At 41.7% G+C, this 115,343-nt stretch carries 103 protein-coding genes (2 of these 103 only partly in view); 56 read left to right on the top strand and 47 right to left on the bottom strand.

The features are described 5' to 3' along the window. Positions 1 to 536, bottom strand: the start of a protein-coding gene (gene yidC / locus J2W55_RS21360) for a membrane protein insertase YidC (protein ID WP_310100863.1). It extends 1,294 nt beyond the left edge of the window; the window shows 536 of its 1,830 coding nt (coding positions 1-536); its start codon is at positions 534 to 536; its stop codon lies off the left edge, out of view. Between the two features lie 23 nt (positions 537 to 559). Next, positions 560 to 2,170 (bottom strand): CTP synthase, encoded by a 1,611-nt coding sequence (gene pyrG, locus J2W55_RS21355; RefSeq protein WP_310100860.1) that lies wholly within the window; start codon positions 2,168 to 2,170, stop codon positions 560 to 562. Between the two features lie 545 nt (positions 2,171 to 2,715). Here pyrG and J2W55_RS21350 point away from each other — a divergent pair. After that, entirely contained in the window at positions 2,716 to 5,748 is a 3,033-nt protein-coding gene (locus J2W55_RS21350; protein ID WP_310100856.1) for a glycosyltransferase family 117 protein, read from the top strand. A 60-nt stretch (positions 5,749 to 5,808) separates the two neighbouring features. Here J2W55_RS21350 and kdsB read toward each other — a convergent pair whose 3' ends face one another. From kdsB to trpS, 3 genes are all read right to left on the bottom strand, one after another. Next, a complete protein-coding gene (gene kdsB, locus J2W55_RS21345; protein WP_310100853.1) occupies positions 5,809 to 6,543 on the bottom strand; it encodes a 3-deoxy-manno-octulosonate cytidylyltransferase in 735 nt (244 codons plus the stop codon). A gap of 74 nt (positions 6,544 to 6,617) precedes the next feature. Further along, the gene (locus J2W55_RS21340; protein WP_310100850.1) at positions 6,618 to 7,232 is read right to left on the bottom strand and encodes a deoxynucleoside kinase; all 615 of its coding nucleotides are present in this window, start codon (positions 7,230 to 7,232) and stop codon (positions 6,618 to 6,620) included. 117 nt (positions 7,233 to 7,349) lie between these two features. Further along, entirely contained in the window at positions 7,350 to 8,345 is a 996-nt protein-coding gene (gene trpS, locus J2W55_RS21335; RefSeq protein ID WP_310100848.1) for a tryptophan--tRNA ligase, read from the bottom strand. A gap of 265 nt (positions 8,346 to 8,610) precedes the next feature. Here trpS and J2W55_RS21330 point away from each other — a divergent pair, with 265 nt between their 5' ends. From J2W55_RS21330 to J2W55_RS21315, 4 genes are all read left to right on the top strand, one after another. Further along, on the top strand, positions 8,611 to 9,342 hold the full coding sequence (locus J2W55_RS21330; RefSeq protein WP_310100845.1) for a lysophospholipid acyltransferase family protein: 732 nt from the start codon (positions 8,611 to 8,613) through the stop codon (positions 9,340 to 9,342). After that, positions 9,339 to 9,629 carry an Asp-tRNA(Asn)/Glu-tRNA(Gln) amidotransferase subunit GatC gene (gene gatC / locus J2W55_RS21325; protein WP_310100841.1) on the top strand — a complete coding sequence of 97 codons (291 nt, stop codon included), beginning with the start codon at positions 9,339 to 9,341 and terminating at the stop codon, positions 9,627 to 9,629. The genes J2W55_RS21330 and gatC overlap by 4 nt, the downstream gene beginning before the upstream one ends. 117 nt (positions 9,630 to 9,746) lie before the next feature. Further along, a complete protein-coding gene (locus J2W55_RS21320; RefSeq protein WP_310100837.1) occupies positions 9,747 to 10,484 on the top strand; it encodes an ABC transporter ATP-binding protein in 738 nt (245 codons plus the stop codon). 237 nt (positions 10,485 to 10,721) lie between these two features. Then, positions 10,722 to 12,368 carry a serine hydrolase domain-containing protein gene (locus J2W55_RS21315; RefSeq protein ID WP_310100834.1) on the top strand — a complete coding sequence of 549 codons (1,647 nt, stop codon included), beginning with the start codon at positions 10,722 to 10,724 and terminating at the stop codon, positions 12,366 to 12,368. Between the two features lie 31 nt (positions 12,369 to 12,399). On the opposite strand, the gene J2W55_RS21310 is transcribed toward J2W55_RS21315, so the two are convergent. Beyond that, positions 12,400 to 13,407: a chitinase gene (locus J2W55_RS21310; RefSeq protein ID WP_310100831.1), complete on the bottom strand. Its 1,008-nt coding sequence runs from the start codon at positions 13,405 to 13,407 to the stop codon at positions 12,400 to 12,402. Positions 13,408 to 13,569: 162 nt separating this feature from the next. Here J2W55_RS21310 and J2W55_RS21305 point away from each other — a divergent pair, with 162 nt between their 5' ends. The 3 genes from J2W55_RS21305 (at position 13,570) to J2W55_RS21295 (ending at position 14,681) form a co-directional block, all read left to right on the top strand. Continuing rightward, positions 13,570 to 14,118: a cob(I)yrinic acid a,c-diamide adenosyltransferase gene (locus J2W55_RS21305; protein ID WP_310100828.1), complete on the top strand. Its 549-nt coding sequence runs from the start codon at positions 13,570 to 13,572 to the stop codon at positions 14,116 to 14,118. Between the two features lie 91 nt (positions 14,119 to 14,209). Next, positions 14,210 to 14,431 carry a DUF2795 domain-containing protein gene (locus tag J2W55_RS21300; protein ID WP_002996718.1) on the top strand — a complete coding sequence of 74 codons (222 nt, stop codon included), beginning with the start codon at positions 14,210 to 14,212 and terminating at the stop codon, positions 14,429 to 14,431. 103 nt (positions 14,432 to 14,534) lie between these two features. Further along, a complete protein-coding gene (locus J2W55_RS21295; protein ID WP_310100668.1) occupies positions 14,535 to 14,681 on the top strand; it encodes a lmo0937 family membrane protein in 147 nt (48 codons plus the stop codon). A 38-nt stretch (positions 14,682 to 14,719) separates the two neighbouring features. Here J2W55_RS21295 and J2W55_RS21290 read toward each other — a convergent pair whose 3' ends face one another. Beyond that, a complete protein-coding gene (locus J2W55_RS21290) occupies positions 14,720 to 15,400 on the bottom strand; it encodes a 2-C-methyl-D-erythritol 4-phosphate cytidylyltransferase (RefSeq protein ID WP_310100667.1) in 681 nt (226 codons plus the stop codon). 124 nt (positions 15,401 to 15,524) lie between these two features. Continuing rightward, complete coding sequence (queA, locus tag J2W55_RS21285; RefSeq protein WP_310100665.1) at positions 15,525 to 16,574, bottom strand: tRNA preQ1(34) S-adenosylmethionine ribosyltransferase-isomerase QueA; 1,050 nt, start codon at positions 16,572 to 16,574, stop codon at positions 15,525 to 15,527. 249 nt (positions 16,575 to 16,823) lie between these two features. Between queA and J2W55_RS21280 the strand changes: the two genes are divergently transcribed. The 4 genes from J2W55_RS21280 to J2W55_RS21265 all read left to right on the top strand — a co-directional run bounded on the left by J2W55_RS21280 (position 16,824) and on the right by J2W55_RS21265 (position 22,573). Further along, the gene (locus J2W55_RS21280; protein WP_310100663.1) at positions 16,824 to 18,071 is read left to right on the top strand and encodes an ABC transporter permease; all 1,248 of its coding nucleotides are present in this window, start codon (positions 16,824 to 16,826) and stop codon (positions 18,069 to 18,071) included. A 211-nt stretch (positions 18,072 to 18,282) separates the two neighbouring features. Continuing rightward, positions 18,283 to 19,569, top strand: a complete 1,287-nt coding sequence (locus J2W55_RS21275; protein ID WP_310100660.1) for a citrate synthase — start codon at positions 18,283 to 18,285, stop codon at positions 19,567 to 19,569. A gap of 153 nt (positions 19,570 to 19,722) precedes the next feature. Then, the gene (locus J2W55_RS21270; protein WP_310100657.1) at positions 19,723 to 21,618 is read left to right on the top strand and encodes a RecQ family ATP-dependent DNA helicase; all 1,896 of its coding nucleotides are present in this window, start codon (positions 19,723 to 19,725) and stop codon (positions 21,616 to 21,618) included. Positions 21,619 to 21,973: 355 nt separating this feature from the next. Then, a complete protein-coding gene (locus J2W55_RS21265; RefSeq protein ID WP_310100655.1) occupies positions 21,974 to 22,573 on the top strand; it encodes a GIN domain-containing protein in 600 nt (199 codons plus the stop codon). A gap of 133 nt (positions 22,574 to 22,706) precedes the next feature. Here J2W55_RS21265 and J2W55_RS21260 read toward each other — a convergent pair whose 3' ends face one another. Further along, complete coding sequence (locus J2W55_RS21260) at positions 22,707 to 23,561, bottom strand: helix-turn-helix domain-containing protein (protein ID WP_310100652.1); 855 nt, start codon at positions 23,559 to 23,561, stop codon at positions 22,707 to 22,709. 125 nt (positions 23,562 to 23,686) lie between these two features. Here J2W55_RS21260 and J2W55_RS21255 point away from each other — a divergent pair, with 125 nt between their 5' ends. Further along, positions 23,687 to 24,667: a phytanoyl-CoA dioxygenase family protein gene (locus J2W55_RS21255; protein ID WP_310100649.1), complete on the top strand. Its 981-nt coding sequence runs from the start codon at positions 23,687 to 23,689 to the stop codon at positions 24,665 to 24,667. Positions 24,668 to 24,793: 126 nt separating this feature from the next. Here the strand turns inward: J2W55_RS21255 and J2W55_RS21250 are convergent, their stop codons facing one another. Further along, positions 24,794 to 25,336 (bottom strand): P-loop NTPase family protein, encoded by a 543-nt coding sequence (locus J2W55_RS21250; protein ID WP_310100646.1) that lies wholly within the window; start codon positions 25,334 to 25,336, stop codon positions 24,794 to 24,796. Positions 25,337 to 25,591: 255 nt separating this feature from the next. Between J2W55_RS21250 and J2W55_RS21245 the strand changes: the two genes are divergently transcribed. The 7 genes from J2W55_RS21245 (at position 25,592) to J2W55_RS21215 (ending at position 33,555) form a co-directional block, all read left to right on the top strand. Next, on the top strand, positions 25,592 to 26,200 hold the full coding sequence (locus tag J2W55_RS21245) for a GIN domain-containing protein (RefSeq protein ID WP_310100644.1): 609 nt from the start codon (positions 25,592 to 25,594) through the stop codon (positions 26,198 to 26,200). 116 nt (positions 26,201 to 26,316) lie between these two features. Then, entirely contained in the window at positions 26,317 to 27,039 is a 723-nt protein-coding gene (locus tag J2W55_RS21240) for a head GIN domain-containing protein (RefSeq protein WP_310100641.1), read from the top strand. A 260-nt stretch (positions 27,040 to 27,299) separates the two neighbouring features. Then, a complete protein-coding gene (gene tig / locus J2W55_RS21235) occupies positions 27,300 to 28,655 on the top strand; it encodes a trigger factor (protein WP_310100638.1) in 1,356 nt (451 codons plus the stop codon). Between the two features lie 282 nt (positions 28,656 to 28,937). Beyond that, the gene (locus J2W55_RS21230; protein WP_310100636.1) at positions 28,938 to 29,666 is read left to right on the top strand and encodes an ATP-dependent Clp protease proteolytic subunit; all 729 of its coding nucleotides are present in this window, start codon (positions 28,938 to 28,940) and stop codon (positions 29,664 to 29,666) included. A 147-nt stretch (positions 29,667 to 29,813) separates the two neighbouring features. Continuing rightward, complete coding sequence (clpX, locus tag J2W55_RS21225) at positions 29,814 to 31,052, top strand: ATP-dependent Clp protease ATP-binding subunit ClpX (protein WP_310100633.1); 1,239 nt, start codon at positions 29,814 to 29,816, stop codon at positions 31,050 to 31,052. 183 nt (positions 31,053 to 31,235) lie between these two features. Further along, complete coding sequence (locus J2W55_RS21220; protein ID WP_310100630.1) at positions 31,236 to 32,090, top strand: AMP nucleosidase; 855 nt, start codon at positions 31,236 to 31,238, stop codon at positions 32,088 to 32,090. A gap of 106 nt (positions 32,091 to 32,196) precedes the next feature. Then, positions 32,197 to 33,555: a pyridoxal-phosphate dependent enzyme gene (locus tag J2W55_RS21215; RefSeq protein ID WP_310100626.1), complete on the top strand. Its 1,359-nt coding sequence runs from the start codon at positions 32,197 to 32,199 to the stop codon at positions 33,553 to 33,555. 182 nt (positions 33,556 to 33,737) lie between these two features. On the opposite strand, the gene J2W55_RS21210 is transcribed toward J2W55_RS21215, so the two are convergent. The 3 genes from J2W55_RS21210 to J2W55_RS21200 all read right to left on the bottom strand — a co-directional run bounded on the left by J2W55_RS21210 (position 33,738) and on the right by J2W55_RS21200 (position 37,860). After that, positions 33,738 to 35,303: an ArnT family glycosyltransferase gene (locus J2W55_RS21210; protein ID WP_310100623.1), complete on the bottom strand. Its 1,566-nt coding sequence runs from the start codon at positions 35,301 to 35,303 to the stop codon at positions 33,738 to 33,740. Positions 35,304 to 35,425: 122 nt separating this feature from the next. Further along, the gene (gene murA / locus J2W55_RS21205) at positions 35,426 to 36,733 is read right to left on the bottom strand and encodes a UDP-N-acetylglucosamine 1-carboxyvinyltransferase (RefSeq protein ID WP_310100620.1); all 1,308 of its coding nucleotides are present in this window, start codon (positions 36,731 to 36,733) and stop codon (positions 35,426 to 35,428) included. A 404-nt stretch (positions 36,734 to 37,137) separates the two neighbouring features. Beyond that, entirely contained in the window at positions 37,138 to 37,860 is a 723-nt protein-coding gene (locus J2W55_RS21200) for a DUF4290 domain-containing protein (protein ID WP_310100617.1), read from the bottom strand. A gap of 373 nt (positions 37,861 to 38,233) precedes the next feature. On the opposite strand from J2W55_RS21200, the gene J2W55_RS21195 reads away from it, so the two are divergent. After that, a complete protein-coding gene (locus J2W55_RS21195) occupies positions 38,234 to 39,289 on the top strand; it encodes a mandelate racemase/muconate lactonizing enzyme family protein (RefSeq protein WP_310101839.1) in 1,056 nt (351 codons plus the stop codon). A 47-nt stretch (positions 39,290 to 39,336) separates the two neighbouring features. Here the strand turns inward: J2W55_RS21195 and J2W55_RS21190 are convergent, their stop codons facing one another. The 7 genes from J2W55_RS21190 to J2W55_RS21160 form a co-directional block, all read right to left on the bottom strand. Continuing rightward, complete coding sequence (locus J2W55_RS21190; protein WP_310100613.1) at positions 39,337 to 39,462, bottom strand: hypothetical protein; 126 nt, start codon at positions 39,460 to 39,462, stop codon at positions 39,337 to 39,339. Between the two features lie 521 nt (positions 39,463 to 39,983). Then, positions 39,984 to 41,351: a dipeptidase gene (locus J2W55_RS21185; RefSeq protein ID WP_310100610.1), complete on the bottom strand. Its 1,368-nt coding sequence runs from the start codon at positions 41,349 to 41,351 to the stop codon at positions 39,984 to 39,986. Positions 41,352 to 41,606: 255 nt separating this feature from the next. Beyond that, entirely contained in the window at positions 41,607 to 41,777 is a 171-nt protein-coding gene (locus J2W55_RS21180) for a hypothetical protein (protein WP_310100606.1), read from the bottom strand. A 39-nt stretch (positions 41,778 to 41,816) separates the two neighbouring features. After that, the gene (locus J2W55_RS21175) at positions 41,817 to 43,340 is read right to left on the bottom strand and encodes a hypothetical protein (RefSeq protein ID WP_310100603.1); all 1,524 of its coding nucleotides are present in this window, start codon (positions 43,338 to 43,340) and stop codon (positions 41,817 to 41,819) included. 69 nt (positions 43,341 to 43,409) lie between these two features. After that, complete coding sequence (locus J2W55_RS21170) at positions 43,410 to 43,550, bottom strand: hypothetical protein (RefSeq protein WP_310100600.1); 141 nt, start codon at positions 43,548 to 43,550, stop codon at positions 43,410 to 43,412. A 44-nt stretch (positions 43,551 to 43,594) separates the two neighbouring features. After that, the gene (locus J2W55_RS21165) at positions 43,595 to 43,738 is read right to left on the bottom strand and encodes a hypothetical protein (RefSeq protein ID WP_310100597.1); all 144 of its coding nucleotides are present in this window, start codon (positions 43,736 to 43,738) and stop codon (positions 43,595 to 43,597) included. A 37-nt stretch (positions 43,739 to 43,775) separates the two neighbouring features. After that, on the bottom strand, positions 43,776 to 43,934 hold the full coding sequence (locus J2W55_RS21160; protein WP_310100594.1) for a hypothetical protein: 159 nt from the start codon (positions 43,932 to 43,934) through the stop codon (positions 43,776 to 43,778). A gap of 554 nt (positions 43,935 to 44,488) precedes the next feature. Here J2W55_RS21160 and J2W55_RS21155 point away from each other — a divergent pair. After that, complete coding sequence (locus J2W55_RS21155) at positions 44,489 to 45,928, top strand: tetratricopeptide repeat protein (RefSeq protein ID WP_310100591.1); 1,440 nt, start codon at positions 44,489 to 44,491, stop codon at positions 45,926 to 45,928. A 22-nt stretch (positions 45,929 to 45,950) separates the two neighbouring features. On the opposite strand, the gene J2W55_RS21150 is transcribed toward J2W55_RS21155, so the two are convergent. From J2W55_RS21150 to J2W55_RS21140, 3 genes are all read right to left on the bottom strand, one after another. Then, complete coding sequence (locus J2W55_RS21150; RefSeq protein ID WP_310100588.1) at positions 45,951 to 46,253, bottom strand: hypothetical protein; 303 nt, start codon at positions 46,251 to 46,253, stop codon at positions 45,951 to 45,953. Between the two features lie 240 nt (positions 46,254 to 46,493). Beyond that, complete coding sequence (locus tag J2W55_RS21145; protein ID WP_310100584.1) at positions 46,494 to 46,862, bottom strand: helix-turn-helix domain-containing protein; 369 nt, start codon at positions 46,860 to 46,862, stop codon at positions 46,494 to 46,496. A gap of 147 nt (positions 46,863 to 47,009) precedes the next feature. Continuing rightward, entirely contained in the window at positions 47,010 to 49,304 is a 2,295-nt protein-coding gene (locus J2W55_RS21140; protein WP_310100581.1) for an ATP-dependent helicase, read from the bottom strand. 270 nt (positions 49,305 to 49,574) lie between these two features. Between J2W55_RS21140 and J2W55_RS21135 the strand changes: the two genes are divergently transcribed. The 6 genes from J2W55_RS21135 (at position 49,575) to J2W55_RS21110 (ending at position 54,018) form a co-directional block, all read left to right on the top strand. Next, entirely contained in the window at positions 49,575 to 50,549 is a 975-nt protein-coding gene (locus J2W55_RS21135; protein ID WP_310100579.1) for an ABC transporter substrate-binding protein, read from the top strand. After that, a complete protein-coding gene (locus J2W55_RS21130; RefSeq protein ID WP_310100577.1) occupies positions 50,550 to 51,419 on the top strand; it encodes an ABC transporter permease in 870 nt (289 codons plus the stop codon). It begins immediately after the preceding gene. Then, on the top strand, positions 51,416 to 52,165 hold the full coding sequence (locus tag J2W55_RS21125) for an ABC transporter ATP-binding protein (protein WP_310100575.1): 750 nt from the start codon (positions 51,416 to 51,418) through the stop codon (positions 52,163 to 52,165). Before J2W55_RS21130 ends, J2W55_RS21125 begins: the two co-directional genes overlap by 4 nt. A 134-nt stretch (positions 52,166 to 52,299) precedes the next feature. Next, complete coding sequence (locus J2W55_RS21120) at positions 52,300 to 52,824, top strand: C40 family peptidase (RefSeq protein WP_310100571.1); 525 nt, start codon at positions 52,300 to 52,302, stop codon at positions 52,822 to 52,824. Positions 52,825 to 52,931: 107 nt separating this feature from the next. Beyond that, a complete protein-coding gene (locus J2W55_RS21115) occupies positions 52,932 to 53,180 on the top strand; it encodes a hypothetical protein (RefSeq protein WP_310100569.1) in 249 nt (82 codons plus the stop codon). Positions 53,181 to 53,496: 316 nt separating this feature from the next. Further along, positions 53,497 to 54,018: a tetratricopeptide repeat protein gene (locus J2W55_RS21110; RefSeq protein WP_310100567.1), complete on the top strand. Its 522-nt coding sequence runs from the start codon at positions 53,497 to 53,499 to the stop codon at positions 54,016 to 54,018. A gap of 348 nt (positions 54,019 to 54,366) precedes the next feature. Here the strand turns inward: J2W55_RS21110 and J2W55_RS21105 are convergent, their stop codons facing one another. Then, the gene (locus tag J2W55_RS21105; protein WP_310100564.1) at positions 54,367 to 54,822 is read right to left on the bottom strand and encodes a c-type cytochrome; all 456 of its coding nucleotides are present in this window, start codon (positions 54,820 to 54,822) and stop codon (positions 54,367 to 54,369) included. A 2-nt stretch (positions 54,823 to 54,824) separates the two neighbouring features. Continuing rightward, complete coding sequence (locus J2W55_RS21100; protein ID WP_310100561.1) at positions 54,825 to 56,135, bottom strand: PQQ-dependent sugar dehydrogenase; 1,311 nt, start codon at positions 56,133 to 56,135, stop codon at positions 54,825 to 54,827. A 188-nt stretch (positions 56,136 to 56,323) separates the two neighbouring features. Between J2W55_RS21100 and J2W55_RS21095 the strand changes: the two genes are divergently transcribed. From J2W55_RS21095 to J2W55_RS21075, 5 genes are all read left to right on the top strand, one after another. Continuing rightward, positions 56,324 to 57,049 carry a hypothetical protein gene (locus J2W55_RS21095; RefSeq protein WP_310100558.1) on the top strand — a complete coding sequence of 242 codons (726 nt, stop codon included), beginning with the start codon at positions 56,324 to 56,326 and terminating at the stop codon, positions 57,047 to 57,049. Between the two features lie 232 nt (positions 57,050 to 57,281). After that, on the top strand, positions 57,282 to 58,295 hold the full coding sequence (locus J2W55_RS21090; protein ID WP_310100555.1) for a LacI family DNA-binding transcriptional regulator: 1,014 nt from the start codon (positions 57,282 to 57,284) through the stop codon (positions 58,293 to 58,295). A gap of 149 nt (positions 58,296 to 58,444) precedes the next feature. Next, positions 58,445 to 58,888, top strand: a complete 444-nt coding sequence (locus tag J2W55_RS21085) for an SRPBCC family protein (protein ID WP_310100553.1) — start codon at positions 58,445 to 58,447, stop codon at positions 58,886 to 58,888. A 23-nt stretch (positions 58,889 to 58,911) separates the two neighbouring features. Next, a complete protein-coding gene (locus J2W55_RS21080) occupies positions 58,912 to 59,436 on the top strand; it encodes a DinB family protein (protein WP_310100550.1) in 525 nt (174 codons plus the stop codon). Positions 59,437 to 59,674: 238 nt separating this feature from the next. Beyond that, the gene (locus J2W55_RS21075; RefSeq protein WP_310100547.1) at positions 59,675 to 60,679 is read left to right on the top strand and encodes a hypothetical protein; all 1,005 of its coding nucleotides are present in this window, start codon (positions 59,675 to 59,677) and stop codon (positions 60,677 to 60,679) included. A gap of 12 nt (positions 60,680 to 60,691) precedes the next feature. On the opposite strand, the gene J2W55_RS21070 is transcribed toward J2W55_RS21075, so the two are convergent. The 5 genes from J2W55_RS21070 to J2W55_RS21050 form a co-directional block, all read right to left on the bottom strand. Next, the gene (locus J2W55_RS21070) at positions 60,692 to 61,375 is read right to left on the bottom strand and encodes an arylesterase (protein WP_310100543.1); all 684 of its coding nucleotides are present in this window, start codon (positions 61,373 to 61,375) and stop codon (positions 60,692 to 60,694) included. Positions 61,376 to 61,380: 5 nt separating this feature from the next. Then, positions 61,381 to 63,939 (bottom strand): ABC transporter permease, encoded by a 2,559-nt coding sequence (locus J2W55_RS21065; RefSeq protein ID WP_310100540.1) that lies wholly within the window; start codon positions 63,937 to 63,939, stop codon positions 61,381 to 61,383. A 6-nt stretch (positions 63,940 to 63,945) separates the two neighbouring features. Then, the gene (locus J2W55_RS21060; RefSeq protein ID WP_310100537.1) at positions 63,946 to 64,635 is read right to left on the bottom strand and encodes an ABC transporter ATP-binding protein; all 690 of its coding nucleotides are present in this window, start codon (positions 64,633 to 64,635) and stop codon (positions 63,946 to 63,948) included. 134 nt (positions 64,636 to 64,769) lie between these two features. After that, positions 64,770 to 65,369 (bottom strand): GNAT family N-acetyltransferase, encoded by a 600-nt coding sequence (locus tag J2W55_RS21055; protein WP_310100535.1) that lies wholly within the window; start codon positions 65,367 to 65,369, stop codon positions 64,770 to 64,772. Between the two features lie 66 nt (positions 65,370 to 65,435). Next, the gene (locus J2W55_RS21050; protein WP_310100532.1) at positions 65,436 to 66,068 is read right to left on the bottom strand and encodes a MarR family winged helix-turn-helix transcriptional regulator; all 633 of its coding nucleotides are present in this window, start codon (positions 66,066 to 66,068) and stop codon (positions 65,436 to 65,438) included. 237 nt (positions 66,069 to 66,305) lie between these two features. Between J2W55_RS21050 and J2W55_RS21045 the strand changes: the two genes are divergently transcribed. From J2W55_RS21045 to J2W55_RS21035, 3 genes are all read left to right on the top strand, one after another. After that, positions 66,306 to 68,057 carry an ABC transporter ATP-binding protein gene (locus tag J2W55_RS21045; protein ID WP_310100530.1) on the top strand — a complete coding sequence of 584 codons (1,752 nt, stop codon included), beginning with the start codon at positions 66,306 to 66,308 and terminating at the stop codon, positions 68,055 to 68,057. A gap of 12 nt (positions 68,058 to 68,069) precedes the next feature. Next, entirely contained in the window at positions 68,070 to 69,830 is a 1,761-nt protein-coding gene (locus tag J2W55_RS21040; RefSeq protein WP_310100527.1) for an ABC transporter ATP-binding protein, read from the top strand. 126 nt (positions 69,831 to 69,956) lie between these two features. Next, entirely contained in the window at positions 69,957 to 70,661 is a 705-nt protein-coding gene (locus tag J2W55_RS21035; protein ID WP_310100525.1) for an NUDIX hydrolase, read from the top strand. Positions 70,662 to 70,684: 23 nt separating this feature from the next. On the opposite strand, the gene J2W55_RS21030 is transcribed toward J2W55_RS21035, so the two are convergent. Then, entirely contained in the window at positions 70,685 to 72,820 is a 2,136-nt protein-coding gene (locus tag J2W55_RS21030) for a sensor histidine kinase (protein ID WP_310100523.1), read from the bottom strand. A 117-nt stretch (positions 72,821 to 72,937) separates the two neighbouring features. Here J2W55_RS21030 and J2W55_RS21025 point away from each other — a divergent pair, with 117 nt between their 5' ends. The 3 genes from J2W55_RS21025 (at position 72,938) to J2W55_RS21015 (ending at position 78,025) form a co-directional block, all read left to right on the top strand. After that, positions 72,938 to 73,387 carry a response regulator gene (locus J2W55_RS21025; RefSeq protein ID WP_310100518.1) on the top strand — a complete coding sequence of 150 codons (450 nt, stop codon included), beginning with the start codon at positions 72,938 to 72,940 and terminating at the stop codon, positions 73,385 to 73,387. Between the two features lie 201 nt (positions 73,388 to 73,588). Beyond that, on the top strand, positions 73,589 to 77,011 hold the full coding sequence (locus J2W55_RS21020; protein WP_310100516.1) for a gliding motility-associated C-terminal domain-containing protein: 3,423 nt from the start codon (positions 73,589 to 73,591) through the stop codon (positions 77,009 to 77,011). Positions 77,012 to 77,014: 3 nt separating this feature from the next. Further along, positions 77,015 to 78,025: a PorP/SprF family type IX secretion system membrane protein gene (locus J2W55_RS21015; protein WP_310100514.1), complete on the top strand. Its 1,011-nt coding sequence runs from the start codon at positions 77,015 to 77,017 to the stop codon at positions 78,023 to 78,025. A 201-nt stretch (positions 78,026 to 78,226) separates the two neighbouring features. Here the strand turns inward: J2W55_RS21015 and rpoN are convergent, their stop codons facing one another. Continuing rightward, positions 78,227 to 79,702, bottom strand: coding sequence for an RNA polymerase factor sigma-54 (gene rpoN / locus J2W55_RS21010; RefSeq protein WP_310100511.1), 1,476 nt, complete (start codon positions 79,700 to 79,702; stop codon positions 78,227 to 78,229). 180 nt (positions 79,703 to 79,882) lie between these two features. Here rpoN and mscL point away from each other — a divergent pair, with 180 nt between their 5' ends. After that, positions 79,883 to 80,293, top strand: coding sequence for a large-conductance mechanosensitive channel protein MscL (gene mscL / locus J2W55_RS21005; RefSeq protein ID WP_310100508.1), 411 nt, complete (start codon positions 79,883 to 79,885; stop codon positions 80,291 to 80,293). A 167-nt stretch (positions 80,294 to 80,460) separates the two neighbouring features. Here the strand turns inward: mscL and J2W55_RS21000 are convergent, their stop codons facing one another. Then, entirely contained in the window at positions 80,461 to 81,318 is an 858-nt protein-coding gene (locus tag J2W55_RS21000; protein ID WP_310100505.1) for a ChaN family lipoprotein, read from the bottom strand. Positions 81,319 to 81,452: 134 nt separating this feature from the next. Here J2W55_RS21000 and rpmH point away from each other — a divergent pair, with 134 nt between their 5' ends. From rpmH to tsaB, 4 genes are read left to right on the top strand one after another with little or no spacing between them, the layout of a single operon-like run. Next, a complete protein-coding gene (rpmH, locus tag J2W55_RS20995; RefSeq protein WP_110583460.1) occupies positions 81,453 to 81,611 on the top strand; it encodes a 50S ribosomal protein L34 in 159 nt (52 codons plus the stop codon). 29 nt (positions 81,612 to 81,640) lie between these two features. Continuing rightward, positions 81,641 to 82,090, top strand: a complete 450-nt coding sequence (gene rnpA / locus J2W55_RS20990; protein WP_310100500.1) for a ribonuclease P protein component — start codon at positions 81,641 to 81,643, stop codon at positions 82,088 to 82,090. A 1-nt stretch (position 82,091) separates the two neighbouring features. Further along, entirely contained in the window at positions 82,092 to 82,334 is a 243-nt protein-coding gene (gene yidD, locus J2W55_RS20985) for a membrane protein insertion efficiency factor YidD (RefSeq protein WP_310100499.1), read from the top strand. 4 nt (positions 82,335 to 82,338) lie between these two features. After that, positions 82,339 to 83,031, top strand: coding sequence for a tRNA (adenosine(37)-N6)-threonylcarbamoyltransferase complex dimerization subunit type 1 TsaB (gene tsaB / locus J2W55_RS20980; protein WP_310100496.1), 693 nt, complete (start codon positions 82,339 to 82,341; stop codon positions 83,029 to 83,031). 30 nt (positions 83,032 to 83,061) lie between these two features. On the opposite strand, the gene J2W55_RS20975 is transcribed toward tsaB, so the two are convergent. Then, entirely contained in the window at positions 83,062 to 84,507 is a 1,446-nt protein-coding gene (locus J2W55_RS20975; protein WP_310100493.1) for a DUF5723 family protein, read from the bottom strand. Between the two features lie 126 nt (positions 84,508 to 84,633). Continuing rightward, positions 84,634 to 86,232 carry a type 1 periplasmic-binding domain-containing protein gene (locus J2W55_RS20970; RefSeq protein WP_310100490.1) on the bottom strand — a complete coding sequence of 533 codons (1,599 nt, stop codon included), beginning with the start codon at positions 86,230 to 86,232 and terminating at the stop codon, positions 84,634 to 84,636. Between the two features lie 85 nt (positions 86,233 to 86,317). On the opposite strand from J2W55_RS20970, the gene J2W55_RS20965 reads away from it, so the two are divergent. The 4 genes from J2W55_RS20965 to J2W55_RS20950 all read left to right on the top strand — a co-directional run bounded on the left by J2W55_RS20965 (position 86,318) and on the right by J2W55_RS20950 (position 90,674). Beyond that, positions 86,318 to 86,704, top strand: coding sequence for a DUF423 domain-containing protein (locus J2W55_RS20965; protein ID WP_310100488.1), 387 nt, complete (start codon positions 86,318 to 86,320; stop codon positions 86,702 to 86,704). Between the two features lie 95 nt (positions 86,705 to 86,799). After that, a complete protein-coding gene (gene priA / locus J2W55_RS20960) occupies positions 86,800 to 89,289 on the top strand; it encodes a replication restart helicase PriA (protein ID WP_310100485.1) in 2,490 nt (829 codons plus the stop codon). 112 nt (positions 89,290 to 89,401) lie between these two features. After that, positions 89,402 to 89,836: a GxxExxY protein gene (locus J2W55_RS20955; RefSeq protein WP_310100482.1), complete on the top strand. Its 435-nt coding sequence runs from the start codon at positions 89,402 to 89,404 to the stop codon at positions 89,834 to 89,836. Between the two features lie 178 nt (positions 89,837 to 90,014). Continuing rightward, the gene (locus J2W55_RS20950; RefSeq protein WP_310100479.1) at positions 90,015 to 90,674 is read left to right on the top strand and encodes a protein-L-isoaspartate(D-aspartate) O-methyltransferase; all 660 of its coding nucleotides are present in this window, start codon (positions 90,015 to 90,017) and stop codon (positions 90,672 to 90,674) included. A 5-nt stretch (positions 90,675 to 90,679) separates the two neighbouring features. Here J2W55_RS20950 and smpB read toward each other — a convergent pair whose 3' ends face one another. The 3 genes from smpB to J2W55_RS20935 form a co-directional block, all read right to left on the bottom strand. Further along, entirely contained in the window at positions 90,680 to 91,132 is a 453-nt protein-coding gene (gene smpB, locus J2W55_RS20945; protein WP_310100476.1) for an SsrA-binding protein SmpB, read from the bottom strand. A gap of 321 nt (positions 91,133 to 91,453) precedes the next feature. Then, complete coding sequence (locus tag J2W55_RS20940; protein ID WP_310100473.1) at positions 91,454 to 93,334, bottom strand: Nramp family divalent metal transporter; 1,881 nt, start codon at positions 93,332 to 93,334, stop codon at positions 91,454 to 91,456. Beyond that, a complete protein-coding gene (locus J2W55_RS20935) occupies positions 93,331 to 93,984 on the bottom strand; it encodes a metal-dependent transcriptional regulator (RefSeq protein WP_310100471.1) in 654 nt (217 codons plus the stop codon). The genes J2W55_RS20940 and J2W55_RS20935 overlap by 4 nt, the downstream gene beginning before the upstream one ends. A gap of 140 nt (positions 93,985 to 94,124) precedes the next feature. On the opposite strand from J2W55_RS20935, the gene J2W55_RS20930 reads away from it, so the two are divergent. Next, entirely contained in the window at positions 94,125 to 94,595 is a 471-nt protein-coding gene (locus tag J2W55_RS20930) for an Lrp/AsnC family transcriptional regulator (RefSeq protein WP_090465496.1), read from the top strand. A gap of 17 nt (positions 94,596 to 94,612) precedes the next feature. On the opposite strand, the gene ung is transcribed toward J2W55_RS20930, so the two are convergent. Continuing rightward, positions 94,613 to 95,290 (bottom strand): uracil-DNA glycosylase, encoded by a 678-nt coding sequence (gene ung / locus J2W55_RS20925; protein WP_310100468.1) that lies wholly within the window; start codon positions 95,288 to 95,290, stop codon positions 94,613 to 94,615. A 70-nt stretch (positions 95,291 to 95,360) separates the two neighbouring features. Here ung and J2W55_RS20920 point away from each other — a divergent pair, with 70 nt between their 5' ends. Continuing rightward, positions 95,361 to 95,912, top strand: a complete 552-nt coding sequence (locus J2W55_RS20920) for a DUF2892 domain-containing protein (protein WP_310100464.1) — start codon at positions 95,361 to 95,363, stop codon at positions 95,910 to 95,912. A 52-nt stretch (positions 95,913 to 95,964) separates the two neighbouring features. Here the strand turns inward: J2W55_RS20920 and J2W55_RS20915 are convergent, their stop codons facing one another. Further along, on the bottom strand, positions 95,965 to 96,177 hold the full coding sequence (locus J2W55_RS20915; RefSeq protein WP_310100462.1) for a hypothetical protein: 213 nt from the start codon (positions 96,175 to 96,177) through the stop codon (positions 95,965 to 95,967). Positions 96,178 to 96,418: 241 nt separating this feature from the next. Beyond that, on the bottom strand, positions 96,419 to 98,140 hold the full coding sequence (gene lysS, locus J2W55_RS20910; protein WP_310100460.1) for a lysine--tRNA ligase: 1,722 nt from the start codon (positions 98,138 to 98,140) through the stop codon (positions 96,419 to 96,421). A gap of 361 nt (positions 98,141 to 98,501) precedes the next feature. Here lysS and J2W55_RS20905 point away from each other — a divergent pair, with 361 nt between their 5' ends. Then, the gene (locus tag J2W55_RS20905) at positions 98,502 to 99,395 is read left to right on the top strand and encodes an SMP-30/gluconolactonase/LRE family protein (protein WP_310100458.1); all 894 of its coding nucleotides are present in this window, start codon (positions 98,502 to 98,504) and stop codon (positions 99,393 to 99,395) included. On the opposite strand, the gene J2W55_RS20900 is transcribed toward J2W55_RS20905, so the two are convergent. Beyond that, the gene (locus J2W55_RS20900; RefSeq protein ID WP_310100456.1) at positions 99,392 to 99,715 is read right to left on the bottom strand and encodes a hypothetical protein; all 324 of its coding nucleotides are present in this window, start codon (positions 99,713 to 99,715) and stop codon (positions 99,392 to 99,394) included. The genes J2W55_RS20905 and J2W55_RS20900 overlap by 4 nt on opposite strands. Positions 99,716 to 100,357: 642 nt before the next feature. Beyond that, positions 100,358 to 102,802, bottom strand: coding sequence for a phosphoenolpyruvate synthase (gene ppsA / locus J2W55_RS20895; protein ID WP_310100451.1), 2,445 nt, complete (start codon positions 102,800 to 102,802; stop codon positions 100,358 to 100,360). Positions 102,803 to 102,933: 131 nt separating this feature from the next. On the opposite strand from ppsA, the gene J2W55_RS20890 reads away from it, so the two are divergent. Continuing rightward, on the top strand, positions 102,934 to 103,827 hold the full coding sequence (locus tag J2W55_RS20890) for an AraC family transcriptional regulator (protein WP_310100446.1): 894 nt from the start codon (positions 102,934 to 102,936) through the stop codon (positions 103,825 to 103,827). Between the two features lie 463 nt (positions 103,828 to 104,290). Here the strand turns inward: J2W55_RS20890 and J2W55_RS20885 are convergent, their stop codons facing one another. Beyond that, the gene (locus J2W55_RS20885) at positions 104,291 to 104,677 is read right to left on the bottom strand and encodes a hypothetical protein (RefSeq protein WP_310100443.1); all 387 of its coding nucleotides are present in this window, start codon (positions 104,675 to 104,677) and stop codon (positions 104,291 to 104,293) included. 173 nt (positions 104,678 to 104,850) lie between these two features. Between J2W55_RS20885 and J2W55_RS20880 the strand changes: the two genes are divergently transcribed. From J2W55_RS20880 to J2W55_RS20870, 3 genes are all read left to right on the top strand, one after another. Beyond that, positions 104,851 to 106,824, top strand: a complete 1,974-nt coding sequence (locus tag J2W55_RS20880) for a DUF1800 domain-containing protein (RefSeq protein ID WP_310100440.1) — start codon at positions 104,851 to 104,853, stop codon at positions 106,822 to 106,824. 17 nt (positions 106,825 to 106,841) lie between these two features. Continuing rightward, complete coding sequence (locus J2W55_RS20875) at positions 106,842 to 108,113, top strand: DUF1501 domain-containing protein (RefSeq protein WP_310100437.1); 1,272 nt, start codon at positions 106,842 to 106,844, stop codon at positions 108,111 to 108,113. A 458-nt stretch (positions 108,114 to 108,571) separates the two neighbouring features. Then, a complete protein-coding gene (locus tag J2W55_RS20870) occupies positions 108,572 to 108,754 on the top strand; it encodes a hypothetical protein (RefSeq protein WP_310100434.1) in 183 nt (60 codons plus the stop codon). 64 nt (positions 108,755 to 108,818) lie between these two features. Here the strand turns inward: J2W55_RS20870 and J2W55_RS20865 are convergent, their stop codons facing one another. Beyond that, positions 108,819 to 109,055: a hypothetical protein gene (locus tag J2W55_RS20865; protein ID WP_310100432.1), complete on the bottom strand. Its 237-nt coding sequence runs from the start codon at positions 109,053 to 109,055 to the stop codon at positions 108,819 to 108,821. A gap of 170 nt (positions 109,056 to 109,225) precedes the next feature. On the opposite strand from J2W55_RS20865, the gene ligD reads away from it, so the two are divergent. Then, positions 109,226 to 111,937: a DNA ligase D gene (ligD, locus tag J2W55_RS20860; protein WP_310100430.1), complete on the top strand. Its 2,712-nt coding sequence runs from the start codon at positions 109,226 to 109,228 to the stop codon at positions 111,935 to 111,937. 277 nt (positions 111,938 to 112,214) lie between these two features. Here ligD and J2W55_RS20855 read toward each other — a convergent pair whose 3' ends face one another. Together J2W55_RS20855 and J2W55_RS20850 are read right to left on the bottom strand one after the other, a co-directional pair. After that, complete coding sequence (locus J2W55_RS20855; protein WP_310100426.1) at positions 112,215 to 114,524, bottom strand: DUF5703 domain-containing protein; 2,310 nt, start codon at positions 114,522 to 114,524, stop codon at positions 112,215 to 112,217. 1 nt (position 114,525) lies between these two features. Next, positions 114,526 to 115,343, bottom strand: the 3' portion of a protein-coding gene (locus tag J2W55_RS20850; protein WP_310100422.1) for a sialate O-acetylesterase. It continues 610 nt past the right edge of the window; only the last 818 of its 1,428 coding nucleotides appear in the window; its start codon lies beyond the right edge, outside the window — the gene reads right to left on this strand; the stop codon is at positions 114,526 to 114,528.

The following is a 115,343-nucleotide window of genomic DNA, read 5'->3' as shown; positions in this document are numbered from 1 at the left end:
ATATACTGGGTAGGGCTATAGCTTAAGCGTAAGGTAACAGAAGCCGAGTCTTTTTCAGCAACTTTAAGTTCTGTAGCGCTTGAAGTAAAATAATAGTCGTCGGTATTTATATTGGTGTTACCTGCTGCGAATTTTAAACCAAAATGAGTTTGCGGGCCACTAAAAAGAATAAGCGGTTTTTTATCAAAGGTTTTGAAGTTCTTTAACTCAACAGACGCAACTTTACCGCCGTGTGTGCTTAGTTTTATCAACAGCTCACTATTCTCAAGCGTAATCAGCTTTTCGGTACCTATAGAGGCGGCGCCAAAAGGGCTTTTTAACAAAGCAGAATCAACAACTTTATTTGCCGCTTGGCCGGTATCTGGCTTTGCTGACGCAGTTGTATTGGCTTTGGCCAGACCTGCCTTTTTTAAAGAGTCCTGTTGCTGTACCAGGCGCTCTTTTTTAAGTTCGGCATCAGATGGCTTTAAAAAGTAAATTGAGCCAGCTATAATAGCCATAATCAGGAATAATCCTGTAAATGTATTTCTATCCATTATCTATCGTATCGAACAATTTCTTATTTCTTGCGGGCATAGGCCAGCGAAGCGGCGACAAAGTTAATAAAAAGTGGGTGTGGATTAGCAACTGTTGATTTTAATTCGGGATGAAATTGTGCTCCCACAAAAAATGGATGGTTTTTCAGCTCTACAATCTCTACCAGATTATTTTCAGGGTTGATACCTGATGGTGTCAGGCCGGCATTTTCATATTGTTTAAGGTAGTCGTTATTAAATTCATAACGGTGCCTGTGCCTTTCCGTAATGTGATTTTTGCCATATATGGCAGCCGCTTTGCTTCCTTTTTTAAGGTCGCAGGCATAAGCGCCCAAACGCATGGTGCCGCCTTTATTGGTAACGGTTTTTTGGTCCTCCATCATTCCAATTACAGGGTATGGGGTTTCGGGGTTCATTTCGGTGCTGTTGGCATCGGCAAGGCCTAAAACATTGCGCCCAAATTCAACAACGGCACATTGCATACCCAGGCAGATACCAAAAAACGGGATATTGTTTTCGCGCACATAACGGATAGCCTGTATTTTACCTTCAAAACCACGTTCGCCAAAACCAGGCGCAACCAGTACACCGTGTATACCCTTTAATTTTTCAATAGCGTTTTCAGGGGTTAACTGTTCCGACGGGATATATTCCACCCTTACCTTGCACTCCATTTTGGCGCCGGCATGTATAAACGCTTCAGATATTGATTTATAAGCATCGGGCAGTTCAACATATTTACCTACAAGTGCAATGCGAACATCGGCGGTAGGGTTTTTTAGGCGGCCAAGGAAATCTTTCCAGGTTTCCAGGTCGGGCTCAAGTTTGTGCGGTAATTTAAGCTTGGTAAGTACGGTTTTATCCAGCTGTTCTTTTAGCATGAGTAAAGGCACATCATAAATGGTTGAGGCATCTATCGACTCAACAACCGCATTGATGTTCACATTACAAAACAGGGCTATTTTTTTGCGGAGATCATTGTTCAGGTGGTGCTCTGTACGGCAAACCAGTATATCAGGCTGTATACCATATTCAAGCAGCATTTTTACCGAGTGTTGTGTCGGTTTGGTCTTTAATTCGCCAGCAGCGGCCAAAAAAGGGATTAGGGTAAGATGGATCACCAGCGAATTGCTTGAGCCAACTTCCCACCTGAACTGTCTTACGGCCTCAATATATGGTAATGATTCAATATCACCCACGGTACCGCCCAGTTCGGTTATTACAATATCATATTCACCGCTTTCACCAAGTATGCGGATATTTCTTTTTATTTCGTCGGTAATATGGGGTACCACCTGTACGGTTTTACCTAAAAACGCGCCTTCGCGCTCCTTATTGATCACATTTTGGTAAATGCGGCCTGTAGTAATGTTGTTTGCTTTTGAGGTAGGGGTATTTAAAAAACGCTCGTAATGACCAAGGTCAAGATCTGTTTCGGCACCATCTTCAGTAACATAGCACTCTCCGTGTTCATAAGGGTTTAGCGTTCCCGGATCGATATTGATATAGGGATCAAATTTTTGGATGGTGACGCGATAACCGCGCGACTGAAGAAGTTTGGCTAAAGAAGCTGAGATAATACCTTTTCCTAACGACGAGGTAACGCCGCCCGTAACAAAAATATATTTAGTCATGATTTTTTTAAAAATGGCCCGGATTTATGCCGAAACCAAATGTTTGTGTACGGGATACAAAAGTAAGAAAAATTTTGAAGTTTGACTGATGAAATTGAGAAAAAACGGTTGTGCATTTCGGTGTAACGGCAAAGGCAATGTAAAGGATTTATTATTAAAGAAATGCGGTACCGAGAAATCAGCACCTTTTGTTGTGGCCGGCCGTATATAGATCGTTTTGCGTTAAGGGTGAAGTTGCAAATGCTTGATTATCAAGCGTTCACTAATGTTCACGGTGTTCACGGCGCGTGAACGTGAACATCGTGAACGCCCGGCCTTTATCCACTTCAGCACTGTAAATGAAAAAATCCCATCAAAATTTAATCTTCCGGACGATTATGGCGATAACACGGATCAAAGTTTATTGTGAAATGTTAAATGCTTAAAATCAATAAGTTAAATTCCGTTAAAAAATGTTAAGGGATGTTAATATATATAAAGGGTTGGCAATTTACCCCGAAATTGTAGCCAATTACATATGATAAAACTTTTACACCTTGTTTACTATGCAGTACAAAAAAATCAACAACCTGTTAGGCTGGTTTTGCCTCTTAATTGCCTTCACAACCTATGTTTTAACTTTAGAACCCTCCGTTAGTTTTTGGGATTGCGGGGAGTTTATATCTTGCGCCTACCGGCTGCAGGTATCGCACCAACCGGGTTACCCTTTGTTTGCCATGCTGGGCAAGGTGTTTTCGCTGTTGTCTCTGGGCGATAACACCAAAGTGCCTTACTTTACCAATATGGGTTCGGCGCTGGCAAGCGGGGCTACGGTCATGTTCCTGTTTTGGACAATAACCGCCCTGGCCAAAAAACTGATCATTGCAAAAGATGGAAATGCTACGGCTCCGCAAACAATCCTGATCATGGGAGCGGGGATGGTTGGGGCACTGGCCTTTGCTTATACTGATACTTTTTGGTTCTCGGCGGTGGAAACCATTGTATTTGCCCTGTCTTCATTGTGTACAGCAGTGGTATTTTGGGCCATTTTAAAATGGGAAGCCCATGCCGATGAGCCCGGCGCTGATAAGTGGATCGTACTTATCGCTTACATTATGGGCTTATCCATAGGGATACACCTGCTAAACCTGTTGACTATACCTGCACTTACCATGGTTTACTATCTGCGCAGATATAAAAAGCCGACAGTAAAAAGTAGCATCCTGGTATTTTTGATCAGTATTGGCATATTGGGGTTGGTGCAATATGGTATCAGGGAGTACACCATAAAAATAGCCGCTTATTTCGATCTGTTTTTTGTAAATACCCTGGGCCTTGGTTTTGGTAGTGGCGTTATTTTCTTTGTCGTAGTCCTGGTATCTTTATTATCGGTAGGTATCATGTACAGTATCCGCAATAAAAAACCTGCATTAAATTTGGCGCTGGTATGCCTGGCGTTCATTTATTTTGGTTACGGATCGTTTGTTTATATCCCCATTCGCGCAACAGCCAATACCAATCTGAATAATTCGCACCCCGATAATGCTTTTACCCTGAATGATTATCTTAATCGCATACAGTACGGGGATAATCCTTTGCTTTATGGCCCTCACTTTGACGCTAAGGTTATTGACCAGAGCGAGGGCAGCACTTTATACCGTAAAGGCAGGAACAGGTATGAAGTATCCGGGAAAAAACAAAACTACGTGTTTGATCATAATACCATAATGCCCCGTATGCACAGTACCGAAGGCGATCAGGACTTTGCGCAGAATCTACAATTCTATAAACAATGGCTTCAATTCAAAGACGGGCAATCCCCAACTTTTGCCGACAATATGAAATGGATGCTCAGCTGGCAAATGTACCAGATGTACTGGCGCTACTTTTTGTGGAATTTTGTTGGGCGTTATAATGATGCCGACGGGCAAACAAGCTCCCTTGCCGTTGACGGTAACTGGACCTCGGGTATATTTGACAGCGTCAAACACCTGCCAAAATCAATTACTGCATCAAATACTTATACTCCTTTATACGCCTTGCCGCTAATTATTGGATTACTGGGCATGGGCTTCCATTTCAGGCGAAAAAAAGGGGATGCCGTGGTAATAGCTTTACTTTGGTTTTTTACAGGTTTGGCTATTGTATTATATGTTAATCAGGTTAATTTGCAACCCCGGGAGCGCGATTACTCCTATGTAGGGTCTTTTTATGCTTTCGCTATTTGGATAGGCCTTGGCGTGCTTGCTATTAATGACCTGGTGCAAAGACAAATAAATGCCCGCGGTGCTGCGCTTGCTTCGGTTATAGTTTGTTTGTTGCTGGCGCCTGTATTGCTGGCCAGGCAGGAGTGGGGCGGACATGATCGCTCAACCAAAATGACAGCTCATGATATGGCTTATAACTTTCTTATATCATGTCCTAAGAACGCTATACTGTTTACCTATGGCGACAATGATACCTACTCATTGTGGTATAACCAGGAAGTGGAGGGAGTGAGGCCCGATGTGAGGATAGTATGCAATAGTTTACTGGGTATGGATTGGTATATACGCCAGATGGGGAAGCCGATGAACCAATCGGCGCCGTTGCCGGTTACAATGCCCTTTGACAAATATAAAAAGGGGGTACGTGATGTAATTGCTTACAATGATGCAGGCATAACGGGTTCTGTTGACCTGAAAGATGTGTTTGATTTTATAACATCTGATGACAGCCGCACCAAAGTGCAGTATCAAAATGGAGAAACCATGAACTACCTGCCCACTAAAAACTTTAAAATGACTGTTGACCCCAATCAAGTGGTTAAGAACGGAGTAGTTACACCCGGGCAAAAAAATATGCTCACCACTACTATGGAATGGAAATACCCTGGCAACTATATGTTTAAGGATAATCTGGCTATAATGGACGTACTGGCACATAATAACTGGAAAAGGCCGGTTTGTTTTAGTTTGGGATTTAGCCCCAGTAGCATGGGCGGATTGCAGTCCTATATGTACAAGGAGGGTTTTATTTATCACCTGATACCGTTTAAGGCAGATACCTCGATAGAAAATCAGCTGGGTAAAGTAAATAGCCTGGTAATGTACAATAATGTAATGCACAAGTTTAAATATGGAAACTTTAAACACGCCAGATATCTTGATCCGATTTCAAGAGATGAATTTTATCCATTTATTGAAACTACTTTTCATGACCTGGCCCAGGGTCTGATCAAAGATGGAAGAAATGACCTTGCCCTAAACGCCTTGCACAAGTTTGACAAGGAAATGCCTAATATTAATCCCAATATTGACACAGCCCACCGCAAATTGCTTTTAGCACAGGTAGCCTATAAGCTGAATGATAAAGAATTGGCAAACCGTTATGTAACAGGCATAGGGAACTATCTTAATGATCAGCTCACTTACAACTATTTCTTATTGCAAAATAAACCCGAAGCGTTGGATGTTAATCAGTTACAATACCAGCTATATGTATTGAACGGCCTTGCTGATACTACGAAAAATTATCACGAAACAACATTACACAACCAATTTCAGGCTCAGCTTGATGATTATGGTAACAAGTTTGCAATGCTGTTAAACAGGCAATAGTATAAAAGAGAAGATGTTTAGCTGATATCAGATGAAAGCCTTTTGATTGAATACGGTGTTTTAAAACATCGTATTCAGTTTCTTCAGATCCTCGGGCACGTCAACTGCGTAGGTCTCCAGGTCAGTTTCGGCAACCTTAATGCGGTAACCGTTCTCTATCCAGCGTAGTTGTTCAAGACTTTCGGCTTTTTCAAGTGATGATACCGGTAGTTTGGTGATTTGTTGCAATACATCTGCACGGTAACCATAAATACCGATGTGTTTAAAAAAAGTATGAAACTCAAGCCAGTTTTCAGGTTCTTGTCCGCGGATGTGGGGAAGGGTTGAACGGGAAAAATAAACAGCTTCTGAAAGTTTGTTGATAACTACTTTGGGCGAATTGGCATTAAACAGTTCGTCCTCAGTTTTAATTCTTTTTATCAGGGTAGCTAATTGGGTCTCTCCGTCATTAAAGCAGGCGGTTAGTTTGGTGATTTGTTCGGGATCAATAAACGGTTCATCACCTTGTATGTTAATAATTACATCATATTCGGGATGAAGCCGGGCAACCTCGGCGCAGCGGTCGGTACCGCTTTGGTGTGTATCAGCTGTCATAACCGCTACACCGCCAAAATCTCGCGTGTGTTTAAATATACGGTCGTCATCTGTAGCTACAATAACCTCACTTAAGCTATTACATTTTTTAGCCTGTCCGTATACCCGTTGTATCATGCTCTTGCCTGCAATATCAACCAGGGGCTTGCCGGGGAACCGGGAAGATGCGTAACGGGCCGGGATTATACCGAGGATTTTCATTTTTTTGGTTATACGTTTTGCGTTTTACCTAATAAAACAATTAATGACCTGTTTGTAATATTCAAACTTAGTGGTTAAAACAACCCGTTAATTTCCCGCTCAATTAAGTTTACTATGGTGGCCATATCTTCAGTGTTATTGGCAAAGTCAAGATTGTCCTTATCCAGTATCAGTAGTTTACCAAGCTTGTAATTTTTTATCCATTTGTCATACTTATCGTTCAGTTTTGACAGGTAATCCAGGCGGATGCCAATCTCATATTCGCGCCCGCGGCGTTGAATATTATTAACCAGGGTTGGTACCGATGCTTTGAGGTAAACCAACAGATCGGGCGGTTTGATGAATTCGGTTATATTATCAAATATAGATTGGTAGTTTTCGTAATCGCGGGTGGTCATAAGGCCCATATCATGCAGGTTTTCGGCAAAAATATAGGCGTCCTCATAAATGGTACGGTCCTGCAAAATATTGCGCCCGCTTTTTTGGATGTCAATGATCTGGCGGTAGCGGGTATTCAGGAAATAAATCTGAAGGTTAAAGCTCCAGCGTTTCATGTCGCTGTAAAAATCTTCCAGGTAAGGGTTATTATCAACAGCTTCAAACAATGGGTCCCATCCATAGTTTCGGGCCAGCATTTCGGTGAGGGTAGTTTTGCCGGCACCTATGTTTCCTACAATAGCTATGTGCATGTGTTATTAAATTTGTCTGAATCAGAATTTTCCTAATTTACAGAATTGTCCGAATTTTAAAACTCTATTTCTGTAAATTCGACAATTATATAAATCCCAATTCAGACAAACTATCCACTAAAAGTTTCTGAAACCTATAATTTCTCTTACCTCTTTGATGGTTTTTTGAGCGCTTTCACGGGCCTTAGTAGCGCCGTAACGGGCAACCTGGCGTAAGTAAGGGGCATCGTTTGAAATTTCATTAATACGGTCGCGTATTGGTGCGGTAGCGATGATCATGTCTTCGGCCAGTTGTTTTTTCAGGTCGCCGTAACGTATTTTACAGGTATTGTACAGGTTATCAAAATGTTCTAAAGTATCGGCTGATGAAACTACTTTCATCAGGTCAAACAGGTTTTGGATCTCTGTGGGCTTCGCCTGGTTTTCAATAGTTGGACCGGCGTCAGTTACAGCGCGCATTACTTTCTTGCGGATAGCCTCAGGCGTATCGCTCAGGAAAATGGCATTGCCTTCGCCCTCTGATTTGCCCATTTTCCCCTTACCGTCAAGTCCCGGTATTTTTACCAGGTTCTCGCTAAAGTTAAAAGCATAAGGCTCTGGGAAGTAATCGTGGTTATAAAGCCTGTTGAAACGATTGCCGAAGGTACGGGACATTTCCAAATGTTGTTCCTGGTCTTTGCCTACCGGTACTTTAGTAGCACGGTGTATCAGTATATCAGCAGCCATTAAAACCGGGTAGGTAAGTAAACCCGCGTTTACATTATCAGGATGGGCACGTACTTTATCTTTAAATGAGGTGCTGCGTTCCAGTTCACCCATGTAGGCATTCATGTTAAGATACAAGTACAGTTCTGTTACCTCGGGCACGCTGCTTTGTACGTATATGGTTGCTTTCTCCGGATCGATCCCGGCCGCCAGATATTCTACCAATACCTGTTTTACGTTACCGTGCAGGTCGGCCGGAGTGGGGTGGGTGGTTAACGAATGGAGATCGGCTATAAAAAAGAAGCAATTATATTCATGCTGCATTTTTATAAAGTTTTGTAACGCGCCGTAATAATTTCCTAAATGCAGGTTCCCGGTTGAACGGATACCACTAACAACAGTTTCCATAGGGGGCGAAAATAAGTAATTTTTCTATTTATGATCTTGACGGAAATCACAATAATAAAAGTATTTACCTGCTTGGGGCAATAATAAACCCAAAACGGGTAATATTAAAAGTAAGCTAACAATTATTAAAACGATAAATTATTCATCAGGAACTGTAGTGTCCGGATGAGTTTATAATGTTATGAAACAGCAACTTGTATAGTTGGCTTAACCGGCCATACTTTAGCTTGCGCTTAAGTGAGTATTTTTTCTAATTTTGGTCGCCATGAAGTTGATATTAAAAAGAATACACACTTATTTTTACAGGTATAGTGTCGCGTTCTTTTTTATACTTTGCTGGCCGGTATTATACCTGCTTGGTAAAAAGCCAGAATATTACAAATACATCAATATATTCAGGCGGGCTATCGCTTTTATAAGTTCTGCATGTTCGGGCATATTTTACCGGGCAACATTTGAAGAACCTATTGATTGGAGCCGTACGTATGTAATATGCCCTAATCACACCTCAAACTTGGATGTATCTGCTATAAGCATACATTTACATAATAATCACTGCTTTATGGGTAAGGCAGAACTGCTGGATAATTATATACTGGGCTTCTTTTTTAAAACTATTGATATTACAGTTAACCGCGAAAGCAAAATGTCGTCATTCCGGGCGTTCAAAATCGCGGCCGAAAAGCTAAAGGATAATGTAAGTGTGATAATATTTCCCGAAGCTACTATTCCTGACGTATACCCACCAGCTTTGCATTCATTTAAGAACGGCCCTTTCAGGCTCGCCATTGAAATGAAGGTGCCCATAATTCCGGTTACATCATTGGATACCTGGAAGGTACTTTGGGATACTGGCCTGGAGTATGGCAGCAGACCCGGAATTTGTGATATATTTGTACATAAACCCATTGAAACGGCTCATTTAACTTTAAATGATGCCGACGCCCTGCGCGATGAGGTTCACGCGATTATTAAACAAAAATTGCAACAGAAATGACCATAGATAAAGAAACAGTTGAAAAGGTTGCCCATTTGGCCCGTTTGGAACTTAACGAAACGGAAAAACAGGAAATGATCAAAGATATGAGCAAGATCCTTGATTTTATGGCTAAACTAAATGAACTGGATACTTCGGGCATTGAACCTTTGGTTTACATGACCGATGATGCAAATGTATTACGTGATGATGAGGTAAAACAAAAAATAACCCATGAACAGGCATTGCAAAACGCCCCTAAGCATGACGACGATTATTTTTTGGTGGCCAAGGTGATTGAAAAGTAATTCAAAAAAAGAAATTTAAAAGTTCGAAGCGTTTTTAACACTTCGGATGTTTTGAGTTTTTTATTTTGAATATTTGTAACATTCCGGTGCGCAATATAGTCCAAATAAAAAATATATATGGAGCCATTAAATACTGCTAAACCATTAATAACCATTAAAGATATAGGTCGTAAGTACGTAATTGGCTCCGAAGTGATCCACGCGCTCAAATCGGTTTCGCTAACCATCAATAAGGGTGAATTTGTAGCATTAATGGGGCCTTCAGGTTCGGGCAAGTCAACACTCATGAATATATTGGGCTGCCTTGATACCCCAAGCAAAGGCGAATATATATTAAATGGCATAAACGTAAGCCACATGACCGATAACGAACTGGCCGAAGTGCGTAATTCCGAGATCGGTTTCGTTTTTCAAACATTTAACCTGCTGCCGCGAAACACGGCACTTGATAATGTTGCCCTACCTTTAATTTATGCAGGTATCAATAAAGAAACCCGTTTGCAAAGGGCCACAAACGCCCTCAAAAACGTTGGGTTGGGCAATCGTATTGATCATAAGCCCAATGAGCTATCAGGCGGTCAGCGCCAGCGTGTAGCTGTAGCGCGTGCACTCATCAATGACCCGTCTATAATTTTAGCCGATGAGCCTACCGGTAACCTGGATACCAAAACATCCATTGAAATAATGGGGCTTATAGAAGATATTCATGCAAAAGGCAATACCATTATTTTAGTAACTCACGAAGAAGATATAGCCAAACATGCCCACCGCATAGTACGTATGCGCGATGGCCTGATTGAAAACGATCATATCAACACCGAAATTCAAACCGTAAGCCGCCGGGTTGAGGCTTGAGAGGTATAAGATCAAGGATTCTGCGATCATTCGCCTTAATAATAACCGTCCGTTATTGATATAGCTTTTGGCTACAGCATTGCGGATCAGGGGCCGTTTTTTATGCTGCTTTAACAGTTTGGCAGTACATCCATCAAAATATAGTAAGCTGTGTTCGGTGGCATGCTAGTCCCAATTCTATTTTATCCGGTTATAATGAGGCTGCTTTGTTAAATTATTAAACTGATTGAAAGGAAGATGAAACGCTTTATACTTTTTATATTAACGATTATAGCATCCGCTCCGTTGTTTGCTCAAGTAGCGAATATTACTCAGCCGGAACCTATTGATTGGCCTGTACACAAAGCAAACATAGGCAAAGTTGTGTTTTTAGCCGATACCATCTCGTTGAGCCGACTTAAACAAGCTGATTTTTTAAATCGGTTTGAAGCAAAAGCTCAAAATAATCTTTATATGAAGATACTGATGGGGAACTCTTTAACCAATTTTCAGCATCAGTTGCAGCCGGGCTTAACTGTTGAGGATCTGAACAAAGGGAACTTTCAATTTTCTTTTTATGTGGATGGTAAGCTGGTATACCAGGAAAATTTGAGTAAGGGAGCCAATTACCCGGTTACTAAAAATATAAAAACAACTATCAGCGTCCCGCTGATCAGTAACCGGGGCGAAGATTCGTGGGGACGGTCGCTTTGGGTTCGGTTTATGTATAAGGGTGGTGAGGACGCCTTAACCACTGGCGAGCATTCTCTGAAAATTGAAGTAAGGCCTTATGTAGACATCCCCGTTTTAAAAGTTGGAGTGTTAATAGCACAGGGCGAACTCCAATTTATCGTTCCCCCGGCTAATGCAAAAGATATTGCCATACAGAATATTAAGCCTAACAGCGGCTGGCTGGTTTCCGGCGAATCGTTCGATAAAAAGAAAATCATGGAAATGAATGGTTTGATAGCACAAAACAGGTTCAAAAATATAACCAGTGTTATTGTGATCAGGAACGGTAAATTGCTTATTGAAGAATACTTTAACGGCAGCGGACGCGATTCCTTGCATAACCCGCGTTCGGTAGGGAAAACATTCGCATCGGCTATGATGGGAATAGCCATTCATGACGGGTTCATTAAAAATGAAAGCCAAACGTTGAGCGACTTTTATGACCTCAAAAAATTCAATAATTATTCGCCGCGAAAAGAAAATATAACACTAAAAAGCCTGCTTACTATGAGCTCCATATTTGATGCTGATGATAATGACAGCAATTCGGCAGGCAACGAGGAAAATATGTATCCTACAGATAACTGGGTAAAGTTTGCACTTGATCTGCCTGTAGACAGTTCCAAAACAGCTGGTAAACAGTGGCATTATTTTACATCAGGTGTTGTTGTTTTAGGTGATATCCTCAACAAATCCGTTCCGGGAGGATTGGAGAAATATACAGATGAAAAGCTGTTTAAACCTTTGGGCATTACAATTTATCAATGGCAATACACTCCACAGCATGTTCCAAGCACTGCAGGCGGCCTTCAAATGCGTTCATTGGATTATGCCAAATTTGGTCAGTTATATAAAAACGGCGGAATCTGGAATAACAAACAGATTATCCCTCAAAGCTGGGTAAAACAATCGTTTACCAGGCACCTTGCATTGCCCAAAGACGTAGTAGGTGAGGGATTTTACGGTTACTTGTTCTGGAATAAAACCTACCTGGTAAACAATAAACCTTATGAAACATTTTATTGCTCGGGCAATGGGGGCAATAAGATATTTGTTTTTAAAGATGAGCCGCTGGTGGTTATTATTACTGCTACCGCTTATAATACCCCATACGCCCATCCGCAGGTTGATAAAATGATGCAGAAGTACATTTTACCAGCTGTATTAAAATAAAATACATATCGTCATGGGTAAATATGTGCACTTAGTATCTGTACGGCTCCATCTTACCGCATGAACAGGCGCAATTTGCGTCGGTAATTCCCATTTTCTTTAAAAAGAACTGGTAAAAGCCAATGCGGTCATTCATATTGTACATATTATCACCTTTATTGCATTCTACCTCGCCATTTATAATATTTACGGTCATACCAAAGCCTGGGGTGCGGCCTTTGGCCTTATCAATGGCATTGGGCTGCCATTTACCCGTCATTACATCATGTGCCGATGGTTTATGCGTTTCGGGGGTCATCCAAAAATAAATGGCTGCTTTAAAAGCAACTACCGGGTCGGTTTCAACCAGGTCAGGGTTGTTCAGCAATATCTTAGGATCACCAAAAATACAATTCGAGGCCAGGCCATAATTGCCGTTGTAGCTTAATTGCATAGGGCCCCTGCCATAGTATTTCTTGCCGGCTACCGGTGGGTATTCATCGCTTTCGGCAATGTAAGGCAACGCTGTATTACTTTCGTGTATCAGCATCAGGCCGTCAGTATAGGTAGCATTTACCCCATGCCGGGTTTCATGCGCTATATGTGCGAAAAAGGCTGCCAGCTCCTTTTTGTTAACAGTAACATCAAACTGCGTACAAAAGTTGCCATAGTCAACCGCAAAGGTGCTGTCCGGCTTTTTTTTGGCCCATTCTTCGTTCCAGTCACCATCCTGACGTACAATTGCCGATTTTCCTGTTTTTTTATCAGTTCGTATATATTGATAAACCGACAGGGCACGCCGGGTCACTTTTAACTTTATTTGCCCAAGCTCGTCGGCAGCTTTAACAAAAGCGGCATAAGTGTAAAACTTATCGCGTTGCGGGAAAAGGTCATTAAATTGTTGCTCGCTTAACAAGCTTGATACCGATGCGGCCTTTTGCGGCGTTGTTGTTTTACCGGCAGATTTGGAGCTGTTGCTGTTGCCACAACTAAAAGCTGAAATTATCACTGCCGAAAAAATCACAATCATTAACTTAGTTGATAATATGATCGATTTCATAGTTTTACTGATAACAAATTTTACAAGATTATAAATGCAAGTTTAAGCCTATCATTTAAAAAATTACACTTCATTAGCAAAAAGTGTACTATAAGTGTTAACGGACTAAATTATACACACGTATATACAATATAAAGGATATTTGCAGCAGCTATAAAAAATATGAAGATATATACTAAAACCGGAGATAAAGGGTTTACATCATTAATAGGAGGCACCCGGGTTGCCAAGCATCATTTGCGCATTGAAAGTTATGGTACCGTTGATGAACTTAATTCCTATATCGGCTTGATATGCGATCAGGATATCAATGGGCATGATAAGGAAATATTGAAGCAGATACAGGACAGGTTGTTCACTATTGGCTCCTCATTAGCTGCCGACCCGGAAAAATCAAAAATGGCTATCCCTGATCTACATATGACCGATGTTGAATTACTTGAACGCGAAATGGATGCTATGAACGAACAATTGCCGGAATTGCGTCATTTTATTTTGCCGGGTGGAAATAATGCCATTTCGTTTTGCCATATTGCAAGATGTATTTGCCGCAGGGCCGAACGGATTACTGTTCATTTGGCAACTGAAAGCCATGTTGATGAAAAAGTGAATATTTATCTGAACAGGTTGAGCGATTACCTGTTCACTTTAGCACGTAAAATTGCAAATGAGCATAAAATACCTGAAAATCAATGGTTACCACGTATTTGAAAATGTGAAAAAAAATGTTGATATTCCATTTGAAAATATTATACTTTTGCGAAAAAGTTTAACTTACTGAAATAAATATAAATAGAGAAACATGTATTGGACACTTGAACTTGCATCTCACCTTGAAGATGCGCCCTGGCCCGCAACAAAGGATGAATTAATTGATTATGCTATCCGCTCAGGAGCTCCTGTTGAGGTTATAGAAAACCTGCAGGCGTTAGAGGACGATGGTGAACCTTATGAAAATATTGAAGAAATATGGCCGGATTACCCGACTAAAGATGATTTCTTTTTTAACGAAGATGAATATTAGCGACATTTAAAACCCTTGAAAAAGGGTTTTTTTATTTGGCATTATCTTTTGGAATGATTTTAGTAATAACCTTGAATATTTTATCACTTAAAAACATATCAAAATGAGAGGCTTATTGTACATCATCGCAGTTATCCTGGTAATAGGATGGATCTTTGGCTTTTTCTTTGGCCATGCTGGCGGACTTATCCATATTTTATTGGTTATAGCCATTATTTCTATACTTTTAGGAGTTATCAGAAGAGCATGAGTTTTCTGATGCAGGATCAAAACTTAAAGCCATTAGTATTACGCTAATGGCTTTAAGTTTAACAGCAGTTCTGCAATAGCAATGTCTTCCGGAAAAGTGATCTTAATGTTTTGATGATCGCCTTCGGTAAGGTGTATTTCGATGCCATATTGTTCAACTACGCTGGCATCATCCGTAAATTTTGCATTATAAGGCTGCTCGTACGCTTTTCTTAACAGGCTGGCCTTAAAGGTTTGTGGTGTTTGCACCAGATATACCTGATCTCTTAATAAACTTACCGATGTATGATTAATTAGCTGCCTTACCGAATCACGGCTTTTAACAGCAGTAACGGCATTGCCATGTTTTTCGGCATGGTGGTATGATGTTTCAATAATGTGCTGGCTGGTAAGTGGTCTAACAGCGTCATGAACAGCAATTAACGAGTTGTTATCAGGTATTTGATCAAGCCCGTTTTTTACGGAGTGAAAACGTGTTTCGCCCCCCGCTACCAAAAGATGTGGAATATTAAACCCATGATCTGTGCACAGCTGTTGCCAGTAATTATGATAGCTGGCCGGCAAAACAAGTACAATATCCGGCATTACCGACGATTGTCTGAAAGCCTGAATTGTATACATTAAAACCGGCAGGCCATTAAGTAATAAAAACTGTTTGGGAACAGCCGATTGCATTCTGGCGCCCGAACCTCCTGCTACAATTATTGCATAGTATTTCATTTAGATGTGAGAGCTTCTGAACGGTTCAGCATGGTTTATTACTTAATTATTGTCAAATCTAAAGCAAAAAAAATGAGATACAAGAAAAGTCTCATATCTCATATCTAATATTTTGAACCTGATTTTAGATGATCAGCATGGCATCGCCATAGCTGTAAAAACGATATTTTTCTTTCACGGCAACTTCATATGCATTCATTACATTCTCATAACCCCCAAAAGCGCACACCATCATTAATAAGGTGGATTCAGGTGTGTGGAAATTAGTGATCATGGTATTTGCAATGCTGAAATCATACGGCGGGAAAATGAACTTGCTTGTCCAGTCGTTAGCTGGTTTAAGCGTTTTATTTGCAGACACTGCCGATTCAATGGCGCGCATAGAAGTAGTACCCACAGCACAGATACGTTTTTTACGCTCAATGCCTCTATTTACAATATCGGCTTGCTTTTGCTCGATAATGAACTGTTCAGAATCCATTTTATGCTTGGTAAGGTCTTCAACCTCAACCGGGCGAAATGTGCCTAAACCAACATGTAGTGTAACTTCGGCAAATTCAACGCCTTTAAGTTCAAGGCGTTTCATGAGTTCGCGGCTAAAATGTAAACCCGCGGTAGGGGCAGCAACCGCACCTTCGTGCTTGGCAAAAATAGTTTGGTAGCGTTCTTTATCTTCGGCAGTAGCTTTGCGTTTTATGTATTTGGGCAGCGGAGTTTCGCCTAATATTTCTACGTTTCTGCGGAATTCCTCGTCAGTACCATCGAATAAAAAGCGGATAGTACGGCCGCGTGAGGTGGTGTTATCAACAACCTCGGCAATTAAAAGGTCGTCATCGCCAAAATATAATTTGTTACCTACACGTATTTTACGAGCCGGGTCAACCAATACATCCCATAAGCGCAGTTCTTTATTTAACTCACGCAATAAAAACACTTCAATGGTGGCGCCTGTTTTTTCTTTATTTCCATACAAACGGGCCGGGAATACTTTGGTATTGTTCAGGATCATAACATCCTGATCGTCAAAATAATCCAACACATCTTTAAATATTTTATGTTCAATTTTGCCTGAATCTTTATGTAAAACCATTAGGCGTGCTTCGTCACGCGTAGATGATGGATTATGTGCTACTAATGATTCGGGTAAATTGAATTTGAATTGAGATAATTTCATGCTTGTATATATGAATTTTCAGGGCGCAAATGTATTAATTTTTTTTGTTAATTTCACCGATTTTTTTATGTGTCACTTCATTTTGGCAATACAGCGTTAAATCAAAAAATAATGTAACTTAACAGCTGTAATATCGTCTAAAAAACAAAACATTCAATACCTGACCTGTATAATAAAAAATATCATTGTTGTTTCATGTTTTTAATCAGGGCAATAGAATGATTAACCATTGAGATCAAAATAAGTTGTATGCTATTTTTAAAACTTTTCAGGGAAAGCTTTCTGTTTGCTTATGATGCTTTAAGGCAAAACAAACTGCGAACCATGCTTTCATTGCTTGGGGTAACTATCGGTATATTTACGATCATAGCGGTACGGTCGGCAGTTGATACACTGCGCAACAACCTCCAGAACAGCGTGAATAAGCTGGGCAACAACAGTGTTTATATTGAGAAATGGCCATGGGTTGGCAGCAATGATTTTCCGTGGTGGAAATACTTGCAAAGACCGGTATCTAAACTACGCGACTTTAATGAACTGACACGCCGCAGCCAAACCGCGGCGGCATTATCATATGAAATATCTATTGATAATCGCACTATTAAATATAAAAGCAATACCGTTGACGGTGCCCAGATAGATGCGGCGTCAAAAGACCATGATAAAACCTGGAACTTTGATTTTGCAAGCGGCAGGTATTTTACCGAAATGGAATCAAAAACGGGCGCGCCAATAACAAATATAGGTTATGACATTGCGCAAAACCTGTTTCCGGGCGGTGATGCACTTGGTAAACAGATCAAAGTGATGGGGCGTTATGTTACCGTAGTGGGTGTTTTTTCGAAACAAGGGAAGGATATGCTGGGCATATCAACTGATAAGGAGGTTTTATTACCACTTAATTTTGCCCATAACCTTATTGATATTCAAAATGAAAAATACCGGCCGTCTATTATTGTACGGGGAAAAGCAGGTATCCCAACCGATGATGTGGAGAGCGAGCTGCAGGGACTTATGCGTTCTATCAGGAGCTTGCGGCCAGGTGAGGAAGATAATTTTTCGCTTAACAGAACCACCATGCTTACCAATGCGCTTGACAGTTTGTTTAGCGTGGTAAATATAGCGGGTCTTATTATTGGTGGCTTTTCAGTTTTGGTGGGCGGGTTTGGTATTGCTAACATCATGTTTGTATCGGTAAAGGAACGTACCAACATCATAGGCATACAAAAATCATTAGGTGCTAAAAATTATTTCATTTTGCTGCAGTTCCTCATTGAATCAATGATACTTTGTTTGCTGGGTGGAATAATTGGTTTGCTGTTTGTTTATCTGGGCACATTTGTGGTAAAAGCCGCGGCCGATATACAAGTGGTGCTTGATTTGACAAATATTATAAAAGGAATTAGCACATCTTTGGCAATAGGTGTAATTTCGGGCATCATACCTGCCTATTTTGCTTCAAGGCTTGACCCCGTTGAGGCAATACGCACCAACTAAAATTAAAGCTGCACCAATTTTATAGACCATTTGCAGCAGTTGCTTACCCGGTTGCGTAATTAATGTTTTTTTGGCAATAATTCGTATTAAATACTTAGCAAAACTGCGGTAAATTAATAGATTTGCACGTGAAATTTTACAAACTGTAAAGGATCTTAGCGGTTATATAAACACAGATTTAATTACATTTGTTGCAGATACAATATTTTCTATGTCGGAAACAGCACAACTAAAAATTGGTGATAAAACATTTGACCTCCCGGTAATTGAGGGTACAGAAGGTGAAAAAGCTATTGATATTTCTAAACTCCGGGATCAAACCGGTTATGTAACTCTTGACATCGGCTATAAAAATACCGGGGCTACAAAAAGTGCTATTACTTTTTTAGATGGCGAAAAAGGGATTTTGAAATACCGCGGTTATCCGATTGAGCAGCTTGCCGAAAATTCGAGCTTTATTGAAGTAGCCTACTTGCTGATCTACGGCGAATTGCCGTCAACGGAGCAATTGACCGCTTTTCAGTACGAGTTAAGTCGCCATACGCTGGTTCATGAGGATATGAAGAAGTTTTTTGATGGTTTCCCGTCAAAATCACATCCTATGGGCCAGTTGTCATCACTGGTTTCTGCTTTATCTGCATTTTATCCCGAATCATTAAAACCGGCACAAACTACCGATGAGCTTAACCTGAGCATTATTAAAATGCTGGCAAAAATGGCTACGGTAGTATCATGGATCTACAAAAAATCATTGGGGCACCCGGTTATCTACCCCAAAAACAAATACGATTACGTTACCAATTTCATGTACATGACCTTTGGTCAGCGTACAGAAGATATTGTAATAGACCCGGTTGTAGTAAGCGCAATGAATAAGCTGCTGATATTACATGCCGATCATGAGCAAAATTGCTCAACTTCAACTGTACGTATCGTAGGCTCTTCTGAATCAAATATATATGCTTCCGTGTCGGCTGGTATATCAGCCTTGTGGGGCCCGCTGCATGGCGGTGCAAACCAGGCGGTGATTGAAATGCTGGAGAAGATCAAGAATGATGGCGGCGATACCGATAAATGGATAGCTAAAGCAAAAGATAAAAATGATCCTTTCCGCTTGATGGGATTTGGTCACCGTGTATATAAAAATTTTGATCCCCGCGCCAAGATCATTAAAAAGGCCTGCGATGATATATTGGAAAAGCTTGGCATTAACGATGAAGTGCTGGAAATAGCCAAAAAACTGGAAGAAGTAGCGCTGAAAGATCCTTACTTTGTTGAGCGTAAGTTATACCCTAATGTTGATTTTTACTCAGGTATTATTTACCGGGCACTGGGTTTCCCTACTGATATGTTTACCGTATTGTTCGCTCTGGGCCGTTTACCGGGTTGGATTGCGCAATGGAAAGAAATGAAAGAGAACAAAGAACCTATTGGCCGTCCGCGCCAGATATATACCGGCGCTACCAGTAAAGAATACATTGATATAAATAACAGATAATAGTTCAAAGTCCATAGCCGATGTATTGGCTGTGCTCTTTGCCGGCATAAAAAAATAGCGATGTTTTTCATCGCTATTTTTTTATGCCTTTTTTTCAAAACCTTTTGTCTTTTCGTCATTCTTCTTTTATCCTTTATCTTTGAAAGCTACCACATGACCATAGAAGAAATATTAAAACGATACTGGAACCATGACAGCTTTCGGCCTATGCAAGCCGAGATCATCAAATCTGTTTTATTAGGTCATGATACTTTGGCCCTGTTGCCAACAGGTGGGGGTAAATCGGTTTGTTTTCAAGTGCCTGCTTTAGCCAAAGAGGGTATATGCATAGTGATATCGCCGCTAATTGCCCTGATGAAAGACCAGGTAGAGAATTTAAAGGCTAAAGGTATAAACGCGGTAGCTATTGTATCTGGCATGGGCAAGCGCGAAATTGATCTGGCGCTGGATAACTGCATTTACGGATCGGTCAAGTTTTTATACCTGTCACCCGAGCGGCTGCTGTCTGAGATAGTGCGTGAGCGCATCAAATACATGAAGCTGAATTTGATAGCTGTTGATGAAGCACACTGCATATCGCAATGGGGGTATGATTTCAGGCCGCCATACCTGCACATTGCTGATCTGCGCCAGCTACACCCCGAAGTACCTATATTGGCGCTTACCGCCACAGCTACATCAGAAGTTAAGGAAGATATTCAGCAGAAATTGCTGTTCAGGAATCCTGATATTTATCAGCAAAGTTTTGAACGCCGCAATATCAGTTACGTGGTTCAAAATGCTGAGAATAAGCTGCAAAAAATGCTTGATATTGCCCGAGGGGTTAAAGGCAGCGGCATTGTATATGTACGCAGCCGAAAAGATGCTGCTGAAATTGCCAGGTTTTATAGTGACAATAGTATCAGCGCCGATTATTACCATGCCGGGCTGTCAATAGATCAGCGGGCCGAGAGGCAGGAAAGCTGGAAAAATAACCGCACCCGTATCATTATAGCCACCAATGCCTTTGGTATGGGGATTGATAAACCAGATGTGCGTTTTGTAATACATAAAGAGATGCCCGAAAGCCTGGAAGCTTATTACCAGGAAGGCGGCCGCGCCGGGCGTGACGAACAAAAGGCTTTTGCCATTTTATTGTATACACATGCCGACAGGCTGAAACAAGAAAAGATGTTCCTGCTGAATTTTCCGTCGGTTGATGAAATAAAGCATGTTTACCATTGCCTGGCCAACTATTACCAACTTGCCTATGGAGCAGGCGAGGGGTTAAGCTTTGATCTTGATCTGGGCGACTTTTGCAGCCGCTTTAAGCTCGATGCCATCAAAACGCTTAACGCTTTAAAGTTTTTGGAAAAGGATGAATACCTGTCGTTTAACGAAAGTGTATTTTTGCCCTCACGATTCCGGTTCGAGGTGATAAACGAGGTATTGTATAACTTTCAGATCCAAAATGCTGGCTGGGATCCATTTATTAAAACGCTATTGCGCTCTTATGGCGGTTCATTTGAAAATTATGTACGCCTGAAAGAATATGACCTCGCAAAGCGCACCAATCTAAACGTTCAGCAAGTTATTGATGGCCTGGTACAGCTGCAACAGTACGGACTGATCAGCTATCTGCAGCAAACCGACAAGCCGCAGGTTACCTACCTTAAACCGCGGCAGCAAGCGGAACGCCTTTTTATTAATAAGCGTTATATTGAAGAGCGTAAGGAAATTTATCGCCAAAAAATGGAAGCGGTTTTTGCTTACGCTATTCATAAAAAATGCCGAAGTCAAATGCTGCTGGCTTATTTTGACGAACCGAACGCCCGTAAATGTGGTATCTGTGATGTTTGCCTGGAAGAGAAACGCCAAAAAAATGCAGATGAGATTTTTGATAACATAACGCATGAAATTGTGCAATTACTCAATATATCAACTCCTGATATTGGTACGCTGATAAACGCTATTGATATTGGTACCGAGAAAGAAAAAATGGAAACCGTACGCCTGTTGCTGGATGCAGGTAAAATAAAAACCGACGGCGAAAACTATTACCTGCCATAAGAGCCAAAACCATTAAGTTAAAAAAGGGGTAATATTGCAGGCTGAATTTCATATATCAGATACAGAAATTTTTACTTCAAGGTTCTACATTCAGCACTGGATGTCCAATATTTTAACCTCACAGAAGTTACTATCCGTTAAGGACATCTAAAAATAATTTACAAGCCCGCCCTTTGGCTTTCTTCACTCAATTTTTAACTCCATTTCTACCGGAATAAACCTGCTGTTTACCGACAAAAAGCCTGCGTACAACTATTACAGGCTATTTTGCTGTAACGCTTTTTAATTAGAGGCGTCATATCTGTGTATTTAAAATAACAACAAATAACAAACTGACAATCAAAATATTAATATCATGAAAACTTTAGCAACCGCCATTTTTACTGTAGTAGTTATAGTATTTGGAATAGGAAACAAAACACAAGCCGCAGTTAATAATAACAACAATGCAGGCATCGTATTAACAGACATCACCAGGATCAATAAAATTGAAGTTTATGGTAATGTTAAACTTTATGTATCAAACGGTCCTGCCGATCAGGTAAAGGTTTATAACCGTTATTATGCCGAAAGCGCTTTGGTTCAATCACAAAATGGGGTACTGCGTATATCATCATACAAAGCCGAAAAACTTGAAGTTTGGGTTACTGCAAAAGATTTGAACGCCATAACCGCTTATGATAATGCTGATATCAAATCATTCGGTAACCTTTCAGCAATTGAGCTTGATGTTAAATTATATAACAACGCTTCTGCAAGCCTAAACCTTGACGCTTACAGCGCACGTGTTACCATGAACGATAAAACCTGTGCTAACTTAAGCGGCACTGTAAACGAATACAGCGTAAAACGCAGCCAGGCATCAAGTGTAAACAGAACTTACCTTGTAACTGAACACTCAACCGAAGTATTAAATGGTGCAAAAGCAAAAGTTTCTGAATATGCAGTATTATAAAACAATGTCCACCGTCAATTATATATGTATTCCAAGCCGCCCTTAGCCAGGCGGCTTTTTTGTTGTATATCATACCAAAGCTTGAAGATTGCAGGTTTAATATTTAGATTTTCACCCCAGATTTCTGAATGACTTACAATTCAGCAGTCATCCATTTCTTTTTAAATTCAGAGGGATTCTCGCCTACAATTTTGTTGAACAGTTTATTAAAGTAACTCAGGCTTTCAAAGCCTACGGCATAGCAGGTTTCGGTAATGTTTTTATCCTGCATCAGCATGTTTTTGGCACGTTCAATACGGTATTGGTTTACAAATTCGGTAAAGGTCATATTGGTTTGCCGCTTAAAGTACCTGCAAAAAGCCGACATTGTTAAGTTAACTTTTCCGGCCACCACATTTACATCGGGCTTTTGCGCATAATTGGCATCAATATATTCGTAAATAGCACCCATCCTGATCTTATCTTTTAATATAAAATCCTTACTGCTTTCATCATTGTTCAGAACGGTATATTCATTTGAAGCAGCCAGCAGCTGAAAAATATTCATAAGCTCCAGTAACTGCTCAAACGAGTTAAGGCTATTTAGCCGTTTCAACCTTTCGGCAACCCTTGTTCTGGTTTCACCATAAAAAGCAACTCCGAAAGCGGCACTTTTAAATAACTTTTGAATAAGCGAAAGTTCGGGCGCATGGGCTATGGCTTCGCCCATAAAGTCGGTTCTTAATTGTACCACTATCTGGTGATAATCGCTACGCAAGCGGTAATCAAAATTTAAATGTGGCAGGTTGCTGCCTATAAATACAAGATCATGGTGAGTATAGCCCGAAATATGTGTGCCCACATGTCGTATACCTGCATCTGCCTCCACATAAACCAGTTCATATTCCGGATGATAATGCCAAAGGAAAGTGTTGCGCAAGCGTGGCGAAAACAATTTAAATGATTTGCCTGGCTCAAAGTCTATCCGTTCCAGTTGTATTTTATCCATCTTGTATTGTACTGATATTTGGTATAAATGTAACGTATAAGTCAATAGAGAGCAAATATTGGTCATTGTAAGGAATAAGATAGTTTTTAATACCCTGTAATTTTGAATTATAACCAATACAGATCATGCAAACAACTGAAACAATGGCCGGTATGGCCCAGACAATGAACCCCAATGATGCACATAAAGATATTCCGGGTAACCCGTCGGCTGCAAAGTCAAGCCAGGTAAAATTGAACGACCGCAGCAATGGTGAACCATTACGCGTATTAAGCGAAGATGACTGGACCTTTTGGATAACCAATGGCTATGTGGTTATTAAAAATGCCATACCAAAAGAAATGGCTGAAAAAACGGCTGACTACCTATGGAAATATGAAGACAAGGATCCCAACGATATAGAAAGCTGGTACAAAAAGCCCAATGCCCAAATGCAAATGAAGGAACTGAACAATACGGGCATGGTTGAAATTTACAACCATCAGTATCTGTGGGATAACCGGCAGTACCCTAAAGTGCACCAGGCTTTTGCTGACATTTGGGGAACAGAAAAATTATGGGCCAATATTGACCGTGCAAATCTTAATTTCCCGGTACGCCCCGGCTTTGACTATAAGGGTTTTATACATTGGGATTATGATCCTGAAACAAAACCACAAAATGTTCAGGGCGTACTTGCTCTGGCCGATCAGACGGATGAAAACATGGGTGGTTTTCAATGTATACCGGAGCTATACCGTACTTATGACACCTGGAAACTAACCCAGCCTGCCGATCGTGATCATTATAAGCCGGATACCACAGGATTTGAGATTGTTAAAGTTAAACTGGAAGCGGGCGATCTGCTGATATTTAATAGTTTACAGCCACATGGCATCAGGCCAAATACAAGTGGTAATAAAGTACGCATTGCACAATATGTAGCCATGATGCCTGCGCAGGAGGATAACGAAGCGCTCAGAACATGGCGTATTAACAGCTGGCAAAACAGGGAAGCCATGCAAGGATATGCCTTTCCCGGTGATCCATTGGAAAGAGAAAAGAAAAATCCGGTAGCTGTATTGTCTCCATTAGGCAGGAAGTTGCTGGGACTGGATAAGTGGTGACCTCATTTTGGCTAAATTTCCAATACGTCATTAATGTGGAGGTACTAAGCAATCTCTATACTATACAGCGCTCTTCTGCTTATCGGGATTGCTTCGTACCTTGCAATGAGGCGTTTTTTGTCACGTTCAACCTAACGCCTTCACCTTCTCCAAAACCATGTCCATTCGTTCCTCTACAGTGGTATCTCCTTTTATTTCCAAAACCGGGCAGCTTAATTTATTCAACCAGGTTTGGTGTGCCAGCAAGTTGCGGCCGTTGGTGCTGTTATCATCATAGCCTGATGCCCATTGTATAAAGGCCTGGTACTTGGCGGCCTGTTCAGGGTTGGTAAAAATGCCGTTGCCATAACGTTCTGCCTCCCGGTTTTTAAGGCGCTGCATCCTAACGTTATGCGGGATATATAAAAATACCACCAGGTTAAACATATCCAGCCACAAAGTTCCCCAATCAATCACCGAGCCGCTTAATATCCAATGCTGATGCGGGGCGACATCCTGGGCTATTAGGGCATTTCTTAATTCGGGCTCGCGGCGGATGGTAAACGGAGGGTTTGATGCTTCCCAAAAGTAATTGTCGCTATCAAATAACGGATACCGAAGCTGCCCGGCCAGGGCGTTGCCTAAAGTAGTTGAGCCTGCACAGGAGGCACCCATAATATGGATCTTCATGTAAATGGAGTGAATTGAAAACGGGGTAAAGTTATTGAAGAAAATTTATTCGATCCCTTCTAAAGCAAGTATATCTTCCTTAACGCAAAAATTTCCGACGCATTTCACCGATGCAAATACCCCGTTCGCCGACAAAATCCTGCTGTACATCTAATTTACCCAAAACAGCTGTAACGTTTTAAAAATGGGGGCGTCATATTGGTGTATATAAAAAATTAGGAAATACAATTAATTGACAATCAAAATATTAATATCATGAAAACTACATTATTTACCATCATCACTGCATTAGTTTTAGCAGGCGGAATAGCAGGCACAACTTATGCATCAACAAATAATAACAACAATGCTGCAACCGTTTTAACTGATGTAAGCAAAATAAATAAGATCGAGATCCGCGGTAATGTTGAACTGTATGTTACAGCCGGTAATGCCGACCAGGTTAAAGTTTACAACCGTTACTATGCCGAAAGTGCTTTGGTTCAAAGTCAAAATGGAGTATTACGCATCACATCATATAAAGCCGAAAAATTAGTGGTTTGGGTAACAGCCAATGACCTGCGTGCCATAAGCGCATTTGACAATGCCCAGGTTAAATCATTCGGTAAATTTTCTGCCATTGATCTGGAGGTTAACCTGCACAATAACGCAACCGCTCAATTAAATTTAGATACCTATTATGCAAATGTAAATGTGAGCGACCATGCCAAAATTGACCTGGCTGGTACTGCAAGCGTATACAATTTAAACCACACTGCTGCAACCAGTGTAAATAATAACAACTTTACCGCTGTTACTTATAACGATAATTTTATTAATGGCGCTGCCAAAGGGATGATCGTTAATGAATTAGCTGTTCTTTAATCCAACTTTTGCAAAAGTTCATCATATATTTCCAGAGAGCTATCGCGTATTGTGGTAGCTTTTTTTATTTTTGGTGTAACTTCAAATCTATAATCATCGTCACAAATAAAAATACCATGAAAAGAAATAATTTGGCCATTGCAGTGATCATTGCATGCGCATTACTCAGTATATTACCATCATGCAAATTTGCCTGTATGCATGGATCAGGGAAACCTGCTACAGAGCAACGTAAGGCAAAAGATTTTAAAAAGATAGAAATATCCGGCGCGTTTAAGATCCATTTAAAGCAGGATAGTTCATTGTCAATTGCTATAACAGGCGACGATAACCTGCTCAAATATATTTCTACATCTGTTGAAGGCGATAAACTGATCGTCAAAACAAGAAAAACGATGTGCTTTGATGATAGTTTGGTAGTAAACATCGGAATACACAATCTTGACGAAATTAAATCATCAGGAGCTGTTGACGTTTCATCAACTGGAAAAATAACAGTCGGCGACCTTGATATTCACTTGTCAGGAGCGTCAAAAGTTAACCTTGATGTAAATGCTGCTAACGTAAAAAGTGAGGGCAGTGGCGTAAGTGAGCTAAATTTAACCGGTCAGGCAACATCGCATAATGTTAAGTTTAGCGGCGTTGGCAAGCTCAATGCTTTTAATTTTGTCGTTAGCGAGTATAACATCAGTTCGTCAGGCGCCAGCCACTGCAAGATCAATGTTTTAAAAACGCTAAATGTGCACTCTACCGGTGCCTCAGATATTCAATATAAGGGCTCGCCTTCAACCGTGAATAATGACAAAACAGGAGCGTCGCATATAGAAAAGGTGGATTAATTAAATTTTGCCATGAAATACGAGCAGGGTATAATCCCTGCTTTTTTTTGCTCTTTACAGCCATTCTGGGAGCCGTCGCGAGAGAGCAAAGCAGCTTGTCTTTTAAACTGCATTGAAAACGGTTTGTGAAATACAAAATCAATGTAAACCTAAGCTTAAATTCAAAATAAATTCATACTTTTGCGCCTCGAAATTTGTATAGTCCGGATTGATTTTCAGGCTACGTTTCAAAGGATTAAATTAAATTACCCGGTAAAAAGATGAATATTACACAGGAAAAAGTAGACGCCCTGAATGCAGTTGTTAAAATCAACATAAACCCTGAAGATTACCAGCCACGTGTTGATAAAGCCATAAAAGAGAACGCAAAAAAAGCTAAACTGCCAGGCTTTCGTCCCGGAATGGTACCGGCATCACATATAAAAAAAATGTATGGTAAAAGTATTTTGGTTGATGAGATCAATAACTTGTTATCAGACAGTTTAAATAAATACATTGACGAGCAAAAACTGGAAGTATTGGGTCAGCCGCTGCCAAAGCTTGATGACGACAAGGAATACAACTGGGATTTTAACGATAATTTTGAGTTTAACTACGAACTTGGTCTGGCGCCGGAATTCAATATTGATTTTTCGTCGAAAGATAAAGTTACCCAATATGTGATTAAAGTTGATGACGAAACATTGGCTTCACGTATCAAAAACATTCGCCGTAGCTATGGCAAAATGACAAATCCTGACGTATCGGCAGATGATGACGTTCTTTATGCGGAATTAGTTCAGCTTTCGCCTGATGGTTCTGTTTTTGATGGTGGCATAAGCAATACAGCATCGGTTCGTTTAGACCAGATCAAGGATGAAAAGATAAAAAAATCGTTGATCGGCCTTAAAAAGGATGATGTAGTAACGTTTGATATTCAGAAAGCTTTTGATAACGATGCGCCGAAGGTTGCGGGTTTGTTAAAAATTGAAGAAGATGAGGCGGCTGAGTTAAAATCAAAGTTCCAGTTAACGGTTAAAAACGTTAACCGTTTGGAAGAAAGTGATTTGAACCAGGAGTTCTTTGACAAATTATTTGGTGAAGGTACAGTAACTACCGAAGCGGAATTTACAGCTAAAATTACCGAGGAAATTGAAACCATGATGGTTCAGGATTCGGAGCGTAAATTACAGGACGATATATACAAACTAAGTGTTGCCAAGGTTGATTTTAATTTGCCTGATGAGTTTTTGAAACGCTGGTTAAAAGCCACTAATGAAAAACTTACTGATGTGGAACTGGAAGGCGGTTACAACGATTTTGCTACAAACCTGAAATGGACTCTGATTGAGAACAGGATCATTAAGGACAACAAGATCGAAATTAAATACGAAGAGGTTTTTGAACTGGCTAAGGTGCGTTTGGATCAGCAATTCAGAATGTACAGCCCGCAGCCTATCCCTGAAGAGCAGTTAGGCCAGTACACTGTACAATACCTGCAAAACAAAGAGAATGCTAACAAAATATTTGAAGAAGTAAAAGCATTAAGGGTATTTGATTTTATTAAAGGCGTAATAACCATAGATAAAGAAGATATCCTGTTTACCGATTTCAATAAATTGGTTTCGGAAAAATAAGATACTTTTTAAACATATATTTTACCAAAAGCAACTCACAAGGTTGCTTTTGCTGTATAAACAGTACCCGTTTAAAAGAGAAGTCGTGCGGTATCCAGAGAGTTTACCTGCTGATGAGGTGCTGAAACAAGCCAGGCATGATATTTTAATTTTAGCTGAAGCACCTTCACCATCAAAATAATTTTTACTTTACACAAACTATCTTTTTAAAATTGTATTCAACTAAAAACTATATTTAACGCAAGTAATATCTTGCATCTAAAAAACAACATAACAAAAACCATGAGTAGTAACATCGATAAAAACGAATTCAGAAAATATGCTGTTAAGCACCATCGTATTAACAGTCTTTACGTAGATAAATTTATAGCCGGTGTTGAAAGAAACACTACCACTCCAAGCGGCATTTTTGCGCCAACCGGCATGACTCCCTATATCATTGAGGAACGCCAGTTAAACGTAGCCCAAATGGACGTGTTTTCGCGCCTGATGATGGACCGCATCATTTTCCTTGGCGATGCCATCTATGAAAATATTGCAAACATTATCCAGGCACAATTGCTGTTCCTGCAATCAGCGGATAGCAAACGCGACATCCAGATCTATATCAATTCACCGGGCGGATCTGTTTATGCAGGCTTAGGTATTTATGATACCATGCAATTTATATCAAATGATGTAGCTACTATTTGTACAGGTATGGCCGCTTCAATGGCCGCAGTATTATTATGCGCGGGTACCGAAGGTAAAAGGGCGGCATTACCTCATGCAAGGGTAATGATACACCAACCATCAGGCGGTGCGCAGGGCCAGCAATCGGATATTGAGATCACTTACCATGAGATCACTAAACTGAAAAAAGAATTATACCAGATCATTGCTGATCACAGCGGCGCGTCATTTGAAAAAGTTTGGGATGCATCAGACCGTGACCATTGGATGATAGCTGAAGAAGCTAAAGAATTTGGTATGGTTGACGAGATATTAAGAGGCAGTAAAGGTAAAAAATAAATTGCCGGCGATGGGGGACGGAGTGTTGGATTTTGAGTAGTAGTGATAGTGTAATGGCTGTTCGTTCCAACTCAAAACCCAATACTCAAAACTCATTACTTTTTTTTATCATACTAATTAGTTAATTTTGGGTTACAAACAAATCAGATGAATAAAAGCAGTAAGGAAATCAGGTGTTCATTTTGCGGTGCAGGTAAACAGGATTCCCTGATGTTAATTGCGGGTCTTGACGCGCACATTTGTGATAAATGCGTTAACCAGGCTAACGAAATATTGGCTGAGGAGTTAAAGGTGCGTAAAGTTAAAGCCTCGCCATCGGCACCGGCTTTACTTAAACCGGCTGAAATAAAAGGTCACCTTGATCAATATGTTATAGGTCAGGACGACGCTAAAAAAATTCTGTCGGTAGCGGTATATAACCACTATAAACGCTTAAACCAGCGTGTTGATAAGGACGAAGTAGAGATCGAAAAGTCAAATATCATCATGGTTGGCGAAACCGGTACCGGGAAAACCCTGCTTGCAAAAACCATGGCCAAAATACTAAATGTACCGTTTTGTATTTGTGATGCTACCGTATTGACCGAAGCCGGTTATGTAGGGGAGGATGTAGAAAGCATACTTACCCGTTTGTTGCAATCAGCAGATTATGATGTAACGCTTGCCGAAAAAGGTATTGTTTATATTGACGAGGTTGATAAAATAGCCCGTAAAAGCGATAATGCCTCTATTACACGGGATGTATCGGGCGAAGGGGTGCAACAGGCATTGCTAAAAATACTGGAGGGCACCATGGTGAATGTACCACCGCAAGGGGGCCGTAAGCATCCTGATCAAAAGATGATCACTGTAAATACCAGCAACATATTATTTATATGTGGTGGCGCTTTTGACGGTATTGACCGTAAAATAGCAAACCGCCTGCGCACGCAAACAGTTGGTTATAAACTTAAACGTGATGACGGAGAGGTCGACCTTAAAAACCTCTATAAATACATTACTCCGCAGGATCTGAAATCATTTGGACTGATACCTGAGTTGATAGGCCGTTTGCCCGTACTTACCTATTTAAATCCGCTTGACAGGGCTGCATTGCGTAATATTTTAACCGAACCAAAAAACTCCTTGTTAAAGCAGTATAAAAAGCTGTTTGAATATGAAGGCGTAAAGCTTGACTTTGATGACGAGGTGTTGGAGTTTATTGTTGATAAAGCAATGGAGTTTAAGCTTGGGGCGAGGGGGTTACGTTCCATATGCGAGGCTATAATGATTGATGCCATGTTTGAATTCCCATCTAAAAAGGATGTGAAGCGCTTGCAGGTAACTTTGGATTATGCCCACGAAAAATTTGAAAAATCGGATTTAAAAAAATTAAAAGTAGCTTAACAATTTGATATAGTTAAGTAATTATATTTATTAAAATAATACAGACCCTGGTGAAACGCCGGGGTTTGTTGTATAAACAGGTTTGCAGCAGGCCGTTTTGTAGTTTGCATCAATTACAAGGGTTTAAGGAGGCAATTGCCAACTCAATACGACCGCCCGCTGAAAATCACTAACTGAAAGAATATGAATGAAGAATTGAACATTAAAAAGGATCCTACCGCGGCCCCGGTAGTAAAAGAAGTGCATACCCCTATAAAATCTGGTCTTAAAACAAAAGAAGCCATCGTAGCCAACTGGTTACCACGATACACAGGCCGGCCATTGGAAGCTTTTGGTGAATACATTATACTCACTAACTTTTCAAAATATATACAGTTGTTTTCGCAATGGAACGGAGACGCCCCCATTATGGGTATAGATAAGCCAATGCAAAGTGTTACAGCAAACGGCATTACCATTATCAATTTTGGTATGGGAAGCTCGGTAGCGGCAACGGTAATGGATCTGCTTACCGCTATACACCCAAAAGCGGTTATATTTTTAGGTAAGTGCGGCGGTCTTAAAAAGAAGAATAACGTAGGCGATCTGATATTGCCAATAGCCGCAATACGCGGCGAAGGTACATCGAATGATTATCTGCCGCCCGAAGTACCGGCCCTGCCTTCATTTGCTTTACAAAAGGCCATATCAACTACTATACGTGATTATTCACGCGATTATTGGACAGGTACCTGCTACACCACAAACCGCAGGGTTTGGGAGCATGACAAAGCATTTAAGAAATACCTTAAAGATTTGCGGGCTATGGCTGTAGACATGGAAACCGCCACCATTTTTACAACTGGTTTCGCCAATAAAATACCTACAGGCGCTTTATTGCTGGTATCTGACCAACCCATGATCCCTGAAGGCGTAAAAACGGCCGAGAGCGATTCATCAGTAACTGAGCAGTTTGTAGAAACGCACCTGCATATAGGTATTGAATCATTAAAGCAGTTAATTAATAACGGGTTAACGGTTAAGCACCTTAAATTTTAAGGCTGCTCAATTGCCCAATCTAACTTAATTTAAAATATATCGCTTAAGAAAGTTAATTTTGAGGTATTGCCTGGCTATGTATATCAGGTTAGTAGATATTTAAATTATGTGGTATAACAATATATTGGAAACCATTGGTCATACACCCATGGTTAAATTAAACAAGGTTACCAAAGACATTCCCGCTACTGTTTTGGCTAAGATAGAGACTACTAATCCCGGAAACTCTATCAAGGACCGCATGGCCCTTAAAATGATAGAGGATGCCGAAAAAAATGGTAAGCTTAAACCAGGGGGTACTATAATTGAAGGTACATCGGGTAATACAGGCATGGGCCTGGCCATTGCAGCGGTTATTAAAGGTTATAAATGTATTTTTACCAGTACTGATAAACAGTCAAAGGAAAAATTTGATGCCCTGCGTGCTTTTGGTGCTGAAGTAATTGTGTGCCCTACCAATGTTGAGCCCGAAGACCCACGTTCATACTACTCTGTTTCCTCACGTTTAGAGGCCGAGGTGCCTAATTCATGGAAACCTAACCAGTACGATAACTTATCAAACTCGCAGGCACATTATGAACAAACCGGTCCCGAAATTTGGGAGCAAACCGAGGGTAAGATCACTCACCTGGTAGTGGGCGTAGGCACAGGAGGTACCATATCAGGTACAGCCCGCTATTTAAAAGAGAAAAATCCAGACATACAGGTATTGGGCATTGATACTTACGGTTCTGTATTTAAAAAATATAAGGAAACCGGTATTATGGATAAAAACGAGATCTATCCGTACATTACCGAAGGTATCGGCGAAGATTTTTTACCACAGAACGTTGACTTTAGCCTGATAGACCATTTTGAAAAGGTGACCGATAAGGATGCCGCACTCATGACCCGTGAAATAGCGCGCAAGGAAGGGATCTTTGCTGGTAACTCTACCGGCTCGGCAGTGGCAGGTACCTTGCAAATGAAAGACAGGTTTAAAGAGGGCGACGTAGTAGTGATCATTTTTCCGGATCACGGAACCCGTTACCTGGGCAAAATGTATAACGATGACTGGCTGCGCGACCGCGGGTTTTTAAAGGACGGCAAACTGACCGCTGCGGATATCATCGGCAAAAAAGATTATCAGGAGATCATAACTATCGACTGCGAAAAAAGCGTATTGGAAGCTATTAACACTATCAAATCGCTCAATATATCACAAATACCGGTTACGCAAAAGGGTATGGTAATAGGCAAGATCACGGAAAGTGATATTCTTGATTCACTGATCGAGAATCCATCTATCAAGTCGCAGCCTATCAAAAATATAACCACCGCGCCGTTTCCCTTTGTTGATTTAAACACTTCTATCGACAAGATTTCGGCCATGATCAATAAAGATAATATCGCTGTACTGGTTGAAGATCAGGGCAAAATCGAGATCATCACGCAATACGATATTATTAACGCCATATCAGCTTAATTATCTGCATTAGGGGCAAAGTAATAAGATTTAGGGAGGGACAATGAGTAACAGGAACTGGTTATTGCCATATTATCCCAATAGAAATTCACTTTAAGATACATTCGCAATAAGAGCTGTGTTGATTGGAGTTATAAGATTTTGGTAAGCGAAAAATCTTAACTTTTCGCTTTTTACCTCTTCTACTCTTGTCTTTTTTTAGCCAGTTCCTTCATATACCGTTGCTGTAAAGCCGGTTGGGGATCAGTAATAAAGTAAATGCCGGTACCTTTTTCCCGGGCAAGAGGGTATTCAATTTCGCCCAGTTTTTTGTAAGAGCCTATCATTTTACCGGCAACAAACTGCCTGATATTTTCGCCGCCATTGTCATCTATATAGATCATGTATTTACAATTAAGGCTATCTGGCGCCCAAAGCGTAAAACTGCTGTTGAGCGATACCACGTCGGGATAATTAAACTGTTTACGATAATGGTGTAAAGCGCCTGCCTCGCCGTAATTGTCGGCATAAATAAGGGTTTGTTTTTGCTGCTCAGGCGTTAAGCTATTGTAAGCTTCACCTACTTTTCTGGCCAGTTCATCCCAGCCAAGCATGTCGGCATAATCCTGCGTAGTGGGATGTTGTTTTTGATCCTCCCAGGTGGTCGCAAATTTTAATGCCGGAATGTTTTTATTAGCAAAACGGAAAAAAGCCAGCGTTTGATTAAGCGACAAGAGGGGCAATACCAGCGGAAATAAAAGGAGGTTAGGTAGCACAAATAGCAAAATAGCAGCTGTGCGCAGGGCATATCCCTTTGCTTTTAACAACCGTTCAAAGCCAAAACCACCCGCCGCAAACAGCATAGGGTAAGCGCCAAACAGGTAGTAATTTTTGCCGTCCATTTCCAGTAAAAAAATGAATATCAGCACATAAGCGATGGCCAGAAACTGAAAATTACGCAGCCTGAACGAAAATATCAGGAACAGGAACCCTGTAAACCATACAAATAAAGCCACGCCGTGCACCAGCAGTTGTTGTTTAATAAAATCCGACGGGGTAATATAATTCAGCTGCTCCTCGCGCAGAGCTTTCATATGGCTTATTAAAGGCCAGTGATGCAGTATTTGCCATATTAGGTTTGGTAAGCATATTAAAAAAGCAACTACAGCGGCGCCCAAAATATGCTTGTTAAACAGCAGCTTGCGTTGTTTGCTGATGAGTATGCCAATGATCATTGCAAACGTAAAAAATGCCATGGTATACTTAGTAAGCATTCCAAGACCAACCGCCAGTCCAAGCCAGTATAAATACTTAACATCAGTAGTGTTCAGGTATTTAATTAAAAGCCAAACGGTTAATACCCACCAAAACTGATCAAACACCACCGGCTGAAAAAGGTAACCGCTTGCTGCAAATGCCGGCGAAAATATCAGCGCCAGGCAAGTTAAGGTAATGGCAAATCTGCGCCCGCCAAATTCAACGGTAATGAGCCCGGTGAACCAGATAATGAGTCCGCTAAATATGGTTGGGAAAATACGTGCAGCAAATAACGAATTGCCAAAAAAAGTAATTGATAATTTGGCCATTAAGGCAATAAACGGAGGGACTTCTTTATACCCCCAGTCCAGGTGATCAGCCAGAACAAGATGCAGGAATTCATCCCGGTGAAAACCAAAATGACTTATAGCGAATAAATTAAGAACAACTTTTACAAATACAAAAATCAGTATGAAGTAAACATAGGTAGACCTTCGGTTTTTGTATGACATTCTTTAGAAATAGGTTTTTAATTAAGCAAAAAGCTAAATGCAGAAAGTCTAAAGCTATAAAAAAAAGCCGAAGGCAAAAAGCCAAAGCGAAAACCTTTCTGCTTTTTGCCTTCGGCTTTGGCTTATATTCTGGTAATATCGGCGCCCAGTGCCTTCAGCCGGTCGTCAATGTGCTGGTAGCCACGTTCAATTTGCTCAATATTATAAATGGTCGACTTGCCCTGTGCCGATAAAGCGGCTATCAGCAATGATACACCAGCGCGAATATCAGGTGATGTCATGGATATACCGCGCAGCTGAACTTGTTTATCCAGACCGATAACTGTAGCGCGATGAGGGTCGCAAAGGATGATCTGGGCACCCATATCAAGCAGTTTATCAACAAAGAATAAACGGCTTTCAAACATTTTTTGATGAATAAGCACCGATCCTTTTGCCTGTATAGCCACCACCAGCACAATACTCAGCAAATCAGGAGTAAAGCCCGGCCAGGGAGCATCAGCAATGGTCATGATTGACCCATCTATAAAGGTTTCTATTTCGTAATGCGCCTGGGCGGGGATATAAATATCATCGCCGCGAAGCTCCAACTTGATGCCGAGGCGTTTAAATACATCGGGTATCATACCCAGCTCAGCGTATTTTACATCCTTAATAGTAATCTCTGACCCGGTCATGGCTGCAAGACCAATAAACGAGCCTATCTCTATCATGTCGGGCAGTAAACGGTGTTCCGTGCCGCCAAGTGAGGTTACACCCTCAATAGTTAAAAGATTTGAGCCTATGCCGCTTATTTTAGCACCCATGCGGTTCAGCATTTTGCACAATTGCTGCAGGTAAGGTTCGCAGGCGGCATTATAAATGGTAGTAATGCCTTTGGCCAAAACAGCTGCCATTACAATATTGGCTGTACCGGTTACCGAGGCCTCATCAAGCAGGATGTAGGTGCCTTTAAGGTTTGAGGCATCAACATTAAAAAAGCCATCGGCGGGGTTGTAGTTAAATTGGGCGCCGAGTTTTTCAAACCCCAGAAAATGCGTATCCAGGCGCCTGCGGCCGATTTTGTCGCCGCCCGGTTTTGGTATAGATGCTTTGCCGAAACGTGCCAGCAGTGGCCCTACAATCATGATAGACCCGCGTAAGCCGCCACCTTTTGACTTAAAGGTTTCTGACTGAAAAAAGTCCTGATCAATATCTTTGGCTGTGAAGCTATAGGTATCGGCCGCGGTTTTTTCAACTATTACGCCCATATCGCCCAGGAGCTCTATCAGTTTATTTACATCTTTTATATCAGGTATATTGCTTATCGTAACTTGCTGATCAGTTAATAATACCGCTGATATTACCTGTAAAGCCTCATTTTTTGCTCCCTGCGGAGTAATCTCGCCCTTTAGCGGTTTCCCGCCGTTTATCACAAATGCGTTAGTCATAGGAGTTTATAATTGATGGATCATGATTCATTTTTGTGTTTGCTTAGCCTGCAAATGCTGATGCTAAGTACCGGCAAAGATTATAAAATAAATGGACATTCTTAAGCAGTTCAAAAGTTGGCCGGCGTATTAGCGCGGTGTTAAAAAAATCATTAGCGCGATGATAATTGAATAAACTTTTTAAACCCACCTTTATAACAGGATACAGTTGATTTTATGGTATAAAACATGTGTAAAACAATCAAAAAGTATTTAAAAAGATATGATTTAACAATTTTTTAAAAAAAATGGGTACCCTCAGAAAGTTTTTTGGGTTTCTTATCATAAAAAAGCCCGGCTATCTTAAAAAGATAACCGGGCTGTAATGATACTATTTTGTGCTGGCGGGTTATTAACCCCGCAGGTCAATATTTTTTGGCGCCGCCATTATTACGGTTGCGGTTTTGATTATTGCTACGCTGGTTGTTATTGGTACGGCCGCCACCACCGCCGCGGTTGTTTTGGTTATTGTTGTTACGCCCGCGGTTGTTATTGTTGTTTTGATTATTGTTTGGCCTGAACTCAACGCGGTTAAGGTTAACGTTTTCTTCCAGCTTCAGTGTTCCGCCTGATAGGGCAAACAGGTCGGCAAGTATGCTTTCGTCGGCAACCGAATCTTTGTTCCATTGTACATAAGCCATCTTCATAAAATTGGCTATGGCCTGTACCATGTGGCGTTTACGGTCGGGATCATCAATGCTTTTTGCTTTTTCTATCATCAGCTCAATGGTTTTTCCATAGTGCTTATATTTAATGCGCTGATGCGGGTATCTTAAAGGTTGCGGCTTAAGGTGTATAGCCTCTGATGACGGCTTGGGATAAGGCGAATCAACATCGATCTGAAAGTCGGATATGATGTGCAGGTGATCCCATAGTTTATGTTTAAAATCGGCAACATCGCGCAAATGAGGGTTTAAAAAACCCATCAGGTCAATTACTACTTGCGCGTAGCGGTTGCGTTCTTCTTTGGTGGGCAGCGCGACAATATATTTTACCATATTTTGTACGTTGCGGCCATATTCAGACAGGATAAGTTTATTCCTGGTTGAGTTATAATCAAAATGTGCAGGCGTGTTTTGCTGAGCCATGTTATTGTATTGTTGTTAAGAAAAGTTTTAAGTTAGCCTGGCAAATTCCCTGTGAAAATAGGGCAAAAGAGGCTAAAATTGAATTGTTACTGTATTGTAGTAACGCAAATATAATGTAATAGTATCAATGTGCAAATTATTGCCACAAAAAGTTACAATGCCTGTGCAGTTCGTTCTTAATTAAATAAAACAGCTGCAAAGGACCAGTTGAAACATTTGAAGTAATTTGGATGTTGGTTTGACATTGCCGCAAATTGTTAATAGGTTTATTTTTATAGGCAGTGATCAAATTAATTACTCAAAATACGTTTATACCCTTGTGAAAGACAAACTAACCATAACTCATATCGACCTGTACCGTTTCAGTATCCCTATGGAGCCGTTTACCATTGCTACCGGAACTATGGACCACGCCCAGAATGTTTTTATAAGGGTACATACCGATGCCGGGTTTTACGGCGTGGGGGAGTGTTCGGCCTTCCCGATGATCGTGGGCGAAACGCAGGATACCTGCCTGGTAATGGGCCGTGAATTTGCCAGACTATGGAAAGGGCAGGATGCCCTTGATATTCCTGCCCGGCTACAGCAGCTGCATGATTTTACCGCAGGCAATACCACTATAAAAAGCGCCTTTGATATCGCCCTGTTTGACATCGCGGCTAAAAATGCCGGTTTGCCGTTGTACCGGTTTTTGGGCGGTGAAAGGCGCGAGGTTGAGTCAGACATTACCATAGGCATTGCCGGCCCGGCTACAATGGCCTTAAAGGCGCTTGATTTTAAAGCCTCAGGCGCTACTATATTGAAAGTGAAACTGGGTAAAAATGCGGTGGAAGATGTTGACCGTATTAAACAGATCAGGGAAGCGATTGGCAGCGACATGAAGATCCGTATTGATGCCAACCAGGGCTGGAGCTTTGACGAAGCGGTTTTTGCCCTGCAGGAATTGGGGCAGTATGATATTGAGTTTTGCGAACAACCCATGCGCACCTGGTATGACGACCGCCTGCCGCAGTTGATGCAGCTATCGCCTGTAAAAATTATGGCCGATGAAAGTGTGTACAATCATCATGACGCGCGCAAGCAGATCAATAGTGCTTTGTGCCATTATATAAATATCAAAATGTCAAAATCGGGAGGCATATGGGAGGCTAAAATGATACATGACGAGGCGGCAGCAAAAGGTATAGCCTGTATGATGGGCGGGATGCTGGAAAGCCGGATTGGCCTGAGCGCGAAACTACATTTTGTATACGCATGCCCCAATATTAAATTTTATGATATGGATACTTGTATGCTGGGCCACCTGCAGGATCCATGCATTGGTGGGGTAACTTATGAAGGGTACAAGCTAAACATAGCCGATGAGCCCGGTATAGGCGCCGATGCCGACGAGGTGTTTTTAGCCCAATGCGAACAGTACCGGATATAAAAAAACAGGCCGGTACTTTACCAGCCCATAATCAAGCTCACTTATACTTATAGCAGGGGTTTTCTTCTGTGCCTGTCGGTAATTTTTGCGGTTGCTTTTTTTTCCTGTTTTGCTGATTTCTGGTCGCGGATCTCCTTGGTTTCTGCTTCCTTTGATTTTACTTTTGTTTCCATAAGGGCAAATTTTATATATTAATAATACTGTTGGTTTTGTTAATTTGTTTTAATCAGAATGTTAAAAGATGTCATATTAATATCAGGAACCTAATTTAGCCCCGAAGTTGTGCCATAAAATGTTGCCAAATATTAGTTTGATAATAAGCCTATTTATATTCGTTTAACTTATATGTGTTCGTAACCTTTATGCTTTTACCATTCCCATAAAGCGGTTTTAATTAACAATTTGCCTATGGAATTTTTATGAATCAGCTTAGTGTAAGTTTTACATTATTAATAATATTAAAAAGTAACTATCTTGTTTATAGGTAAATATAAAAAACGGATGTGATATTGTTATAAATTTATTCAAAAATATATATTATTTGTTTTAGCCATTGTTGATCAGATTTTGAGCCGGTGTTTTAAAACTATTTTACAAAAAAAAACGGCCCGCACAGGGGCCGTTTTTTTATTGATCAACTTAAGCTGGTCCGGGATTTAAGCCGTTCCGGTTGATGGCGTAGCAGTCTTTATCCTTAGCTTAGTTCGGCAAAATATTTATGGAACAAAGGGATGGTTTCAATGCCTTTATAGTAGTTAAATATATCGTACTTTTCATTTGGCGAATGCAGCGCATCGCTGTCTAATCCAAAACCCATTAATACCGTTTTAAGGCCAAGTTCGGCTTCAAAAAGCGCTACAATAGGTATGCTGCCGCCGCCGCGGGTAGGTATGGGCTCTTTGCCAAATGATTCGGTAATGGCTTTTTGCGCCGCGCGGTAAGCTACACTGTCGGTTGGTGTTACGGCAGGTTCGCCACCATGGTGCGGGGTTACCTTAACTTTAACCGAGGCTGGTGCTATGCTTAAAAAGTGGTTGGTAAAAAGTTCGGTAATTTTATCAGAAGTTTGGTTGGGTACCAGGCGCATGGATATTTTGGCATGTGCTTTTGATGGCAGTACCGTTTTGGCGCCTTCGCCGGTGTATCCACCCCAAATGCCATTTACCTCAAGGGTAGGGCGGGTGCCTGTACGTTCAAATGTGGTATAGCCTTTTTCGCCCCATAGTTCATCAACTTCAAGGTCCTTTTTATACTCATCCTCATTATAAGGTGCATTATTAAGGGCGGTGCGCTCTGCGGGGGTAAGGTCTGTAACATCATCATAAAAGCCGGGGATGGCAATATGGTTGTTTTCGTCATGCAGGGAGGCTATCATTTTGGCCAGTATGGTGGCCGGGTTGGCTACGGCGCCGCCGTATACGCCCGAGTGCAAATCGCGGTTGGGGCCGGTTACCTCCACTTCAAGGTATGACAATCCGCGCAGGCCGGTCTCTAACGATGGGTGTTCCATGCTGATCATGGAGGTGTCTGATATCAGCACCACATCGGCCTTTAGCCTGGTTTTGTTCTCTTTTACAAAAATTGCCAGGTTTGATGATCCCACCTCTTCCTCGCCCTCAATCATAAATTTGATGTTGCAGGGCAGGGTGTTGGTTTGCACCATTAGTTCAAATGCTTTTACGTGCATGTAAAACTGTCCTTTGTCATCACAGGCGCCGCGGGCATAAATTTTGCCATCACGCACAGTTGGCTCAAAAGGAGGCGTTTTCCATAACTCCAGCGGATCTGGGGGCTGCACATCATAATGCCCATATACCAGTACCGTTGGTTTTGACGCGTCGATTATTTTTTCGCCGTATACTATAGGATATCCGGCGGTTGCACAAACCTCAACATTGTCGGCGCCGGCATCGCGCAGTTTCTGCGCTACATAGTCGGCTGTTTTTAAAACATCCGTTTTGTATTTAGGGTCGGCACTAACCGACGGGAAACGCAAAAGCTCAAATAACTCGTCGAGTAAACGTTGTTTGTTATCGTTTACATACTGTTTTATATGCTGCATATTTATCAATTTGCAGCAAATATATTGATGTTTATTGATTTTAGACAGCAAAGGCGATCATGCCGCTAAAGCACGAACCACGTAACTGTAAACTTATATGCTATATCAGGTATCAGTATCTTGTTACTTTCTCAGGTATCGGTATCTTGTTATTTACACACAGGGTTATCAAATTAAAGTGCTGTTATACCTTATATATATAACATCAAATGATCAACCCGTTAATGATCTTACTTTTTTATAACAAACCGTTAATTAATCGGCCGAACCCAGATCTGATTTTGGCATATCATGCATGGGTTTAGATGAAAAATTAGCGCTTTCTGTTTTCAGTTGAGTATCAACTTTATTTTCTTTTTTGCTCAGTGAAAAGGCGGTGATGCCTGAAGTTAATACAAGAGCAACTGCAATGATCAACTTTTTCATGATGTTGTTATTTAAATTTTTTTTTTCTGTAACTATCAATTATGCGGCAAAGTCAGCAGAACCTAAATCTCTTTTTGGACCAGATACAGCATCAGCAGAACCCAAGTCTCTTTTTGGACCAGACACGGCAGCAAAGTCGGCAGAACCTAAATCTCTTTTTGGACCAGATACGGCAGCAAAGTCAGCAGAACCTAAATCTCTTTTTGGACCAGACACGGCATCAGCAGAACCCAAGTCTCTTTTTGGACCAGACACGGCAGCAAAGTCAGCAGAACCTAAGTCTCTTTTTGGACCAGATACAGCGGCGAAATCAGCAGAACCTAAGTCTCTTTTAGGACCAGATACAGCAGCAAAGTCAGCAGAACCTAAATCTCTTTTTGGACCAGACACGGCATCAGCAGAACCTAAGTCTCTTTTAGGACCAGATACGGCAGCAAAGTCAGCAGAACCTAAATCTCTTTTTGGACCAGATACGGCAGCGAAATCAGCAGAACCTAAATCTCTTTTTGGACCAGATACAGCAGCAAAGTCAGCAGAACCTAAGTCTCTTTTAGGACCAGATACGGCAGCAAAGTCAGCAGAACCTAAATCTCTTTTTGGACCAGATACGGCAGCGAAATCAGCAGAACCTAAATCTCTTTTTGGACCAGATACAGCAGCAAAGTCAGCAGAACCTAAGTCTCTTTTTGGACCAGATACAGCAGCGAAATCAGCAGAACCTAAGTCTCTTTTAGGACCAGATACGGCAGCAAAGTCAGCAGAACCTAAATCTCTTTTTGGACCAGATACAGCGGCGAAATCAGCAGAACCTAAATCTCTTTTTGGACCAGATACAGCAGCAAAGTCAGCAGAACCTAAGTCTCTTTTTGGACCAGATACAGCGGCGAAATCAGCAGAACCTAAGTCTCTTTTAGGACCAGATACGGCAGCAAAGTCAGCAGAACCTAAATCTCTTTTTGGACCAGATACAGCAGCGAAATCAGCAGAACCTAAATCTCTTTTTGGACCAGATACAGCGGCAAAGTCAGCAGAGCCTAAATCTCTTTTTGGACCAGATACGGCAGCAAAGTCAGCAGAACCTAAGTCTCTTTTAGGACCAGATACGGCAGCAAAGTCGGCAGAACCTAAATCTCTTTTTGGACCAGATACAGCGGCGAAATCAGCAGAACCTAAATCTCTTTTTGGACCAGATACAGCAGCGAAATCAGCAGAACCTAAATCTCTTTTTGGACCAGATACAGCAGCGAAATCAGCAGAACCTAAATCTCTTTTTGGACCAGATACAGCAGCAAAGTCAGCAGAACCTAAGTCTCTTTTAGGACCAGACACGGCAGCAAAGTCAGCAGAACCTAAGTCTCTTTTAGGACCAGATACAGCAGCGAAATCAGCAGAACCTAAGTCTCTTTTAGGACCAGACACGGCATCAGCAGAACCCAAATCTCTTTTTGGACCAGACTTAACAGTTGTTTTGCCACCATCTGGAGTTGTTGCGGTTGAAATGTTAGCTACTGAAGTTAAGAAAGTGCTTAATGCTAAAGCTGCTATGATTGTTGATTTTTTCATGATGTTATAAATAAATTTTGTAGGGATAAATATTTTGTTGTTTATGAATGTTTCTAATTGGTTGCGGGTTTAGTCGGCACTGCCTAAATCTCTTTTCGGGCCATAGGTTTCAAAACTTATGGTAGCCACTTCTGGCTTTACATTTTCTTTTTTGCAGGCTACTATACCTGTACCTAAAGCAATAATTGTTAATGCGATAAATTTTTTCATGTTCCCTTTTGATTTAAGCGTTTTGTTAATCATGTTTTATAAGATCAGTCTGCACTGCCCAGATCTCTTTTAAATCCGTTGATGAATGAATGCACATCGGCAAGGTCATTATGTACGTTTGCTTTTTTGCAAGATGAAACTGTGCCGGTGAAAAGGACAGCTAATGCGATGATGATCAATTTTTTCATGATGTTATTTTTTATGCCTGTTAAGATTTTTGAGAGATCAGTCGGCGCTGCCTAAGTCTCTTTTAAACGCTGATGCTATTTTGTTAAAACTTACCTGCTGTAATTCTGCAGTATTCTTTTTTGAAGAAGATGATGACGATGATGAAAGTACTCCTGTGCTTACTACAAGTAATACCAATAAAATGCTTCTTTTCATGATGGTTAATATTTGCGTTATTATTTTACTCGGTTAACTATTATTTAATAATATTGTAATTTATATTCAATAGGAAATTATTCAGTTTTCCTGCTTTTGCTTTTTATGGCTTCTAATTGCAATTTTTACACTTTTTTGTATAAAAAGCGGACAATTGGTATGAAAAGTGTATACTAAATTGTTCGTTTTATTAATAACATTATCAGTGGATATTCTGTACTTTTAGACCCAATATTTGTGTTCGTTAAACAAAAAATCACTTAAATTTTCAATTATCTGACAGTATCATAGTTCACACATAGCTTATTTAATATTTTATACTGCGTTATTTGTAGTATAAAGGGCTATTTCTATGTCTTATAAGTATTATTCATAAAAAATAATACTTAATAAACCATTGTATATCAATCAATTAATTATACAAATATAAGTATTTATTTTATTTTATTAACAAAAAAAATAAAATAATTTTCAACAACCTTTTTGTTCGTATTATTAGCTATATTTCAGCAGAATTCATAACTTTCACGCTAATTGATCGTAAAAGTGCTCTAATGAGAAAAACCTATACATTTTTATTGTTTTTTTTTGTAACACTTACCGTATATGCGAGGGATATTAGTGACGTAGCGGCAAGGGATACAAACGAAGTAATAAATTTAAATAGTCACGCTTATTCAAACAGGCTGACCGATCCTAAACAAACCGTTGAGGATGCGACCAAAGCGCTGACGCTGGCCACCAAACTCAACTATATGGATGGCATTGCGGAGTCATATCGTGTTATAGGCATTGGAAAATATTACCTTGACCAGCCCGAAAAGGCTATTGATAATTACCTTAACTCGCTGGCTTATTTTGGTAAAGCCAACAATTTGAGGGGCGAGGCCAAAGTTTATAACAATATAGGGGTGCTATTTCGTGACCATGACTATGACCGTTCATTGGTTTACCTGAACAAATCATTGGTGATAGCTCAAAAAATAGGCGACGATAAGCTGATAGCTGCTTCATACCTGAATATAGGGAACACCTACAACCGCAAAAACAACTTTTATCAGGCGCTTAATTATTATGATAAAAGTTACCACCTGTTTAGTAAACTAAAGGATTCGGTGAATTTGATACAGTGCCTGTTAAACAGGGGTGTTATATTTTATAAGCTAAAGGATTATGATAAGGCGCTGGGGTTATTGCTTGAGGCCAATAAGGGGGCAAAGTCAAGAGACCTGAATGAATCTGTAGCCAGTATTGACCTTACGCTGGCGTCTTTATACATGGCGCAGCGGAAATTTGACGAGGCCGAAAAAATGGTGCAGGAAGGTACCGCTTACACACAGCTTGTGCGCGACCCAAAACTCGAATATGACTACAAATACACCACTTATGAGCTGGAGGTTAACAGAAAGAACTTTGAAAACGCGCTGATATCATTAAGGGAAATATATAAGATTGACAGCGCCACGTATAAAACAAATGTATCGGTACAGATGAACCTGGTTGAAGCCAAGCGCAAACAGGAAGAGCAACTTAAAGAAAATGAGCGTATTGCGGAGCGGCAGGCTTATGACCGATCAAGGTTTTGGGCGGTATGTACCGTAGCGGGTTTGTTGCTGGTGGTTATTGGCCTGTTGGTTGGTAATGTAAAACGTAAAGCAAAAACCAATGCCCAGCTTACCATGCTTAACGGCGAGGTTTTAAGGCAAAAGGATAACCTTGACCGTATAAACCATCATTTGGAAGAGATAATTGATGAACGTACCAAGGATTTGCAGATAAAAAACAAAAAGCTTTCTGAGCACTCGTCCTACCTGTCGCACCAGATCAGGGGGCCAATCGCTACGCTGCGGGGCTTGATAAATCTTGAAAAGGAAGGCCTTGTTAACCAGCAGGAATGTATTGATATGATGGATAAATGCGTTTCAGAGATCGACGAAAAAATAATTGAAATGAGCGATATGCTGCATAATCCGTCACAAGGCGGCAATGCCTGAGCCGCCGGTCTTCTTTTTTCCCTTAATTCAGATTAAAAGCCCTGGGCCAGGTAGAGTGGATCTGGGCCTCAAAAAGCCCCAGGTAAATACAGTACCACGATATCATCTGTAAAATGAGCAGCTGCCGGTGCTTATCATAACCCTCTGTTTCAAAGGCAATGGTTTCTTCGCCTGCTGTAACAAAGAACCTGACTTCGCCATGTCTTGGTTTAAATCTTGATTGTAAAAGGTCAAAGGCCTTAACCTTAAGTTTGCTCTTAGGGTCATGGATGGTACCATCTTTCAAGTCCTGATTTTTTGTGATAGATATAAGATAATTTGACATACATTCTCCTGGTTGCCCTGTAAAATGTATAATCCGCAATTTTTACTCCAAACTTTTATCAATACCAATAAAGCACGCTTATTTGCGTGCTTTATTTTGTATTTATCCCGAAAATTTACTGTAGTTAAAGATATTTAACCTGTATGTAATAAGAGCCGATGGGATACGCCGGACTTGTGTAGCAATAAATATATTTTACCTGGGTAACTGTAAGGTTTACAGAACACATGTAACAACAAACTATAGCGCTAAGATGCTTTTATTGCGCAATTCTTCGTAAAGCAATATCACTTTGCGTTGAAGGTTTGATATCTCTGATTCGCGGTCAACAAGTTTCTTTTGAGCGATACTTAAGTTTGATGGCGTAAGGTCAATTTCTTCTGAATCGAGGGCCAGCATTTGTGCCACATTTATTTCAAAAATATTTGCAATTTGTTCCAGGCGCGACAGGTTAATATCGGTTACCCCGGTTTCAATTTTTGAAAAAGCAGGAATAGATATACCTAAACGGTTTGCTACGTCCTCCTGGCTCCATCCGTGCTGGTGACGCAGGGCCCTGATATTCTTTCCTACAGATTTGTTTGTTTTCTTTTTAGTATTATCGCTCATGTCAATGTTTCCTCTCAATTAAGTAAGGAAACACGTCCAAATGGTATGCCATCAATAATTCCCCTTAAACGATACCCATTTTGGGGTATTTTTAAGGGGAATTATAAAAAAGCGGGGAAAAAATTACACAAAAATGGGGTTTAACTCTTAGTTTATATTGTTTATTATGTAAAGTTTCGCGAATTTGAGCAGCAGTTGCTTCTGGCCAATCTCTTTAAAAAATATGGTGGCCTTAATATCCGGCTTATTGCCTTCAAGGTTTAATACCTTGCCAAAACCAAACCGTTCATGTTCAACCTCCATGCCTACTTGCAGGTTTGATGTATCAGATGGCTTAAAATTAGCCGAGGGTATATGCGCCTTAGCCAGTATAGATGTAGTTTTTACGGGTGCCGACGTGGCCGGCTTTGGCTTTGAAAACGCGTCGGCCTGTTTGCCGCCGCTCCAGGCTTTACGGTCATCATCAAAAAACGGGTTATTGCTGGTTGATGGTTTGGCGCTGTAATCAAGTTCCAGGTATTTGGCATCTATTTCGTCAAGAAAACGGCTGGGTTCGCAGCTGATGAGCGTACCAAACTTAAACCTCGAAGTAGCATAGCTAATGGTGAGCTTGGTTTCGGCACGGGTTACCGCCACATAAAATAAACGGCGTTCCTCTTCCAGGTCGCTGCGCGAGTTGAGCGACATTTGAGAAGGGAACAGGTTTTCTTCCAGCCCAACCACGTACACCTGCGGAAACTCCAGCCCCTTGGAGGAGTGTATGGTCATTAACGATACCGTATCGGCATCGGGGTTCTTATCATTGTCATCATTGGTAAGCAAGGCAATATCCTGCATAAAAATATCCAGGCCTTTTTCTTCAATATCCTCTCTTTCTGAAAACTCCTTGATCCCGTTCAGCAGCTCCTGTATGTTTTCATGCCGGTTTATTCCTTCAACAGATTTATCTTCATACAGGTCCTTCAGCAGGCCCGAGTGCTGCGCTATATAAACGGCCGATTCATAGGCTGTTTTTGTTTTTGACAGCACCTGGAAACTCTGTATCATGGTGGCAAACGTGCCAACTGCTGCCGATGTGCGCCCGTCCAGGTATTTTGACGGCTCAAGGATTACTTCCCACAGGCTTATCTGGTTTTGGTCGGCACTAACAATAATCCGGTCAACCGTGGTATCGCCAATCCCTCTGCGCGGGTAATTGATAATGCGTTTCAGTGCTTCCTCATCATTAGGGTTAAAGGTGAGCCTGAAATAAGCTATCAGGTCCTTGATCTCCTTACGTTGATAAAAGGACAAGCCGCCATATATTTTATAAGGGATACCCAGTTTACGCAGGGCTTCCTCCATAGAGCGCGACTGTGCGTTGGTACGGTACAGTATGGCAAAGTCATGCCATTTGCGGCCTTTTAAACTACGGTCCTGCATAATGGTTTCGGCTACCATTTTGCCTTCCTCGTTGTCGCTAAAGGCGCGCATTACCTTTATTTTATCGCCAGCTTCTTTTTCAGAGAAAACATTCTTTTTAAGCTGCTCTTTATTATTGCTGATGATGCTGTTGGCAACATGCACAATGTTTTGTGTTGAACGATAGTTTTGCTCCAGTTTAAATACTTTTAAATCGGGGTAATCCTTTTCAAAGTTTAAAATGTTCTGGATGTTTGCCCCGCGAAAAGCGTAAATACTTTGGGCATCGTCGCCTACCACACATAAATTTTCATTTACGGCAGCAAGTTTTTTTACAATAAGGTATTGCGAAAAGTTGGTATCCTGATACTCATCAACCATCAGGTATTTAAACTTATGCTGGTATTTGTTTAGTACCTCGGGATGTAGTTTCAACAGTTCGTTAGTTTTATACAGCAGGTCGTCAAAATCCATAGCGCCGGCCCGGTAGCAGCGTGTGGCGTAATTTTGATATATAAGGCCCATCTGGCCCCGGCCGCTCGAAAAATCGTCGGCTTGTATCTGCTCGTTTTTCTGGTATTCCTGCCATGATATCAGGTTGTTTTTTGAGGCCGATATGCGGTTGAGCACAAAGTTTACGCTATATAGCTTATCGTCAAGGTTCATTTCTTTTAAAATGGCCCTTATTACGCTCTTGCTGTCGTCGGTATCATAAATGGTAAAGTTGCTGGGATAACCAATTTTTTCGGCTTCCACACGCAGCAATTTGGCAAATACCGAGTGAAAGGTGCCCATCCATATATTTTTGGCCTCATTGCCAACTACGTGGGTAATACGCTCGCGCATTTCGCGGGCGGCCTTATTGGTAAAGGTTAGCACCAGTATATTAAAGGAATCTACCCCTTTGCGTATCAGGTGCGCCACCCGGTAAGTAATAACCCTTGTTTTGCCCGATCCGGCACCGGCAATGATCATTACCGGTCCTTCGGTTTGTTCAACCGCTGCCCTTTGTTCGGGGTTTAAACCCTGTAAATAATCCAAAATCTTTTCCTCTTTTCTTGAAACAGCGAAATTAAGGTTTTGGGCCGAAAGCTGAAAGTAAGAAAGAGAACCGAAGGGTCGAAAAATACTAACAATGGGTGAAGAAGGTGGATAAGCCAGAAAGGGAAGATCAAAAAATCAGGTTTAAGTATATAGCTTTTTAGCTTTTTGATGAATACCTGGTGGAATGCCTGTTTGTTTTCTGTAAAACCAATCTCAGCTTTTGCCGTTCTGCTTTTACGTTTCACCTCATTTATATAACTTAGTAAAATGAAGTTTCTGAAATATTTACCAGCCGCGTTTTTGCTTATTGTTATGGTATCATGCAAACCTAAACCAAAAGCTACCGCCATACCTGTGGTGGGCTTTGTGGATGCCTTTGAAGATGCCACTATAGCACAGGCCCGTGCCGGGTTTACCGCGGCTTTAAAAAAAGAGGGCTTTAGCGAAGATAAAAAAACGGTACAGATAGAGTACCGCAATGCCCAGGGCAATATCCCTACACTCACCCAGATCGTCAATTACTTTGTATCTGAAAAGGTAGACCTGCTGGCGACATGTACTACTTTGGCCACGGTAACAGCTCTGCAAAATACCAAAACCATTCCCGTTTTTGCCATGGTGTCGCCCGTGCCTGAGCGCATGAAGGTTGTTGACGCTAATGGTAAGGCCCCGGCCAATCTTTTTGGCGCTCTTGAGGACCTGAATTATATTGATACCTCATTTTCCATAATTCCTAAGCTGCTTAAACCCAAAGGCGCAAAGCTGGTGATAGGCATGATCTATAATCAATCGGAGCCGCAATCGGCCGATGCGCTTAGCCGCATCAAATCATTGGCTGATAAACAAAACGTAACCGTTGTGGCTTTGCCCGTAAACTCTTCGGCCGATGCACAATTGGTTACTCAATCATTGCTCAGCAAGAACATAGATGCTTTTTTTGCCAATCCGGATAACACGGTATTTGCTTCTTTTGAAACTATACTAAAGAGCTGTGAACAAAAGAACGTTCCGATATTTACCAGCGAAGCAGGTTTGGTACAACGCGGGGCCGTAGCCGCTTTTGGCGCCGATATTTATCAATGGGGGTACCAGGCCGGTGAGCAGGCAGCATATTTTCTTAAAAACCATAAAACGGGTGGCTTAACACCCCAAATGGTAAAGATCAGGAAACGGGTATTTAACCCGGCTGCTGCCAAAAAGTATAATATTACAGTGCCGTCAGATTTCGAAGCTGTTAAATAAATGGATTTTTACCTTACCGCTTTATTACAGGGACTTTGCTTTTCGGCACTGGCATTGGGTATTTATATCTCCATGAAGATATTCAATATCCCCGATATTACCACTGATGGCAGCTATACCCTGGGTGGCGTGGTTACCGGTATTATGCTTACCCACCATCAGTCGCCATACCTTATTTTACCTGCGGTAATCATAGCGGGCGGCATTGCTGGGGCTTTAACCGGATTGATCCATACCAAGCTCAAAATAAACGCGCTGCTGGCGGGTATCCTGGTGATGACAGCGCTTTACTCCGTAAATCTTACCATACTGGGCAGGTCAAATGTGCCGCTTATTGGTGTGCCTTCATTGTTCTCGCTGGTGCAAGTAGTTACGGATGCCAACCAGAACACTTTTTGGATATTACTGGTATTTGTTGTTGTGATTACCTTTTTAATAGGGTACCTGCTCAAAACTGATTTCGGCATAGCCATGCGGGCAACCGGCAACAGCGAATCCATGATCAGGGCGTTGGGGGTAAATACCGATCGTATGAAAATTACCGGCCTTGCCCTGGCCAACGCGCTTACCGCCTTAAGCGGTTACCTGATTGTTCAGCTTCAGGGTTTTGCAGATATTAGTATGGGAATAGGTATAGTGATAGTGGGGCTGGGTTCTGTTATTATTGCCGAAACGCTGATCAACTGGTTTCGCATTACCCGGGTTTGGATCAGTTTGGTACTGGTACTTACCGGCGCCGTGATCTTTCAGCTGGTTTTAGCGCTTACTTTAGCCATAGGTGTTGATCCTAACATGCTTAAAATAGTAACCGCGGTTTTTGTATTGCTGATAGTAAGTTTACCCCGTTTATCATCTCTTAAAGCATCATGATAGTTATTAACGATGTTCATAAAATTTTTAACAGGGGTAAGGCCAACCAGGTAAACGCGGTTAACGGCATCAGTATTGACATTGTCGACAGCGAGTTCCTGGTGATCGTCGGTTCTAATGGTTCGGGCAAAACAACCTTGCTTAACCTGTTAGCCGGCAGCGTGTTCCCTGATCAGGGCAGTATCATTATTGATGGTAACGATGTAAGTAAACTACACGATTATCAACGCAGTCAGTGGATTGCGCGGGTTTTTCAGAACCCTATGAGCGGAACGGCATCTGATCTGAGTATATTGGATAATTTCAGACTGGCAGCCATACGCACCCGGGCTAAAGGCCTGTCCATTGGCATCAATGATCACTTTAAGCAGCAGGTAAAGGAAAAAATAGCTACGCTTGGCATGGGGCTTGAAAATAAGATAGAGCAGCCCATGGGTACACTCTCCGGCGGGCAGAGGCAGGCCTTAACTTTGCTGATGAGCGTGATGGACAGCTGCAAAGTATTGCTGCTTGACGAACCTACCGCCGCGCTCGACCCGCGCTCGGCAGATGTGGTAATGCGTACGGCCGATAAGCTGATAACTGATTTCAAACTGACCGCTATACTCATCACCCATAATTTAAAAGATGCTTACAACTATGGCTCGCGCATTATTCAGATGGGGGAGGGCCTGGTAACGAAAGATCTGGACAAAAAACAAAAAGCAGATTTAAAACAAAACGACTTGTTCGACTGGTTTAGCTAAAAGATGAGGAGGGATTTACGGGTTTTTAAAAACTTCGAAAATCGTTAATGACGTGTGGATATTTTGCTTCATTAAAATTAAAGTATAAAATTTCAATTGCCTGTTAAGTAATTTTTATAAATTGCCAGGGCGACATGATTAAATCCTTAACCCTGGTAATTTTTATAGTTCTTGCTGCATCGCTGTTTTGTACAGCGCATGTTCGTAAAGTTGAATTAACCCATAAAATAGTATCCGCAAAAACTTACTTATATCCGGATAGCATTTCGGCCGACAGTATCCTGCATTTTGCCCAATCTTTAATAGGTACGCGTTACCGTTCCAGGTCATCAAGCCCAATATTTGGCTTTGATTGCTCGGGATTTGTAAGTTATGTTTTTAAGAAATTTAATTTTAACGTACCCCGTTCTTCCCGTGATTTTATAGATGTTGGCAAAAAAATAAAACTGGAAGATGCCCGGCCCGGTGATATCATATTATTTACCGGTACTAAAAAGTATACCCATAAAATTGGACATGTAGGTATAGTATATTGTACCGGGAGCGACGAATTTAAATTCATTCATTCTACATCTGGTAAAGAACATGGCGTTACCATAACCAGCATGGATAAAACCTACAAACGCCGCTTTGTGCAGGTTATACGCTTGCTGATATAACTTATACCAACTGTCTGAACAACAAACAAAAGTCAGATTTTAACCAAAGTGATCTTTTTGATTGTTGGGGTTAAAAAATGGCAAAGTAATTGTATGGTATCAGTTCTATGAAAAACAATAATTTTGAAGCCATACTCGACGCTTACCAGTTAGTGAGCGGCGCGAAAATAAAAGGAAAAAAACAAGACGAAATTTTTGAACTGGGCACATATGATGCTTTAAAACGCGGGTACATCCTGTATCCCCTGGAGCACGGTGTTAAGTATGATGATTTCAGCGTGATCATATCTGAAAACGAATTAAAAAATAACTTTTTGATTGAAGGAGCTAAGGCAAATGCCGCCATTGCCGCTTAAGCGCATAACAAAAATGTATTCTAACATTACCAATTCAAATCATTAAAACTGATCTGGATTGGGTTTGTACACAGCATTTTGCAATTTCCTGCAATAAGTGTAAATTTGCAAAAAAATAAATGATGCTGTTCAATAATTCATTCTGCACAAAAAACGTAATGTGGCCCATGGTGGCCCGGCAGAAGGGTTATGCATCAATGATACTCTTCTCAAGTCCGGTTTAGCAAAAATTTTATTACGCGGACAGAATTATTACATCATTATTTATTAAGCATTAAGATTGCGCTAAGCGATCTGCAATACATTTTTGAAATTTATGGACACTTATTACACCATTGAAGAAAAATATTTGAAGGCCGTTGATGAGGTATCTTACGGAGAAACCCATAAAGGGTTGAACTTACTTAACGAGATCATCAGCATTGAACCTGAGTATGCCAGGGCTCACTATCAATTAGGCCTGATTTATTATTACAATATAAAGGATTACCAAACCGCGGGCTATCATTTTAAAACCTGTATGGAATTGGAGCCTGCATTTCCTGATAACTATACAGATTACCTGGATCTGCTTGTTTTTTTAAATATGGATAAGCTGGTAGCATCAGTATCGGTAAAAGCTTTAAATAACCCTGGTGTTGAGGCTGCCGATGTATACAATCTGTTGGGTTTGCACCATGAAAAGAACAGGCTTTGGACAAAAGCCCTTGAAGCTTATCAAAAGGCATTTTTAGCAGTGACCGAAAATGTAGTAAAGGATGATATTGAAAAGAGCCTGAAAAGGGTTCGTTCAAAAATGCAGCAAATCCAGGCATATGCCTATCATATTACGGAGTAAGCGCGTGGTGGGAGGGAGCCTCACCCAACCCTCTCCAAAGGAGAGGGCTTTTCCTTTGTACTCTGCAACATAGAACGGTAACCAGACGGATGTGTGCTTATTGATACTATAAAACAAACGGTGTCATTGCGCGGAGGACGATAATCAGACGTCATGGGTTTATTAGTACTATAAAACAAACACGTCGTTGCTGTAGAGCAATGACGTGTTTTATTATAAAACAAGAAAGCGGGCTTATGCCCGCTTTCTTGTTATCCTTATCCTTATCCTTATCCTTATCCTTATCCTTATCCTTATCCTTATCCTTATCCTTATCCTTATCCTTATCCTTATCCTTATCCTTATCCTTTATTTCTTATTATTCGCCCGCACTGTTTTTACCTGCGCTGGGGTAATGGCCGGGGCTTTGTTGCCAAAGCTATTGCGGACATAGGTCAGCACATCGGCAATTTCCTGGTCCTTTAAAAAATCATGCGAGGCCATGCTGTTGGAGTAGGTTTCGCCGTTGATCTCTACATCCTCGTTAAATCCGTTCAGTACAATTTTTATCAGCTTTGTTTTATCGCCTAAAACATAGGTGGTTTTAGCCAGCGGAGGGTTCATATGCGGCACGCCTAACCCATCAACCTGGTGGCACGATACACAATATTGGGCAAATACCTTTTGTCCGGCAGCTATTGATGCTTTTAAATGAACAGCGGTATGCCTCACCGGTGTTTTGGCCCTATGTTTGGTTTGTGCTTGTAAACTGTTGGTAAATAATATGACTGCTGCTACCAGCAGGGGGGCTTTTTTAAAGTCCATTGTTATTTTTTATAAGATATTTTGTAAATAGTTCCCTGGTTGTCATCAGTCACATAAAGTGACCCATCGGGGCCTTGTGCCAGTCCGCAGGGACGATGTTCGGCCCTGCCCGATGCTGTTTGGGCAGCCGTACCTGCAAAACCATCGGCAAATACTTCCCACTGGCCGGCAGGTTTGCCATCTTTAAACGGTTGAAAAACTACAAAGTAACCGGCCTGAGGTTCGGGGGCGCGGTTCCATGAGCCATGAAAAGCTATAAAAGCACCGTTCTTATACTTTTCAGGAAACTGGCTGCCTGTATAAAACAATAAGCCGTTGGGCGCCAGATGGCCCGGAAAAGCAACCACAGGGTCAATAGCATCCTGGCCGCCTTCTTTTTTGCCGTCACCGCCATACTCTGGCATCAACAGTTTTTTGTGTTGTTCCTGATCGTAGTACATGTAGGGCCATCCGGCGTTATCACCTTTTTTAATGGCGTACATACACTCCGCAGGTAAAATAGCCGATTGTTTAGTGTCAAAATATTGAGGGAACAGATCATGCAACTGGTCGCGGCCATGCTGCATTACAAACAGTTGATTGTTTTGCTGGTTCCAGTCAAAGCCAACAACATTGCGCAAGCCTGTAGCATAACGTACGCCATCGCCATAGTGCTGATTGAGCTTATCGGCTTTAAATTGCCAAATGCCGCCCGCCGAATCTAAAATAGGACAGCCTTTTTGACCCGGAGAACCCTTTTTACGATCCTCAACCTGGCACGCGTTTGAGTAAGCCCCAATATTTACATACAGGTTTCCATCATTATCAAGCGTAATGGCCTTTGCTTCGTGCTCACGACGGCTTAGCAAACCGGTAACAATTTTTTCGGGCTGGGCAGGGTTGATCACCTCATTTTGAGCATTCAGTTTAAAACGAAAAACCTCCTCATCAGACGATGCATACAAGTAGCCGTTTTTGACATATACGCCCGTTCCGCCAAAAGTGCCAAAGCCGGTTTTTACAGTGGCTTTGTCACCTTCCTGGTGCAAAAATAAAATGCCTTTACCATTTTTGGGCCTGCTTAACTTAACGTAAATATCACCCTGCGGCGTTACGGCTATTTCGCGCGTGCCACCCAGTTTATCAGCAATAACAGCAGCATTAAAACCTGCAGGCAACTTTAAACCGGCTCCGCCATCGGTGGTTGGTGTGGTAGTAGCGGTGGTGTCGTTATTATTATTTGAAGGTTCGTTGCTTTTACAGGCACTAAATAATATGAACCCTGTTATTGCTGCCATAGGCAGTAATAGAGAAAGTAATTTTCTGTTTTTCATGACAATCGATTAATGGGTTATCAAATTAAATAAATATACAGTGAATAAGAAAATCTGTTTTGTAGTAATGCTATGACAATTGCCTTATGCTAATAATTACTCCCTGTTTTATAGCTGTTTAAACAAGGATGGCGATAGTAATTAAACCATTGTGTTACCAGGCCGTCATAGTTATATAAATTTTAGAAATGATGAAGAAGTTAGCCATATTATCAACCATAGCAATAAGCGGATTGTTTTATACCAATTCCGTAAAAGCACAAGTATCCATACATCTTGGTATAAACATACCCGCACGTCCTGTTTACGTTCCGGCTCCGCGCCCTGTAGTGGTTGAAGAAGCTCCGGTATACGATGATGACGTTTCGTACGACGACGATTATTATTACCTGCCCGAGGTTGAGGCATATTACAGCGTGCCAAGGCATTGTTACTACTATAACGACGGTAATGCCTGGATAACCGCAGCTTACCTTCCCGGTGCATATCGCAACTATGACTGGCGCACTGCCGTAAGGTATGAAGTGCGTGCTTCCCGCCCTTATTTGCATCATGATGTTTATAGGTCAAGATGGGGTGGTTATGCCGGTGACCGCAGCAACTGGGGCCGTCGTTTTGAAAGCAGAAGCGGATACGCTTACCACAGCCGTGATTACCGTGGATGGAACAGGGAAAACTATGACCGTGGTAATTGGAACAGAAGAGATAACGACCGTGGCAACTGGAACAGAAGAGACAACGATCATGGTAACTGGAACAGAGGAAACAACGATCGCGGTAACTGGAACAGAGGAAATGACGACAGAAGGAATAATGACCGTGGCAACTGGAGCAACAGACGCTCAGATAACCGGGACCATGGCAACCATGGCAGCGAACGTTTTGCTCAAAACGGGTTTGGTATAAGACACTAAAGCAAAGGGTTAACAGCAGATATTAATATTCATTTCCCTACATATATTATGAAAAGATCGCCTGTTATGGGCGATCTTTTTTTGTCAAATTTTAAAGCTACAGCCATATTCTCAATTATTTTTATGAAGGCCTTAAATTTACTTTTTATTAATATGCATAACCATTTATACTGAAGAGGCTCTTTTCTGTTACCATTTATATCATATATTTGGATAAATAACACTAAGTATCTTGAAAAAGAAATTATCTATTATTGATATTGCTAACAGTCTGAACATATCTAAAACAACCGTTTCATTTATTTTAAATGGCCGGGCACGTGAAAAACGAATAAGTGAAGAATTGGTTGACCGCGTTCTAAAATATGTGAAAGAAGTGGGTTACAAACCAAACTCACTGGCCAAAAGCCTGCGAACGGGTAAATCAAATATTATTGGTTTGCTGGTGCAGGATATATCCAATAACTTTTTTGCCAGCATTGCCAGACAAATTGAAGATCGTGCATACAAGAACGGGTATAAGATAATTTACAGCAGCACCGATAACGATACGCAAAAAACACAGGAAATGATAGCCATGTTTCGCGACAGGCATGTTGACGGATATATCATTGTTCCGCCCGAGGGTATTGAAGAGGACATCAGCGCGCTGATTAAAGACGGCCTGCCGGTTGTATTGTTTGACAGGTACTTGCCTAATGTTAAAACCGATTATGTGGTGGTTGATAATTTGTTCAGTACCTACAATGCCACCCGTTACCTTATAGATAAAGGCCGTAAAAACATAGCCTTCATCACTTTTACTAACCAGCAAACACAAATGCTCGACAGGTTAGAGGGTTATAAAAAAGCGGTAGTTGAAAGCAAATTAAAAACCAACATTAAAGAAATTGATTTTTATCCGGAAGAAAAACTGATTGCCGAACCAATTTTAGCCTTTTTAAATGAGCATAAAGAAACCGACGCTATCCTGTTTGGTAATAATTATCTGGGTACCTGCGGCCTTAAAGTGATCAGGAAACTGGGTATAAAAGTGCCGGACCAACTGGCATTAATATCTTTTGATGATACGGTGGTTTTTGAACTATGTAATCCGCCGGTAACAGCTATCTCACAGCCCATTGATGATATTGCTGATCAAGTAATAACCATATTATTGAACAGGCTAAACTCCTCGGCCCAAAATGATCCAAAACAGCATATTACATTGCCAACTACATTAACTATCAGGGAATCAACCAATTAGTTTGAGGCGATTTATAAGCCTGATATTATTTTATCGGCCGGTTGAATGATGTCGCAATCTACCCCCTTATTTGTCTTTTTTATGCCTCACATCCTTTTGCGTTTTACTATAGTTTTGTTGTGGTAATCAACAAAATCGTAAAATAGCTTATGGAAACTTTACAGTTCACAAAAGAAATTAAAGCACCTGCCCAAAAAGTTTGGGACACACTATGGGGTGAAGACACTTATTCGCAATGGACGAGCTACTTTAATCCTAAAGGAAGCTCCTTTATGCAAAGTGATTGGAAAGTAGGCGGAAAAACACTTTTTATTGATAATAAAGGTAGCGGCATGGTAAGCACCATAAAAACCATGAACGAACCACATCAAATAGTGTTTGAGCATTTAGGAATGGTAATTGATGGCAAAGAAGATACTACCAGTGAAGAAGTAAAGAGCTGGGCCGGCTCATTAGAAGAATATCACCTTTCTGAAAGCGACGACATTACCACCCTAAAAGTTGCTGTACAAGCAGCAAAAGAATGGGAAGAGATGATGAACAATGGCTTTACCAAAGGCCTGGAAACAGTAAAGCAACTCTCAGAACAGTAAATTAACTTTTAAAAAGCAGAACCATGGAAAAGCCCGTATCAAAATCACTCGAAATCATTATTCCCGCATACCGTATGCATAGCCAAACGTTCAACAACATGCTGCATGGTGTTGAGGAAGCGGATGCACAAACACGCATTGAAAATAAAACTAACCATTTTACCTGGATGGTGGGAAACCTGGTTAACTGCCGTTATTGGCTGGCCGGTATTTTAGGTATTCCGGATAAAGACCCGAACGAAGCGCTGTTTAAGGAGGCAAAAGCGTTGGATATAAATGCCAAATACCCGACGCTGGATGAGTTAAAGAAAGAATGGCACAATATATCACCGGTGTTATACAAGAAGTTATTATCCATTGATGAGGCAGAGCTTGCCCAGGCATACCCTTTCGGAATGAATATTTCCTACGTAGAAGAGAACAAACTGAACATGGTAGGTATGTGCATAGATCGTGAAAGCTATCTTTTCGGTCAATTAGGTCTAATGCGGAAGGTGTTGGGTTATGATGCCGTAAAATATGATTTGAACGATAATTTAGACTATTAGCCTGCAGCTATACTGTGATTTGATTGAAGATAATCTGTTAATACCGAATTGTCACTCCCGTTGGCGAGGGAGCCAATTCTTTTCCGAAAAAACAAGGTAAAATCCGCATTTAAATAACGTGCAAATACGGTTACTATCACGCTAAATATTATATAATTTTATATATATTAAATAGCTACCGTGTGGGTTAACTATTCCATAAGTTGATACGTAAACCTACTGATATAAAAAGTGCTTTATGGAAGACGGACCTTGTTACCGGAATCAGATCTCGAATACTGAAAAAATAATAGCGGGGTTTATACTTTGCTTTTTTATACTATCAACGCTTACATTGATAATAGCTTTTTGGCCCGATAGGCTACCTTCAAGCGGTAAAATAGCAAGATATGAGTTTAAGCTATTTAACATGACCCTGTTGGATAGTGCCTGCATAAACCAAACAAACGCCGGAAAAGCCATTTACAAGCAACCAGCCGACACAACCAAGCGGGTAACAGCCGATACTTTAAAAAAAGATACTTCAAAAAAAGCCATTCAAAAATCAGATAAAACCAATGCTACGGTTAGTCGCCAGGGGTGTATAAGGCAGGTTAATATACGGGATACCATACAGTTTAATACCATTATGTTTTTATTGGTGGCGGCAGCAGGCTTTTTGGGTAATATGGTACATATTTCCACTTCGTTCACCACCTTTGTGGGAGCCGGGCAATTTAAACGCAGCTGGTTGCTGTGGTATTGTGTTAAACCATTCACCGCGGCCGCGTTAGCGCTCATAGTTTATTTTGCATTTCGCGCCGGGTTTTTAAACTCAAATGATCCAGGCAACACCCTCAATATTTATGGCATCATGACCATATCGGCCCTGGCTGGTTTGTTTACAGATATAGCTACGCAAAAACTCAAAGAAGTTTTTGAAGTGATATTCAGACCTAATGAACCCCGGCCAGATAGTTTGAAAGACGAGAAAATTTGTTTTGTTGATACCAATCCCGAAACGTTAAATATCATACAGTCAAATGATATCGTGATAACCGGCGAAAACCTCGACAAGAAGAAATGGACCATTAAGATCAACGATATCAAGGTCAATGACGAAATAATTGTAGTAACCGCTAAGCTGATACACTTTACCTACACGCTTACCGAAGCCGACAGGGCTAAGGGTAAAGTTATATTAACCGTAGCCAGCGGCATTGACAAACCGGAATACACTTACCAGTGGGACCTTGCCGGTTAGCCAAATTGCAGGTTACAATATACCTTTTAAAACCTTCCACACATTGGCGGCGGCCACTTTAGCGCCTTTTGCTGTAGGGTGGATGCCATCGGCCTGGTTTAAGCCCGGTACTCCGCCTACACCCTGCAACAGGAAGGGTACAAGGGATACATTATTTTTGGCCGCAAGGGCAGGGTATACAGCTTTAAACTTATTTGAATAGTCGGCGCCCATGTTTGGCGGTACCTGCATACCCAGCAGTACAATTTTTACATTTGGATATTTGGCTTTTACCTTATCAATAATACTTTGCAAATTTTTGCTGGTTTCAGTTACCGGGATGCCGCGCAAACCATCGTTACCTCCCAATTCCAGTAAAAAAACGTCTATCTTTTGTTTTAGCAGCCACGCAATACGGGCATTTCCGCCGGCCGTTGTTTCACCGCTTAAACCCGCGTTAACTACTTTATAAGGTAATTTCAATGAATCGATGGTGTTCCTGATCACCCCGGGAAATGCTTCTGAAGGGTCATCCAATCCGTAACCCGCTGTAAGGCTGTTACCAAAAAACACAATAGTTTTTAGCGACGAAGTATCAGCCTTAACAGCCTTTGTACTTTGTGGGGTAGCGTTATCGTCTGCCGGTTTCTTTTTTTCGCCACAGGCCGCAAGGGCCATTACTGCCAGCAAAATAATAGTTAACTTGAATTTATGCATAGCCATTAAGCGTTGGTCCTTAATATTTCGAGCGGAGGCTTATTTAAAACGCCCCTGCTATTTAACAAGCCAATGATAACGGTTAGTATGGATATAATGAAAAATAATATAACTCCCGGCCAGTAATTTACGGCATAGGGTATTTCAAAGCTGTATTTTGCCAGCAACCAGCTGGCGCCAACGGCTATCAATATACCTGTAAGGGCCGATAAGCTTCCTAAAAACAAGTATTCCAATGCGGTAATAGCAAAAATTTGCCTGCGGCTTGCACCCAGTGTCCGTAACAGAACACTCTCCTGTATGCGCTGGTATTTACTTATACGTACCGAGGCTACAAGCACCACAATGCCTGTTATGATGCTAAACGCGCTCATAAAACGGATTACATAACTTATTTTACTTAATAATTCATCCAACACACTTAAAACAAGGCCCAGGTCAATGATGGATACGTTAGGGAAATTGCGTACAATAACCTGCTGAAAAGCAGCCGATATCTTGTTTGACGGTACGTGGGTAAGCAACACCTGAAATTGTGGTGCATCCTCCAGCACGCCTGTAGGGAAAACTATCTGAAAATTAGTTTGCACCTTACCCCAGTTCACTTTGCGCACACTGCTTACATAGGCGGGCAATTGCACACCCTGCACATTAAACACCAATTTATCGCCCGGTTTCAGGTTTGCGCGTTTTGCCAGGTTTTCTTCCACAGATACAGGCACATCTTTGCCGGGTTGGGCTTTGCCTATCCAGGTACCATCGGTTAGTTTTTCAGATTCGGAAAGCGAATCGCGGAATGTAACACGGTACTCATAAGCGAACACACTGTGCTGAATTTTAATGGTGCTATCCTTTTGCAGATCGGCAGCTGTTTTACCGTTTATCTGTTCAATTCGTAAAGTTACAATGGGTACCTGCTGTATCACGGGCAAACCTTGCTTGCGGGTTAAACCGGCAACAGCATCTTTTTGACTGGTCTGGATATCAAACAATATCATGTTTGACTGGTTGCCACTGCTTGAAAGGTTAACCTGATTTATCAATAAGTTCTGGATAAAAAACAGGATGCAGATAAACATGGTACTTAACCCTATGGATACCATAAGCATAAGTGTTTGGTTATTTGGCCTGTACAAATTTGCAAAACCTTGCCGCCACAAATAGCTCCAGGAGCCGTTGATCAGCAGCTTTACCAGCTTCATTAGCAAGGAGGCAACTGCCGCCAGTATTATAAAAGCTATCAGTATACCAAGCGTAAATAACATACTGCCCAGCCAGCTATCTAACTGTAAAAAAGTAAAACCGATGATGAACATTACAATCAGTGCGTAAACCAGCCAGCGTATTGGATCGCGCCGGGGAGCAACATCGTCAAAAGAAAGGCGCAGCGTATTTAAAGGAGATATGTTACGCACCGATATTAAAGGCAACAGTGCAAAAAGTATGGATATGATCATCCCCAGTAAAATGCCCTGCCCAATAGCCATCCATGATATTTGAACCGATATGGTAAAAGGTAAAAAATCCTTAAAGATCAAAGGCAGTAAATGCTGTATTGCAGTACCTAATGCGGCGCCGGTTACAGAGCCAATAAGACCGATGCCTAATATTTGTATGAGGTATATTAAAAATGCCTCAGAAGCCTTTACGCCTAAACACCGCATTATAGCAATGGAAGCAATTTTTTCGCGAACGTAAATATGTATGGCGCTGGCCACGCCAACGCAGCCAAGCAGCAACGCCACAAAGCCAACCAGCGATAAAAAACGGCTCAGATCGCCAAAGTTGCGGCCGGTGCTTTCTTTACGGCCTTCAACGGTTTCAAACCGCATACCTGCTTTATCCAGTATAGGGTCGAGCTTTTTGGTAAGCTTGTCCATATTTACAGGCTTGCTAAACTTATAGTAGAAGCTGTAAGTAACACGGCTGCCAATTTTTAACAATCCGGTTTGCTGCAGGTAATGCATGGGGATATAAACTACGGGAGCAATACCCGCCACAACACCGCTTTGGCCCGGCGCTTTATTTAAAACACCGGTTATCAAAAACAAGCTGTTGCCAATTTTAATAGAATCGCCGGTATGCGCGTTAAATTGCAGCATCAGGGTTTTATCAACCAGGGCCATTTGACCCTTTTTAAATGACGTTCCGGCCTGCACAGGTGTGGTTTCAATTGATCCGTAATAAGGGAAGTTACCCTGCAGCGCGCGTACCTGCACCAGCCTGGTGCCCTTGCTTTTAGGGAAATAAGCCATAGAAGCGAAACTCCGTTCGTTCGATCTGTCATCGCCTAATGAATCAAGCAGCTTTGTTAGGGAAGCGTCAACCGGCCGGTTACCTGATATGGCAAGGTCGGCGCCGATAAGGGTGGCTGCCTGCCCGTTTATGTCGTTCTGCACATTATACTTGAACGCGTAAATGGCAACCAGCGCTGCTATGCCAAACACAATGGCCGATACGAACAGAAAAAGCCTCGACCGGTTTTTACGGCTATCGCGCCAGGCCATATTAAACAGCCAGCGGATATTCATTTTTCGTTTATAATTAACGGAATTTATTTCCATGGCAGCCTACCCGTTAATAGTTTTTTCATCGGCAACCAGTTTGCCGCCCCTGATCCTGATAATGCGCTGTGTTTTTGCAGCAAGCTCCAGGTCATGTGTTACCAGTACCAGGGTGGTGCCGGCCTCTTTATTAAGGTCGAAGATGAGCTTTACCACTTTCTCGCTGGTTTCGGCATCAAGATTGCCTGTGGGCTCGTCGGCAAATAGTATTTTGGGAGCGTTTGAAAAAGCCCGGGCCAGCGAAACACGTTGCTGTTCGCCGCCTGATAACTGGGAAGGGTAGTGGTGGCCGCGATCGGCCAGGCCAACTTTATCCAACAGATCAAGCGCTCTTAACCGGATGTTTTTTTCGTTACGCAGCTCTAAGGGGACCATTACGTTCTCCAGGGCGGTAAGGGTAGGCAGCAGCTGGAAATTTTGAAATATAAAGCCTACATACTGGTTACGTACCTGTGCACGCTGGTCTTCGGTTAAATTGCTCAGGTTGATGCCGTTTAATTCAACAGTGCCTGAGCTGGAACGGTCAAGCCCGGCGCACAGGCCCAGCAGGGTTGTTTTGCCGCTTCCTGACGGCCCCACAATAGCGTTGGTTGAACCGGCCGCAATATCAAAATCAATATTATTTAGTACCGTGAGCGTACGCCCGGCGCTATGATAGGTTTTGCTCAGGTCTGTGATGTTCAATATAGTTTCCAAACGGTATAAGTTTTATGAATATAGATGCCTTAATAACCGCTTTGTTACTAAGCCGGTTTGCATAATACGCCGCAATTATGCCGTTTACAGCTAAACTATAGTTGAATTTTAATTTAATGACTTTAAAAGTACAATCAGAGTTTAGCCTTAAGCCGTTCCTTGAGTTCCTGTTGCCACTCGTGCTGTAATATGCTTAGGACAATAGAGTCGCGGCGGCCGCCGTTGCCATTTGGCGTGTGGCTCCTTAAAATACCTTCAACTGTACAACCAATGCTTTTCATAGCGGCTATGCTGCGTTGGTTTCGCGCATCAGCCCTAAACTCTACCCGTTTCATATCAAGCGTTTCAAAAGCAAGCTGAAGTAATAAAAACTTACAGTGTTTGTTAAGGCCTGTGCCCCTGAATTTTTCGCCGTACCAGGTATAGCCCAATTGCAGGCTTTCATATTGTGGCTGTATATCGTAAAACCGGGTAGAGCCCGCGTACTGGCCCGTTTTTTTATCGTAAACAATAAATGGGTATTCCTTTCCGGTCTCCCTTGCTTTTACGGTCGCGTCAATGTAGGTGCGCATGCCATCGGATCCGCGCGCGCTGGTTAATGAAAAGCCCCACGTATCGGGTTCATTAATGGCGAAGGGCAGTAAATTATCAAAGTCGCTGGCTTGCAGGGGTCTTAACAACACCTGGTCATCTTCTATAGTATAATCGTTTTCGGGATTGAATGTGGAGGCCATTGGTATAATTTTTATAAGCTAAAGTATCAATATTTCATTTGCACAACCAGTTCTTTGTTTAAAATCTTAAGGTTTATCAGCCATTATCTGGTCATACATTTGCTCAAAAGGCTTGTTCTTTAATTCAATGGCCACGGTCGAGTTGCGTTGCTCACAGTATTTGAGCATTTCGTAACAATCTACAATAACATCGTCATTAATGTCCTTAAAAGTCATTTCAACAACCTTGCCCGATATTTTGTAGTACTCATCTAATGCCTTAAGCCCTTTATCTGTTATAGTAATAAGCTTGGCGCGTTTGTCATCCGGCGATGTGCGCTCCGTTATCTTTTTTTCTCGTATAAGCCTGTTAATGACCTCCATGCCGGTTGTAGTTTCGGCAAACATGTAATTGATCAGGTCGCTTTTTCTTACTTCGCCTAATTGCAGCAGGCTGTTTAAATAATAAAAGCTTTCGGCAGGAGGGGCGCCAATATGGTTAACCGCAGATCTGAAATACAATGAGTAAGCGCTTAATATACGGCCCATTACTTTGAGCAAGTGTGCCCCGTTCATTATACGCTCACCCTTTTTACCGGGATGCTTAGGCTTTGGCCTTTGCTTTTGAAGATAATATCTGCAAAATGCCTCAACGTTATGGTTTGTATCAAGCTCTTCAAAGGCCGACCATTCTTCTATCAATTGTACTATGGGCTTCATTTGTTCCTATTGTGTAGTAAAATTATAAAAATATTTCTAAAAAGTTTTATTTATTACAAAATAGGAATATATTTGTCATGATGTTTCCATTTGGTTGTAATTAAAGTTTAAACATCAATATTTTGCTTTAATTCAAAATGTTTTACATTGCTAATCGTCATCATTTATAATGATGTATTTTTACTGTGGCAATAACCTACAACTTTTTAACACATCTGCCATAGAACACCACACAACATGCAAACAGATACTACCAAAACAAATAAAAAACCACCCGGGGTTTTTAGCCTGTTAAAACCCTACATGGGTTTGGTTACCCTGCTTTTATTATTTGCCCTGCTGAGTAACGGGATGAATTTGTGGTTGCCCAAGATCATAGCCGGCGGAATTGATGATTACGCCAAACAACACTTTGTGTTTAGCGATATCATTATGAAGTTTTCGCTGGCGGTGTTGTTTATTTTTATTTTCAGCTATCTGCAAACCATTATCCAAACCTACGCTTCTGAGCGCGTGGCGCGCGATCTGCGGCAAAGGCTCTCTGATAAAATTTCGAGGCAAAGCTATGCCTTTATTGAGCAGGCAAACCCGTCAAAGCTGTTAACTAACCTTACTGCCGATGTTGACTCTATCAAGTTATTTGTGTCGCAGGCGTTGGTATCTATTGTATCGTCGCTGTTTATCATTATAGGTGCAAGTATATTGCTGTTTACTATTAACTGGAAACTGGCCCTGGCAGTAATTGCTATTATTCCCATTATTGGGGGTACGTTTTTTTATGTTTTAAAAAAGGTACGTGCATTATTTATAAAAAGCCGCGGGGTTATTGATCAGCTCAACAAGGTAATTAATGAAAGTATTTTGGGCGCCGCGCTTATCCGTGTTATCAATTCGCAGCAACTGGAGTATGATAAGTTTTTGCGGGCCAATACCGAGGCTAAAGAATATGGGTTGCGGATATTAGGCTTTTTTGCCGGATTGATACCTATAGTAACGTTTACAGCCAACCTGGCCGCGTTAACTATTTTAATGATGGGCGGGCATTTTGTAATTAACGGCAGCATGAGCCTGGGTAGTTTTGCGGCATTTAACAGCTATTTATCATTACTCATATTCCCGATATTTATATTGGGCTTTATGAGCAACCTGATAGCGCAGGCTTCGGCATCATTTCAGCGTATTGGTACCGTTCTTGACGCTCCTGATATTGCACACACGGGAGTTTTAAAACAGACCCTGCGCGGCGATATTGAATTGAACGATGTATCGGTTACCTACGGGCAGAAACCAGCGCTTAAAAATATTTCATTAACAGTACCGGCGGGTTCAAAAATTGCGATAATTGGTCCAACTGCCGCGGGTAAAACTCAGTTACTTTACTTGCTCACCAACCTGATTAACCCAACCTCCGGTACGGTATATTATGACGGCCAAAGTATTGACAGTTATAACAGCGAATCGTTCCATAGCCAGGTAGGGTTTGTTTTTCAGGATAGTATTATTTTCAATATGAGCATCCGTGAAAACATCGCGTTTAGCGATACGGTTACCGATGAATCATTGGAGAAAGCTATTGAAACAGCCGAGTTAAGGGACTTTATCGACAGTTTGCCTGATCATTTAAACACCATCGTATCCGAACGCGGATCAAGTTTATCGGGTGGGCAAAAGCAACGTATCATGCTGGCCCGGGCACTCGCGGTTAATCCCAGGGTTTTATTATTGGATGATTTTACAGCGAGGGTTGACGGTAACACCGAGAAAAAGATCCTGACCAATATTCAAAAGAACTATCCGGGTTTAACACTGATCTCCGTTACACAAAAAATAGCCTCCGTTGAACATTATGACCAGATCATATTGCTGATGCAGGGCGAAATTGTGGCCAGGGGCGTACATGACGACCTGATGCATACCAGTACCGATTATGTACAGATATTTAACTCGCAGCAAAGTACCAGCAATTATGAACAGGGCATTGCTCATTAAAAAAGCCAATCAATGAACTACGATCTTAATAAGCTTAATAAAGAACAGCAAAAAACATCAACCCTTGCCGGGCTTAAAAAGCTATTGCAATTAATAGCGCATGAAAAACGCACGCTTGTTATAGCGCTAATTGCCATACTCGTTAATTCAACGCTTAATTTATTAGGCCCGCTCATTATTGGGCATACTATTGATACCTATGTGCAGCATAAGGATTACAGTGGCGTAATTCATAACGCCATATTATTGTTGTGTATGTACCTGGTGGCTTTATTTACCAGTTATAGTCAAACCACTTTAATGGGGGGCGTAGGGCAGCGTATGCTGTTTACCCTGCGTAATTCAATATTTAACAAGCTGCAGCAGTTGCCGGTAGGTTTTTTTAACCAGAATAAGGCCGGCGACCTGATATCGAGGGTGAATAATGACACGGATAAGCTAAACCAATTCTTTTCGCAATCGCTCATGCAGTTTATCGGTAACATTTCTATCATGGTTGGCGCTGGTATTTTTTTATTGATCATTAAATTTGATTTGGGGGCTGCAACGCTTTCGCCGGCTGTGCTCATTGTATTGCTTACGCTTGTTCTATCACCCTGGATAAGGAGAAAAAACGCGTTGAACCTGAAGAGTGTGGGAGGAATGAGCTCAGAGATACAGGAAAGCCTGCATAATTTTAAAGTGATCATTGCTTTTAACCGCCGCGATTATTTCAGGAAACGCTTTGAAAAAGCCAATCGCGATAATTATAAAACAGCTATAGGCGCGGGATTGGTCAGTAATGTTTTTATACCGGTTTATGGCCTGTTTGCAAGTATTGCGCAACTCATAGTGCTTGCTTTTGGTATTTACCTGATCAGTATAGGGCAGTTTTCCATTGGTATACTAATGACTTATTTATTATACGCTACCAACTTTTATAACCCGTTAAGGCAGTTAGCCGCTTTGTGGACCAACTTTCAGCTAGCTATGGCGGGCTGGGACAGGATATCACAAATCCTGTCGCTGGAAACCGATCTGCCTTTAGTACAAAACGGAATCACCGAACATGGCGCCGGGTTACTCGAGTTCAGGAACGTACATTTCGGCTATACCGAAGACAGGGAGGTGCTGCATAACATTAGTTTTAGGCTTGAGCAGGGTAAAACCTATGCGCTGGTTGGCCCAACAGGCGGCGGCAAAACAACTACTGCATCACTAATAGCGCGGTTATATGATCCGTCAAAAGGTTTGGTTATGTTAGATGGCAAGGATATCAGGACCTATAGTCCCGAAGAGCGTGCCCAAAAGATCGGCTTTATTTTGCAGGAACCATTCCTGTTCACCGGGAGTGTTAAGGAAAATATTTTGTACGGGAATGACCTGTATAAGGATTACACTAACGAACAACTGGAAAAGGTAATTAAAGATGCTAACCTGGGAAGCCTGCTTGCCATTTTTGAAAGCGGGCTTGAAACCCCTGTGGCATCCGGGGGCGACGGTATTAGCCTGGGGCAAAAACAACTGATAGCATTTATGCGGGCAGTACTGCGCAACCCGCAGGTACTTATACTTGACGAGGCTACAGCCAATATTGATACCATAACCGAAAAGTTGCTGAGCGATATTTTAGATAAGCTACCTGAAACAACCACGCGGGTTATTATAGCCCATCGCCTGAACACGATTGAAAATGCCGACGAGATATTTTTTGTAAACTCGGGCGAGGTTACCCGTGCCGGTTCGTTAAATGATGCTATGGATATGTTACTGCAAGGTAAGCGGGTTAGTTAAAGCTTGTAAGACAAAACGTTTCGTTTCGCATCGGTTTTAAAAGTCAAATTTTATAAAATAGTTGTCTGATCAACACTAAATAATTGCATAATTATTTTTACACTTGTAAATAAACTTAACCAGGTTATGCAGAAGTATAGCGGCGAAAAACGCATTTTAGTAGCCACAGATTGTATCATTTTTGGATTTGACGGCTGGAACATAAAACTGTTAGTAGTACAGCGCGGTATTGAGCCCGAAAAAAATAAATGGAGCCTTATGGGCGGGTTTATCCAACCCTCTGAGTCGCCGGATGACGCCGCTAACCGCATATTGGAATTACGTACCGGCCTTAAAAATGTTTATATGGAGCAATTTAAGGTATTTGGCCGCCCGGACCGTGACCCGGTAGAAAGGACCCTGTCCATTGCTTACTTTGCACTTATTGACATTCATAAATATGAAAAACAGCTCAGTGAGGAGTATCATCCCGAATGGTTTTTGCTTGATGAAATGCCCGAGTTGATATTTGACCATGCCGAAATGGTAAGGCTTGCCCTGCGACAGTTACGTTACAAGGCGGCATTGCACCCTATATTGTTTCAGTTGCTGCCAGAAAAGTTCACTATCCCGCAATTGCAGGCGCTTTATGAAGGTGTATATCAAACCAAATTTGACGATCGTAATTTTAGCCGTAAACTGTTATCAACAGGTTTGCTCATAAAACTACCCGAAAAGGATAAGTTATCATCAAAAAAGGGCGCTTTTTATTACCAGCTGGATCAATCACATTATGAAGAGAACTTTGAGTCGTTCCTGAACCTTGTGCCTAATCCGCAAAAGTTTTTTTAAAAGAGGCCACGGGTTTACACCCGTCAGGATAAATTTTTAGGGAGCAAAATGATGAAAGTTGCACCCTTGCCCGGTGAGGATATGACTTCAATACTGCCGCGGTGTTTTTCAATAATGCCAAATACAATAGAGAGGCCCAGGCCCGTGCCTTCGCCAATACCTTTTGTGGTAAAAAACGGCTCAAATATCCGTTGCCGGGTTTCGTCGCTCATACCCGTGCCCGTGTCTGTAACTTCTATGGATATATGATTTGGGTGATCTTTAGTAGTGATCATTATGCTTTCATCACTGTGTTGCTCTTTTGCCTTAATGGCGTATATACTATTATTGATGAGGTTGATAATTAACTGGTTAATTTTACCCGGATAGCAATTTAATGGTTCAAGCTTATCAAAAATGGGTTTAATTTCAATATAATAAGGAATGGTGCTCCTTAAAATAAGCAGGTTGTTCAGTATCGACTTATTGATGTCCTGGGTTTTTAATACCAGCTCATCAGTACTGCTAAAGGTGCGCAGGCTGCTCACAATATCGGCCGTGCGGTTGGCTCCGTCCTCAATTCCGTTAAGTAAAAGGGTTATTTCATCCTTAACAAGGTCAAGGTTTATTTTTTGTTTATAATCATTAAGGTTATTTAACAATAGCGGCTGGCCCGGGTTGTTTAACACGTCCTCGTACATGCCAAGCAAGGTGAGCAGCTCATCAAAATCAAGCCTTAAGGGAGCAATGTTTGAACTTACAAAATTGATAGGGTTATTAATTTCATGAGCCACCCCGGCGGTAAGCTGACCTAAAGAGGCCATTTTTTCATTATCTATCAATTGTTTCTGAGTAGCCATGAGATGGTCGATAGATATAGACAGGTTCTTATTGGTGATGATTAACTCATTGGTGCGCTCTTTTACCTTGTTCTCCAGTAAAATATTTTGCTCCATGATCAAGCGCTCGTTTTCCTTAGCTACAATGAGACCAAAATTTTGCAGCTCATTTTTCTGCTTTCTGTAAAAGTTGATTTTTTCGGCCAGTGCTGCCGAAAATAAAATCAATTCTAAAACTGAGCTGTAAACCACAATGTTAACGGTTAGGCTATTATAAATAATCAACCCCTTGGTACAGGCCATGGAAATGAGTATGCTTATTGAAAATATGCCCCAGCCCAGCATAAAAAGCTTAGCAGGCTTAAAACCGTTAACATACAGGTAAGTGCCTACAATAAGAAGACTGACCGAAATAATGGATGTGCCTATAGTGATCAGGTTGTAAGCTGTAACAACCATGCCGCATACAACAGCTACCAATAACAGCGCGTAAAATATATACAGCAAAAAATAATATTTATACCAGCGGTTTAAGTTTTGTTTAAGCTGCAAAAATTCACTTACAAAAAGCAGGATGGAAAATCCGAGCAATACCCGCACCACCGGAACCACATAATTATTAAGAATGGTGATATCTTTTGTAAATAGATTGCCACCATAACCACGCTCAAGTACTAACGAAAGGCCCAGGAATATAATATAACCCACATAGTACAGGTAACTGCGGTCGCCTACAATAAAATAGAGCATAAAATTATACAGGGCCATTACAATAAATATCCCCGCAATTACTCCCAGAATGATATTTTCAATATAGCGGCTTTGTAAAAACGCGAAGGCACTGTAAATTTTTACAGGCATTACAGTTGAAGCATTACTTTTAATATGCAGATAGATTTTTGCAGATGCTCCGGGTAAAACAGGACAATTTATAAAGGTGATATTGCGTGCAATAAGACCGTTATGTATATAATCGGGGTTTAGGTGGCGGACATTTGCGCCTGTGCTATCGGTATAATAAAGGTCAAAATCATCAATAATGCTTGCACCGGTACTTACGGTGATTGATGGTTCATTGCTGTTGTTCTTTAAAATGAATTTTATCCAGGTGGTTGATTTTGAATATTTTAAAACAGGCAGCTGTTTATCTATGCTGTGAAAGTTATTGTTGTCAAGAACCTCGTTTATAGTTAACTTACCTTTAGGATCTTCCAGCTCCTTAAAATATTTATTTGTAAGTAAATAGGATTGATTATCATTAATAACAAGTGTATCTGGTTTATAAGCCCAGGCCATTGCGCTTAAGAATAGTAAATACGCAGTTAATAATGTTTTTTGCATGGTAAATTTGTCGTCCTTTACAGGCACAATAATTATAATAAAAATGCACAGTAAATTAAACTTTGCATAAATTTACTTTTGAAACCAATTTGCCCGTTTAATATAAAGCGATTTGCCATGCCTGTAGGAGTGTTGTATGTTGATGATGAGATAAATAACCTAAATAGCTTTAAAGCAGCTTTCAGGCGCGATTTTAATATTTATACAGCAAGCTCAGCTGCCGAGGGCCGTAAAATTCTCGACGGTAATGAAATTGGCGTCATTATTAGTGATCAGCGGATGCCTGTTACCACCGGCATAGAGTTTTTAGAATCAATTTTACATGCATATCCTGATACCATCAGGATACTATTAACTGGTTTTTCAGATATTAATGCCGTTATTGATGCCATTAATCGCGGCCAGGTATACAGATACCTGGTAAAGCCCTGGCAAAACGATGAGCTTAAGATCCATATTCAAAATGCCATTGAAATTTACGATCTGCGAAAACAGAATAAGGAACTCACCTATAAATTAAAAATTGCGAATATGGAGCTTGAAACACTGGCCAAAGCTTTCAGGTAATTATTGCATATAAACTGTAAACCTAACATTTACACATAGTATTGTATATTAGTGTCGTAAAGTAAATCCAATTAAAACTTTTTTTAGCTGTACCATACCTTGCGGTCTATAATTATAACCTGTGTCATATTGTGTTGTCATTTTTGTACATACGCACAGGGAGGATTTTCAAACCTCGGTACTGAATTTTGGACTGCTTATATGGACCATATTGATGGTGCTGCCGGTACAGGAGGGCAACTGGGCGGAAGCCTCATGTATTTATATATAACAGCCGATGCCAGCACCCCGGTAAAGGTTGAAGTAGCTGATGGAAGCTTTTCGCAAAATTACAATGTTACCGCCAGGGACATTTTATCGGTTCCTATCCCGGCAAGCGCTTTTTTAGGTGTACAGGGGCAGTTTTTTAAAGGGATACACATTACATCGCAAAAACCGGTGGCCGTTTACGCTCATATTTTTGCCTTGAATGTTTCGGGCGCTACGCTTTTACTGCCTGTAAACACATTGGGCAAAGATTATATATCAATTAATTATACCCAATTATCCAACTCGGTTGGTACCGGCGACCATGGCGAACCTCTTGGAAAGCCATCATACTCCACTTTTGCGGTTATAGGCACCGAAGATAATACCATGGTTGAAATAACCCCACACCAAACCCTGCTTGACGGCAAAGCGGCAAATGTGCCCTTTACTATAACTTTAAAAAAAGGCGAAGTTTATCAAGGCTTATCGGCATTTGACCTTACGGGAACCCGGATACGTACTAAAAGCAGTGCCAATGGATCCTGTAAAAAGGTGGCTGTTTTTTCGGGCAGCTCAAAAATAGCTATTGGATGTAAAACAATAAACTTTTCGTCAGACAATCTTTTTCAGCAGGTTTACCCAACATCATCCTGGGGGAAAAATTATATTACAGTACCCCTCAAAGGCCGCAACTATGATGTTTTCAGGATCATATTAAGTGATCCTAACACCACCGTAAAACTAAATGGGAACAACATCCCCAACGGGCAGTTTAACGGAGGCCTTTATTATGAATTTAACTCACAGGCGCCAAATATTATTACGGCTGATAAGCCCATACAGGTAGCGCAGTATGCCGTAACGCAATTTAAATCAATTATTTGCGGCGATATATCCAATGATGTTGGCGACCCCGAAATGATATATCTTAACCCGCTTGAGCAAACCCTTGATCATGTTACCTTAAATTCAACCAGTAATTTTAACATTGTTGATAACTATATTAATGTGGTTATTAAAACAAGTTCTAAATCCACATTTGCGCTTGATGGCGTTCCGTATACAAGTTTTACCACCGTGCCCAATGTGCCCGACTACTCATACGCCCAAATTAAAGTTGACGCCGGGGTTCATCATATAAACGCGGCAGAAGGATTTAACGCCATTGCTTATGGCTTTGGCACCACAGAATCATATGGCTACGCCGCGGGCACCAACCTGAAAAACCTTAATGAATTTATAGCTCTACAGGATCCGTTGGCAGATGCTCCACAAGCTAACGGCTGTACCGGTACAACTTATAAGCTGCAGCTTACCCTGCCTTTTATAACAAATGACATAAAATGGGATTTTAAAGATGGCACTACTTTTCATGATGCCAATCCGGTGGTAAAATCAACTATAATAAGGGGTGACCAAACATTATACATTTATGAATTTAATAACAGCAGGTCGTATCCGCCGGGTGACTATAGTGTAGTTGCAACGGTTTTTAATCCGGTGGCCGACGAATGCGGTTCATATGACGATGTGCAGTTTGATTTTAATATAGCCGATCCGCCTGTTGCAAAGTTTAAAGCCGAAAAGACATGTTTTGGTGACGCTACCACATTTAGCGATTTATCAGTTACCAACGGAAGTGAAATAAGAACCTGGTTATGGGATTTTGGCGATGGGGAAACGGCTGTTGTGCAAAATCCCACGCACACCTATGCACAACCCGGCGATTACACGGTGAAGCTGCTTGTTGTAAATCAAAATGACTGCAGCAATGAGTCTGACGTGATGAAGGTGCATATAACTAACAAACCAAAAGCTGATTTTGGCTTTTCGGCATTAAACTGTCCGGGGGAGCCGGTTACATTTACCGATCATTCTGTACCGGTTGACGGCGCAATTACACAATGGCTATGGGATTTTGGCGATGGTACGCCCGTAGTTACCAAAACTGACAATTCGCCTTTTACACATTCATACGCCAGTGCAGGCCTTTATACTGTTAATTTAACCGTGATGAACGTTAACGGCTGTGTAAGTGATGCGGGCACCAAAACAATTACCATACATGATTTGCCGCAAGCTGACTTTTTGTTACCCGATGTTTGTCCGGGTGATGATGCCGTGTTTACCAATAACAGTACTATCGCTGATAATACCGAAGCTGATTTTACCTATAAATGGAATTTTGGCGATCCTGTGAGCGGCGGCCTCAACACATCAACAGAAAAAGACCCTAAGCACAAATATGCTGTGGCCGGCAATTACCAGGTAACATTAATGGTAACATCCAGGTATGGGTGTTCGGTTAGTCAGTCACATACTTTAACTGTAAATGGAGGTAACCCAAAAGCTGATGTGAGATTAGTTAACCCCGATAACCTGTGCGGCAGCGATGATGTATTATTTGAGAACCATTCAACAGTTGATTTTGGCCGGGTTACCCGGCTTGAAATTACTTATGATATAACAGATCCCTCAACATTGAGAATTTATGATTATCCGGCCGACGAGCAAATATTTCATTATACTTATCCCCGGTTTACGGATGGTCCGCATGCTATTAATGTTAGGGTGGTAGCTTATTCGGGTAAAGGTTGTACAGACAGTAAACTTGTTCCCACCTTTATTTTAAAAGCAACCCCGGTTATAACATTTGCGCAGGCACCAGCGCTTTGTCCGGAAAGCGATCCAATACAATTAACGCCGTTATCAATACAAGGGCCCGCGGGTACGGGGATATATTCGGGCACCGGGGTGAGTGCGGCGGGAGTGTTTAACCCGGCCCTGGCGGGTACGGGTACTTTTGAAATCAGCTATACCTACACGGCACAAAACAGCTGCCCTGTTGTGGTAAAGCAGCTTATTTCGGTTTATCCTTCGCCAACAGTATCTGCCGGGGATGACCTTACCATGCTTGAAGGAGGGCAGGTTACGCTTAAAGCAACAGCCGGCCCCGGTGTTACTTATAAGTGGATACCATCAGCAGGGTTGGATCATGATGATATTTTGAACCCAATAGCAAACCCCACAGAAAATACAACGTATAAGCTGATAGTAACATCCGGCGCCAATTGCTCGGCAATGGATGATGTAAATATTACTGTATTGAAAAACTTGGTCATACCCAATACATTTACGCCAAATGGAGATGGCTATAATGACCTGTGGCAGATTAAATACTTGGAAAGTTATCCAAATACTACTATTGACGTGTACAATAGATACGGAGAAAAGCTATATTCGTCCATTGGTTATAGTGTACCATGGGATGGCAGGTATAAAGGTGCTAATGTTCCGGCCGGCACCTATTATTATATTATTAACCCTAAAAACGGGCGCAAAGTTATTTCAGGTAGTGTTACCATTATTAGATAATTAATGAAGAAAATCCTTTTTATTGGTCTTATTGTATGTTCACAATTGGTTAATGCACAACAACGACCACAGTATACCCAGTATATTTTTAACAATTACCTTTTAAACCCGGCCCTTAGTGGTATTGAAAATTATACAGATGTAAAACTTGGGTACCGCAGCCAGTGGACAGGCCTTGAAGGCGCCCCGGTAACAGCCTATTTATCTGTAAATGCACCAATTGGTAAAAATTTTATACAAGGCGATGCTACCGCTTTCCCGGCCAGTGGGGGACTAAACCCGGCGAGCAGATCATATACACAGCAATACCAGGCTTCTGAGCCGCATCATGGTATAGGCTTAACAATAGTATCTGATAAAACAGGGCCAATTACTCAAACAAATATTGATGCAACCTATGCTTATCATTTGGGTTTAACCGAAAAGTTAAACTTGTCAGTTGGGGTATCGGCAGGTTTTAGTCATAATGTACTTAACTTATCACAGATCACCACCGCCGATCCTTCAGACCCGATATTTAACAGCCTGGATAATAACCAATGGAAACCCGACCTGGGTGTTGGTATATGGGCCTATTCTTCTGACTATTTTGTTGGGATATCGGCGCAGCAAATATTACCGCAGAACTTATATATTACCAGTAAAGCAGACGCTTATCAAAATAAAACAGTGCCTCATTATTTTTTAACAGGAGGCTTTAAGCTTTTTTTATCTGATGATCTTACGCTTATACCTTCGGTATTGTTTAAATATATAAAGCCGGTGCCTACAACTTATGATATTAATATGAAAATGGCATTTCAGGATAAGCTTTGGTTTGGCGGCTCATACCGGCACAATGATTCTTTTGCCGCTATGGCTGGTTTCAATCTGAGCTCGTTTGTAAATGTGGGTTACTCTTATGACTTTACAACGTCGGCACTTAATACCGTAAGTAACGGCACGCATGAGATAGTTATAGGTATTTTACTAAACAACCGCTATAAAGTAAGCAGCGGACAGCACTCATTTTAGTGAGTGGTGAGTGGTGAGTGGTGAGTGGTGAGTGGTGAGTGGTGAGTGGTGAGTGGTGAGTGGTGAGTGGTTGGAAAAATTGACAAACAATTTAGTAAAAAATCATAAAGTTCTTTTGATCCGGATCAAGATAAATTTAAAAAACTTACTGTTCACAACTCACCATTCAAAATCTCTATTTTCCAACTCACCGCTTAAAAATTAAAGCTCCCTTCTCAGCCTTGCTACCGGAATGTTCATTTGTTCGCGGTATTTGGCAACGGTGCGGCGGGCTATGTTATAACCGGCATCTTTTAATATATCGGTCAATTTTTCATCAGCCAGGGGATGGCGCTTATCTTCTTTTCCAATATGTTCTTCCAGTATTTTTTTAACCTCCTTGTTTGATACTTCTTCGCCGCTTTCGGTTTGTATCGCTTCGGAGAAGAATGATTTAAGCAGAAAGGTGCCAAACTCGGTTTGTACATACTTTGAATTGGCCACCCGCGATACCGTTGAAATATCCATGTTTATTCTGTCGGCTATGTCCTTAAGTATCATTGGTTTAAGGTTCTTATCATCGCCGGTTAAAAAAAACTCATACTGGTACTGCATAATAGCGTTCATGGTTTTCAACAACGTTTGCTGCCGCTGTTTAATGGCATCAATAAACCATTTGGCCGAGTCGAGCTTTTGTTTTACAAACTGTACCGCCTCTTTTAGTTTTTTATCCTTTTGTGCTGCCTTGTCATAATGCTGAAACATTTCCTGATAAGAGCGGCTTACCCTAAGCTCGGGCGCGTTCTTGGAGTTAAGAGTAAGTATGAGTGTGCCGTCATTATTGGTGATGTGAAAATCAGGAATCACCTGCATCTGTTTGGTGTTCAGCTCGTTTGAGTCGCCGGGCTTTGGGTTTAACTTTAAAATTTCGTTGATCACAGCACGCAGTTCATCAGAGCCCATGTTCAATGATTTTTCAAGTTTGTCATAATGCTTGCGGGTAAACTCATCCAGATATTGTTCAACAACAATAATGGCTTTAGCTATAATAGGGTCATTCGGGTCTTTTTTACGAAGCTGTATCAGCAGGCATTCCTGCAAGCTGCGTGCGCCAACGCCCGCCGGGTCAAAGCCTTGTATCACCTTCAGCATATCCTCCACCTCTTCATCTTCGGCCATTACATTTTGCGAAAATGCAAGGTCATCGGTTAATGACATGATAGGGCGGCGCAAATAACCATCATCATCCAGGCTGCCAATTATTTGCTTCCCTATCCTGAAATCCTTATCACTCAATGGTAACAGGTCAAGTTGCATTTGCAGGCTTTCAAAAAACGAGCTTTGCACAGCAATGGGTATTTCTTTACGTTCGTCTTCATCGTCGCCGTTTTGGTCATAGCGCGATCCATAATCATTTATATTGTCTTCCTGCAGGTAATCTTCAATATTAAACTCATCCATCTCGCCCTTTTCTTCATCACCATTATAGGTATCCTCGTCAGGGTCGCGGTCAGGATATTGTTCTTCAGGTTCATTTAAATTAGTCAGACTCAGATCCTCAAGTGCGGGGTTTTCTTCCAGTTCTTCTTTAATACGGGTATCAAGCGAAACTGTAGGCACCTGCAGCAATTTTATAAATTGTATTTGCTGCGGTGAAAGCTTTTGTAAAAGTTTTTGTTGAAGGTTCTGTTTAAGCATAATTACGATGTGTTCAAAAATACATCAATTACCATTAACTTTAAAATATCTTGTAGGTTTGAACAATGGTTATTAAATACCAGAAAAAATAATTTGTTTGGACAGCTTTAAAATTTATCAGTAGTTTAGATAAACTAAAGACTGTTTAATTCGTTATCTAATCATCTAAAAACTATCATTATGGCAATTATTAAGGAATTTAAGGAGTTCGCCATGCGCGGCAACGTTGTTGACCTTGCAGTGGGTGTAATTATTGGTGCAGCTTTTGGTAAAATAGTTACTTCATTGGTTAATGATGTTATTATGCCGCCCATTGGATATGTAACCGGGGGTATTGATTTTAAAAATCTTAAAGTTTTGATAAAGCCTGCCGACCCTGCCAACAAAGTGGCTGAAGTGGCAATCAACTATGGTAATTTTATCAATACTGTAATAGAATTCCTGATTGTTGCCTTTTGTATTTTTATGGTAGTAAAAGCGATTAACTCGCTCAGAAAACCCGAAGAACCAGCCCCGGCAGAAGAACCTGTACCAACTAAAGAAGAAATATTACTTACCGAGATACGTGATCTGTTAGCTAAGAAAGCTTAATTAAAGATTGTGGGATCATTGGACTGTGAGACTATAGGACAATAGGATGTTTTGGACAACATAACGAATTAACATAAAATACCATTTATTAATTCGCTATCTTAAGTTTCAATATACTATGGTCCTACCATCCAATGGTCCCGAAGTCCAACAATCCCCAAGCCCAATCAATGGGTTAACATGATATAATCGGCCAGGCCTGTAAATTTTGTCCAATCGGGGTTATCTGGGTTGTCATCAGTGTAAGCCGCTATGGTTAATATACGCGCATTAGGCGCATATTTTTTAAGCTGGGCAACGGCGCCAAGTTTTTCTTCGCTGTGGAAACCGCCGTTTAGCTGCAATATTTTAAATCCCGGGTGACTTTTAAGAAATTGCGCAATAGACCAGGCCATGGTAGCATCCCACAAGTTTTGCGATTGGTACATTTGCATACCAGCCATAGCTTCATGGCCGCCCATCGTTTTTACAAACTTATCGTAATAAGCTCCGGTGGCGGTGTCAATGGGCAGGGGAGGCAGGTATGTTTTGGCTTGTGCACTTAATTGCTGCAAACTGGCAAGGCCGCCATGGGTTACCATGCTGGTATAACGCGATGGGGCATTTGCAGCTATTACGGGTAAATGATTCTGTTTAGCAAATTCAACCAATGGCCGGTAGTCATTATAGTTGGGCCAGGCGCGGGCTTCGGTTATCAGATTTTTTTCGCGGATAAGATCACCCAGGTATTCATTTAACACCAGCTGGCAGTCCGTTTGAAACATCTCCATAGAGAGTGCAGTTTGGTGCGGATATTTATTGGCTAAATCCTTAAATATAGCATACTCAAGGTTATGGGCCGTTGAGTCATTGTGTTCTTCGCCAAAAAATAGCACATCCGTTTTGGCGGCGTTATCAACAATATCAGTAATTGTTACCGGTTTTTGTGTGCTGGTACGGTATATTTTATAATGAGTGGTCAGTGTATCCTGCCCTAAAGCAACTGATGATAAGCATGTTAAAAGCAGGATAACTAATAATTTCATATTGTAGTTTTAAAACGCGTAATTTACTTAAGAAACATTGATGTCCAAATAACAAAAATAGTATTTGAAATGTATTAAAATATTACTACATTTGCGCTCTTGTTTTTAAAAACGACGAATAGAATAAAATAGCCATGAAAAGAACGTTTCAGCCTTCTCAAAGAAAAAGAAGAAATAAACACGGATTCCGTGAACGCATGTCAACTGCTAACGGTAGAAGAATATTAGCAGCCAGAAGAGCAAAAGGCAGAAAAAGATTAACAGTTTCTGACGAGGGTCGTCATAAAGCATAAACCAGGTTGCTTGGTCCTTTCACAGGGACATGGACCGTTTATATGCTTTAACTCCCGGTTCAAAAATGGCAACTATGTATACTTTTAAAAAAGAAGAACGGTTATGTAATAAAAGGCTTATTGATAAGCTTTTTCATAACGGCTCTTCTTTTTTGTGTTATCCCTTTAAAGCCTCGTGGTTATATAATACCGAACCACAACCATATCCTGCACAAATTTTATTTTCGGTTTCCAAAAAGCGGTACAAACACGCTGTGGACCGTAATCTGATAAAAAGGTGCATGCGTGAATCATACAGGCTGCACAAGCAGCAAAATTTGTATAATTTGTTACATGCTGCCGATAAAACAATTTTACTATCGGTTGGGTATATAGGCAAAGAAATTGCTCCCTATAGCGTTATTGAAAAAAAGATGCTCAAGTTGCTTGAGCAGCTTGCAGAACAACTGGCAGCAAAAAACAACATCCCGGCCAAGTGATATGAATGCAGTGATCAGGATATTTAAGGCCGTTATTGGAGGCATTTTTATATTGCTGATAAAAATATATCAATATTTTATCTCCCCGCTCACAGGCGCTTCATGCCGGTATACGCCAACATGTTCGCAATATGGCGTTGAAGCCATAAAAAAGCATGGAGCCTTTAAAGGCGGATGGTTAACTTTGAAACGTATTGCCCGCTGCCATCCCTGGGGCGGTCATGGTCATGACCCGGTACCTTGAAACTATGAGTGTTATTTTACAAATTGAAACCGCAACCACCTCCTGCTCAGTAGCAATAGCCATTGATGGCAACACTTTGGCTTTTAAACAGGTAAATGAACGCAACATACACGCGGAAGTAATTACTTTATTTATTGAAGAGCTTATAACCAAAGCCAACCTAACTTATAATGACCTTGACGCTATTGCCGTGAGTTGTGGCCCGGGCTCATATACCGGTTTACGTATAGGAGTATCAACCGCTAAGGGTTTATGCTTTGCTCTTAATAAACCACTTATAGCCGTTGAAACACTTGAAGCTATGGCTACGGGTTTTATAAACGCTGCAAACGTTAAAATTGATGAGGGTACCCTTTTATGCCCGATGATTGACGCCCGGCGCATGGAGGTATATTGTGCGGTGTTTAACGCCAATGGCGAAAAGCTAAGAGCAACCGCGGCCGATATTATAGACGAAAACAGCTTTAGTGAATTGCTGAGCGATAACAAGATGTTGTTTTTTGGCGATGGGGCTGATAAATGCAAAGCTGTTTTAGGTTCAAACCCCAACGCGCATTTTTACCCGGCTTTTGAAAACTCCGCATCCCACCTTACTCAAAAGGCGATGGAGAAGTTCAATAGGAACGAATTTGAGGATGTAGCCTATTTTGAGCCTTACTACCTTAAAGATTTTATAGCCGGAAAAAAAGCGCTGTAAATCAGAATCAGGCATAAATACGCAAAAGCATTATTTGTCGGTCTTAAACAGGCGACCAAACAGACGACCAAAAAAACCCTTTTCGCCCATGGGGATGGTGCTTGCATTCATAGGGTGCTCAATTACATGGCCAAATTTTAAGGAGAATCCCAAATACAAATCTCCCCCGGTATAATTTCCAACATGATTTATCTGGCCATCATCCTGCAAAGCAGCCAATGCCATTCTTCCGGTGTTTGTTAACCTGTCTGTACCTATAAAGAATTCTACATTTGGCGATTTGATCATGAACTGCGTACCCAGGTTAAAAAACTTCATATCGTCATAGCTTGCTGTAACGGTGGCAACCAGATTTTTATACTGGAAATGATTAACCAGTCCCCCGGTAAAGCCAGCAAAAAACAATTCTTTTGAAGCTATAAGCGTGGGGGTGTACTTAAACCTCGAATCGTCGCCAAACCAGTAGCTTTTGGTAGCACTTATTTCGGCACGGCCATTTATAGGGGTAGTGAATGATTGTACAGTGCCGTTGTTTTTTAATATTTTAAGCGTTCTGTTATAAATGGTATCCTCCCGGTGTATGGATGACAGGTCATTTATACGTTCGCTGTTATTAAAATCATATATGGTTGAGCGCTTGCTCCAGTGTATAAATCCAAGATCTTTAACATTTGCCTGTACGGTTATATGATCGTCTGTTTTGTATGATGCACCCAAGCTAATGGCTGCACCGGGATTGCGGAACGTCGGCAAATAATCATGAGCCGTGGTTCGGCCCGGTATATAGCTGTCATAATAGCGTCCCCGTAAGGCTAATACAGCTGTGGGCGCAGTCGGGTCCGTTCGGTCAAAGGTAATATTTGACCCTACAATATCAATTTGCTGATATTGTATACCAAGCAAGCCGCTTAATTTAAAGCCGACTGCAAATTTATCATTAATGCGTTCGCGGTACGAAAACCCTATTTGATTATAAGCCTGGTATCTGTAGTTGTTATTAAATATATCACTGTACGTATTCTTAGGGAAATCTGAAGCCCCGTTTAATAAGGCGAGGGACTCATCAGTAAAAAGACCGCGGCTCTCAACCCTGGTTTGTGCCGAAAAACCGATCTCTACATTGCCGTTCAAACTTGTAAATGCCTTAAACATAATGGAGTATGCGTTAAGGTTTGCGTTAAAATGATTGTATTTGTTCTTTCCTATTTTTAGCTGATCGGTATTGTAAAAAGCCTTACTTGAAAATAGCCTGGTTTTAACGCCCTGCTGCATATCGCCTGTTAAATAAGTATTTACATCAAAGTTAGGTATCAAAAAGTTGAATGCATATTGCCTGCTTGAGTCGGGTATAAATGATCTTTGGGATGGGTTTTCAAAGGAATCAAAAAGGGTACCTGTATTATATTGTGAAAATTGCTGTGCAGAAACTGATAAAGAGAAGAAAATTAAGCAAAGGGCGGTTAAAAATTTATTCATACAATATTTGTCAGTACTAAGTTTTGTATTATTTCAACTATTAAACTTTGATTTTTTAATAAAGGTTTCCAACCCCGCGGCTTATTTTAACGAAATTGAGAATGTATGGTTATGTAATAAACCCATTTAATTTGATTTTGTTATGGCCGCGGTGTCAATATTATTAAGACGCATGCAAAAATTGGTATAAAAATTCTTGTCCGAAGCGGTAAACTGATACGCTGCGCCATAAAAGCTTTTCCATCCCTGGGCGGAGTTTTCAAAAGTATCGTAAAAATGATCTCTCAGATCTCTTTTAAGTATTGGCTGCGAGTTTTTAAAGTTGATAAAAAAAGCCACATTGCTTCTTTCGGCCAGCAGATCATCAAATTGATTGTATTGCTCAATTTTGCTTATGAATTTCCGGTTGATATAGGTGTCAGTATAGCTTATAAGCTCTGATGGTGTGGTGGCCAGTATTAGGTAATTATCAAGTATCATAAAATAAGGCTTCCTGAAAATGCTGAACGCATCGCCCAGTAGGTAAAACGGTAGCTTGCTATAATTAAACTGGCCAATATTATCATTGGTCATGGTGCTGATGTTCATCATTACCGGTAATAGCTTTGAACCATCTTTAACAGAAATAATGGCAAATTTTTCTTGGTAGCGGGTGGTTACTACAGCAAATTCATTACCCAACAAATGCTCAAATTCCGGTTTTATAAAAAGGCCGGTCTCTGCCTTTATTTTGCTTAAAAGCTGGTCTTTTTCATTGCTCAGGCCGGCCTTTATATGCCACTGCGCCAGATCGGCCGAAAATTGGTGCGGGTCAGAAACCGCGAAGTTTAAACTATAAGCCGTGGTAGCCGGAAAAATATCCTTTAAGTGGTTGGCAACGGGTTGCTGGCTGGCAAAAAGGTTTAAGTAACTGGCCGGGTGGTTGTGCTGTATAACAGTAAACCCGTTAAACATTAAAGCATCGTTTTTGTAGTTTAAACTTAAAGCTGCCAGGCCGGGCAGTAGTTTAAAACTCTTAAAAATGTCTGTATTCTGGTTTTTAAATATCTGGTCAAACAGGGGCGACAACTGTTCGTAATTAATATATAAGTTGGCCAGCGAATTGGAGTTTTGCTGCTCAGGCAACGGAATAAAAGCATTCCTGTTCTTATTTTCCCGGTACAGTATGCTTTGGTCTATCAGTTCTTTTGAAAAGCTGCCCGCAAAAATATTATCCTCTTTTTCAATAATGTAAAAGTGTTTATTGATGGCCTTGATCAGAACATCATATTCAATGCCAATGGTGTTCCGTATGGTATTTATAGTCAGGCCCTGGTTTAATTGTTTGCTAAACTGTGTAAAAGCGTCATTTTTGAAATCAGCCGTTGCCGTTGTAGTTATCAGCAGGTTAATATCATTACTGTTTGATGGATGTATCGATATGAAAATGTTTTGTCCGTTAAAAAACTGATCCAGCGAGGGCGATGCAAGCAACAGCTTACGAAGGGTGTCAAGGTCGGCAAGTTTTTCGCGGCCTGTAACGTTGCTTAATAATTGACTGCCTTTAAAAATATCGTAAAACCCTTTTTCATTATTAAACTCAAAAACGGCTACAGCATTGTCTGGAATGGTGCCCATAACCTGACTGGTACGCACCCCGGGCGAGCTTAAATTTTTAAAGTAAACAACGGTAATGGTTACCGTAGCAGCAAGTAAAATTAAGGTAATAACTATCAGTCGTTTCATTGCGGTTTGCTTTACAAAGATAGAATTTTACCCTGCGGCATTAAAGTAATACTTTCAATTGGTTAACTTAGCCTTTTATATCTGTATGAACAAACAAATAATCGTTACGGCGTCGGTACTCGGTATGCTGGCTGTTATAACAGGGGCCTTTGGTGCCCACGGTTTAAAAGCGGTTTTGCCCGCAGATCAGCTTGAGGTGTGGCATACGGCGGTACAATATAATTTTTATCATGTGTTTGCATTGCTGTTCCTGTCAACCATGGCACGGTTTAAAAGCAGATTAATAACCGCGTCCTATTATTTCTTTACAGTAGGCATATTGTTTTTTTCGGGCTCGTTGTACCTGTTGTCATGCCGTAGTATATTGGGATGGAACTGGTTGATAGCCCTGGGGCCCATTACGCCGTTGGGTGGCTTATTGTTCATTATGGGCTGGCTTACGCTGGCAATTGCCGCTTTTCGTAACAGATAGATGAGGCGATAGGGGACTCCCGGAATAAAAGACTTTTGAATAACGGGACAAAAAATAAGAAAACCATTTTAGAGGTTTATCGATAAAAATACTGCATGTTAGAGTTTGCTGAAATTGAACATACCGACCGTAAAACACTTTTTGCAGAAGTGATATTACCACTCGCCATTTCAAAAAATTATACTTACCGTGTACCTTATGATCAAAATGAAGCTATTGCTATAGGCAAAAGGGTAGTGGTACAGTTTGGTAAAAGCAAGCTTTATACTGCCATTGTTAAGGAGATAAGTACCCAGGCGCCTGAAAAATATGAGGCTAAATACATTATTGAGATCCTGGACAATCAGCCTGTAGTAACTCCGCATCAGCTGTATTTTTGGCAATGGCTGGCCGATTATTACATGTGTAATATTGGCGAGGTGATGAACGCCGCCCTGCCCGCCGCCCTGAAACTGGCCAGCGAAACCCGTATTGTGCTCAATAAGGATTATGATATTGACCGCTCGGCTTTGCATGATAAGGAATTTTTAATTGTGGAGGCGCTCGATATTCAGCCCGAGCTTACCGTAAGCGACATTGCCAAGCTGCTGGGCCAAAAAACGGTAATGCCCATACTAAAGCTGATGTTCGAGAAAAACATTATTCATATATCTGAAGAAGTTAGCGAACGCTATAAGCCCCGCAAACGTACTTTTGTTACGCTGAACCCGGTTTACAACAATCCCGAAAATTTAAAAGAGCTTTTTCCGATACTTGAAAAACGTGCTCCAAAACAAGCCGATGCCTTGCTGGCTTATATCAAGCTGGCCCGTCATCAAAAAACGATCACCAAAAATGAGCTGATAGAGGAAAGCGGTGCAGGCGAATCAAGTATCAGATCGCTGATAGAAAAAGATATTCTTTTGGCAGAGGAGAAAAACGTAAGCCGCCTTCATTTTGAAGAAGAATATGAATACGGCAATAATTTTGAACTAAGCGAACAGCAAACTGATGTATTGCAAAATATCAGCGACCAGTTCAGGGATAAAGATGTTACACTGCTGCATGGTGTAACTTCATCGGGCAAAACCCAGATATATATAAGGCTTATTGAAGAAATGATGCGCAAAGACAGGCAGGTGCTTTACCTGCTGCCTGAAATTGCCCTTACCACCCATATTATTGAGCGGCTGCGCATGTACTTTGGCGACGACATTGGTGTTTATCATTCCCGCTTTAATGATAACGAGCGGGTAGAGGTTTGGCAAAAGGTACTGAACAACGATTATAAGGTGATACTGGGTGCGCGGTCGTCTGTTTTTTTGCCATTTAATGATCTGGGCCTTATTGTTGTTGACGAAGAGCATGAAACCTCCTACAAACAGTTTGACCCGGCACCACGTTATAACGCGCGTGACGCGGCCATTTTTCTGGCTAATATGCACGGGGGCAAAGTGTTACTGGGTTCGGCTACGCCATCATTTGAGAGTTATTTTAATGCACGCACAAACAAATATGGCTTTGCCGAATTGACCGAGCGTTACGGAGGTGTGCAGCTGCCTGATGTGCAGGTAGTAAGCATCAGTCATGAAACTAAACAAAAAACCATACAATCGCACTTTACCAGTGTGCTGATGGAGGGGATAGCACAGGCCCTGGCCAATAAGGAGCAAGTGATCCTGTTTCAAAACAGGCGTGGTTATGCCCCGGTGCTCATGTGTAAAATTTGTGCTTACACACCCAAATGCATCAATTGCGACGTAAGTTTAACCTATCATAAAAGCAGCGGCAAATTGCATTGCCATTATTGTGGCTATAAAGAAGATTCGCCATCAATTTGCCCGGCCTGCGGATCAACTCATTTGGAGTATAAAGGCTTTGGTACCGAAAAGATAGAGGACGAGTTAAGTCTGCTGCTGCCCGATGCCCGCATTGCCCGCATGGATCTGGATACCACCCGTGCACGCAACTCGCTGCAAACCATATTGAACAACCTGGAAGAAAAAAAGATAGATATATTGGTAGGTACGCAAATGGTAGCCAAGGGGCTTGATTTTGCTGATGTTACACTCATCGGTATCATTAACGCCGACAGTATGCTTAAGTTTCCTGATTATCGTGCTAATGAACGCAGTTTCCAGATGCTGGCACAGGTAAGCGGCAGGGCAGGCCGAAGGGGTAAACAGGGTACGGTGGTTATACAAACCTATGATCCTAATCACCGGGTTATTAAACAGGTGATAGCCAATGATTACAACGATCTTTATCTTACCGAGATGGAGGAGCGTAAAAGCTTTAAATATCCGCCGTTCTATCGTATTATTAACCTCGATATTAAGCATAAAGACCCCGAAATACTGTACAACCAGGCAATATACCTGGCTACCGAATTGCGTAAACACTTTGGCGAAAGGGTAATTGGGCCCGAAGCACCGCTCATAAGCAGGATCCGTAACTACTATATCAAATCCATAATGCTGAAATTTGAGAAAGACGGTATCTCTATTGTGAAAGCCAAAGCTGTATTACGCGATGTGATTGTACAGTTTCAAACTACCAAGCTGAGCAAAGGAAGCATTATCCAGCCGGATGTTGATCCTTATTAGACACGATTTAAAGATTAGCCAGGATTTTAAGGATTTTATAGATATAATCAATATTGGGAACTTTTATGGCTAAATTTATCGTGTTTAATCTACTTAACCTCCTTATCTGATCATGTTACTCAAATCAAAAGATGATATTAATAAAATAACTCACAAAATTATTGGTTGCGCTATGCAAGTACATAAAACTTTTGGGTGTGGATTTCAGGAAGTTATTTATCAAAGGGCATTATCTATTGAAATGAAGATATCGGAGCTATCTTTTGAGAGGGAGAAAGAAATGTCGATATTTTATCGGGATCAATTAGTGGGTAATAGAAGGGTAGATTTCTTTGTGGAAGGATGTGTAATGTTAGAGTTAAAAGCAGTTGAAACAATTGTCGACCTTCACAAAACCCAAACTATAAACTATTTAGAAGCATATAATTTAGCGGATGGTTTATTAATAAATTTTGGAGGACTTAGTTTAGAATTTAAACGCATGTATAACAAAAAATTGGTCAGTCCCCAGAATCACCCCATCGATAAACATAACTTAAATGAATAATCTTGCAAATCCTTCTTAATCCTTTAATCATAGGCTTAACCCAAATCAATAAATCTTGTAAATCCTCACTAATCGTTAAATCGTGTTAATTTTTTTTCCTGCTAACACATAATGAATTACCTTTCTATACGTTGTTTGCCGGCCTAAATCCTGAAAATCGTGCTAACTTTGCCTTATAATGGCTTACCACTATATTGATAATTACCGCGAAAAAGGCGCCCGGAAACGACTGGTTGATATCCTGATAAAAAAAGGCATTGAAGATAAAGAAGTTTTAAGGGCTATAGGGAAAGTGCCGCGCCATTATTTTTTTGACGAAACCTTCTGGAACCAGGCCTACAGGGATATCGCGTTCCCGATAGGCGAGGGGCAAACCATATCGCAACCGTACACGGTTGCCTATCAAACCCAGTTGCTGCACATCCGTAAAGGTGATAAGGTATTGGAGATCGGCACCGGGTCGGGCTATCAAACCTGTATCCTGATGGAGCTGGGTGCTACCGTTTATACCATTGAGCGGCAGGAAAAGCTTTATGAACGTACCCGGTTTATCCTGCCCGAAAAAATGGGTTATAAGCCCCACTTTTTTTGCGGCGACGGTTCTGTTGGTAAAGCCGACTATGCCCCCTACGATAAAATCATTGTAACCGCAGGTGCGCCTACCGTGCCCGATGTTTTGTTAAAACAGTTAAAGATAGGTGGTATACTGGTGATCCCCGTTGGTGATGAAGAAACCCAGAAAATGGTAACCGTGTTAAAAGTTGGCGAACATGATTATGAAAAGATAGTGCTGGATACCTTCAGGTTTGTACCGCTGGTAGGGGATAAAGCCTGGTAAGGGGCTTACCTTTTCAAAGCCCGGTCCATTTCAACTTTGGTGTCGCGCTCTTTCAGGGTTTCACGTTTATCAAAAGTCTTTTTACCCTGCGCAAGGCCTATCTCTAATTTGGCAAAGCCGCGTTCGCTGATAAACAGTGCGAGTGGTACAATAGTGAGGCCTTTTTCTTCACCTCTTGTAAGCAGTTTCTTTAGTTCCTTTTTATTAAGCAAGAGCACGCGGTCGCGCTTGGCCTCATGGTTATAAAATGAACCATAGGAATATTCTGATATATGCAGGTTGCGCACATAAAGCTGGTTATTGATAAAAGTGCAGAATGCATCATTGATGTTGGCCTTCCCCTCACGTATAGACTTGATCTCGGTGCCCAGCAATTTAATACCGGCCACATATTTATCAAGTATGTGATATTCAAAATAAGCCTTTTTGTTTTTTATATATATATTATCCTGAGACATTTCTTCTGTTCCTTTAAACGCAAACTTAGTAAAATTTTAACCTCCTGTTGTCACGATAGTTTTAAAAACAGTGGGCTCTGAAGTAGAGGTGACATGCCTGACGCCTGTGGAGTGTTGTCATCCTGAGCGATAGCGAAGGATCTTCTTCACCCAAACGCGGGCTACCATAAGTGGACGGGCCTGTCACCCTGAGCTTGTCGAAGGGCGTACGTAGAGGCCTTTCCCCGCTATCCTTCGACAGGCTCAGGATGACAGCCCTTTTTTTGTGTCATTCCACTTTAAAGTCCTTGGATTTTAAAACTGAGTATTGCAAACGATTTATTATTGTGGTTTTACTACCAGTACAGGGATATTAACCCTGTGCCTTACAGTATTCACTGTAGTACCGAAGATGAGGTCCTTAAGCGCTTTATGCCCGTGCGATCCCATAACCAAAAAGTCAATATTTTCTTCGTTCACAATTTTAGCTATTGATCTGGCCGGGCTGCCATAGCCAATTTGAGCCTGTGCCTTGTAGCCCAGTTTTTCAAGGGCGGTAACGTATTTGTTCAAATTGTCAACATCGCTCTGTGTTTCGTTATCCATAACCTGCTTACCATAATATCGTGCGCCGGCAGTTTCTACCACGTGTATCAGGGTATAATTGGCGCGTTTGCCACCCTGCATAATGGCGTGGCGAAGGCAGTCGTTATCATTTTTGGAGAAATCAATAGTTACCGCGATATGTTTATAGATAATGGCATCAAGCTCTGTAATAGCGCTTGCAATACCGTGGGGTACATAGGCAGGCCGGTCTTTATGTTTGTACAACATCGGCCTCAAAAATACGTATAAAAGCAATAAGGCGATGCCAATTACCACAGGCACCACAATAGTGTATATCCAAAAAGCCGATGCGGGGTATTCTTTTATCCAGTCAAGTATTTGCTCAAATACCAGTTTTGCATTTAAAGCCACAATGACCATAGCGCTGCCCCAGGCCAGTACTTTAACCGGAAAGCCAATGGAAAAATTACCCATGCGCTTTTTATCAGAAGTAAAATGAATGAGCGGGATAACGGCGAAACCCAGCTGCAGGCTTAACACCACCTGGCTAAGGATGATCAGGCTGCCTAAGGCGTTTTCGCCAAAATAAATAATTGTAAAAACGGCAGGAACAATTGCCAGCACACGGGTAAGCAAACGGCGCAGCCAGGGCTCAATACGCAGGTTAATATGCCCTTCCATAATGATTTGGCCGGCCAGGGTGCCAGTTATGGTTGAGCTTTGGCCCGATGCGATCAGCGCGATGGCAAAAAGAGCGGGCGCTATCCTACCAAAAATATGTTCCAGTAATTTATAAGCGTCTTGTATTTCGGCAACCTGAAAATAACCGTTCTTAAAAAAGGCGGTAGCAGCCAGGATCAGTATAGCGGCATTTACCAAAAAAGCAAGGTTAAGGGCAATAACCGTATCAAATAAATTAAACTTGATGGCCGATCTGATGCCTTCGTCTGTACGGGTGATCTGCCTGGTTTGTACCAATGACGAATGCAGGTAAAGATTATGCGGCATTACCGTAGCCCCGATAATACCAATGGCAATATACAAGGCTTCGCCGGTTAAATTATCCGGGGCAAATCCTTTGGCAATCTCTATTACATTGGGCTGTACAATAAACATCTCAATTAAAAAGGATAACCCTACAATAAATATCATGGCTATAATAAAAGCCTCCAGCTTGCGCATACCCTTGTTCATGAGGTAAAGCATCAGCACGGTATCAGTTATGGTAAGTGAAACGCCCCATATTAACGGCAGGTTAAACAATAGCTTAAGGCCTATAGCCATCCCGATGATCTCGGCCAGATCACAAGCTATGATGGCTATTTGCGCCAATATATACAGCCAGAAGTTTACAAAACGCGGGTACGCGTTTTTTGATGCCTGTGCCAGATCGAGCCCGCGCACAATACCCAGGCGTGCGCTTAATGATTGCAGGAGCAAAGCTATCAGGTTTGAGGCAAACAATACCCATATCAGCTTATATCCAAAAGCGCTGCCGCCTGCAATATCGGTAGCCCAGTTGCCGGGGTCCATATAGCCAACGCTTACCAGGTAGGCGGGCCCCAGGAAGGCCATTATTTTGCGCCAGCCCATTTTGTTTTCGGTAATAACCGAACTATGTACATTGCCTAATGATTGGTTATGGTTGTTGCTCATAGGGGTATCAGTAAGTTATTTGCCACTTCGCGGCTAATGTGTATTTCTTTTTTGTTTTCCATTTGTAAAACCACAGAATGATCAAACGCTATGATTTCCGTTACGGTAAATTTTATGCCGATAGTCAGGCCTTGTTTTTCGAGGTATTGTAAAAACGAGGTTGTATGGTCGCGAACTCCTGATATTACACCACTTTCATTAATGGCAAGTGCCGAAATGGGTTTAAGTTTGGGCGTGTTAAAAAGCCCGTTACAATCAGGTATGGGTTCACCGTGCGGATCGTGCTGCGGATAATCCATGAATTTATCCAACCGGTTAATTAGCTCTGCCGAGGAGATGTGTTCCATTTCTTCGGCCATGTCATGCACCTGGTCCCATTTAAAGTTTAACTTTTCTACCAAAAAATACTCCCATAAACGATGTTTACGGATAATATTGACAGCAATTTTTTCGCCGGATGGGGTAAGGCTTACGCCCTGGTAACGGGTATAATTGATCAACGCCTTATCGGCAAGCTTTTTTAGCATATCAGTCACCGACGAAGCTTTGGTATTTAACGATGCGGCAATTTGATTGGTGCTGACATTTGCTACACCCATCGACAGATGATAGATTGATTTTAAATAGTTTTCCTCGGCTAACGTATTCATTTATACAAATCTAATAAAAAATTTAGACTAATCTAAAAATTACAACCGCGGGAAATATATTTTTGTTGAATTACTTTTCAGAAAAATATAATTTTGTGAAGTGTGGAAAACTGTATATTTGCATACATTATTATAACCTAATGGCTGCCGAATTAGATAAAATAGATCTTCAAATACTTAAGATATTACAGGAAAACGGAAGGATAACTAACCTCCAGCTTTCAAACGAAATAGGACTTTCGCCCGCACCTACGCTGGAGCGCGTAAGAAAACTGGAGAACGCGGAATACATAAAAAGCTATCACGCCCTTGTTGACGAAGAGAAACTGGGTCTGGGTATAAAAACTTTTATACAGATATCGCTTGACTTTCACCAGAAGAACACCATACAAACTTTTTTGGATGAAATAAAACACATTAAGGAAGTTACCGAATGCCATCACGTAACAGGCCAATGCGATTTTTTACTGAAAGTTTATGTACGCGACATCAAATCATATGAGCAGCTAATCATGGAAAAAATAAGCCGCATCACGGTAGTTAAAACTTTCCAAACCATGATGATCATGTCAACCAGTAAAAAGGAGCCTATAGTTCCGCTGGAATATTAGGCTCCTGAAGGGGAAGCCTAATGTATCTGCCAGTCAATAGGCTTTTTGCCTTCCTTTTCAAGTATAGTGTTCGTTTTTGAGAACGGTTTGCTGCCGAAAAAACCACGTTCGGCCGAGAAAGGCGAGGGATGTGGCGATTTCAAAATAAAATGTTTTTTTTCGTCTATCAATACAGCCTTTGATTGCGCGAAGGCTCCCCAAAGTATAAAAACAATGCCTTCCTTTTTATCGGATATGGTTTTGATCACGCTATCGGTAAACTCTTCCCATCCCTTTTTTTGATGAGAGCCAGCATTGCCGGCCCTCACCGTTAAAGTTGCATTGAGCAGCAGAACACCCTGTTTTGCCCATTCTTCAAGATTGCCATGGCTGGGGATCTTAAACCCGGGGATATCTGTTTGTAATTCTTTATAAATATTAATGAGCGAACGCGGGATAGCGATGCCTTTTTGTACCGAAAATGAAAGCCCGTGTGCCTGGTGTGCACCGTGGTAAGGGTCTTGCCCTAATATAACCACTTTAACATCGTCAAACGGCGTAGTGTTAAAGGCGTTAAAAATATCGCTGTTTTTGGGGTAAACTACCTGCCCTGCTGTCTTTTCTTCCTGTAAAAACTTCTTTAGTTTGGTCATGTACTCCTTGTCAAATTCGTCTTTTAAAACTTTAAGCCATGATGGATCTAATTCTATCGCCATAAATATTGTTATAATGTTGATTAAGCGTACAAATTAACAGATATTTGTGCTTAATATAGTATCACAAATTATGTCAAACATTGTACGGCTAATTATAGCCTGTGTATTTTTCGGTGCGGCCGTTGCTCTTTGTGCTTTTGGATTTTGGGGCTGGGGTATTTTGGTTTTGCTTTTGGGCGGTATAACATTGCTTAGCTTCTTTTTTAACGAGAACATGATCATATCGCAGTTTTACCTGCGTAAAGAAAAAACAGATAAAGCTGAAGAGTGGCTGATGAAGATCACCGACTACGAAAAGCAGCTGCATAAAAACCAGCATGGCTATTATAACTTACTTATCGGGCTTATCGAGTCGCGTAAGGCGCCGATGAAGTCAGAGAAATATTTTAAAAAGGCGCTTTCCCTGGGCATGAAAATGTCGCATAACGTTGCGTTGGCCAAATTGAGCCTGGCCGGTATATCTATGGCAAAACGTAACAAACGCGAAGCGCAGATGTATTTGTCAGAAGCGGCAAAGGACGATAAGAATAAACTACTTACCGAGCAGATAAAGATGATGAAGGCGCAATTAACGCAGATGGATAAGCAGCAGGTGGTAAGGGGCGGATATCGCCAGTTTTAAGAAAACAAAGCAGGTAGGAAAAAAAATAAAAGAGACGAAAACATCGTCTCTTTTATTTTTCCTCAATAGCACTGAAATAATCTGGCTCTGCTGAGTGGTTTTGATAAGGCTGAATGATACGGTCAGTATAAACATCGCCTTCATCAGCCGGGTTGGCCACTTCAACCAGTTTCAGTAAACTCCTGATGAATGATAAGTTGAAGTTACTTCTGTTCAACTTGATCAGATATTCGTTCTCGGTGATCTCCAGAATTGAGTTGGTCATAACTTTTCTAATAGTTGTTTATTGCAAGTATAATCATCATAATTAAACACAAAGTACTGTTTATTTTAAGCTTTTATTAATAAATTGTTATTAAATTGCTGATATAGAGTTGGGTATCTGCCTATGCCTGATAATAGCTGCCGGTGGGGCTATAAATGTATAGCTTCGGGAGCCGAACAAAGACGCAAAAAAAAGCGGGACGCATTACCTGCATCCCGCCAAATATCAAATGTTTTTAATATTATTCAAACCAGGCCATCACCACTTCTTTGGCAGGCATGGTAATATCCAGTTTTAGCTTTTTACGCATACCTCCAAGATCATTAAATACCTTGTTAGGATTGCCAGCTTTTAATTCTTCAACAGTGTTAAAACCCATCTTGTTTAATACAGGCACCCATTCGGCCGGTACGCCCGCGTTGATAAAATCATCGGCGGTAGCAACTTTAGCTTTTTTCTCGGGGCGCATTTGCGGGAAGAATAATACCTCCTGTATGGTGCTCTGGTTGGTCATCAGCATTACCAGGCGGTCAATCCCTATACCCAGACCTGATGTTGGGGGCATACCGTACTCCAGGGCGCGTAAAAAATCATCGTCCATGGCCATAGCCTCATCATCGCCCCTGCCGGCCAGTATTAATTGTTCTTCCAAACGCTCGCGCTGGTCAATAGGGTCATTTAATTCCGAATAAGCATTAGCTATCTCCTTGCCGTTTACAAACAGCTCAAAACGCTCCACAAGACCATCCTTCGTGCGGTGTTTTTTGGCCAGGGGGGTCATTTCAATCGGGTAGTCGGTAATATAGGTTGGCTGTATCAGGTGGGCCTCCACTTTGGCGCTGAAGATCTCGTCAATCAGTTTGCCTTTGCCCATGGTTGGGTTAACTTCAATGGCAAGCTCTTTACAAGTTTCGCGAAGCGCCGCTTCATCCATGGCCGATACATCAATCCCTGTATATTTCAGTATAGAATCATACATGGAAAGTTTTTCATACGGACCGGCAAAGTTTATTTCATTATTGCCTACCTGCACTACCGGGATGCCATGTACGGCTTTCGCAACGGTTTCCAGGCATTCTTCCACCATCTTCATCATCCATATATAGTCTTTATAGGCCACATATATTTCCATGGCCGTAAACTCAGGGTTGTGGGTGCGGTCCATGCCTTCGTTGCGGAACATTTTGCCAAACTCATAAACCCCGTCAAAGCCGGCCACTATCAGGCGTTTTAAGTACAGCTCATTGGCAATACGTAAAAACAGGGGCATATCCAGCGTATTATGGTGCGTAGCGAAGGGCCGTGCGGCCGCGCCGCCGTGTACGGGCTGTAATATGGGTGTTTCAACTTCCATCCAGCCCTGCGCGTTAAAATAGCTACGCATACTGCTGATCACCTTGGAGCGGTTAATGAAAATTTGTTTATAGTCGGGGTTTACCGTTAAATCCACATAACGCTGGCGATAGCGGAGCTCAGGATCAGTAAAGCCATCATGTATGGTGCCGTCTTCCTCGCGTTTTACTACCGGCAACGGTTTGAGCGATTTGGAAAGTACGATCAGTTCACGCACATGAACTGATATTTCGCCGGTTTGGGTTAAAAATACATAACCTTTAACGCCTATATAGTCGCCAATATCCAGCAGTTTTTTAAATACCGTGTTATATAAGGTCTTGTCTTCGCCGGGGCAAATATCATCGCGCTTTAAATAGATCTGCACACGTCCGGTTGAATCCTGCAGCTCGGCAAATGACGCGCTGCCCATGATACGGCGGGTCATGATGCGACCTGCTATTACTACGTTTTGGTATGCTTCAGGCTTATTATTAAAATTATCAGTAATGTCCTGCGCCCAGGCGTTAACATCAAAAGCTTCGGCAGGGTATGGGTTAATGCCCAATGCCCTTAATTGTTGTAAAGATTCGCGGCGTAATATTTCCTGTTCGGATAGTGCAATACTCATGTTATGAACGGTATTTTAAATAATTTGCAAAAATAGCGTTTTTAATGAGTTTGGCGGAATGAGTTTTTTAATAAGGATGAAATGCATGTGAAGAGTTGACTCACCCTGTCTCGCTTCGCTCGACATCCCTCTCTCCGCCTTCGGCGCAAAGAGGGGATTTATAAATCAGATAAAAGATAATTGGATAAAAAGCAAAGAAAAACACCTCATCAACCCTCTTTATGGCGAAGCCAAAGAGAGGGTCGGCCAGCGCAGCGTAGCCGGGGTGAGTCTGCCCGTATCAAATTTTTTACACGCAAAAATTAATCTGATTTAAAAACACGTTACATTAGCATACCTTTTAAAACTTAATACCAGTACTATGAGAAAACTATCAGGTATATTTCTTTTTTTATTAGTTGTATCGGGCAGGGCGTTTTGCCAGGATGCTCCCGGTTTGTATGATGCGGGAACCAAACCCCAGCTTATTGCCAAACAGTTTTCATTTACAGAGGGACCGGCTGTTGACAAGCATGGCAATGTTTTTTTTACCGACCAGCCTAATAATAAAATATGGAAATATGATACCGATGGTAAGCTTTCGGTTTTTTTAGATAGCGCGGGCCGCTCCAACGGGATGTATTTTGATAAAAAAGGTAACCTGGTAACCTGCGCCGATGCTAAAAACGAATTGTGGTCAATCAGTCCGCAAGGCAAGGTCACCGTTTTATTAAAAGACTATGAGGGCCATTTATTTAACGGCCCCAATGACGTTTGGATAAGGCCCGATGGAGGCATTTATATAACCGATCCCTATTACCAGCGCGACTACTGGACACGCAAAAAAACCGAGATGGACGGCCAAAAGCTTTATTATTTACAAAAAGGCAAGCACCAGGCCGTAGTTGTTGATGATAAATTTGTACGGCCCAACGGTATTGTAGGTACACCCGACGGAAAAACCCTGTACGTTGCCGACATAGGCGATAATAAAATTTATAAATATGACATCCAGAAAGATGGTTCTTTAACCAACCGTGTTTTGTTTGCCCCACAGGGATCAGACGGAATGACCATCGATAACCTGGGCAATGTTTACCTGAGTGGTAAAGGTATTACCATTTATAACCCCAAAGGCGAAAAAATAGATCATATTGATATTGACGAGCCGTGGTCGGCCAATATTTGTTTTGGCGGTAAAAACAGGGATATATTGTTCATCACTGCTTCAAAGGCCATATATACCATGAAAATGAAGGTAAAAGGAGTTGATTAAACTTCTTGTTGTTGGATAAAGCTGGCTATTTGCTGCTGTTCATCGGCATTAAGCAGATCGCCGGTGTATTTCCATTGCTCATGTATTGGCGCTATAACAATACTGCCCAGGTAATCCGGATTGGCCTCGTCGTTCAATGCCGGTTTACCTTCATTTATTTCCAGCTCTTCTGTAAACAGGGCCGATTCGTTGTCGATAGCGGCTTTGTAAATTTTGTAAGTGCCCGTATCAGTCAGGTCGGGCCGTAGCATAGGTTCAATAATAATATTTCTTGAACTGCCATCCATATGTTTCAAAGCAAGTGTAACCGGATTTTTCATGAGCTGTTATTTTTCTGAATAATACAGCGGCAGTAAGTTTTTGTTTTATTGGATGATAAAGCACCTTTTAAATCTTTATGGTGTGAAGAAACACTCATAGCCATCTGTCATACCATCTATCATAACTATTTGTCATGCTGAACGGAGTGAAGCATCTTCTTCGATAGGGTGAGAAGATCATCCTGAGCCTATCGAAGGATAGCGGGGAAAGGCCTCTGCACGCGCCCTTCGACAGGCTCAGGGTGACAGGCCCGTCCACCTATGAGTAGCTGGCGTTTAGCAAGGCGAAGAAGATCCTTCGCTATCGCTCAGGATGACAACATTCCCCGTGCGTCATGGGTAACGGAGTGAAGCACTTTCTTCGACAGCACGAAAAGGTGATCCTGAACTTGTTTCAGGATCTCTCAGGACAAGTTAGTATTCTTGTTATACAGAGTAGTTTTTTAAAATGTCATTTCGATAGAGCAAAGAGAGGAATGAGAGAGGGTGCGAAAGAGAAATCTTCTACACCGTGCAAGCGTAACATGTAAGGCCGTATAAGATTTCTCTCTATCGTTCGAAATGACATGCTTTTTTGAAGAGACGGAAAAAGCATATTTTCCGCCTCTCCATACAAATTGACTATCATTTCAAACCCGCGGATTAATCCTGTAAAACAGAGGCCTTTGATCTATCCTCTATCAGTTTGATAGCATGTACCGTCTTCATAAAAGAATCGGGAGTAACCGAAATAGAATCAATTCCCTCTTCAACCAAAAATTGTGCAAAATCCGGATAGTCTGACGGGCCCTGGCCGCAAACCCCTACCTTTACATTCATTCTTTTAGCGGTTTTTATCAACGAACTGATCATCTCTTTTACCGCCTCATTGCGTTCATCATAAATGTCTGCTATCAGCGACGAATCGCGGTCGAGCCCAAGAACCAATTGAGTAAGGTCATTTGAGCCGATAGAGAACCCGTCAATAAGGTGGCAAAACTGCTCGGCCAGGATAATATTAGATGGCACTTCGGCCATAAGGTAAACTTCAAGCCCGTTTTCTCCTCGTTTTAAGCCATGTTCTTCCATTGTTTTGTAAACCAGCAGCAGCTCTTTTATGGTCCTGCAAAAAGGTATCATCATGGTTACGTTATCCAGTCCCAGCTCATTCCGTACCTTGTTAACGGCGGCACATTCCAAACCAAACGCTTCTTTGTAAGCATCTGAATAATAACGCGAAGCACCCCTCCAGCCAATCATGGGATTTTCTTCAACGGGCTCAAAATATTTACCGCCAGGCATATTGTAATACTCGTTTGTTTTAAAATCTGAAAACCGTACGATCACTTTTTGCGGATAAAATGCCGCGGCTATCTTGGCGATGCCGTATGAAAGTTTTTCAATAAAAAAGGTTTTGCCATCAGGGTACCCTTTGATAACTTCCCTGATATGGTCACTTAATTCAGGCGAGCCCAGTTCCTCATGTTTTATTAAGGCCATGGGGTGTATTTTGATATAATTGTTGATGATAAACTCCTCCCTGGCCAGTCCAACCCCCTTGTGCGGATAATTGGAATAACGAAACGCCATATCCGGCGAGGCAAGGTTCATCATTACCGGTGTTTGTATTTCGGGAAGGGTTTCCAGGCTATGCTCAATTTGTTGAAAGGCGATAATGCCATCATAAATAATTCCCGACTCCCCTTCGGCACATGAAACTGTAATTTGCTGCCCGTGTTTTAATAAAAGAGTGGCGTTTTCGCAGCCTACAATTGCCGGCAGTCCCAGTTCGCGGGCAACAATGGCCGCGTGGCATGTTCTGCCGCCCTTGTTTGTTATAATTGCCGCTGCTTTCTTCATCACAGGTTCCCAATCAGGGTCGGTCATATTGGTAACCATAACATCACCCGGTTTAAAATCTATCCGATGGATGTCCTCCTTTTTTAGCCCGTTTAAAAGATGTACTTTACCCGTTGCTATTTTGTCGCCTACGGCAATGCCTCTTAAAACTATCCTGGCCTCGCGGTCAGCTTCGCTGATCCTATATTCGGTAAGGGTGTTACCGGCTTTTCGGGAATGAATGGTTTCGGGGCGGGCCTGCACAATAAACAACTGGTCTGATATGCCATCAACCGCCCATTCCACATCCATAGGGCACCATCTCCCCTTTAATGCAGAGTAATAATCTTCAATGATCATCACCCATTTGCTTAACTGCAGTATTTGCGCGTCGGTAAGGCAAAAACGTTCCTGGTCTGCCCGGGGGGTAACCTCAACAATTACCCGGTCCTGGCCGGCAGTTCCGTATACCATTCTCTGATGCTTTTTCCCCAGCTTTTTTTCAATTATGGCCGCAAAGCCCCGGGCCAGCAATGGCTTGAAAACTATGTATTCATCCGGGTTGACAGATCCCTGTACAACCAATTCGCCAAGGCCATAAGCGCCGTTAATGATCACGGCATCCTTAAAACCGCTTTCGGTATCTAATGAGAAAGCGACACCGGCCGTCCCCCGGTCTGATCTTACCATCTTTTGAACGCAAACAGACAGGCCCACACGAAAATGATCAAAACCAAAAGCCTTACGGTAACTGATAGCCCTGTCTGTAAATAACGAAGCGAAGCAGTTTTTAATGGCAGTAAGCAAAGCTGACTCGCCGCTTATATTTAAATACGTGTCCTGCTGCCCGGCAAATGACGCGTCGGGAAGGTCTTCGGCGGTAGCCGATGAACGCACAGCAACATCTACATTGTTTGTTTGATATATGGTACCCAGTTTTTGGTACTTTTCAGAGATCTCAACTGCCATGTCATCAGGAAAGATCCCGTTTTGGATTAAGCTCCTGATCTTTGAACCGCAATGTGCCAGTTGCTGAAGATCGTCGGCATTGGAATTATTAATAATTTTTGTGATCGTACTATCAAGATCATTAAAGCTGATGAAGTGGTAATAGGCGGCAGCCGTAATAATAAAACCATCGGGTATGTTTATACCAACCGGGGTAAGGTGCTGCATCATTTCGCCGAGTGATGCATTCTTGCCACCCACGAGCTCAATATCATTAATTGAGGCGTCGATCAAATCCATTGTAAATTTTTTATCTGTCATGGGACTAAGTTTTGTTGATTCAAAGCTATCGGACCGCAGCGACAAGGATTTTGTAATAGTTAATAAAAAATGATACTATATTAACATATATTTGAAAATAATGTAAAATAGCTATTAAAATGATATAGATAATGAATCTTGATAATTTTATAACGGCGGATTCCACTTATCATCTCAGCGAGGGGCATTACTACCATGCCTTAAATAATTACCATGAACATCCCGAAATGGAGTTTCTTTATATTAAAGAAGGTTTGGGTTCCCTGCTTATCAACAACACAGTACATGAGGTACAATCGGGCCAGCTTATCATTGTAGGGCGCAATGTGCCGCATATGTTTAAATTTGAAAAGCATACCTATCAAAATCCCTTAATGAAACAAGGGCAGGTAAATTTACCGCTGAAACTCCTTACCCTTCATTTTGATCCGGAGGTAACCGGACGGAGTTTTTTGCGGCTCCCTGAGAATGCGCTGTTCAACCAACTGGCGGAGCAGGCCGCGAAGGGCATCATGATGTATGGCGACACCAGGAAACTAATAATAGACACCATGTATAGCATCCCCAATGCGCCGGCGCACAGACAGTTGCTATTGATACTGGAGCTATTAACGGAAGCGGCCCTCAGTACCGAAAAATCTTTCCTTTCAGATGCCCCCAAAAACATAACCCAAACCATAGAGGACGAAAAACGCCTGACCAAAGTGTATCTATATACCCTGAACAACTTTAAAAGGACTATAAAACTTAAAGAAATAGCTGATATTGTATATATGGTACCCAACGCCTTTTGCCGTTTTTTTAAACTGCGAACCAATAAGAGTTACTTTGAATTTTTAATGGAGATAAGAATAAAGCAAGCCTGTAAATTATTAAAGGAGGAAGATTACAGCGTGGTTATCGTCTGTTACGAATCGGGGTTTAGCAACCTGTCAAATTTCAACCGGCATTTCAAACAGATTACCGGAAAAACACCGTTGGAATATCGAAAAAGCGCGCATTTTGATATAGCGCAAAGTTTTTAAGTAAAAAGTGTTAAAATGGATGTTTTTTAATAACTATTAAACAATTTTTGGCTTGTTTTGGTCTTCTTTTTGGCCCAGAAAATGTATAAAAACAAGAAGCGCTCCTGATGGGCAGGAGCGCATTCTAACCAATTATAAACCTAAATTATGAGAAGAGTTGCAAGGGAGGAATCGAACCATCAGCTGCTGCCTTTCAGCGCCTTACAAATAACTATGGGACAAATATACGAAACATGTTTTATTTTGCAATAGTTTTAACAAAAATCTTTCAATGTTAACGATTTGTTAACTATATCTTTGATAAAATATGATATTAATAATACAATCGAATGTCTTTTTTGTCATTAAAACCTGTATATCAATTAGATTTATCATATAACAAAATTAAAATCAAGCGGTTCTGAAATAAAAAAAGCCGCTTCCAACGGAGGCGGCTTCTTGAATTTTAGTTAATCCTGTTACTTTATTGCTTCGAGGCGGCAGCTTCAGCAGCCTTTTTCTGGTCGTGTTTTTCTTTCTTTGCGGCTTTTAAGTCGGCAAGGGCCTTTTTCTGGTCAGCGGTTAAAATAGCATCTAACTTTTGATCGGTTTGTGCTTCAATGGCTTTGTGTGCCGCTTTATTCGCTTTTTTATCGGTTTTATGTGCTTTTAAACTGTCAATCCTGGTTGCTTCTTTTAAAAAGAGGTCGTTAACCTGCTTGGTTTGGCTGGCGGTAAGCTTTAATTTAGTTTGCAAATTCTGGGCTTTATGTGCCGCTTTTTGCTCAGGTGTTTTAACTGTTTTTTGCTGCGCATTGGCCATTACAGTAAGGCCGGTTATAAATGCAATTGCTAAGATTATTCGTTTCATTATTTATTTTTATTTATGATTTGTTGAATATGACAATAATTTACCGGTTTAGTTTAACAGGTTGGGTGAATTAGAAAAATAAATTTAAATAAATCAACTTATTTTTAAACCAATATAATAATTTAAAGTCATAGCACTTTAGTGAGTTTATAACCGTAAGCAATAAGGGACCTATGAAAAAGACCATACAATATCTTTGCTGTGTTGTAATATTGATTTTAGGAGCCTTTGTATGCTCATCTTTTTTTGCTGAAAACAGAAACGGCAAATCCTTTAAATTCCCTTATAAGCAACAAGGTTTAACCGAAAAACAGGCCGCCGCGCATTTATTAAGCCGTTTTACTTATGGAGCCACACCAGGCGATATTGACGCCGCGGTGAAATCCGGATTGGAGAATTGGTTTAATCAGCAATTGAACGCCAATCTGCCCGATGATTCTTTGAACCAGTTGTTATCAAAATATGACGCCCTTAAACTGAGTAATACTCAGGTAGTTGAAGAATATCCTAAAAATGCACAGGTATTACGTATGGCAATAAGTGCCGGGGTTGTTAATAAAGACTCGGTAAAAAGCGATAAGAAAGCTTACCGGAGTGTACTGCAAAATTACATGCAACAAAACGGATTGAAACCAGAACAAGAACTTTTCAGGCAGTTTGTCAATCAAAAAATATTAAGAGCTGCCTATTCCAATAACCAGTTGCTGGAGGTAATGACCAGTTTTTGGTTTAATCATTTTAACGTATCAATTACTAAAAATGATTGCGCGCAGTTCATACCCGCTTATGAGCGCGACGTGATACGTCCCAACGCTTTGGGCAAGTTCAATGATATTTTACTGGCTACAGCTAAGTCGCCCGCCATGTTATACTATTTGGATAATTTTACGAGTTCGGCAGCCGATGACAATACTCCCGCTAATCGGGGACTTTTTCGCCGCGGATTGATGCAGGATACGCCTACTCAAAATACAGATACCGGCCGCAAGGTCATGCTGATGAATAAGTTACAGAAAGTACGAAAATCTAAGGGGCTTAATGAAAACTACGCCCGCGAGGTAATGGAACTGCATACCCTTGGCGTTGACGGTGGTTACACCCAGCAGGATGTGACCCAGGCAGCTAAAGTATTAACCGGTTGGACAATTTATCCCATGGGGCAATATAGCAAAGGCGGGAAAAATGTAGTAGATAAAGCAGGTGACAATCGCCTTGAAAGCCGGGGCTTTGTTCATGATGGCGATTTTTTATTTAACGCAAACCGCCATGATAAGAGTGAAAAGATTGTGCTGGGTAAGCATTTTGGTCCGGATGCCGGCTACCAGGAAGGGGTAGAATTATTATCTATGCTGGCTCATAACCAGGCTACCGCAAAATTTATATGCCATAAAATAGCCGTGCGTTTTGTAAGTGATAATCCGCCGCAGAGCCTGCTCGATAAAATGACCAAAACATTTTTAAACAGGGATGGCGATATTAAACAGGTGCTCATTACCATGGTAAGCGCCCCGGAATTTTGGAGCGAATCATCATTGCGGGAAAAAACAAAATCGCCGTTTGAACTGGCAATTGGCGCTGTGCGCAGTTTACATGCCGATATTGTGCAACCATACCAGTTGTACAACTGGATAAACAGAATGGGTGAAAAAGTATACTTTTATCAGGCACCTACCGGTTTTCCGGATAAAGCCCAATACTGGATCAATACAGGGGCGCTCCTTAGCCGGATGAATTTTGGCCTTGCTTTAGCCTCTGGCCGGATCCCAGGCATCAAGATTGACCTGGCAGCACTAAATAATCATCATGAACCGGAAAGCGCACAGGCGGCTTTAATGACCTATTGCAAACTCATTATGCCCGAACGCAAGCTTGATGAAACCGTTAAGCGTTTAACCCCAATGCTTACCGACCCTAACCTCATGCAAAAAGTTGATGAAGCAAGCTCCAAGAAAATTTATGCGAAAGTGGGACAGCCTGCCCCAATGAACATGACCTCTGCCGACAATGCAATAGCAGATAGTAAATTGAACTTAACAGGTGACCAAGCAAATAATGCTACAGCGATGCAAAGTGCGGCAAGCAATAATTCTATGCTGACACAAGTGGTTGGAGTGATCATCGGTTCGCCGGAATATCAACGACGTTAATATAAACATATACGATCATGGTATCAAGAAGAGGGTTTTTAAAATCGGGTGGTTTAGCTTTGTTAGGTGTTGGCTTAATGGGCGGTATACCAGGCTTTTTGGCCGAAGCCGCCGCAAGCGAAAAGATCATATCGCCATATAAAAAACGTAAAACGCTTATATGCATATTTCAGCGGGGCGCAATGGATGGCCTGATGGCCGTAACACCGTTTACCGATGAGTATTTAAAAGATGCCCGCCCTACGCTATTCATATCGGCTGCTAAAGGTGGTAATAAAACGCCCTTGATCGATCTGGATGGCCGTTTTGGATTGCATCCTTCAATGAAAGCCTTTGAATCTCTTTTCCGCGAAAAGCGGTTAGGGATAGTGCACGGTATAGGATCGCCCAACACTACCCGCTCACACTTTGATGCGCAGGATTATATGGAGTCGGGCACACCATTTAATAAAGGTACGGCCAGCGGCTGGCTTAACCGGGCTGTGGGTTTATTGGGGCATGATGCGCTTACACCATTTACTGCAGTAAGCATGACATCGGCCATGCCGCGGTCTTTTTATGGCGATAACCCATCGGTATCGATCAGCAACCTTCAGGATTTTGCTATTCAAATGCGGGGTAATCCGTCGGGCGCCAATATAGCGGCTAAAAGTTTTGAAGATCTGTACGATCAAACATCATCGGGCTTGTTAAAACAAACAGGCAAAGAGAGCTTTGAGGCTGTTAAAATGCTGCAAAAAACCAATGTAAAGAATTATACGCCGGCAAATAATGCCGTATACCCTAATTCGGCGCTGGGTAATTCCTTAAAACAAATTGCACAACTTGTTAAAATGGATGTTGGATTGGAAGTGGCTTTTGCTGAGTCAAATGGATGGGACACTCATTTTAACCAGGGAACAGAGAACGGGGTTTTTGCCCGGAATGTGGCTGACCTAAGCCAAAGCATTACAGCCCTATGGACCGACCTTGGCGCTTATCAGGACGATGTAACTGTTATGACCATGACTGAATTTGGTCGCACAGTGCATCAAAATGGCACAGGGGGTACTGATCACGGCCGGGCTTCATGCAACTTTATTTTGGGTAACGATATTAATGGCGGCCTGATACACGGCAATATGAAACCTTTAGCCATTGAAAATCTGGAAGATGGCCGCGACCTCGCGGTTACCACAGATTTCAGAAGTGTGTTCAGCGAAGTGGCTGATAAACACCTGAATATTAATAATGATCATATCCTGTTTCCTGATTGGAAGGGTGACAGAATCGGAGTAATGCGGGGGTAGGTCGCCCCCTACTGGATGAGTATAAACGCGGGTTAGACTCACCCCGGCTACGCTGCGCTGGCCGACCCTCTCTTTGGCTTTGCCATAAAGAGGGTTGAGGAGGTGTTTTTCTTTGCTTCTTTATCCGATTATCTTTTATCTGATTTATAAATCCCCTCTTTGCGCCAAAGGCGGAGAGAGGGATGTCGAGCGCAGCGATGACAGGGTGAGTTGAACGCGGGCAGACTCACCCCGGCTACGCTGCGCTGGCCGACCCTCTCTTTGGCTTCGCCATAAAGAGGGTTGAGAGGGTGTTTTTCTTTGCTTCTTTATCGAATTATCTTTTATCCATTCTTTCTGCTTCCCTCTTTGCGCCGCAGGCGTAGAGAGAGACGTCGAGCGAAGCGATGACAGGGTGAGTCTTCTCCGGCATAGTTATTGTTTTATCTGGTCAATTGTACACTTAATTTATTAATCTTATGAAAAATCAGCAGGATTCAAAAAACAGTGGAAACATGCAGGGCAACCCTACTTCTGACAGGGCATTTTTTGACCAGAAAGCTTCAAAAAAACAAACCGGTATCAGCAATGGCGGCGGCCAGCGGTCTGATCAAACCTCAAACCGGGATAATAACCGCAAACGTGAAAATAAAAAGGCGTAATCCAGGTGCAGGTGCGGCGTCTCTCCGGTTTCGGTCAGAGGCGCGTCACCTGCGCCGATTCTTATCATAAATTTAAAGCCTCAATCTTGTCTGCCAGCAGGTGAAGCACCTCTTCGTCTATCTTACCCGGGTTTTTACATATATGTAAAAAATGGTGTTTGTCGGGCTCAAAACCGGCAACAAATTGTCCTGCGCGGTAAACTTCAAATTTACATTGTTCATTCTCATGATGCACAAAATCGGCCACCTCAAACTCCAGGGTCTCGTCGTCTTTTTCAACAGTTATTTTAAATAGTTCCATAAAAATAAGATAGCGTATCAATATCCGCGGCAATTACAACAGGCGGTATGGTATAAACCATAAGCGTTAAAAGATGTTTTTTATTATAAAAGCAATTGGCATTGATAGCTAAGGTTTTAAAAACTTTATTTCGGCTTAAAATGTTACACTATTAATTAATACTGCTAACCATGAGTCTGGAAAAATATATAGAAAAGCGCGATTTTACTAAAACGGCTGAGCCTAAATCAGGAAAAAGCAAGGATAAGGAAAGCCTCACTTTTGTTATTCAAAAGCATGACGCCTCAAGGCTGCATTATGATTTCAGACTGGAGATGGGAGGTGTGCTGAAAAGCTGGGCGGTGCCCAAGGGCCCTTCTACCGATCCTAAAACCAAACGGCTGGCCATGATGGTTGAAGATCACCCTTATGACTACCGCACCTTTGAGGGTATTATACCCCAGGGCGAATATGGGGGCGGAACCGTGATCGTGTGGGATGAGGGAACCTATGAACCTATTGAAGAGATAAAAGGCAAAAAAGAACAGGAAAAATATTTGTTAAAACAACTTCATTCGGGCTCACTTAAGATCAAGCTGCATGGCGAAAAGCTGGAGGGTGAGTTTGCGCTGGTGAAAACCCACGGCATGGGCGATAATGCCTGGCTGCTGATTAAGCATGACGATGATTTTGCATCCAAAAAAGATATTACTAAGGCAGATAAATCTGTAATATCGGGTAAAACCATTGAGGCGGTAGAGAAAACCAGCGACAAAGTATGGCATAGCGGACATGAGGAGACCATACAAAAGAAAAAAGGTGCAAGTAAAAAAAAAGCACCTGAACTGACAGAGCCTGACGAAAGCGTAGCCGAAATAAATACAATTGATACCGCTGCTTTATTAAAAAAAGCGCCCAAGGCCAAAATGCCGGCCGGCATTAAACCCATGCTGGCCACCCTGGTTGATGAGCCTTTTGACGATCCCGATTGGGTGTACGAGGTTAAGTGGGACGGCTACCGGGCTTTAGGCTTTATAAATGAGGGTGAGGTGGAGTTATTATCGAGAAACAAAAAGTCATTTAACGATAAATTTTATCCTATACATGATATCCTTCAAAACTGGAAGATCAACGCCGTTATTGACGGAGAAATATTGGTTTTAAATGATAAGGGGGTCTCCAATTTTGGCAACCTGCAAAACTGGCGCAGCGAGGCCGATGGCGAACTGGTTTACTATGTATTTGATATACTATGGTATGATGGGAAAAACCTGATGGGCCTGCCGCTCATACAACGACAGGCAATATTAAAAGACATATTACCAACCGATGATGACCGTGTGCGCCTGAGCAAGGTTTTTAATGCCAGTGGCACCGACTTTTTTAACGCCGCCGAAAGGATGGGCCTTGAGGGGATCATTGCTAAAAAGGCTGATAGCGGTTATATACCCGACAACCGGTCAAAAGAATGGCTAAAGATCAAGGTAAGCAAACGGCAGGAGGTAATTATTGCCGGTTTTACCAAAAACGAAGATACGCCCAAACAATTCAGCTCGCTTTTATTAGCCGTTTATGAAAATAACGCGTTGCAATATGTTGGCAAGGTGGGTACCGGTTTTTCAGACAAGGTGCAAAAGGAAATGATGGCGCAGTTTAAACCTCTAATAACGGATAAAAGCCCGTTTGAGGAAATTCCCGACGTAAATAAGCCGTCGCGTTTCAGGCCCAACCCGCCCAAAGCCAAAGCAATATGGTTAAAGCCCGAGCTGGTATGCGAGGTTGCTTTTAGTGAAGTAACCACTGATGGCGTTTTCAGGCACCCATCATTCCAGGGAATGCGCGAAGATAAAAAAGCAAAAGATGTGGTGCGGGAAGTTGCGGAACCTACCGAAGCCGTGGTTGCAGAAACCCAGGAATTACAACCCGATAAACATACGGAGGCTATTGAGCCGCCTAAACAGAAAGGACGTAAAACTTTGTTAAACCCAACAGACGAAACACAGGTGCGGAAGGTTAAGGGCCACGACCTTAAATTTACCCACCTGAGCAAAATTTACTGGCCCGAGGACAAAGTGACCAAAAGGGACATGTTTAATTACTACTACCAGGTGGCCGAATATATTTTGCCTTATTTAAAGGACAGGCCAATGTCGCTCAACCGTTTCCCTAATGGGATACACGGGCCAAGCTTTTACCAGAAAGATGTAAAGGATAAAGCGCCAGACTGGGCAGTAACCTTTCCGTATACTACCAGCGACGGCGAACACAAAGAGTACTTGGTTGGTACAGATGAGGCCAGCTTATTATGGATGGCATCATTAGGATGTATTGAAATGAACCCCTGGTTTAGCCGTGTTCAGTCGCCTGATAATCCTGATTATTGTGTAATTGACCTCGATCCCGATAAAAACACCTTTGATCAGGTTATTGAAGCCGCGCAGGAAGTGAGGAAAGTTTTAGATGCCATTGATGTGCCCTCATTCTGCAAAACCTCAGGTTCAACCGGAATACATATTTATATCCCCTTAGGTGCTAAATATGACTATGACCAGTCGCAAATGTTTGCCCGTATCATTGTGGGCATAGTACACAAGCAAATACCTGATTATACTACATTGGAACGTATGGTAGCCAAGCGCGATGGCAAAATGTACCTTGATTTTTTACAGAACCGCCCCGGCGCCACTATTGCCGGTCCTTATTCCCTACGGCCTAAACCGGGGGCAACGGTATCAATGCCGCTGCACTGGGACGAGGTTAAACCTGGGCTCACCATGCGGCATTTTACTATTTTTAATTCCATTGACAGGTTAAAATCAGAAGGCGATCTGTTTAAGGGGGTACTCGGAAAAGGCATCGACCTGGAGAAAACTATTAAAAAGGCCAAAAGTGTTTTTGAGTAAGCTATTAACGGTTGCAAAAAACATCGTTACCCTACGAAGAGCGAAGGGATTCTTCATTATTGCTATCCATGAGATCTTAAAAAAAAATGTCATGTTGAACGGAGTGAAACATCTTCTTCGATAGAAAAAACTGGCGTTCAGCCGGCTGTATCACAAGAATGGTAACGTCCTGAGAGATCCTGAAACAAGTTCAGGACGACTTGTCCTCTTTTCCTGTGAAGGTATTTTTCCTGTGAAGGTAAACAGATTATGAGCTGCGAAACCAAAGATATTCGTTTCAATTCTCCATCATGATCACAATGTCCTTCCTTCTTTCCTCCGGAAATACGGACAAATTCTTAATTTTTCCGTATTTCAATGTAGCTTCAATAGTGGTATTATAAGGCGCGTGGAGCTTAAAATGTACATCCCATTCCTTTGGCCAGGCCGGAAAAAGCAAGATCTTTTTATCATCCACCTGCATCAGCATTTCCTGCAGACCAATCATGCCCGAGCCACCCCAGTTATGGTCGGGCGTCCAATCGAAACCGGGTCCCCAGAATGCCGGGAAGCGCCTGCCGGAATTTTTTAGTTTGAAAGTGGTTAATTCCGCGGCCTCTTTGGTTAAACCAAGCCGTGCGGCAAATATGTTATCCTGTTTCCAGCCTATGCCACTCCTGAATTTAGCCACCAGAGGATCATACTTCCAGGTATTGAGGGTGGTATCAAGTCCCGGTTTGCCCAGGCCGAATATTCCCCATGGAAAAACAGGATAAAATTGAGTGTTTTCCACGTTGTTAACACGTTCCCATGATTTTGCCGGCGTAAGGGTTTTATGTCCGTCAATGTCCGCAAAAGTTATAGGGGGAATGCGTTTCAGCAACCCGGCCAATTTCAAGCGCTCGTCCTTATTTAAATAAGCGCCGGGCAGGGCCAGCATGCGTTTAGTTATGGTTTGCAAGGCTGCTATGGTTGAGTTTGAGTTATAAGCCATCTTGAAAGTTTCGGCTGATGAGCCCGGGTACAACACCAACTGTCCGTTGCCGTCAAGCGCTTTCGCGCTGCGCCTAAGGGAAAGATATTGATAGTGTTCATCAAAAAAAGTGAGGCAGCTTTCAATAAACGGAATATACTGGTGAATGTCGTCGCCTTTATAGCGCTCGGTTTCCAGCATCATCAGGCAAAATTCAAAAACGGTATCCCACGTATATTCCAGCCATGCGTTATATTCAACCCCTTTATCAAAATAGGAGGGGCGTTTCCATGTATATTCGGCACTGTTGGGCAAGCCAAAGTTTTCAAGCTGTTCAGCAAAGCAGGCCCCATTGTGGCCCCAGTATACCTGGCTGCGCAATTCGGCATTGCAGAGCGACCGCAAATAGAAATTGAACTGCGGTTTCATCATGTCAATATCGCCGCTTTTGAGCATCGGGAAATATACCAGCCGTTGGTTTTGGGCAGTCATCAAACCACCGCCCCAGTTGCGAAAGTCGGGCGTAAAAGCATACTGCGCGTTTACGAAAACCGGGTCGTAAGTAAACAGTCCGCCGTTAAATTTGGTTGGATACTGGCCGTAAGCATTGCATCCGAGCATATACCTGAAAAGCTGGTAGTTTTTACCGGTTTGCCATGCGGCCGTATCGGCCGCAGTTCTGTCAGTATTAATATAAATAAAGCTTCTGTCCCAGTATTGTTTCCACCAATTGGCTGTTTTTTGCCATGCGGTTTTGTCAGTCGATTCTTTAATTACTTTATCCAGGCCTTGTTGCCATTCACCAACAGATGCGGTTTGCTGTGTGTTCAAACAGATCTCAATATCTTGTTTGGCAGCTGGCTTAATGCTTTGCAAAATCCAGCCTTCAAAATCAGTATTGAGATATTGCCCTTTTACAGTACCGGCAGGTTTCAGGTTTTTGCCTTGCATGGTTCCGCCGAAGGTTAGGTTTTTAAGCGGGTTAAACATTTGATCTTTAACCGCATCCATGCCTTGCTGCTTTACGGTAACATCAAATATGGTAGAGTCGAGATTGTGGTGATAAAATTGGACTGCATTGCCTTTAAATGAAATATTATCGCGTAATGTTTTGACATCATTGCGCGGCGCAAATTTCCATGAACCTTCATTTTTTTCGATCCCCTTTACGTTCCTGTCGCGGTACCTCCAGCTTTCAAAAACAGCTTCGGTTCTTGTGGCTTTATTGCTGCTGATGTTAATATGGATAACCGGCCGGTAAACATCAACCCACAATTTTACCGTTGTTTTAAGTTGGCCATTTTTTCCGCTGATCAGGACGGATCCGTTTTGCAGAAGCAATTGCTGCTTAAAGTTATCACCATTAAAAGGGTTGGGAAACAGCCTGATCCTTACCCGGCCGGGTTTAAGCATGGCGTTGTTTTCATCAAAAGTACCGCTCCTGGCTATGTAAAAAAGCAAGTCGCCGTTTTCAGCCCATACATTTAAACCGATATCGCCGCCGCCGCAGGGCATAGATTCGCCCGAGTTTTTACTCTGGCTGTTCCAGATAACATTATATTGTTCGATGCCCTTATTTTGTGCAAAAGCGATATTGCCATAAAAGCAGCAAAGCAACAGCAGGAACCTTTTCATATTACCAATCGTCGGTTCTGAATGAGGAAACGGGAAGCCCGTTTGTGCCGAACAGATCGCCAATCACAAAGTCTTTAAACGCGTAACGTACAGCTACGGGCTCTTTTACCAGGGGGGAGGATACAATAATTACGCTGCCCGAAATTGCCGCCTGTGCCGGGTGAAACGCTTTATCTTTACCCGCTATTTCAAAATATTCAAGGGGTTTGTTCCATGATGTTAAACCATTTTCGGCGTTGTCAAACCTGATGGTGGCCCGGTTGCCTTCAACAGTCATGGTTTTGTAGGTAGGGCTGGCATAGTCAAAACCCTTTAGGCCATAGGTTTGCGCCAATGCCAGGTAAGCGAGGCGTGTACCTGCAGGTTCCTTACGTGGTGGATGTATGGTGGTTTGTTCGCCAACATCAAGCAACACTGCCATGCCGCTGTTGGGTATGGTGTTTAATGATTTGCGTTGGGCATCGCGCAAGTAAGCCGAGTTATATTTACCGCCGGAGTTGTAAGGCGGCTGCTGTGCATAGTCAAAGGGTGCTATCTGCACGTAGTAAAAAGGAAAATCGCCCTGGCCCCATAATTTGCGCCAGCGTTTTACCATAGCGGGGAACAGTTTTTCGTACTGATCAGGCTGTTCGTGGTTTGATTCGCCCTGGTACCATATACAGCCTTTTATACCAAAACCTACTACCGGATTGAGCATACCATTATACAAAGTAGTAGGGGTACGTGACACCGATTTAATAGAATCAGTTTTGGCCGGTATTTTTATCTGGGAAAAATCTTTCAATCCTTCGGGATCCATCCAGGCTTCGGCGCTTGAGC

The sequence above is a fragment of the Mucilaginibacter pocheonensis genome (genome assembly GCF_031456535.1).
Lineage (GTDB): Bacteria > Bacteroidota > Bacteroidia > Sphingobacteriales > Sphingobacteriaceae > Mucilaginibacter > Mucilaginibacter pocheonensis.
This window is presented reverse-complemented; position numbering and strand designations above follow the sequence as displayed.

Coding starts and splice junctions, on each gene's coding strand:
- pyrG (WP_310100860.1), bottom strand. CDS start 2,170: ATGACTAAATATATTTTTGTTACGGGCGGCGTTACCTCGTCGTTAGGA.
- J2W55_RS21350 (WP_310100856.1), top strand. CDS start 2,716: ATGCAGTACAAAAAAATCAACAACCTGTTAGGCTGGTTTTGCCTCTTA.
- kdsB (WP_310100853.1), bottom strand. CDS start 6,543: ATGAAAATCCTCGGTATAATCCCGGCCCGTTACGCATCTTCCCGGTTC.
- J2W55_RS21340 (WP_310100850.1), bottom strand. CDS start 7,232: ATGCACATAGCTATTGTAGGAAACATAGGTGCCGGCAAAACTACCCTC.
- trpS (WP_310100848.1), bottom strand. CDS start 8,345: ATGGAAACTGTTGTTAGTGGTATCCGTTCAACCGGGAACCTGCATTTA.
- J2W55_RS21330 (WP_310100845.1), top strand. CDS start 8,611: ATGAAGTTGATATTAAAAAGAATACACACTTATTTTTACAGGTATAGT.
- gatC (WP_310100841.1), top strand. CDS start 9,339: ATGACCATAGATAAAGAAACAGTTGAAAAGGTTGCCCATTTGGCCCGT.
- J2W55_RS21320 (WP_310100837.1), top strand. CDS start 9,747: ATGGAGCCATTAAATACTGCTAAACCATTAATAACCATTAAAGATATA.
- J2W55_RS21315 (WP_310100834.1), top strand. CDS start 10,722: ATGAAACGCTTTATACTTTTTATATTAACGATTATAGCATCCGCTCCG.
- J2W55_RS21310 (WP_310100831.1), bottom strand. CDS start 13,407: ATGAAATCGATCATATTATCAACTAAGTTAATGATTGTGATTTTTTCG.
- J2W55_RS21305 (WP_310100828.1), top strand. CDS start 13,570: ATGAAGATATATACTAAAACCGGAGATAAAGGGTTTACATCATTAATA.
- J2W55_RS21300 (WP_002996718.1), top strand. CDS start 14,210: ATGTATTGGACACTTGAACTTGCATCTCACCTTGAAGATGCGCCCTGG.
- J2W55_RS21295 (WP_310100668.1), top strand. CDS start 14,535: ATGAGAGGCTTATTGTACATCATCGCAGTTATCCTGGTAATAGGATGG.
- J2W55_RS21290 (WP_310100667.1), bottom strand. CDS start 15,400: ATGAAATACTATGCAATAATTGTAGCAGGAGGTTCGGGCGCCAGAATG.
- queA (WP_310100665.1), bottom strand. CDS start 16,574: ATGAAATTATCTCAATTCAAATTCAATTTACCCGAATCATTAGTAGCA.
- J2W55_RS21280 (WP_310100663.1), top strand. CDS start 16,824: ATGCTATTTTTAAAACTTTTCAGGGAAAGCTTTCTGTTTGCTTATGAT.
- J2W55_RS21275 (WP_310100660.1), top strand. CDS start 18,283: ATGTCGGAAACAGCACAACTAAAAATTGGTGATAAAACATTTGACCTC.
- J2W55_RS21270 (WP_310100657.1), top strand. CDS start 19,723: ATGACCATAGAAGAAATATTAAAACGATACTGGAACCATGACAGCTTT.
- J2W55_RS21265 (WP_310100655.1), top strand. CDS start 21,974: ATGAAAACTTTAGCAACCGCCATTTTTACTGTAGTAGTTATAGTATTT.
- J2W55_RS21260 (WP_310100652.1), bottom strand. CDS start 23,561: ATGGATAAAATACAACTGGAACGGATAGACTTTGAGCCAGGCAAATCA.
- J2W55_RS21255 (WP_310100649.1), top strand. CDS start 23,687: ATGCAAACAACTGAAACAATGGCCGGTATGGCCCAGACAATGAACCCC.
- J2W55_RS21250 (WP_310100646.1), bottom strand. CDS start 25,336: ATGAAGATCCATATTATGGGTGCCTCCTGTGCAGGCTCAACTACTTTA.
- J2W55_RS21245 (WP_310100644.1), top strand. CDS start 25,592: ATGAAAACTACATTATTTACCATCATCACTGCATTAGTTTTAGCAGGC.
- J2W55_RS21240 (WP_310100641.1), top strand. CDS start 26,317: ATGAAAAGAAATAATTTGGCCATTGCAGTGATCATTGCATGCGCATTA.
- tig (WP_310100638.1), top strand. CDS start 27,300: ATGAATATTACACAGGAAAAAGTAGACGCCCTGAATGCAGTTGTTAAA.
- J2W55_RS21230 (WP_310100636.1), top strand. CDS start 28,938: ATGAGTAGTAACATCGATAAAAACGAATTCAGAAAATATGCTGTTAAG.
- clpX (WP_310100633.1), top strand. CDS start 29,814: ATGAATAAAAGCAGTAAGGAAATCAGGTGTTCATTTTGCGGTGCAGGT.
- J2W55_RS21220 (WP_310100630.1), top strand. CDS start 31,236: ATGAATGAAGAATTGAACATTAAAAAGGATCCTACCGCGGCCCCGGTA.
- J2W55_RS21215 (WP_310100626.1), top strand. CDS start 32,197: ATGTGGTATAACAATATATTGGAAACCATTGGTCATACACCCATGGTT.
- J2W55_RS21210 (WP_310100623.1), bottom strand. CDS start 35,303: ATGTCATACAAAAACCGAAGGTCTACCTATGTTTACTTCATACTGATT.
- murA (WP_310100620.1), bottom strand. CDS start 36,733: ATGACTAACGCATTTGTGATAAACGGCGGGAAACCGCTAAAGGGCGAG.
- J2W55_RS21200 (WP_310100617.1), bottom strand. CDS start 37,860: ATGGCTCAGCAAAACACGCCTGCACATTTTGATTATAACTCAACCAGG.
- J2W55_RS21195 (WP_310101839.1), top strand. CDS start 38,234: ATGGAGCCGTTTACCATTGCTACCGGAACTATGGACCACGCCCAGAAT.
- J2W55_RS21190 (WP_310100613.1), bottom strand. CDS start 39,462: ATGGAAACAAAAGTAAAATCAAAGGAAGCAGAAACCAAGGAGATCCGC.
- J2W55_RS21185 (WP_310100610.1), bottom strand. CDS start 41,351: ATGCAGCATATAAAACAGTATGTAAACGATAACAAACAACGTTTACTC.
- J2W55_RS21180 (WP_310100606.1), bottom strand. CDS start 41,777: ATGAAAAAGTTGATCATTGCAGTTGCTCTTGTATTAACTTCAGGCATC.
- J2W55_RS21175 (WP_310100603.1), bottom strand. CDS start 43,340: ATGAAAAAATCAACAATCATAGCAGCTTTAGCATTAAGCACTTTCTTA.
- J2W55_RS21170 (WP_310100600.1), bottom strand. CDS start 43,550: ATGAAAAAATTTATCGCATTAACAATTATTGCTTTAGGTACAGGTATA.
- J2W55_RS21165 (WP_310100597.1), bottom strand. CDS start 43,738: ATGAAAAAATTGATCATCATCGCATTAGCTGTCCTTTTCACCGGCACA.
- J2W55_RS21160 (WP_310100594.1), bottom strand. CDS start 43,934: ATGAAAAGAAGCATTTTATTGGTATTACTTGTAGTAAGCACAGGAGTA.
- J2W55_RS21155 (WP_310100591.1), top strand. CDS start 44,489: ATGAGAAAAACCTATACATTTTTATTGTTTTTTTTTGTAACACTTACC.
- J2W55_RS21150 (WP_310100588.1), bottom strand. CDS start 46,253: ATGTCAAATTATCTTATATCTATCACAAAAAATCAGGACTTGAAAGAT.
- J2W55_RS21145 (WP_310100584.1), bottom strand. CDS start 46,862: ATGAGCGATAATACTAAAAAGAAAACAAACAAATCTGTAGGAAAGAAT.
- J2W55_RS21135 (WP_310100579.1), top strand. CDS start 49,575: ATGAAGTTTCTGAAATATTTACCAGCCGCGTTTTTGCTTATTGTTATG.
- J2W55_RS21130 (WP_310100577.1), top strand. CDS start 50,550: ATGGATTTTTACCTTACCGCTTTATTACAGGGACTTTGCTTTTCGGCA.
- J2W55_RS21125 (WP_310100575.1), top strand. CDS start 51,416: ATGATAGTTATTAACGATGTTCATAAAATTTTTAACAGGGGTAAGGCC.
- J2W55_RS21120 (WP_310100571.1), top strand. CDS start 52,300: ATGATTAAATCCTTAACCCTGGTAATTTTTATAGTTCTTGCTGCATCG.
- J2W55_RS21115 (WP_310100569.1), top strand. CDS start 52,932: ATGAAAAACAATAATTTTGAAGCCATACTCGACGCTTACCAGTTAGTG.
- J2W55_RS21110 (WP_310100567.1), top strand. CDS start 53,497: ATGGACACTTATTACACCATTGAAGAAAAATATTTGAAGGCCGTTGAT.
- J2W55_RS21105 (WP_310100564.1), bottom strand. CDS start 54,822: ATGGACTTTAAAAAAGCCCCCCTGCTGGTAGCAGCAGTCATATTATTT.
- J2W55_RS21100 (WP_310100561.1), bottom strand. CDS start 56,135: ATGAAAAACAGAAAATTACTTTCTCTATTACTGCCTATGGCAGCAATA.
- J2W55_RS21095 (WP_310100558.1), top strand. CDS start 56,324: ATGATGAAGAAGTTAGCCATATTATCAACCATAGCAATAAGCGGATTG.
- J2W55_RS21085 (WP_310100553.1), top strand. CDS start 58,445: ATGGAAACTTTACAGTTCACAAAAGAAATTAAAGCACCTGCCCAAAAA.
- J2W55_RS21080 (WP_310100550.1), top strand. CDS start 58,912: ATGGAAAAGCCCGTATCAAAATCACTCGAAATCATTATTCCCGCATAC.
- J2W55_RS21075 (WP_310100547.1), top strand. CDS start 59,675: ATGGAAGACGGACCTTGTTACCGGAATCAGATCTCGAATACTGAAAAA.
- J2W55_RS21070 (WP_310100543.1), bottom strand. CDS start 61,375: ATGCATAAATTCAAGTTAACTATTATTTTGCTGGCAGTAATGGCCCTT.
- J2W55_RS21065 (WP_310100540.1), bottom strand. CDS start 63,939: ATGGAAATAAATTCCGTTAATTATAAACGAAAAATGAATATCCGCTGG.
- J2W55_RS21055 (WP_310100535.1), bottom strand. CDS start 65,369: ATGGCCTCCACATTCAATCCCGAAAACGATTATACTATAGAAGATGAC.
- J2W55_RS21050 (WP_310100532.1), bottom strand. CDS start 66,068: ATGAAGCCCATAGTACAATTGATAGAAGAATGGTCGGCCTTTGAAGAG.
- J2W55_RS21045 (WP_310100530.1), top strand. CDS start 66,306: ATGCAAACAGATACTACCAAAACAAATAAAAAACCACCCGGGGTTTTT.
- J2W55_RS21040 (WP_310100527.1), top strand. CDS start 68,070: ATGAACTACGATCTTAATAAGCTTAATAAAGAACAGCAAAAAACATCA.
- J2W55_RS21035 (WP_310100525.1), top strand. CDS start 69,957: ATGCAGAAGTATAGCGGCGAAAAACGCATTTTAGTAGCCACAGATTGT.
- J2W55_RS21030 (WP_310100523.1), bottom strand. CDS start 72,820: ATGCAAAAAACATTATTAACTGCGTATTTACTATTCTTAAGCGCAATG.
- J2W55_RS21025 (WP_310100518.1), top strand. CDS start 72,938: ATGCCTGTAGGAGTGTTGTATGTTGATGATGAGATAAATAACCTAAAT.
- J2W55_RS21020 (WP_310100516.1), top strand. CDS start 73,589: ATGGACCATATTGATGGTGCTGCCGGTACAGGAGGGCAACTGGGCGGA.
- J2W55_RS21015 (WP_310100514.1), top strand. CDS start 77,015: ATGAAGAAAATCCTTTTTATTGGTCTTATTGTATGTTCACAATTGGTT.
- rpoN (WP_310100511.1), bottom strand. CDS start 79,702: ATGCTTAAACAGAACCTTCAACAAAAACTTTTACAAAAGCTTTCACCG.
- mscL (WP_310100508.1), top strand. CDS start 79,883: ATGGCAATTATTAAGGAATTTAAGGAGTTCGCCATGCGCGGCAACGTT.
- J2W55_RS21000 (WP_310100505.1), bottom strand. CDS start 81,318: ATGAAATTATTAGTTATCCTGCTTTTAACATGCTTATCATCAGTTGCT.
- rpmH (WP_110583460.1), top strand. CDS start 81,453: ATGAAAAGAACGTTTCAGCCTTCTCAAAGAAAAAGAAGAAATAAACAC.
- rnpA (WP_310100500.1), top strand. CDS start 81,641: ATGGACCGTTTATATGCTTTAACTCCCGGTTCAAAAATGGCAACTATG.
- yidD (WP_310100499.1), top strand. CDS start 82,092: ATGAATGCAGTGATCAGGATATTTAAGGCCGTTATTGGAGGCATTTTT.
- tsaB (WP_310100496.1), top strand. CDS start 82,339: ATGAGTGTTATTTTACAAATTGAAACCGCAACCACCTCCTGCTCAGTA.
- J2W55_RS20975 (WP_310100493.1), bottom strand. CDS start 84,507: ATGAATAAATTTTTAACCGCCCTTTGCTTAATTTTCTTCTCTTTATCA.
- J2W55_RS20970 (WP_310100490.1), bottom strand. CDS start 86,232: ATGAAACGACTGATAGTTATTACCTTAATTTTACTTGCTGCTACGGTA.
- J2W55_RS20965 (WP_310100488.1), top strand. CDS start 86,318: ATGAACAAACAAATAATCGTTACGGCGTCGGTACTCGGTATGCTGGCT.
- priA (WP_310100485.1), top strand. CDS start 86,800: ATGTTAGAGTTTGCTGAAATTGAACATACCGACCGTAAAACACTTTTT.
- J2W55_RS20955 (WP_310100482.1), top strand. CDS start 89,402: ATGTTACTCAAATCAAAAGATGATATTAATAAAATAACTCACAAAATT.
- J2W55_RS20950 (WP_310100479.1), top strand. CDS start 90,015: ATGGCTTACCACTATATTGATAATTACCGCGAAAAAGGCGCCCGGAAA.
- smpB (WP_310100476.1), bottom strand. CDS start 91,132: ATGTCTCAGGATAATATATATATAAAAAACAAAAAGGCTTATTTTGAA.
- J2W55_RS20940 (WP_310100473.1), bottom strand. CDS start 93,334: ATGAGCAACAACCATAACCAATCATTAGGCAATGTACATAGTTCGGTT.
- J2W55_RS20935 (WP_310100471.1), bottom strand. CDS start 93,984: ATGAATACGTTAGCCGAGGAAAACTATTTAAAATCAATCTATCATCTG.
- J2W55_RS20930 (WP_090465496.1), top strand. CDS start 94,125: ATGGCTGCCGAATTAGATAAAATAGATCTTCAAATACTTAAGATATTA.
- ung (WP_310100468.1), bottom strand. CDS start 95,290: ATGGCGATAGAATTAGATCCATCATGGCTTAAAGTTTTAAAAGACGAA.
- J2W55_RS20920 (WP_310100464.1), top strand. CDS start 95,361: ATGTCAAACATTGTACGGCTAATTATAGCCTGTGTATTTTTCGGTGCG.
- J2W55_RS20915 (WP_310100462.1), bottom strand. CDS start 96,177: ATGACCAACTCAATTCTGGAGATCACCGAGAACGAATATCTGATCAAG.
- lysS (WP_310100460.1), bottom strand. CDS start 98,140: ATGAGTATTGCACTATCCGAACAGGAAATATTACGCCGCGAATCTTTA.
- J2W55_RS20905 (WP_310100458.1), top strand. CDS start 98,502: ATGAGAAAACTATCAGGTATATTTCTTTTTTTATTAGTTGTATCGGGC.
- J2W55_RS20900 (WP_310100456.1), bottom strand. CDS start 99,715: ATGAAAAATCCGGTTACACTTGCTTTGAAACATATGGATGGCAGTTCA.
- ppsA (WP_310100451.1), bottom strand. CDS start 102,802: ATGACAGATAAAAAATTTACAATGGATTTGATCGACGCCTCAATTAAT.
- J2W55_RS20890 (WP_310100446.1), top strand. CDS start 102,934: ATGAATCTTGATAATTTTATAACGGCGGATTCCACTTATCATCTCAGC.
- J2W55_RS20885 (WP_310100443.1), bottom strand. CDS start 104,677: ATGAAACGAATAATCTTAGCAATTGCATTTATAACCGGCCTTACTGTA.
- J2W55_RS20880 (WP_310100440.1), top strand. CDS start 104,851: ATGAAAAAGACCATACAATATCTTTGCTGTGTTGTAATATTGATTTTA.
- J2W55_RS20875 (WP_310100437.1), top strand. CDS start 106,842: ATGGTATCAAGAAGAGGGTTTTTAAAATCGGGTGGTTTAGCTTTGTTA.
- J2W55_RS20870 (WP_310100434.1), top strand. CDS start 108,572: ATGAAAAATCAGCAGGATTCAAAAAACAGTGGAAACATGCAGGGCAAC.
- J2W55_RS20865 (WP_310100432.1), bottom strand. CDS start 109,055: ATGGAACTATTTAAAATAACTGTTGAAAAAGACGACGAGACCCTGGAG.
- ligD (WP_310100430.1), top strand. CDS start 109,226: ATGAGTCTGGAAAAATATATAGAAAAGCGCGATTTTACTAAAACGGCT.
- J2W55_RS20855 (WP_310100426.1), bottom strand. CDS start 114,524: ATGAAAAGGTTCCTGCTGTTGCTTTGCTGCTTTTATGGCAATATCGCT.